Annotated in this window: 94 protein-coding genes and 1 other RNA gene (2 of these 95 only partly in view); 43 read left to right on the top strand and 52 right to left on the bottom strand. The window is 54.1% G+C overall.

Annotated elements, in window-relative coordinates:
- The 3 genes from DYY88_RS08975 to DYY88_RS25060 all read left to right on the top strand — a co-directional run.
- Positions 1 to 2,406, top strand: partial view of a type I secretion system permease/ATPase gene (locus DYY88_RS08975; protein WP_039728392.1) — the 3' portion only. Its footprint begins 567 nt before the window's first position; 2,406 of the gene's 2,973 nt are visible here — the last part of the coding sequence; the start codon falls outside the window, past its left edge; it ends in the stop codon at positions 2,404 to 2,406.
- Between the two features lie 76 nt (positions 2,407 to 2,482).
- Positions 2,483 to 4,048 (top strand): beta-barrel domain-containing protein, encoded by a 1,566-nt coding sequence (locus DYY88_RS08980; protein ID WP_039728389.1) that lies wholly within the window; start codon positions 2,483 to 2,485, stop codon positions 4,046 to 4,048.
- A 160-nt stretch (positions 4,049 to 4,208) separates the two neighbouring features.
- Positions 4,209 to 4,364, top strand: a complete 156-nt coding sequence (locus DYY88_RS25060; protein ID WP_367889293.1) for a transposase family protein — start codon at positions 4,209 to 4,211, stop codon at positions 4,362 to 4,364.
- Between the two features lie 14 nt (positions 4,365 to 4,378).
- On the opposite strand, the gene DYY88_RS08990 is transcribed toward DYY88_RS25060, so the two are convergent.
- Positions 4,379 to 6,280: a hypothetical protein gene (locus DYY88_RS08990; protein ID WP_044151344.1), complete on the bottom strand. Its 1,902-nt coding sequence runs from the start codon at positions 6,278 to 6,280 to the stop codon at positions 4,379 to 4,381.
- Between the two features lie 560 nt (positions 6,281 to 6,840).
- Between DYY88_RS08990 and acs the strand changes: the two genes are divergently transcribed.
- The gene (acs, locus tag DYY88_RS08995) at positions 6,841 to 8,811 is read left to right on the top strand and encodes an acetate--CoA ligase (RefSeq protein ID WP_039728387.1); all 1,971 of its coding nucleotides are present in this window, start codon (positions 6,841 to 6,843) and stop codon (positions 8,809 to 8,811) included.
- Between the two features lie 753 nt (positions 8,812 to 9,564).
- On the opposite strand, the gene DYY88_RS09000 is transcribed toward acs, so the two are convergent.
- The gene (locus DYY88_RS09000; protein ID WP_039728386.1) at positions 9,565 to 10,236 is read right to left on the bottom strand and encodes a HEAT repeat domain-containing protein; all 672 of its coding nucleotides are present in this window, start codon (positions 10,234 to 10,236) and stop codon (positions 9,565 to 9,567) included.
- A gap of 376 nt (positions 10,237 to 10,612) precedes the next feature.
- Here DYY88_RS09000 and DYY88_RS09005 point away from each other — a divergent pair, with 376 nt between their 5' ends.
- Complete coding sequence (locus DYY88_RS09005; RefSeq protein ID WP_052288560.1) at positions 10,613 to 15,154, top strand: EAL domain-containing protein; 4,542 nt, start codon at positions 10,613 to 10,615, stop codon at positions 15,152 to 15,154.
- Here DYY88_RS09005 and DYY88_RS09010 read toward each other — a convergent pair.
- Complete coding sequence (locus DYY88_RS09010; RefSeq protein ID WP_496559537.1) at positions 15,151 to 15,423, bottom strand: DUF8620 family protein; 273 nt, start codon at positions 15,421 to 15,423, stop codon at positions 15,151 to 15,153. The genes DYY88_RS09005 and DYY88_RS09010 overlap by 4 nt on opposite strands.
- A 311-nt stretch (positions 15,424 to 15,734) precedes the next feature.
- Between DYY88_RS09010 and DYY88_RS09015 the strand changes: the two genes are divergently transcribed.
- The gene (locus DYY88_RS09015) at positions 15,735 to 16,451 is read left to right on the top strand and encodes a biliverdin-producing heme oxygenase (RefSeq protein ID WP_039728384.1); all 717 of its coding nucleotides are present in this window, start codon (positions 15,735 to 15,737) and stop codon (positions 16,449 to 16,451) included.
- Positions 16,452 to 16,859: 408 nt separating this feature from the next.
- The gene (locus DYY88_RS09020) at positions 16,860 to 17,594 is read left to right on the top strand and encodes a hypothetical protein (RefSeq protein ID WP_039728383.1); all 735 of its coding nucleotides are present in this window, start codon (positions 16,860 to 16,862) and stop codon (positions 17,592 to 17,594) included.
- Between the two features lie 47 nt (positions 17,595 to 17,641).
- Here the strand turns inward: DYY88_RS09020 and DYY88_RS09025 are convergent, their stop codons facing one another.
- The 3 genes from DYY88_RS09025 to DYY88_RS09035 all read right to left on the bottom strand — a co-directional run bounded on the left by DYY88_RS09025 (position 17,642) and on the right by DYY88_RS09035 (position 18,998).
- On the bottom strand, positions 17,642 to 17,950 hold the full coding sequence (locus DYY88_RS09025) for a DUF3181 family protein (protein ID WP_039728382.1): 309 nt from the start codon (positions 17,948 to 17,950) through the stop codon (positions 17,642 to 17,644).
- A gap of 59 nt (positions 17,951 to 18,009) precedes the next feature.
- Positions 18,010 to 18,291 carry a 2TM domain-containing protein gene (locus tag DYY88_RS09030; protein ID WP_039728379.1) on the bottom strand — a complete coding sequence of 94 codons (282 nt, stop codon included), beginning with the start codon at positions 18,289 to 18,291 and terminating at the stop codon, positions 18,010 to 18,012.
- A gap of 89 nt (positions 18,292 to 18,380) precedes the next feature.
- Complete coding sequence (locus DYY88_RS09035) at positions 18,381 to 18,998, bottom strand: thioredoxin family protein (protein WP_039728378.1); 618 nt, start codon at positions 18,996 to 18,998, stop codon at positions 18,381 to 18,383.
- 73 nt (positions 18,999 to 19,071) lie between these two features.
- On the opposite strand from DYY88_RS09035, the gene DYY88_RS09040 reads away from it, so the two are divergent.
- Entirely contained in the window at positions 19,072 to 19,476 is a 405-nt protein-coding gene (locus tag DYY88_RS09040) for an NIL domain-containing protein (RefSeq protein ID WP_039728377.1), read from the top strand.
- A gap of 62 nt (positions 19,477 to 19,538) precedes the next feature.
- Complete coding sequence (locus DYY88_RS09045) at positions 19,539 to 19,988, top strand: hypothetical protein (protein ID WP_039728376.1); 450 nt, start codon at positions 19,539 to 19,541, stop codon at positions 19,986 to 19,988.
- Between the two features lie 4 nt (positions 19,989 to 19,992).
- On the opposite strand, the gene gloB is transcribed toward DYY88_RS09045, so the two are convergent.
- From gloB to rfbF, 5 genes are all read right to left on the bottom strand, one after another.
- Positions 19,993 to 20,766, bottom strand: a complete 774-nt coding sequence (gene gloB / locus DYY88_RS09050; protein WP_039728374.1) for a hydroxyacylglutathione hydrolase — start codon at positions 20,764 to 20,766, stop codon at positions 19,993 to 19,995.
- Between the two features lie 270 nt (positions 20,767 to 21,036).
- Complete coding sequence (locus DYY88_RS09055) at positions 21,037 to 22,332, bottom strand: NAD(P)H-dependent oxidoreductase (RefSeq protein ID WP_039728371.1); 1,296 nt, start codon at positions 22,330 to 22,332, stop codon at positions 21,037 to 21,039.
- 23 nt (positions 22,333 to 22,355) lie between these two features.
- Entirely contained in the window at positions 22,356 to 22,886 is a 531-nt protein-coding gene (rfbC, locus tag DYY88_RS09060) for a dTDP-4-dehydrorhamnose 3,5-epimerase (RefSeq protein WP_039728369.1), read from the bottom strand.
- Between the two features lie 163 nt (positions 22,887 to 23,049).
- Positions 23,050 to 24,117: a CDP-glucose 4,6-dehydratase gene (gene rfbG, locus DYY88_RS09065; RefSeq protein WP_201279055.1), complete on the bottom strand. Its 1,068-nt coding sequence runs from the start codon at positions 24,115 to 24,117 to the stop codon at positions 23,050 to 23,052.
- Between the two features lie 238 nt (positions 24,118 to 24,355).
- Positions 24,356 to 25,129 carry a glucose-1-phosphate cytidylyltransferase gene (gene rfbF, locus DYY88_RS09070; protein WP_039728367.1) on the bottom strand — a complete coding sequence of 258 codons (774 nt, stop codon included), beginning with the start codon at positions 25,127 to 25,129 and terminating at the stop codon, positions 24,356 to 24,358.
- A 744-nt stretch (positions 25,130 to 25,873) separates the two neighbouring features.
- Here rfbF and DYY88_RS09075 point away from each other — a divergent pair.
- The 3 genes from DYY88_RS09075 to DYY88_RS09085 all read left to right on the top strand — a co-directional run bounded on the left by DYY88_RS09075 (position 25,874) and on the right by DYY88_RS09085 (position 29,333).
- Positions 25,874 to 26,905: a glycosyltransferase family 47 protein gene (locus DYY88_RS09075; protein WP_437438584.1), complete on the top strand. Its 1,032-nt coding sequence runs from the start codon at positions 25,874 to 25,876 to the stop codon at positions 26,903 to 26,905.
- A 112-nt stretch (positions 26,906 to 27,017) separates the two neighbouring features.
- Entirely contained in the window at positions 27,018 to 28,145 is a 1,128-nt protein-coding gene (locus tag DYY88_RS09080; RefSeq protein ID WP_039728363.1) for a Gfo/Idh/MocA family protein, read from the top strand.
- 60 nt (positions 28,146 to 28,205) lie between these two features.
- Positions 28,206 to 29,333: a Gfo/Idh/MocA family protein gene (locus tag DYY88_RS09085; RefSeq protein ID WP_039728361.1), complete on the top strand. Its 1,128-nt coding sequence runs from the start codon at positions 28,206 to 28,208 to the stop codon at positions 29,331 to 29,333.
- Between the two features lie 40 nt (positions 29,334 to 29,373).
- Here the strand turns inward: DYY88_RS09085 and DYY88_RS09090 are convergent, their stop codons facing one another.
- Positions 29,374 to 29,784, bottom strand: coding sequence for a hypothetical protein (locus DYY88_RS09090; protein ID WP_039728360.1), 411 nt, complete (start codon positions 29,782 to 29,784; stop codon positions 29,374 to 29,376).
- A gap of 263 nt (positions 29,785 to 30,047) precedes the next feature.
- On the opposite strand from DYY88_RS09090, the gene DYY88_RS09095 reads away from it, so the two are divergent.
- Positions 30,048 to 31,772 (top strand): mechanosensitive ion channel family protein, encoded by a 1,725-nt coding sequence (locus tag DYY88_RS09095; RefSeq protein ID WP_052288559.1) that lies wholly within the window; start codon positions 30,048 to 30,050, stop codon positions 31,770 to 31,772.
- Between the two features lie 87 nt (positions 31,773 to 31,859).
- On the opposite strand, the gene DYY88_RS09100 is transcribed toward DYY88_RS09095, so the two are convergent.
- Entirely contained in the window at positions 31,860 to 33,107 is a 1,248-nt protein-coding gene (locus DYY88_RS09100; protein WP_052288558.1) for a DUF3095 domain-containing protein, read from the bottom strand.
- A 302-nt stretch (positions 33,108 to 33,409) separates the two neighbouring features.
- Between DYY88_RS09100 and DYY88_RS09105 the strand changes: the two genes are divergently transcribed.
- Positions 33,410 to 33,844 (top strand): 23S rRNA (pseudouridine(1915)-N(3))-methyltransferase RlmH, encoded by a 435-nt coding sequence (locus tag DYY88_RS09105; RefSeq protein ID WP_039728357.1) that lies wholly within the window; start codon positions 33,410 to 33,412, stop codon positions 33,842 to 33,844.
- A 78-nt stretch (positions 33,845 to 33,922) separates the two neighbouring features.
- On the opposite strand, the gene DYY88_RS09110 is transcribed toward DYY88_RS09105, so the two are convergent.
- The 4 genes from DYY88_RS09110 to DYY88_RS09125 form a co-directional block, all read right to left on the bottom strand.
- Positions 33,923 to 34,255 (bottom strand): hypothetical protein, encoded by a 333-nt coding sequence (locus tag DYY88_RS09110; protein ID WP_044151343.1) that lies wholly within the window; start codon positions 34,253 to 34,255, stop codon positions 33,923 to 33,925.
- A gap of 236 nt (positions 34,256 to 34,491) precedes the next feature.
- Positions 34,492 to 35,484 carry a methionyl-tRNA formyltransferase gene (gene fmt, locus DYY88_RS09115; protein ID WP_039728355.1) on the bottom strand — a complete coding sequence of 331 codons (993 nt, stop codon included), beginning with the start codon at positions 35,482 to 35,484 and terminating at the stop codon, positions 34,492 to 34,494.
- A gap of 189 nt (positions 35,485 to 35,673) precedes the next feature.
- The gene (locus DYY88_RS09120; protein WP_039728354.1) at positions 35,674 to 36,690 is read right to left on the bottom strand and encodes an OmpA family protein; all 1,017 of its coding nucleotides are present in this window, start codon (positions 36,688 to 36,690) and stop codon (positions 35,674 to 35,676) included.
- A gap of 148 nt (positions 36,691 to 36,838) precedes the next feature.
- Positions 36,839 to 38,500, bottom strand: a complete 1,662-nt coding sequence (locus tag DYY88_RS09125) for a SpoIID/LytB domain-containing protein (RefSeq protein WP_201279054.1) — start codon at positions 38,498 to 38,500, stop codon at positions 36,839 to 36,841.
- 664 nt (positions 38,501 to 39,164) lie between these two features.
- On the opposite strand from DYY88_RS09125, the gene DYY88_RS09130 reads away from it, so the two are divergent.
- Positions 39,165 to 40,178 (top strand): type I glyceraldehyde-3-phosphate dehydrogenase, encoded by a 1,014-nt coding sequence (locus DYY88_RS09130; RefSeq protein ID WP_039728353.1) that lies wholly within the window; start codon positions 39,165 to 39,167, stop codon positions 40,176 to 40,178.
- A 209-nt stretch (positions 40,179 to 40,387) separates the two neighbouring features.
- Here the strand turns inward: DYY88_RS09130 and DYY88_RS09135 are convergent, their stop codons facing one another.
- Positions 40,388 to 40,942, bottom strand: a complete 555-nt coding sequence (locus tag DYY88_RS09135) for a response regulator (RefSeq protein ID WP_039728352.1) — start codon at positions 40,940 to 40,942, stop codon at positions 40,388 to 40,390.
- Between the two features lie 588 nt (positions 40,943 to 41,530).
- Here DYY88_RS09135 and lipA point away from each other — a divergent pair.
- The 6 genes from lipA (at position 41,531) to rpsU (ending at position 46,040) form a co-directional block, all read left to right on the top strand.
- Entirely contained in the window at positions 41,531 to 42,418 is an 888-nt protein-coding gene (gene lipA / locus DYY88_RS09140) for a lipoyl synthase (RefSeq protein WP_039728350.1), read from the top strand.
- Between the two features lie 67 nt (positions 42,419 to 42,485).
- The gene (locus DYY88_RS09145) at positions 42,486 to 43,208 is read left to right on the top strand and encodes a pyridoxine 5'-phosphate synthase (protein WP_039728349.1); all 723 of its coding nucleotides are present in this window, start codon (positions 42,486 to 42,488) and stop codon (positions 43,206 to 43,208) included.
- Between the two features lie 205 nt (positions 43,209 to 43,413).
- A complete protein-coding gene (locus DYY88_RS09150) occupies positions 43,414 to 43,743 on the top strand; it encodes an MgPME-cyclase complex family protein (RefSeq protein WP_039728348.1) in 330 nt (109 codons plus the stop codon).
- Positions 43,744 to 43,890: 147 nt separating this feature from the next.
- Entirely contained in the window at positions 43,891 to 44,958 is a 1,068-nt protein-coding gene (gene murG, locus DYY88_RS09155; protein WP_039730215.1) for an undecaprenyldiphospho-muramoylpentapeptide beta-N-acetylglucosaminyltransferase, read from the top strand.
- 477 nt (positions 44,959 to 45,435) lie between these two features.
- Positions 45,436 to 45,723 (top strand): RNA-binding regulator, encoded by a 288-nt coding sequence (gene rbp, locus DYY88_RS09160; RefSeq protein ID WP_039728347.1) that lies wholly within the window; start codon positions 45,436 to 45,438, stop codon positions 45,721 to 45,723.
- A gap of 125 nt (positions 45,724 to 45,848) precedes the next feature.
- Positions 45,849 to 46,040: a 30S ribosomal protein S21 gene (gene rpsU, locus DYY88_RS09165; RefSeq protein ID WP_072041352.1), complete on the top strand. Its 192-nt coding sequence runs from the start codon at positions 45,849 to 45,851 to the stop codon at positions 46,038 to 46,040.
- Positions 46,041 to 46,163: 123 nt separating this feature from the next.
- On the opposite strand, the gene pyrF is transcribed toward rpsU, so the two are convergent.
- A complete protein-coding gene (gene pyrF, locus DYY88_RS09170; RefSeq protein ID WP_039728346.1) occupies positions 46,164 to 46,895 on the bottom strand; it encodes an orotidine-5'-phosphate decarboxylase in 732 nt (243 codons plus the stop codon).
- Between the two features lie 51 nt (positions 46,896 to 46,946).
- Positions 46,947 to 48,161 carry a tyrosine--tRNA ligase gene (tyrS, locus tag DYY88_RS09175; protein ID WP_039728345.1) on the bottom strand — a complete coding sequence of 405 codons (1,215 nt, stop codon included), beginning with the start codon at positions 48,159 to 48,161 and terminating at the stop codon, positions 46,947 to 46,949.
- A gap of 239 nt (positions 48,162 to 48,400) precedes the next feature.
- Between tyrS and DYY88_RS09180 the strand changes: the two genes are divergently transcribed.
- Positions 48,401 to 50,326 carry a transglycosylase domain-containing protein gene (locus DYY88_RS09180; RefSeq protein ID WP_039728344.1) on the top strand — a complete coding sequence of 642 codons (1,926 nt, stop codon included), beginning with the start codon at positions 48,401 to 48,403 and terminating at the stop codon, positions 50,324 to 50,326.
- A 46-nt stretch (positions 50,327 to 50,372) separates the two neighbouring features.
- Here the strand turns inward: DYY88_RS09180 and mazG are convergent, their stop codons facing one another.
- From mazG to DYY88_RS09195, 3 genes are all read right to left on the bottom strand, one after another.
- Positions 50,373 to 51,197, bottom strand: coding sequence for a nucleoside triphosphate pyrophosphohydrolase (gene mazG, locus DYY88_RS09185; protein WP_039728343.1), 825 nt, complete (start codon positions 51,195 to 51,197; stop codon positions 50,373 to 50,375).
- A 79-nt stretch (positions 51,198 to 51,276) separates the two neighbouring features.
- The gene (locus DYY88_RS09190) at positions 51,277 to 51,741 is read right to left on the bottom strand and encodes an MEKHLA domain-containing protein (RefSeq protein WP_039728342.1); all 465 of its coding nucleotides are present in this window, start codon (positions 51,739 to 51,741) and stop codon (positions 51,277 to 51,279) included.
- A 19-nt stretch (positions 51,742 to 51,760) separates the two neighbouring features.
- Positions 51,761 to 52,309, bottom strand: a complete 549-nt coding sequence (locus DYY88_RS09195; RefSeq protein ID WP_039728341.1) for a metal-binding protein — start codon at positions 52,307 to 52,309, stop codon at positions 51,761 to 51,763.
- A 972-nt stretch (positions 52,310 to 53,281) separates the two neighbouring features.
- Here DYY88_RS09195 and DYY88_RS09200 point away from each other — a divergent pair.
- Positions 53,282 to 53,920, top strand: coding sequence for a hypothetical protein (locus tag DYY88_RS09200; protein WP_039728340.1), 639 nt, complete (start codon positions 53,282 to 53,284; stop codon positions 53,918 to 53,920).
- Between the two features lie 85 nt (positions 53,921 to 54,005).
- Here DYY88_RS09200 and DYY88_RS09205 read toward each other — a convergent pair whose 3' ends face one another.
- The 5 genes from DYY88_RS09205 to DYY88_RS09225 form a co-directional block, all read right to left on the bottom strand.
- Positions 54,006 to 54,620: an esterase/lipase family protein gene (locus DYY88_RS09205; RefSeq protein WP_039728339.1), complete on the bottom strand. Its 615-nt coding sequence runs from the start codon at positions 54,618 to 54,620 to the stop codon at positions 54,006 to 54,008.
- A 49-nt stretch (positions 54,621 to 54,669) separates the two neighbouring features.
- Complete coding sequence (locus DYY88_RS09210) at positions 54,670 to 55,899, bottom strand: DUF445 domain-containing protein (RefSeq protein WP_039730214.1); 1,230 nt, start codon at positions 55,897 to 55,899, stop codon at positions 54,670 to 54,672.
- Between the two features lie 273 nt (positions 55,900 to 56,172).
- Positions 56,173 to 56,886 (bottom strand): bifunctional demethylmenaquinone methyltransferase/2-methoxy-6-polyprenyl-1,4-benzoquinol methylase UbiE, encoded by a 714-nt coding sequence (ubiE, locus tag DYY88_RS09215; protein WP_039728338.1) that lies wholly within the window; start codon positions 56,884 to 56,886, stop codon positions 56,173 to 56,175.
- Positions 56,887 to 57,070: 184 nt separating this feature from the next.
- Positions 57,071 to 57,964 (bottom strand): response regulator, encoded by an 894-nt coding sequence (locus tag DYY88_RS09220; protein ID WP_044151341.1) that lies wholly within the window; start codon positions 57,962 to 57,964, stop codon positions 57,071 to 57,073.
- A gap of 453 nt (positions 57,965 to 58,417) precedes the next feature.
- A complete protein-coding gene (locus DYY88_RS09225) occupies positions 58,418 to 59,086 on the bottom strand; it encodes a DUF1997 domain-containing protein (protein ID WP_242517592.1) in 669 nt (222 codons plus the stop codon).
- Positions 59,087 to 59,546: 460 nt separating this feature from the next.
- Here DYY88_RS09225 and DYY88_RS09230 point away from each other — a divergent pair, with 460 nt between their 5' ends.
- Complete coding sequence (locus DYY88_RS09230; RefSeq protein ID WP_039728337.1) at positions 59,547 to 60,209, top strand: SDR family oxidoreductase; 663 nt, start codon at positions 59,547 to 59,549, stop codon at positions 60,207 to 60,209.
- Here DYY88_RS09230 and DYY88_RS09235 read toward each other — a convergent pair.
- Positions 60,206 to 61,024, bottom strand: a complete 819-nt coding sequence (locus DYY88_RS09235) for a Nif3-like dinuclear metal center hexameric protein (RefSeq protein ID WP_039728336.1) — start codon at positions 61,022 to 61,024, stop codon at positions 60,206 to 60,208. The two genes, DYY88_RS09230 and DYY88_RS09235, sit on opposite strands and share 4 nt — an antisense overlap.
- 164 nt (positions 61,025 to 61,188) lie before the next feature.
- A complete protein-coding gene (locus tag DYY88_RS09240) occupies positions 61,189 to 62,262 on the bottom strand; it encodes a D-alanine--D-alanine ligase family protein (protein WP_039728334.1) in 1,074 nt (357 codons plus the stop codon).
- 372 nt (positions 62,263 to 62,634) lie between these two features.
- Between DYY88_RS09240 and DYY88_RS24085 the strand changes: the two genes are divergently transcribed.
- Positions 62,635 to 62,811, top strand: coding sequence for a hypothetical protein (locus DYY88_RS24085; RefSeq protein WP_160299589.1), 177 nt, complete (start codon positions 62,635 to 62,637; stop codon positions 62,809 to 62,811).
- A gap of 116 nt (positions 62,812 to 62,927) precedes the next feature.
- On the opposite strand, the gene DYY88_RS09245 is transcribed toward DYY88_RS24085, so the two are convergent.
- Positions 62,928 to 65,213 (bottom strand): ComEC/Rec2 family competence protein, encoded by a 2,286-nt coding sequence (locus DYY88_RS09245; RefSeq protein WP_039728333.1) that lies wholly within the window; start codon positions 65,211 to 65,213, stop codon positions 62,928 to 62,930.
- Between the two features lie 385 nt (positions 65,214 to 65,598).
- On the opposite strand from DYY88_RS09245, the gene DYY88_RS09250 reads away from it, so the two are divergent.
- Positions 65,599 to 66,384: an exosortase-dependent surface protein XDP2 gene (locus tag DYY88_RS09250; RefSeq protein WP_039728332.1), complete on the top strand. Its 786-nt coding sequence runs from the start codon at positions 65,599 to 65,601 to the stop codon at positions 66,382 to 66,384.
- A 207-nt stretch (positions 66,385 to 66,591) separates the two neighbouring features.
- On the opposite strand, the gene DYY88_RS09255 is transcribed toward DYY88_RS09250, so the two are convergent.
- Both DYY88_RS09255 and DYY88_RS09260 read right to left on the bottom strand, forming a co-directional pair.
- Entirely contained in the window at positions 66,592 to 67,827 is a 1,236-nt protein-coding gene (locus DYY88_RS09255; RefSeq protein ID WP_039728331.1) for an LL-diaminopimelate aminotransferase, read from the bottom strand.
- Positions 67,828 to 67,929: 102 nt separating this feature from the next.
- Positions 67,930 to 69,414 carry a SagB/ThcOx family dehydrogenase gene (locus DYY88_RS09260; protein ID WP_367889280.1) on the bottom strand — a complete coding sequence of 495 codons (1,485 nt, stop codon included), beginning with the start codon at positions 69,412 to 69,414 and terminating at the stop codon, positions 67,930 to 67,932.
- 1,262 nt (positions 69,415 to 70,676) lie between these two features.
- Here DYY88_RS09260 and DYY88_RS09265 point away from each other — a divergent pair.
- Positions 70,677 to 71,207: a pentapeptide repeat-containing protein gene (locus DYY88_RS09265; RefSeq protein ID WP_039728328.1), complete on the top strand. Its 531-nt coding sequence runs from the start codon at positions 70,677 to 70,679 to the stop codon at positions 71,205 to 71,207.
- 31 nt (positions 71,208 to 71,238) lie between these two features.
- On the opposite strand, the gene DYY88_RS09270 is transcribed toward DYY88_RS09265, so the two are convergent.
- Together DYY88_RS09270 and trpS are read right to left on the bottom strand one after the other, a co-directional pair.
- The gene (locus tag DYY88_RS09270; protein ID WP_084607133.1) at positions 71,239 to 72,240 is read right to left on the bottom strand and encodes a methylenetetrahydrofolate reductase; all 1,002 of its coding nucleotides are present in this window, start codon (positions 72,238 to 72,240) and stop codon (positions 71,239 to 71,241) included.
- Between the two features lie 130 nt (positions 72,241 to 72,370).
- Positions 72,371 to 73,381, bottom strand: coding sequence for a tryptophan--tRNA ligase (gene trpS / locus DYY88_RS09275; RefSeq protein WP_039728327.1), 1,011 nt, complete (start codon positions 73,379 to 73,381; stop codon positions 72,371 to 72,373).
- Between the two features lie 106 nt (positions 73,382 to 73,487).
- Between trpS and DYY88_RS09280 the strand changes: the two genes are divergently transcribed.
- The gene (locus tag DYY88_RS09280; protein WP_039728326.1) at positions 73,488 to 73,790 is read left to right on the top strand and encodes a hypothetical protein; all 303 of its coding nucleotides are present in this window, start codon (positions 73,488 to 73,490) and stop codon (positions 73,788 to 73,790) included.
- A 162-nt stretch (positions 73,791 to 73,952) separates the two neighbouring features.
- Here the strand turns inward: DYY88_RS09280 and DYY88_RS09285 are convergent, their stop codons facing one another.
- The 4 genes from DYY88_RS09285 to DYY88_RS09300 form a co-directional block, all read right to left on the bottom strand.
- Positions 73,953 to 75,377, bottom strand: coding sequence for an isochorismate synthase (locus tag DYY88_RS09285; protein ID WP_039728325.1), 1,425 nt, complete (start codon positions 75,375 to 75,377; stop codon positions 73,953 to 73,955).
- Between the two features lie 323 nt (positions 75,378 to 75,700).
- A complete protein-coding gene (locus tag DYY88_RS09290; RefSeq protein ID WP_039728324.1) occupies positions 75,701 to 77,233 on the bottom strand; it encodes a site-2 protease family protein in 1,533 nt (510 codons plus the stop codon).
- Between the two features lie 263 nt (positions 77,234 to 77,496).
- Positions 77,497 to 78,069, bottom strand: a complete 573-nt coding sequence (locus tag DYY88_RS09295; RefSeq protein ID WP_039728321.1) for a hypothetical protein — start codon at positions 78,067 to 78,069, stop codon at positions 77,497 to 77,499.
- A 312-nt stretch (positions 78,070 to 78,381) separates the two neighbouring features.
- The gene (locus DYY88_RS09300; protein ID WP_039728320.1) at positions 78,382 to 78,654 is read right to left on the bottom strand and encodes a hypothetical protein; all 273 of its coding nucleotides are present in this window, start codon (positions 78,652 to 78,654) and stop codon (positions 78,382 to 78,384) included.
- 244 nt (positions 78,655 to 78,898) lie between these two features.
- Between DYY88_RS09300 and DYY88_RS09305 the strand changes: the two genes are divergently transcribed.
- The 7 genes from DYY88_RS09305 to DYY88_RS09335 all read left to right on the top strand — a co-directional run bounded on the left by DYY88_RS09305 (position 78,899) and on the right by DYY88_RS09335 (position 87,892).
- Positions 78,899 to 80,536 carry a hypothetical protein gene (locus DYY88_RS09305; protein ID WP_039728319.1) on the top strand — a complete coding sequence of 546 codons (1,638 nt, stop codon included), beginning with the start codon at positions 78,899 to 78,901 and terminating at the stop codon, positions 80,534 to 80,536.
- Positions 80,537 to 80,595: 59 nt separating this feature from the next.
- Positions 80,596 to 81,945 (top strand): hypothetical protein, encoded by a 1,350-nt coding sequence (locus DYY88_RS09310; RefSeq protein ID WP_130199377.1) that lies wholly within the window; start codon positions 80,596 to 80,598, stop codon positions 81,943 to 81,945.
- Positions 81,946 to 82,103: 158 nt separating this feature from the next.
- Positions 82,104 to 83,366 (top strand): hypothetical protein, encoded by a 1,263-nt coding sequence (locus DYY88_RS09315; protein ID WP_039728317.1) that lies wholly within the window; start codon positions 82,104 to 82,106, stop codon positions 83,364 to 83,366.
- 142 nt (positions 83,367 to 83,508) lie between these two features.
- A complete protein-coding gene (locus DYY88_RS09320; protein ID WP_039728316.1) occupies positions 83,509 to 84,663 on the top strand; it encodes a 5-(carboxyamino)imidazole ribonucleotide synthase in 1,155 nt (384 codons plus the stop codon).
- 67 nt (positions 84,664 to 84,730) lie between these two features.
- Positions 84,731 to 84,913: non-coding RNA, 6S RNA (gene ssrS, locus DYY88_RS09325), on the top strand.
- Positions 84,914 to 85,253: 340 nt separating this feature from the next.
- A complete protein-coding gene (locus DYY88_RS09330; protein WP_242517593.1) occupies positions 85,254 to 86,519 on the top strand; it encodes a M16 family metallopeptidase in 1,266 nt (421 codons plus the stop codon).
- A 107-nt stretch (positions 86,520 to 86,626) separates the two neighbouring features.
- A complete protein-coding gene (locus tag DYY88_RS09335) occupies positions 86,627 to 87,892 on the top strand; it encodes a M16 family metallopeptidase (protein ID WP_039728310.1) in 1,266 nt (421 codons plus the stop codon).
- Between the two features lie 153 nt (positions 87,893 to 88,045).
- On the opposite strand, the gene ald is transcribed toward DYY88_RS09335, so the two are convergent.
- Positions 88,046 to 89,137 carry an alanine dehydrogenase gene (ald, locus tag DYY88_RS09340; RefSeq protein WP_039728309.1) on the bottom strand — a complete coding sequence of 364 codons (1,092 nt, stop codon included), beginning with the start codon at positions 89,135 to 89,137 and terminating at the stop codon, positions 88,046 to 88,048.
- 426 nt (positions 89,138 to 89,563) lie between these two features.
- On the opposite strand from ald, the gene DYY88_RS09345 reads away from it, so the two are divergent.
- The 3 genes from DYY88_RS09345 to trmFO all read left to right on the top strand — a co-directional run bounded on the left by DYY88_RS09345 (position 89,564) and on the right by trmFO (position 94,696).
- Positions 89,564 to 90,766 carry a glycosyltransferase family 4 protein gene (locus tag DYY88_RS09345; protein WP_242517594.1) on the top strand — a complete coding sequence of 401 codons (1,203 nt, stop codon included), beginning with the start codon at positions 89,564 to 89,566 and terminating at the stop codon, positions 90,764 to 90,766.
- 26 nt (positions 90,767 to 90,792) lie between these two features.
- On the top strand, positions 90,793 to 93,156 hold the full coding sequence (locus DYY88_RS09350) for a hypothetical protein (RefSeq protein ID WP_152624693.1): 2,364 nt from the start codon (positions 90,793 to 90,795) through the stop codon (positions 93,154 to 93,156).
- 163 nt (positions 93,157 to 93,319) lie between these two features.
- A complete protein-coding gene (trmFO, locus tag DYY88_RS09355) occupies positions 93,320 to 94,696 on the top strand; it encodes an FADH(2)-oxidizing methylenetetrahydrofolate--tRNA-(uracil(54)-C(5))-methyltransferase TrmFO (RefSeq protein WP_039728305.1) in 1,377 nt (458 codons plus the stop codon).
- 126 nt (positions 94,697 to 94,822) lie between these two features.
- On the opposite strand, the gene DYY88_RS09360 is transcribed toward trmFO, so the two are convergent.
- Positions 94,823 to 95,947 carry a THUMP domain-containing class I SAM-dependent RNA methyltransferase gene (locus DYY88_RS09360; RefSeq protein ID WP_039728304.1) on the bottom strand — a complete coding sequence of 375 codons (1,125 nt, stop codon included), beginning with the start codon at positions 95,945 to 95,947 and terminating at the stop codon, positions 94,823 to 94,825.
- A gap of 525 nt (positions 95,948 to 96,472) precedes the next feature.
- Here DYY88_RS09360 and DYY88_RS24090 point away from each other — a divergent pair.
- Positions 96,473 to 96,628, top strand: a complete 156-nt coding sequence (locus tag DYY88_RS24090; RefSeq protein WP_160299588.1) for a hypothetical protein — start codon at positions 96,473 to 96,475, stop codon at positions 96,626 to 96,628.
- A 72-nt stretch (positions 96,629 to 96,700) separates the two neighbouring features.
- Positions 96,701 to 98,617: a primary-amine oxidase gene (locus DYY88_RS09365; protein ID WP_039728302.1), complete on the top strand. Its 1,917-nt coding sequence runs from the start codon at positions 96,701 to 96,703 to the stop codon at positions 98,615 to 98,617.
- Between the two features lie 186 nt (positions 98,618 to 98,803).
- Here the strand turns inward: DYY88_RS09365 and DYY88_RS09370 are convergent, their stop codons facing one another.
- The 3 genes from DYY88_RS09370 to DYY88_RS09380 form a co-directional block, all read right to left on the bottom strand.
- Entirely contained in the window at positions 98,804 to 99,343 is a 540-nt protein-coding gene (locus tag DYY88_RS09370; protein ID WP_039728300.1) for a DUF3122 domain-containing protein, read from the bottom strand.
- Between the two features lie 16 nt (positions 99,344 to 99,359).
- Positions 99,360 to 99,965 carry a Tll0287-like domain-containing protein gene (locus tag DYY88_RS09375; RefSeq protein ID WP_039728297.1) on the bottom strand — a complete coding sequence of 202 codons (606 nt, stop codon included), beginning with the start codon at positions 99,963 to 99,965 and terminating at the stop codon, positions 99,360 to 99,362.
- A 78-nt stretch (positions 99,966 to 100,043) separates the two neighbouring features.
- The gene (locus tag DYY88_RS09380) at positions 100,044 to 101,366 is read right to left on the bottom strand and encodes an NAD(P)/FAD-dependent oxidoreductase (RefSeq protein WP_039728295.1); all 1,323 of its coding nucleotides are present in this window, start codon (positions 101,364 to 101,366) and stop codon (positions 100,044 to 100,046) included.
- 344 nt (positions 101,367 to 101,710) lie between these two features.
- Here DYY88_RS09380 and DYY88_RS09385 point away from each other — a divergent pair, with 344 nt between their 5' ends.
- The gene (locus tag DYY88_RS09385) at positions 101,711 to 102,703 is read left to right on the top strand and encodes an arsenic resistance protein (protein WP_039728293.1); all 993 of its coding nucleotides are present in this window, start codon (positions 101,711 to 101,713) and stop codon (positions 102,701 to 102,703) included.
- Positions 102,704 to 102,941: 238 nt separating this feature from the next.
- Here DYY88_RS09385 and DYY88_RS09390 read toward each other — a convergent pair whose 3' ends face one another.
- From DYY88_RS09390 to DYY88_RS09405, 5 genes are all read right to left on the bottom strand, one after another.
- Positions 102,942 to 104,009, bottom strand: coding sequence for an Mrp/NBP35 family ATP-binding protein (locus tag DYY88_RS09390; protein WP_201279053.1), 1,068 nt, complete (start codon positions 104,007 to 104,009; stop codon positions 102,942 to 102,944).
- Between the two features lie 185 nt (positions 104,010 to 104,194).
- Complete coding sequence (locus DYY88_RS09395; RefSeq protein WP_039730209.1) at positions 104,195 to 106,255, bottom strand: cation:proton antiporter domain-containing protein; 2,061 nt, start codon at positions 106,253 to 106,255, stop codon at positions 104,195 to 104,197.
- A gap of 485 nt (positions 106,256 to 106,740) precedes the next feature.
- Positions 106,741 to 107,142: a fasciclin domain-containing protein gene (locus DYY88_RS09400; protein ID WP_039728290.1), complete on the bottom strand. Its 402-nt coding sequence runs from the start codon at positions 107,140 to 107,142 to the stop codon at positions 106,741 to 106,743.
- 112 nt (positions 107,143 to 107,254) lie between these two features.
- A complete protein-coding gene (locus DYY88_RS24095) occupies positions 107,255 to 107,416 on the bottom strand; it encodes a hypothetical protein (RefSeq protein ID WP_160299587.1) in 162 nt (53 codons plus the stop codon).
- A gap of 85 nt (positions 107,417 to 107,501) precedes the next feature.
- The gene (locus DYY88_RS09405; protein WP_039728289.1) at positions 107,502 to 108,800 is read right to left on the bottom strand and encodes a CO2 hydration protein; all 1,299 of its coding nucleotides are present in this window, start codon (positions 108,798 to 108,800) and stop codon (positions 107,502 to 107,504) included.
- A 185-nt stretch (positions 108,801 to 108,985) separates the two neighbouring features.
- Here DYY88_RS09405 and DYY88_RS09410 point away from each other — a divergent pair, with 185 nt between their 5' ends.
- Positions 108,986 to 109,414 (top strand): NUDIX hydrolase, encoded by a 429-nt coding sequence (locus DYY88_RS09410; RefSeq protein ID WP_039728287.1) that lies wholly within the window; start codon positions 108,986 to 108,988, stop codon positions 109,412 to 109,414.
- Between the two features lie 33 nt (positions 109,415 to 109,447).
- On the opposite strand, the gene DYY88_RS09415 is transcribed toward DYY88_RS09410, so the two are convergent.
- The 3 genes from DYY88_RS09415 to DYY88_RS09425 all read right to left on the bottom strand — a co-directional run bounded on the left by DYY88_RS09415 (position 109,448) and on the right by DYY88_RS09425 (position 114,502).
- A complete protein-coding gene (locus DYY88_RS09415) occupies positions 109,448 to 110,980 on the bottom strand; it encodes an NADH-quinone oxidoreductase subunit M (protein ID WP_039728286.1) in 1,533 nt (510 codons plus the stop codon).
- Positions 110,981 to 111,059: 79 nt separating this feature from the next.
- On the bottom strand, positions 111,060 to 112,925 hold the full coding sequence (locus tag DYY88_RS09420; RefSeq protein ID WP_039728285.1) for an NAD(P)H-quinone oxidoreductase subunit F: 1,866 nt from the start codon (positions 112,923 to 112,925) through the stop codon (positions 111,060 to 111,062).
- Between the two features lie 791 nt (positions 112,926 to 113,716).
- Positions 113,717 to 114,502, bottom strand: a complete 786-nt coding sequence (locus DYY88_RS09425) for a lysophospholipid acyltransferase family protein (protein WP_242517595.1) — start codon at positions 114,500 to 114,502, stop codon at positions 113,717 to 113,719.
- Between the two features lie 599 nt (positions 114,503 to 115,101).
- On the opposite strand from DYY88_RS09425, the gene DYY88_RS09430 reads away from it, so the two are divergent.
- Positions 115,102 to 115,343, top strand: partial view of a sirohydrochlorin chelatase gene (locus tag DYY88_RS09430; protein WP_039728281.1) — the 5' portion only. 625 nt of this gene lie beyond the right edge of the window; the window shows 242 of its 867 coding nt (coding positions 1–242); it begins with the start codon at positions 115,102 to 115,104; its stop codon lies beyond the right edge, outside the window.

Raw genomic sequence — 115,343 nt, forward strand, 5'->3', positions numbered from 1 at the left:
TTTGTCAGCAGCGGCACCATCATCAACCAACCGATGGGCAGCCAGCTCAATTTAGAGTGGGCGGGCAATGAGTTAGACGTGATCAGTCCTCAGGGGGCGCGACTGGTCGGACTCCCCGATATCCCCGTGTTGTCGCCAGCGGCTCTGCCGCCAGGGACTGAGGCGGCGGGCGGCGTGAGTGCAGCTGAGCCCGCGGCGATTCCCTACGCGCCGGAGCATTTGCCGGAGCCGGAACCAGAGACCTCCGACGCGGCGGCAGAATATCCCTTTGTGCGGGGCCGGGGCGAAATCGAAGGCATGTTGGCCTGCATGGAGATGGTGAGCCAGTACTTTGGCATGCCCTTTCGCCGGGACATCATTCGTCGGATTTTGACCAATCAGCGCGATCGCTTGGGTCAACTCTCCCTGCCCCTGGCGGGCAAAGTAGCGGAATTTATGGGCCTCCGCACCCAGATGACCCAGGTGCCGGTCAGCGCCATCAGCCGCCTGCCCACCCCCGCGCTGATTAGCTGGGAAGAGGGCTACGCCATTCTGTATGAAACCAATGCCAAGGCCCGCGTGCTGGCGGTACCCGACTTGGGGATCATTCAGCGATCGCCCATCGAGTTTGCCGAAACCTGGGGCGACGAAGGCGAAGTCGTCCTCTTAGAAAAAACCCGCGAAACGCCCCAAGAGCGCTTTGGCCTGAACTGGTTTATCCCCTCGTTGAAAAAGTATCGCTGGGTACTGGTGGAGGTGCTCATTGCCTCCTTCTTTGTGCAGCTCTTCGGCCTGGCGAATCCGTTGATGGTGCAGGTCATTATCGACAAGGTAATCGTGCAAAACAGCACCGATACCCTGCAAGTGCTCGGCGTCTTTTTGCTGGTGATTGCCGTCTTTGAGGCGGTGCTCACGGCCCTGCGAACGTATCTGTTTGTGGATACGACCAACCGCATTGACATGGCGCTGGGCTCCGAAATCATTGATCACCTGCTGCGACTGCCCCTGCGTTACTTTGACAAACGCCCCGTCGGGGAATTGTCCAGTCGGGTCAACGAGCTGGAGAATATCCGCAAGTTTTTGACGGGCACGGCGCTGACAGTGGTGCTGGATGCCGTGTTCTCGGTGCTGTACATCGTCGTTATGTTCATCTACAGCTGGCTGCTGACTCTGGTGGCGCTGGCGACAATTCCCCTGTTTGTCTTTTTGACGGTGTTGGTCGCCCCCATTGTGCGCAAGCAATTGCGGGTGAAGGCCGAGCGCAATGCCTCGACCCAGTCCTTTTTGGTGGAAGCGCTGTCAGGCATTCAAACCGTGAAGGCGCAAAATATCGAGTTGCGCACCCGTTGGCAATGGCAAGAGCGCTACGCCAGCTACGTCAGCGCCGGTTTCAACACGGTGCTGACCTCGACCACTGCCGGAGCCGCCAGCAACTTCTTGAACAAGTTGTCGGCGCTGCTGGTGCTCTGGGTCGGGGCATATCTGGTGCTGCAAGGGGAACTGAGCCTGGGTCAGCTGATCGCCTTCCGGATTATTTCGGGCTATGTGACTGCGCCGATTTTGCGCCTGGCTCAGCTCTGGCAAAACTTCCAAGAGACGGCCCTGTCCTTGGAACGCTTGAGCGACATTTTGGATCATCCCTGCGAGGCCGAAGACCAGGGTCGCAACCAGATTCAGATGCCGGATATTCAGGGGCAGGTCACCTACGAAAATGTGGCATTTCGGTTTGCGCCGTCTGGCCCCTTGCAGTTGGTCAACATTAATTTGGAGTTTCCGGCAGGGCAGTTTGTCGGCATTGTGGGCCAAAGCGGTTCCGGCAAAAGTACCTTGATGAAGCTGCTGCCGCGCCTGTATGAAGTCGAATCGGGTCGCATTCTGATCGACAAGTACGATATCGGCAAGGTGGAGTTGTATTCCCTGCGGCAACAGGTGGGCATCGTGCCCCAAGACAGCCTCTTGTTTGAGGGCAGCATTCAAGAAAATATCTCGCTCACCCGCCCCGAGGCGGACGACGAGGCCATCATCATGGCGGCCCGGATTGCGGGAGCCCACGACTTTATTATGGATTTGCCGTTGGGCTACAACACCCGCGTGGGTGAACGGGGCGCGTCGTTGTCGGGGGGGCAGCGCCAGCGCATTGCGATCGCCCGCACGATTCTCCACAATCCCCGGCTGTTGATTTTGGACGAAGCCACCAGCGCCCTCGACTACGACACTGAAAAGCAGGTGTGTAACAACCTGAAAACTTGGGCTGAGGACCGCACGGTGTTTTTCATTACCCACCGTTTAAGCACCATTCAGGACTCTGACACGATTTTGGTGATGGATCGCGGTGCGGCGGTCGAGCAGGGTACCCACGAAGAACTGATGGCGCTGCGGGGACGTTATTACACCTTGTATCAACAACAGATTCACACCCCTGAATAGGCCTTTAAAACGCTAGCCTGATTAGCGGCACCTGCTGCCGCGCTTGTTTTCGCTCAGATTCCTAAGAGGCTGAACCATGACTTCCGGATCGCACGTGACACCCAACGGCACTCTCCAGAATGGGCACAATGGCAACGGTAACGGCAATGGACATATGCCGCCGACTCCGCCTTCGGCTCCCCCCACTCCGCCGACTTCGGGGTTTGAGCGATCGGTCATCTTGCGACAGTCGCCTCGCTGGGCGCGCTATGTCGTGTGGGGCATTGTAGCGGTGAGCGTGAGTACCGTGGCCTGGGCCTGTCTGGCCAAAATTGAGGAGGCGATTCCGGCCCAGGGCAAGCTAGAGCCGGAAGGGGTCGTGCAACCCGTGCAGGCTCCTGTCGGTGGAGTGGTGGCCGAGATTCACGTCAATGAAGGGGAGTCAGTAGAGCAGGGTACGGTATTGGTCACCCTCGACCCCAAGGCGACCCGCGCCCAGCTGGAAGCCTTGCAGGATATTCGATCGCGTCTCCGCGAAGAAAATCAGTATTACCGTTCTCAGCTCAGCGCCGCACCGGAGCTAGAGGGCGCGCCGGTCACCGTTTCCCCCGAGATCGCCCGCCTGACCAGTAACCGCGTGGCCCTAGTGGAAGAGAACGAACTGTATCGCGCCATTTTGCGGGGCGACTTGAATGCGGCCAACCTATCTCCCCGGCAGCGGGAACGAGTGGCAACGACCCTGGGGGGGCTGGATTCGCAAATTGCCATTAATCAGCTTGAAGTTGAGCAGCTGAATAAACAGCTTGACCAGGTTTCTACGCAATTGGCGAATGCCGTGCAGTCGCTCTCAGTGGAACAGGAAATTTATGACCGTATTGAACCCTTGGTGGCTCAAGGGGGCATTTCGGAACTGCAAGGATTGCGACAGCAGCAAGAGGTGAATAATCGCGAAACTGAGGTGAATAGTCTGCGCGAAGAACAGCAGCGACTAATGTTAGCGATCGACCAGGCCCAAGAAGAGCTGCTGCGCACCCAAGTCGTGTCGAATGAAGACCTGCTGGAACGCATTGCGGCCAACGATAACCAAATCGCCAACATCGACAGCCAACTCACTAAAGTGGTGGTGGATAACGAAAAGCAGCTCGAGGAAATTGGCGGACAAATTAGCCAGCTCGAGTTTGCCCTAGAGAATCAGGAACTGCGGGCACCTCTGGACGGGCAGGTCTTTAACCTGAGGGCAAACCAACCGGGTTATGTAGCCAATGCCACCGAGCCAATTCTGGAAATTGTGCCCAATGACACACTGGTGGCGCGGGTCTTCATCACGAATCGCGACATTGGCTTTGTGACTCAGCGATTTCAGGATTCCGAAGAGCCGCTGATGGTGGATGTGCGCATCGATTCGTTCCCCTTTAGCGAGTTTGGCGATGTCGAAGGCGAAATTGTCCACATTGGCTCTGATGCGTTGCCCCCCGACGATGTGAATCCCTACTATCGATTCCCGGCGGAGATCGAGCTGCAAGATCAACTGTTGGGCGAAGCGCTGCCGCTGCAATCGGGCATGTCGGTGACGGCGAATATCAAGCTGCGCAAACGCCGCGTGATTACGATCCTCAGCGATCTCTTTGTACGGAAAATCGACAGCCTGCGTTCAGGCGGATAGGGGCTATTAATCCACATATCTCGGCCCTCACCCCCAAGCCCTCTGGGCAGGCTGCGCCAACAGTCCTGCTCTCCCAAATAGGAGAGCAGGGTGGTTTCACACCCACGAAGAAAAATGAGGATGGCCTGATTCGTATCAATCACATCAGCCCCTGTCTCTCATAGAGCAATTAAAACAAATCCCTGATGAGCGCCACTGGCGGGGACGCCGACATCCCTTGTGGATGGTGTTGTGCCTCAGTCTACTCAGCTTTCTCTGCGGTTATCGCGGCTATCGCCCGCTGACGGACTTTGAACAACAAGTAATTTGCAAGTGATTGGGATCAACCCACTATTGCGCCTGGGGATCAGCAGACCAAAAAACAACCAGGACACTGGCCTCTTCGTTACTTAAGGGAATCACGGAGGCAAAGAGTTGCGGTGCACCGCTGCGTGACATTTGAATGAGCGGCGCACCACAGTAGTCTCCGGCATCAGCCGCTTCCGTTTCATATAACCGTGACAGCGTGGCCGGGGCTTGGCTGGCATCTTCAGACAAGATGAGCGCATCGGCGGCGGTTTCAACCGGCTGAAATGACTCAGCCGTGATATCTGCAAGAAAGCAACTTTGCTCAATATCTGCAGGCCATCCGCTGGCTAGCGAGGCGGCGGCTAGCGCCAATTGCTGATTCAATGTCCCGACCGGCGAAGCTTCTACCTGCTGTCGGCCATTTTCCAAGAGATCGGTTTGTAGTGCCGGGTCAAAGGCGATCGCGGCATTGGTGTCTGGTTCACTAGGCGGTCTTGCCACAGGGGTTCGTTGGTCACGGGTATCGGCTGACGGTAGCTCAAAGGTCTCTGACTCCAGTGGTTGGCAGTCGTCAGCGTTATAGGCAACGGGCACCTCGACCACCAAGATCTGTGGCGTGTCTGAAGGGGTAAACGCGACAGTTTTGACTAGATCGCGGGCGCGATCGTCAAAGTATTGATAGCCAGTCGAGCGGAGTGTTACGGGCTCAGCGCTCAAGGTGCCGTCAGGTAGCACTAAGACGCCCACCTCGACTTGATCTTTTGGGTCTACGGGCAAACAAATGTCGAGCGGATATGACACATCGGGGATAAATCCTTCCCATTTCGGGAGATCCAGATCGTCCCCCTCAGGCAAGTCGATCGCGCCTGACTCACGCAGGGTTTGCAGCCAGGCTGCTTTCGTCTCGTCAGCTCCTCGGGACGTGGTGAGGGCTGGCCCGACATAGCTTTCCAGCACGGTGAAATAGTCGTCGGGTAGGCGGTCAACCGCTGGCGGCCAGTCACAGTCGGTCTCATCGTAATTGACGTCAACTTCGACTCGATAGGCTCGCGGTTCGTCGACATCAGGAAAGTCATATTGCCGCACTCGGTCTTCGGCGGCATTATCAAAGGCGCGATATTTCGTCCGCTGTACAAAGGGCTGATACATCTCAGGGGTACCCTCAGCATCGATGAAGACCAGGATGCGGGCGGCGTCTGGAGGACTGGGCAAACAAATATTGGCGGCGTAAGGCAGAGGCTCGAAGATTTTGAGCGGTCGAATCGTCAGGTCGGCCAGGTTGGGGGCGCGATCGCTCAATACTTGCAGCCAATTTGCTTGTGCCTCATTGGCATCGGTCTCAGATAGCTGCACCCCAGTATAGGTTTTGAAAATCTCGATGTAGTTGTCAAAGGGGGGCGGCTCGGCAGCCGTGACCTCGTCAGTGCGATCGGGGGGCCGACGACCGATGTCACTCGTGGCCCGCCCCTCAGCGGATGGCGATTGAGGATTCGGATCAGTCGTCTGATCGGCATTGTCTAGCTCAGGAATAGGGGCGACTAAGCCAGCATTATCAGCACTGTTTGGATTGGGAGACGGGCGATCGCTCGGGCGGCGATTCACCCTGGGAGGATTTCGCGGGGCCGGAGCAGCGGAGCGTGCCGTTGACCTAGCAGGGGGTGGAGAAGCAGTGCTGGGTCGAGCGGTTTTAACTGTTCCAGGGTTGGCGCTAGTCGCAGTGGGGCTTGCCGAAGGGGGATCAATTTTAATCACGGCCACCCCATCTTCCTCAGGATCGGGAGGCGGCAACAACTCCTCTTCCGCTGGCCCGGTAGGAATAAACAAGATCAGACCATGCAAGCCTAGAGAGACCAGCAACATTGGGGCAATGAGCCAACGCCAGAGGGGGTTCTGAGGCAGGGGCGGAGTCAGCTTTGGGGGAGTCGGGGTGCGGTCTTGCGCCATGATCTAAATCTAAATGGAAAAACGAAACTAATAACAGGGAACCGGGACAACTCGCATCGTCGAGCACGAAGAATGAAACTATTGGGTGCGGCTTACTCGGTTAGTTGGCGATGCGCGAAAACCCACCACGCCCCTAAAGCGAGCTACCCCATGAATGAGAGTAGCGAAATAAGATCCGCGTTGCGATCGCTCCATAGAGGGTACAGCCCCAGCGGTGCTCTTGCCCCACCCTTAGCCGATAATGGTTGCCTGATTAGACGCCCTCGCTGCCCGATTTTCTCCTCGTTGTGGGCGAATAGTCCGTTCTATTTCGGTTTTGGGGTTCTAACCAGAGCGGCCTCGATGCCAACTGTCTCGCAGCCAACCGATGACTGAGCCAAGAGCAAAGGGATTGCCGCGAGGCGACAACATCCTCCCGTTCGAGCTGTGGCAGTGCCTGACCGAAGTTAACAAAATTGCAAAGACCGATTTGGCTGTGTCGAGAAACACAGTATGGTTTGAAATGCAGAACACTGGTTTTAGCACCAAGTCTCAACCCTTCGCAGTCTTTCATCACCGTTATGTCTCAACCGACGATCGAATCGATTCTCAACGAAAAGCGCCTATTTGAGCCCCCTGCCGACTTTGCTGCCGATGCTCGCATTAAAAGCATGGCTGAGTATCAAGCGCTCTATGACAAAGCGGCGGCCGATCCGGCTGGTTTTTGGGCCGAACTTGCAGAACAAGAACTCCACTGGTTCAAAAAATGGGACACCGTCTTAGATTGGCAACCCCCTTTTGCCAAGTGGTTTAGCGGCGGCAAGCTCAATATTTCTTACAACTGTTTAGATCGACACCTGACGACCTGGCGACGCAACAAAGCCGCGTTGATTTGGGAAGGGGAACCGGGCGACTCGCGCACGCTGACCTATGCCGAACTGCATCGGGAAGTGTGTCAGATGGCGAATGTGCTGAAAGATTTGGGGGTGAAGAAGGGCGATCGCGTTGGGCTCTACATGCCGATGATTCCCGAAGCGGCGATCGCGATGCTGGCCTGTGCCCGCATTGGGGCTCCCCACACTGTCGTGTTTGGCGGCTTTAGCGCCGATGCGTTGCGCGATCGCCTCAACGATGCCGAAGCCAAGCTCGTGATCACAGCTGACGGCGGCTTCCGCAAAGACAAGGTGATTCCCCTTAAGGCCGCGGTCGATCAGGCGTTAGAAAACAACGCCGTCCCCAGCGTAGAAAATGTGCTCGTAGTTGAGCGGACCAAATCAGGCGTCCCCATGGTGGCAGGCCGCGACCACTGGTGGCATGACCTACAACCCACCGCGTCGGGTAACTGCCCCGCCGAAGAGATGGACGCTGAAGACATGCTGTTCATCCTCTACACCAGCGGTACTACAGGCAAGCCGAAGGGCGTCGTCCACACCACGGGTGGTTACAACCTCTACACCCACATGACCTTTCAGTGGACTTTTGACCACAAAGACACGGACGTGTACTGGTGTACCGCTGACGTGGGCTGGATTACAGGCCACAGCTACATTGTCTATGGGCCGCTATCCAACGGCGCGACTAGCCTGATGTATGAAGGGGTGCCCCGTCCCTCTAACCCTGGCTGCTTTTGGGATGTGGTGGAAAAATACGGCGTCAACATCTTCTACACAGCCCCGACGGCCATCCGCGCCTTCATGAAAATGGGCGAGGCCGAACCGAAAGCCCGCGACCTGTCCTCCCTCCGCATTCTCGGCACCGTGGGCGAACCGATTAACCCCGAAGCCTGGGTGTGGTATCAGCAGGTGATCGGCGGCGGCAACTGCCCGATTGTCGATACCTGGTGGCAAACAGAAACCGGCGGGTTTATGCTGACGCCACTGCCCGGAGCGACCCCAACCAAGCCCGGTTCTGCCACGAAGCCTTTCCCCGGCATCATCGCCGATGTGGTGGATCTGGATGGCAACCCGGTGGGCGACAACGAAGGAGGCTATCTCGTCATCAAGCATCCCTGGCCCAGCATGATGCGCACGGTCTACGGCAACGAAGAACGCTTCCGCCGCACCTATTGGGAGCACATTCCCCCCAAGGATGGCCAGTATCTGTACTTTGCGGGAGATGGAGCCCGTCGGGACGAGGACGGCTACTTTTGGGTGATGGGCCGCGTGGATGATGTGCTCAGCGTCTCTGGTCACCGCCTCGGCACGATGGAAATTGAGTCGGCGCTGGTGTCGCATCCCGCTGTGGCAGAAGCGGCGGTGGTCGGTCGTAAAAATGAAATTACTGGGGAAGAGGTGTTTGCCTTCGTCACCCTTGAAAGTCATCATCAACCGAGCGACGAGTTAAAAGACGAGTTGAAGCAGCACGTCATCAAGGAAATTGGGATCATCGCTCGGCCCGCTGACATTCGCTTTGCGGACTCGCTGCCCAAGACGCGATCAGGCAAAATCATCCGTCGCTTCCTCCGCAACCTCGCTAGCGGCGAAGATATTGTGGGCGATGCCACCACCATGGAAGACCAGAGCGTCCTCGACAAACTCCGCCAAGGCGCTTAACAGTTAAGAATTGCGCTTGCCGCGGCTCGCCGAAGTCCTAAAGAAAGGTGCGTATATAGCGTTGGTTGCTGCAACGCGATTGTGTTGCCTATTTCCCACATTTTCTGGGCGACTTGTTCAAACGAACGGGTCGCCTTGCTTTTATAGCGCCGCGTAGATAGCTCCGTACATCTCCATGCTGCGGAACAAGGGGCTTAGTATCTGTTTAGCGTCAGACTGTTACTGATCCCCTTAAATCCCCCTTGCCAAGGGGACTTCGAGCCGGAATATTCTGAGCCCCCTTGGCAAGGGGGCAGCGACAGCGGGGGATCTCAAGCCCCGCTAAACAGATACGGGGCTTAAGCCCCTTGCCTGTTGGTACCTGACTGTGGACTGCTATAGCATGTCGTGGCCAAAGAATTGACAGCAGAATTTATGGCAATCCGCAGGTAGGTGCCGAGAGTCCAGACGCCTAAAGCATGAGAACTGAATCTAAGTGTGGACAGCCGTCTCGGCTGTCCCAGGTCAGGCAAGATGCTACAAAACTAAAATTTTCGGCAGCTAGCAGTTAGAGCTAGGCCAGCAGTTGGACCAACCGACCTTCCAGTAAATCGTGCTGTGCCATGGCTGAACCGTGTGTCAACGCAAACCGGAAGCGAGCGGTTGGGGTATCTGCGTGGTCCCTAGAAAACTCGACAATGCCCAAGGTTGCGGCATATCAAGCCTCAGCAATCCAGGTTAGCTGAGGGGAGGTATTCACTCCCAAAGGACATTTTAGGCGCGATCGCTCAACCGCTGTAAAGAGATGCGTGCAGCTTCAGCGACTTGAGGATGAGCATCTTTTTCTAAAAAACGCAGGGCGGATTCGGTTTTGGGCGAAGGCAGATGTCCCAGTGCTTCTGCCAAGCGCTGACGCACCAGCCAATCTTCAGCCTGGGCAAATTCCAAAATCTGTTCCACGGCGTCGGTATCACCCACTTCGCCAATGGCCGCGATCGCCGCCTGCTGAATCACGACCTCTTCACTTCGCAACGCTTCGACCAAAACATCGTGAGCGCGGGGATCTTTGAGGTTGCCCAGCGACACCGCCGCGCTGAATCGTACTAGCCAGTCTGTATCTTCGTAAAAGGCGCGCACCAGAGTTTCGAACGCGCGAGGATCTTCCAGGTAGCCCAAGGCCCCAGCCGCATCGGCACGAATGCCATAGTCGGGATCCGTCTCCACCAACTTGACCAAAATATCGAACGTTTCGGCGTCGGGCTTGAGCCCCATGGCAAATACGGCCATGGAGCGCACTTGCAAGTTGCTGTCGTAAATCACTTTGCGCACGAGGGGGGCAGCCGTCGTTGCGTCCACGTCGCGCAACATGGCTAGTGCCAACATGCGGTCTTTAGAACTTTCGCTCTCTAGTTGGTGAGCAATTTGTTGCAGATCCAGAGAAGTCATAGCCAACCCACGTCACAAAAGTTTACAGTCTTATTCATATTAACGTGTTTATTTGGTGGCGTTGTGCCTTGCCCGGTGATTTGGGGCCTCTTCAACATTTAGACCAGATGCCTTCGGTTTCAGAAGGGTTGGCTACAATTTGCAAACGAATATCAAGAAGTGGCGTTACTTCTTGACAGCCTTGGTGCATCTTGGAAGAGAGGGTTCCTGGGTATTTGTGGCGGTTTCAGGCCTCATGCAATATTTATTCCGTTATCCAGACTATCGAATTGGGCGCTTGAAGCAACGGCGTGTCTATTTGTTTGCGGGGCCGTTTTTACGAGGCGCTGCTTTCGGTGCTGAAGCGACTCTGCCCCTGATGGCACGGGGTTGAGCCATGAAACATTGGGCGATCGCACTCGGCAGCAGTGCCATGCTTTTGGGGACTTGGGCCGGGGCGATGGCTCAGGAAGATCAGGGGGCTGAAGGCGATACCGTCCGGGTTGGCATTTATCAAAATCCCCCCAAGGTGTTTGTCGATCCGGCGGGAACCCCAACCGGCTTTTGGGTGGACGTGTTGGCCGCGATCGCCCAGGCAGAAGACTGGACGGTGGAATATGTGGCCTGTGAGTGGCAAGCCTGTTTAGACGGCGTCGAGGCGGCAAATCTCGATTTGATGCTAGATGTGGCTTATTCAGAAGCACGTGATCGGCGGTTTGATTTTAATCAAGAATCGGTATTGTCTAGCTGGTCAGTGGTTTATCGGCATCCTGACAGACCGATCGACTCAATATTAGATTTAGATCAGCGCCGGGTCGGCGTCGTCCAAGGCAGCATTCAACGACCGACTCTGGCAGAGCGGGCTAAGAGCTTTGGTGCAGCCCCAATATTTGTGGAATTTGATGACTTTGCCACGATGCTGCAACAGTTAGCAGCAGGCAATATTGATGCCGCCGTGATCGATCCGTTTGTCGGGCCTCAGGCGGAGGCGGAATATGCCATTGAGCGAACCAATCTGCTGGTATATCCTTCTCAGCTGTATTTTGTGACGGCAGAAGGCCAAAATGCGGCATTGTTAGCGGCGATCGATGAGAATTTACAACAACTTTTAGGCGATAGTGATTCGGCTTATTACCAAGCAGAGCGGCGGTGGCTCCCCCTCGTTCAACCCTCTTCTATGCAAATCTTTCGGCAGGCGCTGCTAGATGCCTTAATTTATCTGCCGATCATTGGCGTCATGGGCTTTGCTGTCTGGAATTATTTGTTGCGGAAAGAAGTTAAGCGGCGACTGCAAACCGAAAATCGCTTACAAACGCTGACCAATAATACTCCCGGCGTCATCTTTCAGTATTTGCTGCGCAGCAATGGCACTGAGTCATTGCTGTATGTCAGTTCTCGCTGTGCTGATGTGTGGGGCATCACTGCAGAGGCGGCGATCGCCGATGTCAATCAATGGTGGCAGCAGGTGCATCCTGACGATGTGCAGCCGCTGCGCAATGCCTTGTTGCGATCGGCCCGCAGCCTCACCGTGTGGTCAGCAGAATGGCGCATTTGCCCTCCGGCGCAGCCGGAAAAATGGCTCCAAGTGTCGGCTCAGCCCCAGGCTTGTGACAGCGGCGCTGTGATCTGGGACGGTCTGATCTTTGACATTACCGAACGCAAAACGGCAGAAATCGCCCTGCGGCGCAGCGAAACACGCTTTCAACGGCTGGCGAGCAACCTACCCGGCATTCTTTACGGCTATTGCCTTTGCCCCGATGGGACAGATTCGTTCACTTACATCAGTTCCGGCTTTGCCGATATTTATGGGTTTGCCCCTGAGCGCGCTTTGGCTGACAGCAAAAGCGTCTGGGACTGTGTGCATCCCGATGATGTCGAAGGACTCCGGTTGTCGATTCTGCACTCTCACCAGACTTTGCAGGTGTGGCAAGCGCAATATCGAGTTGTGTTGGAAAGCGACCAAATGAAGTGGTTGCAGGGTATTGCTCGGCCAGAGCAGCAGCCCAATGGTGATGTCACTTGGGATGGCCTGATTATCGACATCACAGAGCGAATGCAGATCGAAGCAGCCCTGCGCCAGAGTGAACAGCGCTTTCGCAATACGGCCGCTAATTTGCCTGGGGCCATCTTCCAGTATGTGCTGCATGTCGATGGCACTGATGACGTGACCTATATGAGTGCGGGCTGCTATGACATTTGGGAAATCACGGCCGAAACGGCAGAGCAGCAGGCGCGCCGCTTGTGGGAGATGATTCACCCTGACGACTATGTGGGCTTTACTGAGTCGGTGCGGCAGTCGGCCCAGACGTTAGAGCCCTGGTCTTGGCAGTGGCGCATCATCACACCGTCGGGCACAACTAAGTGGCTGGCGGCCGGAGGCCGACCAGAGTTGCAGCCAAACGGCGATATTGTTTGGGATTCGCTGGTGATGGATATTAGCGATCGCAAACAGGCCGAAATTGCGCTGCAAACGAGTGAAAGTCGCCTCAATACATTAATCAGCAACTTGCCTGGGTTTGTTTACCGAGTGGCCAACCAACCTGACTATCCTGTGCACTTTATTAGTCAGGGCGTTACCGACATTACTGGCTACACCGTGATTGATTACTTAGAAGGTCACGTCAACATGGGTGAGCAGGTGCATCGCTACGATCGCGCCCGAGTCTGGAACCAGGTACAGCGGGCTTTGCAGCAGCGAGAACCCTATGAATGTGAGTACCGTATGATTACCCGGTCAGGTGCGACCAAATGGCTGTGGGAGCGGGGCCAGGGCATTTGGGACGAACAGGGCCAACTGCATCACCTAGAAGGTTTTGTGACTGATATTAGCGATCGCAAGCAAGCTGAATTAGCCTTGCAAGAAAGTGAAGTGCGCTATCGCCAGGTCGTTGAGGCGCAGACGGATTTTATCTTGCGATCGCTGCCCGATACCACTATCACCTTTGCCAATGACGCCCTGTGTGATGCCCTGGGTCTCAGCCCCGAGCAGGTGATCGGCAAACAGTGGATTGAGTTAGCCAATCCTGAAGATTTAGAACAAAATGCCTTTCAGCCACTGGCGCTATTAACACCTAAAAATCCCCGCTGCTTTGTCGAAAATCGAGACGTGCGCGCCGGGGGCAAAATTGGCTGGACGCAATGGCTTAACGAGGGCATCTTTGACGACATTGGGCAGCTGGTTGAAATTCAATCGGTCGGGCGCGACATTACCAATCTCAAGCAGGCCGAAGAAGCGCTGCGACAAAGCGAAGAGCGCTTGCGCCTGGTGACTGAAAACATGGGGGATTTAGTCTGTTTGCATGATTTAGAGGGCTACTTTACTTATGTCACCTTGTCTAGCCAGGCCTTGCTGGGCTTTGCCCCCGATGAACTCATTGGGAAACACCCCAATCTGCTGATTCATCCAGATGAGCATAATTTGGTGTGTGAGGAAATGTTTGTCCCGGCAAGTCAAGGTCGGTCTGGGCGGGCCATATATCGGATGCGCCACAAAACAGCGGGCTACCTCTGGCTAGAGACGCTGTCACAGCCAGTGTTTGACGAGCAGGGAAATGTCTCGCAAGTGCAAACAACCTCGCGGAATGTGAGCGATCGCGTCAAGATCGAAGAGCAGCTCAAGTATGATGCACTGCACGATAGTCTGACGACGTTGCCTAATCGCGATCGCCTTATGCAGCGCCTAGACTTGGCCCTCAAGCGATCAAAGCAACACCCCACCTTTCAATTTGCGGTGCTGTTTTTAGACCTTGATAACTTTAAGGTGGTGAACGACAGCCTGGGACATTTGGTGGGTGACGAACTGCTGATCGCCGTTGCCCAGCAGCTCTTGCAGTTCATTCGCGATACTGATATTGCCGCGCGACTGGGCGGCGACGAATTCGTCATTCTCATCGAAGAAATCACCCACATTCAAGACGCCGTCATTATTGCCGAGCGCATTCTTGCCGCCCTGCGCCAGCCGTTCCACATTGCCGAACGAGAGGTTGTCATCACCACCAGCATCGGGATTGTGTCTGGTGAAACCCAGTACGAACGGGCCGTAGATTTGTTACGCGATGCCGACTTGGCTATGTATCGGGCTAAGCACAGTGGCCGCGCCCAATATGCCATCTTCGATCCCACGATGCATTTTCGGGTGACCCAGCGCTTGCACCTCGAACAAGACTTGCGTAAAGCCCTGGCCCGCTCGGAACTGGTGCTGCATTACCAGCCCATTGTCGCTTTTGACACGCTGCAAGTGATCGGGTTTGAAGCGCTCGTACGCTGGCAACACCCCCAGCGGGGTCTGATCTCGCCCCTGGAGTTTATTGCGATCGCCGAAGAGACTGGACTGATCAAATCCCTGGGGCAATGGGTGCTCACTACCGCTTGCCATCAATTAGCCGACTGGCAAAGACAGCATCCCCAAAAGCCGTTAAAGATGAGCGTTAACCTCTCAGTACAACAGCTACAGCCCGCCCTGATCAGCCAAATCGAAGCGGTGCTCGCCGCCACCCAGATCGCCCCATCCTCCCTCGTGTTAGAGCTCACGGAAAGTATGCTGGCGCAAAATATCGAACTAACGCAGGACTTACTGACGCAGGTCAAGCAGCTTGGCGTGCGGCTCAGCATTGATGATTTTGGCACCGGCTACTCTTCTCTGAGTTATCTCAGCCGTTTGCCCGTCGACCACCTGAAAATTGATCGCGCCTTTGTGAGCCCAAGCGCAAATAATACCCGCAATCAGGTCATTGCCGAATCAATTGTGGCACTGAGCGACTTACTCGGCCTGCACGCGATCGCCGAAGGCATTGAGACGCCTGAACAGTTGACATGGCTCCAGCAGTTAGGCTGCCAAGAAGGCCAGGGTTACTTATTCTCACCGCCGGTGTCCGCAACCGCTGCGGCTCAATTACTCTGTCAAAGCCTCTCTGTGGAGGTGTGGAACCGATCACGCTAACTAGACCGGAGCGCCTCTAATTTATTGGCAATCCAGCGCAGCACACCGATCGCGATCGCGCCTGCCATTAAAATGCCAATTGCTGGTTGAAAGAGCGGCGTCCACAGGCTGTACCAAAGGTCGAAACCCAAGTTGACGTTGAAACTGCGGCCCACCACGGCAGTCGCAAACCAGCCAAAGCTCGCCAACACAAAGAACAGGTTGGCCACCAGCAGCCAATTGAGGCCATTTAAAACCCGGTCCCACATAGTCGCTTGCTCACTCCTCAACGCATTTACAGAACAGTCGGCAACTTGATTGCGGCTTGTATCTTACCTGAGATGCCGGCACTCACAGCATCCGATCGCTCTCAGCGCCATACCAAGCGATCTCGCCTCCCATCAATACTCCTAAGGCCCTCATTTTCAGGACTTTGGCGGTCTTGGTCAGCCCCTCAACTCACGTAAGGTTATGTATCTGAGCGTAAAAAAATGTAATGAAAACTCTCATCAAAACCCCTTACTGTAACGGTTATGACGTTAAATCTTCTTTGAGAACCTGTCACCAAATTTTTGTCTGAATACACACTGGATTATTTAGCATGAGCAGTAACCTAGCAAGTCAGCTTCGAGAAGGCACCAAAAAAGCCCACACCATGGCAGAAAATGTTGGCTTTGTCCGGTGCTTTTTGCGCGGCGTGGTGGAAAAGAACTCCTATCGCAAACTCGTCGCTAACTTCTACTTTGCTTACACCGCAATGGAAGAAGAGCTGGAGCGCCACAAAAATCACCCCGTGGTGTCCAAAATCTACTTTCCTGAGCTGCATCGCAAGCAAAGTCTAGAAACCGACCTGCACTACTACTATGGTGCCAACTGGCGTGATCAGGTCAGCACCTCGCCAGCTGGGCAAAAGTATGTCGATCGCATCCGCGAAGTTTCTGACACTCAGCCGGAGTTGCTCATCGGTCATTCCTACACCCGCTATCTCGGCGACCTGTCTGGTGGTCAAATTCTCAAAGGCATTGCCCAGCGGGCCATGAATCTGTCCGAAGGTGAAGGCACCGCGTTTTACGAATTTGACGAAATTGACGACGAAAAAGCCTTCAAAGCTACCTATCGCCAATCTCTGGATGAGATTGAGGTGAGCGAAGAACTCGCCAACCAAATCGTCGAAGAAGCCAACGATGCCTTTGGCGTGAACATGGAAATGTTCCAAGAACTCGAAGGCAACCTGGTGAAAGCGATCGGTCAAATGCTGTTCAATACCTTGACCAGCCGCCGTCGCCGGGGCAGCACTGAGCTCGCCACCGCCGAATAATTTCTTTGCCTGACACTCTCCGAAAGAGCCGACTGCTGAATTCGGTGGCCGGCTTTTTTGTGTCTAGGCAACCTGCCCAACGTAGACCCAGGCAGCCAGGCTCACGGCAGTCGCGATATTCAATAGATTTCAGCAAGCCTTTTGACCCGGTCAACCACAGTGGGGCTCAACCAGTTTTTCCGTCCTTCTCATGATGCGGTCAGGCATCTTGCCTGCATCGGGACAGCCGCGACGGCTGTCCACACTTGGGTTGTTTAAACGTTTGGGATCTCGGTACCTGACTGCGGCTTGCTAGGTAGGCCACTGGCGAAAAGTGTTGACTGGCCCGTAGAGGCGACACCGTCAGGGTAAGATTAGGCGCACTCCTGTCGCGATGCGCGATCGCTGTCATCCGAGCTAGTCATCACCATGGGGAATACCTTTCCACCACCCGGGATCTGTTCTTTTGCGGCTCTGCCCGACCCTTACCGAACGGCCTTTCGCATGGGTAGCGCCCAACATCTGCCGGGGCAATTTTTGCCCGCTCATACGGACTGGTTCTTGCAAATTGTTTTTCTGCCGTTCATGCTGCTGTATGCCTCGCCGACTTTGATTTTGGGGCCATGGCTTATCACGCAGGCAGTCAATGAACCGGGCAGCTATCTACAGTTTTTGAGCAAAATTCGAGCAGTTGCCCAAACGCCACTGCAGGTCGCCCTTACTGGCTTGCTGTTCCTGGTACTCGCGGGGAGCATTGCATATAGCACTTGGCAAGCCTGGGATTTGGCCCTATCGTTTTGCCGCACGTGGAAAATCTCTCGGCTACGCAAAAATCGCGAGTATGGCTACGGACTCGTACTGCTTTCTCACGCCCTGGCTGGGCGCTTGGTGAATAATTTGGACTGGTGTCACAATTGCCTCTGGTTGCCACGAGCGGCGATCGCTCACATTGCCTGGCAAGAAATGCGCGAAGAGGGGGCCAAGCACATCCGTCGAGTTTATCGAACCCGCATTTGCTATGTATCGGCTACGGGTGAAAAGTGTTGGCTCACCCTCCAAGGCAATGTCGTCCGAGCTGATATTTATTCACCAACGGCCATGAGCGATCGCGATTTATATGACACTCTGCACCATTGGTGGCAATCGTCGCCCACAGAGCACTAACCCCGGTCAATATCGAAACTGAATCGGTGACAGCATTGCCCAGGCGACTAAATTTGATCTTGAAAATCTTCGAGGGCCTGGAGCAAATCGCTCATACAACCGACCGGAATGAGATCGATTAGGGGCATGTGGTGACGCCCTCCGCCTACTGGCACCGTGATGTCGCGTAGCACTGCTGTGACATCGCTTTCACCTAAGCGATCGTCCACCACAAGCGGGTACAGTCGCTGAGCGACCAGCGTATGCAACTTGGCGTCATTCAGATACAGATGCCACTTAGCGACATCGATATAAACGGCTTCACCGACGTTAGCCGCAAGCTTTTCTAGCGTTTCAGCAGGAGGTGAGTCGTACATGGGGTCATTTCCTGAAGCATTTACAGCAACATCATTTAGCTTAGGCCAGCCCGGTCGCCTTAACCTCCCCCTTCTGGGGCATCCTCCGGTTCAATGACGTAGTCGCCCGAATAGTCAGCGATCGCAAAAATATAGATGGCATGGACGGCTAAACCCACAAACCAGATCGGCGTCAATTTGCTCACCCAGGGCACCCAAGCCTCATTGATTTGATGGGCAAACCACAGGCCCGAGTTTATAGCAGTGAACGCAGCCACATGCACCGCAAAGGTCATGCGGTCGTCTAGTTTGCGAAAGGCCGGGTCACGGCGGTCAGGTTTTCGAGGCCAACGAGGCGGCATGGGTCACTTATCCAAATACTTACTGTTTCATTTTACGGGCTGTGATTCATTCGCACGACCATCCGTGCCAAAAGCCAATCTCAACGGCTTTAGTTGGCGGCCTGAGCCCCGTGACTACGCGGATCATCGCTGCGGTTGATGCTGTTGATCACAACACTACGGGTTGTGGGTTCATCCAAGTTAGAGGTCTGTCCCACCCCTTGCTGGTAAGGCAGTGTCGCTCCTGTCATCAGTGCCTCTAGGTTGCTGGCAATCACCGCTTTGGGCTGTTCCCCAATGGCTGCCGTCACGGGCTCACCCTGAGGATTCAAATACACAAAATGCGGAATGCCATCCACCCGGTAATGCAACATTTCCGGTAGCCACTTATTGTTGTCCACATTCAACATGACGAAATTAATGTCATCGCCATACGTGCTGCGCAGGTCGGCCATATCCCCCGCCATCGCCTGACATGAGGTACACCAGTTAGCATAAAACTCCATTAAAGAAGGTTTGCCATTGGTCAAGGCCGTCTCCAAGGGGGTAGACTCCACAGCCAACGTTTCCAAAGAGGCGGCTGGGGTCTGAGTGCGCACCCCCATCACCACCAAAACCGATAGTATGACGGCCACGCCGACCACTAAGAAATTCCGCGCCTTGGCTGCCAGGCTCGGAGCCGTCGTCGTTTCCTGTGCGGTCGTTGATGGTTTTGTCGTCTGATCCATTTGCCATCCCGGTTGGTAAACCGATATAAACTCTCTATCTTTTAAGATAGCGGACACCCATCGAGCCTTCGTTATGAAAAAGCGGGTCACTCTGACGTTTCCGAAAAAAACCGTTCATCAACCCATCACCTATCGCCTGGCTAAAGACTTTAATGTGGCGGCTAACATCATTCGGGCGCAGGTGGCCCCCAATCAGGTCGGCAAACTCGTGGTGGAACTCTCGGGCGACATCGACCAGTTAGAGGACGCGATCGCCTGGTTGCAAGAAAATGACATCAGCATTTCTCAAGCGAGTCGCGAAATTCTCATTGATGAAGCGGTCTGCGTGCACTGCGGGTTGTGTACCGGAGTCTGTCCCACAGGCGCCCTCAGCCTTGACCCAGAGACCTTCCGGCTCACCTTTGCGCGATCGCGCTGCATCGTTTGCGAGCAGTGCATTCCCTCTTGTCCCGTTGAGGCCATCTCGACAAATCTGTAATAACTCCTGGCGAGTAAGCGAACCCCTGGTAGCGTTGATAAAAGCAGGTCGGAGTGACACGCATGAAAAGCCACTGGCTGTCTTGGGCATTGTTGATTCTGGGGTATGCCACCTACGGACAACTGTTACATAACACTGAAGCCAGTTCATTAATTTGGTGGATCGCGCTGGCTTTTATCGTGATTAAAGCCAGTGTCTTGACGCTGCTATGGCGACCTGTGCGCGATTTTGTGCTCAAAGGTTTTAAAACCGATGTCGGCTACTCCATCATGGTGCTGGCGTTGGCCTCATTTGCCGTGTTGGCGGTGACGCAGTTTCGCACCTTTTCCTACATGGTTGTGCTCATCGCAGCGGCCCTACTGGTCAAGGTCGATTGCTTGGTCGATGGCATGGGCGATCGCCTCTCTTTTTTTACGCTGATCTCACTCTCGCTTATTGGGTTGGGGATCAGTTGGCTACCGTTTTTAATCTTTCACGGCGCTGAAATCGCCGCCTCAATGGCTTCGCTCTGAATCGTTAAAACTGATCTTTCATCCCCCGAATCCGGGCAAACGTCCTGACTGGGTCAGTGATGTTCGCCGCGGTCTGCAGCGCCGGTTGATCCCAGCGTAAAAACGGATTCGTGAGTTTTTCGCTGCCCAAAGTCGAAGGCACCGTTGCCTCACCTTGCTGACGGGCGGTTTTTACCTCGTTAAACCGGGCGTGCAAGTCATGATTATCGGCATCTACTGTGAGCGCAAATTTCAGGTTGTTCAGCGTATATTCGTGGGCGCACCAAATGCGCGTGGTATCGGGGAGCGATCGCAACTTTGATAGCGAATCCACCATTTGCGACGGCGTGCCCTCAAACAAGCGTCCGCACCCTCCGGCAAACAACGTGTCGCCGCAAAACAGCTCGCCCCACCCCTGCGCCTCATTCGGGGGAAAGTAGTACGCAATGTGGGCTCGGGTATGCCCCGGCACAAAATACACTTGGGCGCGGCGCTGGGCAAACGTGACCGTATCGCCCTCTCTGAGAAAGACTTGCTGACCTGGGATACGCCCCCGATCTTCTGCCCCCCCATAAACCGTGGCCTCAGGAAACTGTTGTAGTAGGCGACGGTTGCCCCCCACATGATCAGCATGGTGATGGGTATTGAAAATGGCCGTGAGCGTCGCCCCCAACTGCTCTAGCTGCCGCAGGACTGGCTCCGGCTGGGCTGGATCAACGACCGCCGCCGTTTGACTAGCCGGGTCATGGAGCAAAAAAATGTAGTTGTCGGTCAATGCCGGCAAGCGAAAAATTTCCATCAGAAGCAAGAATGGTCACAACACCTGGTTTCAGTTTAAAGGGAATTGCCAGGTTGTACTTTGATGGGAAAATCTCAGTGCCAAGAGTGCCTCAATCCCCAAATGACATGCTCTGATGACTCGGAACACGTCATTTGGATGTAACCGCAAAGTGTTGCGCCGTCCCCTTTTGTTCTTCGTAATCCTGGAGAAACCCGCATTGAAGGTTTGCCAAACTGGGATGATTTCACGCCCGGTCACAAGCCGATGGATTGAGCTTTGGATACCGCCTTAGCTTGCCGCTTTGAAGTAAGCGTCTTGTTCGGCCCGCAACTTATCGCAGTGACGGTTTTCTGGCAAAATCACGTCGTCGTAGGTCAGCACTGTGTCTTTTGCAACTGGACGCTTGAGCTTGCAGCCTTCTGCCAAGCCCATGGGCAACAAGTTTTCTGCCAGGGTGATATCGCTCTTTTCGCACTGGCCATAGGTCATGTAATAGCCAATGCCATCGAGGGTTGCCCCTGCTTCTAAATCAGTCTTGGCGGTTGCCACTACATCGACCATCGGTTTGCCGATGGGGGCCATCACTGCATCTTGGAAAAGTGCTGCCCGCGCCAGTGACAGTGGCACCTCAAAGTGGCAAATGTGATAAGGCGTGTAGAAGCTGTAAAGCGGCCCTTCGCCTCGCTTGTAATAGTTCAAATAATGCTGATGCTTAGGATCTTTGTTGGTGGCGTAGATAAAGACGCCCGCAGCAGGTTGCGCGCCAACAACATAATCGACAATGCCACCCAAAGCTTTGAGCTGGTCGACATCGTACAGATGAGTCATGTCGTCCACATGTCCCCGAAAGTCGTAGCCCAACATGCCGCGCTGAGCAATGGTCATGCCAGTGGCGTTGGCGACGATCGCCTGTTCAAATGAAATCTTGGTGCCGTCGGCAAAGCTGGTTACCATGTAGGGCGCTTGCTTCCACTTCTCGGCAAAGCTTTTCTGAGTCGTGGGATTGCGGTATCGGTCTTGCAGTCCCTTAATGTTGCCGCAGAGCAGCGGGGTGAACCCAATGCTTTTGACGTAGCGGTAAAGGTTCATCTCGACGCCAGGTTGGTCACCATCGCAGTTCGAGATCACGACGCCAGCGCGATCGGCATACACTTTCAAAATGGGGCCGATGGTGCCATCTAGTTCCGCATTCATCAGTACGACATGCTTCTGATTCGCGATCGCCTCCATGACAATCTGCGTCCCAAATTCAATGGTGCCGGTCACTTCTACCAGAGCATCAATATTTTCGGCTTTGCACAGGAGAGAAGCATCTTCCGTGGCGGCGGGTTGTCCAGCGGCGATCGCATCTTCCAATTCAGCAACCGTGCGCACCTCTTGAACATGGTCAACGCCTGCTTCTAGATAGGGGCGCTTGGCATCATCTAAGCGACGACTAAAGACTGCTACCAGCTCCATTCCTGGCACCGAGTTGATAATTTGATTGGCAATGCCTCGGCCCATAAATCCCGCACCAATCATGCCGACTCGCACCGGATTGCCGGCCTCAGCGCGGGCTTGGAGAGCGGTATCAACAATAATCATGGGAGCGCTCCTAAGAAATTCATCTAATCATTTAACAAGGGCCAGTTAGCGTCCTTCTCAGAAATCACGCTAGTTGGCAAGGGCCAGTCAATCCCCAATTTAGAGTCACTGTACCGGAGTCCCCGTTCATAACCGGGGGTATAAAATTCCGTCACCTGGTAGACCACCTCAGCATCGTCCGTCAGGGTTTGATACCCATGGGCAAACATTTCAGGTACGTAGAGGGCTCGACGATTTTCCGCCGTGAGTTCGACGCCGACATGTTTCAAGTAGGTGGGGGAGTCTTCTCGCAAGTCAACAATGACGTCGTAAATGGCCCCTTGAGTACAGCGCACGAGTTTGGTCTCCGTGGCTGGCGGAATCTGAAAGTGCATGCCTCGCAAAGTGCCCTTTTTATAGTTAAAGGACATATTGCACTGGGCCACGACAGGCTTTAAGCCATGCTCTTCAAACTCGCGGGCACAAAACGTGCGGGCAAAAAAGCCGCGATCGTCTTTGCGCAAATCCAGGTCAATAATGTAAACCCCTTGAATTGCCGTTTCGTTAAAAATCATGAGTCTTGGCGAGTGGATAAACAAGGATTGAACACATCAGTAGTGTTGCTAAAGCTGGCGAAGAACCGCATGGCGGGCTAAACCAGAGGTAAAGGTAAATGCCCCATCTATTCACCTGTTCACATGCAGGGTTCCCAAAGTTTGAAATGGCCAGCTAAAACGCCTACAGAGCAGCATAGCGCTGAATTTGGGCTGCTGTAATTTGCTGCATGTCTTGTTCAGCCATGTACGCTTGGTACCATTCGACGATCCACTCCAGGGTGAGGCCCAAATCCAATTTGGGTTGCCATTTCAGCCGACTTTTGGCTTTTGAGCAATCCAACTTCAGATAGGTCGCTTCGTGAGGATTGACCTTAGTGTCTAATTGCCAGCTAGCGCCGTCGCCCCAGAGACGGGTGAGCTGCTCAGTAATCCAAGAGACTGGTCGGGCATCTTCATCGTTGGGCCCAAAGTTCCAACCTTCGGCGTAGGCGCGACCATCTTCCCACATCTGTTCGGCCAGAGTCATATAGCCGTTCAAGGGTTCCAACACGTGCTGCCAAGGCCGAATGGCATTGGGACTGCGAATCAGAACTGACTCACCGGCCATGATCGCCCGCATGATGTCAGGGATCAGCCGATCTTCCGCCCAGTCGCCGCCACCAATCACGTTCCCAGCTCGAACGCTCGCCAGACTGGTGGTGTGCTCGTCAAACTTGTCTGGACTAAAGAAGGAATTACGATAGGCTGATGCGACCAACTCTGCACAACCTTTGCTGTTGGAGTAAGGGTCATGACCGCCCATCGCTTCATTTTCGCGATAACCCCAAACCCACTCGCGGTTTTCATAGCACTTGTCGCTGGTGATATTCACAACGACTCGAGCACACCCTGTCTGGCGCACGGCTTCGAGCAAATGCACGGTGCCCATCACGTTGGTGGAGTAGGTCTCCACCGGGTGCTTGTAGGAATAACGAACCAGTGGTTGGGCGGCCATGTGGAAGATGACATCGGGTTGATGCTCGGCGATCGCCGCCTGCAACTTCTCGAGATCGCGGACATCTCCCTCAACAGAGGCCATCCCCTCGCTGACCTTAGCCACGTCAAATAAGCTGGGACTCGTGGGTGGCAGTAGAGAGTAACCCATCACTTCGGCTCCGGCAGTTCGTAGCCAGAGAGACAGCCAACTCCCCTTAAAGCCGGTGTGACCTGTCAGAAAAACCCGTTTACCACGCCAAAAATCAGCATTCATAATGTCAAGCAAATATAGTTAGCAAAAATGCGATCGCTTTACCGATCAAGACAGTTGATTTGACTTGTCCCTGGCTGTGAGCAAGCCCTGCGCTCGGATGGTTGGGAGACCAATCATTTCCCCTCAAGGTGACAAGGGAGGATATCTGGCAACAGAAATAGCCATAACCCAACCATCACACAAGGGAAGAAACTAATTTCGTTGAGTCAATTAATCTCCTCCCTTGAATGTCAAATACCTACCAAACTTTCCAAGGGGCCTCATTCGCATCCCACAGCCGCTCTAGATACTGCTTATCGCGTAGCGTATCCATGGGCTGCCAAAATCCGCTGTGCTTGTAAGCTGCCAGTTCTTCCTTGTGGGCCAGCTTCTGCAGCGGCTCCTTTTCCCAAGAAATCGAGTCATCTTCGATAAAGTCAATCACCTGCGGATTGAGCACGAAGAATCCCCCGTTAATCCAGGCTCCGTCACCCTCAGGCTTCTCTTGGAAGTGGGTGATCTTGGTTTGCTCCTTGGCTAGCGCGATCGCGCCAAAGCGGCCTGGTGGCTGTACTGCGGTCAGAGTTGCCAGGGTGTTTTGCTGCTTGTGAAATTCCACCAAGGCCGAGACGTTGACGTCAGAAACTCCATCTCCGTAGGTGAAACAGAAGTCTTCATTGCCGATATGCTCACGCACCCGCTTGAGACGTCCACCGGTCATGGTGGTGTCTCCAGTATCGACCAGCGTGACGCGCCAGGGCTCCGCCTTGCCAGCATGGACATTCATTTGGTTAAACCGCATGTCAAATGTGACATCAGACATGTGGAGAAAATAATTAGCAAAATACTCTTTGATGACATACCCCTTGTATCCACAGCAGACAATAAAGTCGTTGATGCCGTGGTGGGAATAAATTTTCATAATGTGCCAAAGAATTGGCTTGCCACCAATTTCAACCATTGGTTTTGGCTTAATGGCAGTCTCTTCACTTAAGCGTGTCCCTAATCCACCGGCTAATATGACAGCTTTCATATGACTAAAAGAACCACTAATAATCGACAAGTTAAGCAATATGTTCAACAGCTAGTACGTAAAATAAATGTGAACTTTACGTTATTGCTGTCGCCACCATATCTGTAACATCTCCTAAATCGGGATCAGCAATACCCCCAACAACTTTACGCAACCTTTATGATTCAAGCATAGTGTGTGAACTTTGGGTGAGTATGCCTATTTTGGCTTGGCTTCAAGGACTCACCTACGAAAAATTACTGATTATTGTTCTGTATATCTATTCAATATAAATGTAGCCACGCTTGGATGAGAATTAAGGAATTTAACTAGATTGTGCGCGGCTGGCGGATGCATGACTAGGCTACAGATGTGTCATAAGTTAGTTCACTCAACCTAATAGCAGACTTTATAGAAGGAGCTGAACGTAAAATTTGCTACAACCTGTTAAGGGTGATGGGATTTTCAAGTTTTGGTCATACGTAGCGCTTCTTTGCTTCATGCCGAAAAGCTGCAATGTATGGCCACTATTTAACTAACACTCTTCTAGCTGCACTGTTCATCAATGCGTTTGAGGCGGTATTTTTTGTTTGCATGTAGTAATTAGGAAGCGATTTGACTAGCTCTTTGATGTATTATCTGCGATCGCTCTGGTCGGCAATCCTCTGTTAGTATCTTTTCATTCAAAGTGCGGCTCGTCACCGACCGGGTCTTAAAGTCAGATCACTATAGGAAATACAACTTATGTCTACCGTGGATTTGAATGTGGATCAGCAACCAGCGACTAAAGATATTGGTATGGTCAGTTCTGATGTATCTGCTGCCACAACGGTTAATCTGATTTGGCAGATTAGTACAGATGGGCTGATTGAAAAGGACTGGATAGATTTTCTATTTTCTGAATTTACAGTCAATCATATTGACGATCCTAATTTTGAAGTGGTGATCGACCATGCCATCGTGATTACTCGGGGTGACCCTCAAGGTACGACGTCGGTCAAAGATTATCTGCAGCGTTTTAAGCAACAAGGTTATCGAGTCGGTGTGTTACATCTCAGTGATGAATGGTTTACCTCCCCGGTCGATTTTTACGCTGAGGCAGACTTTGTATTTCGTAACTTTTATCGTCCTGATGTGGCTCATTTGCCCCATGTTTTATTCGTTCCCGTGGGATATAAGCAAGGTCTGCACAAGTATACTGTTGAGCGCCCTATTCGCGATCGCCAGTATTATTGGTCGTTTGCTGGCCAACTGGGCGGTAAGGTTTCCCGCCGCGCCATGATGGAACAGGCTCAAAATATTCCTGGTGGCATTGCCTATGTGGGCAAGGGTTACAACGACAGCAAAGACCTGAGTTTTGAGGGATATGTCGAACTCATTTGTGATACGGTCTTTGTCCTGGCTCCGGCAGGAAATCGGTGCGCCGAGACCAGTCGCTTTTATGAAGCGCTTGAAGTGGGGGCGATTCCGATTGTTGAGGACGTTAGCAAGCTCAACATTATTAAGCAGATTTTGAAAGAAGTGCTCAAGCCAGAAAAGGCTAAGCAACATAAAGTTTGGACTTTGCGCTATTGGAAAGATGCGGTCTCTCTGTTGCTGGAACCTAGCTACTGGACACAGGTATTCGGCCCTGATTTTCCCTGTCCCAAATGTTCTGATTGGAAGCAATTGGCACCGACGCTGGCAGCGGTCGATGTCGAGGCTGTCGCCCAAGAAACCCAGGCTTTTTGGCAAGCCTATAAGCAACAGCTGAAAAACGATGTCCGAATGATTATTGCGCGTCACTTTATTCAGTAGTTGCCAGCGTAGGCGCGATAATGTCGGTTAGTTTTGGCGGCTACTGCTCCGCCAAAATCGTCTATTTTTTAATATTGAAAGCTGAAAATTTTGTTGCTATTTTACAGGCGCAATGGTTGAACAAAACTTAGTGCGTTGGGGCATTCTGGGCACTGGCTGGATTGCCGGACAGTTTGCCAAAGACCTCCGGCGAGTACCCGGTGCCACGTTAGTGGGGGTGGCTTCGCGATCACAGCAAAAGGCCGAGCAATTTGCCCAGTCTTTTCCAGGCTGTCGGGCTTATGCCAGCTATCAAGACCTAGTCCAAGCCCCTGACATTGACGTCGTTTATGTCGCGACCCCCCACATTCGTCATTCTGAAGATTGTCTGTTAGCGCTTCATGCGGGCAAGTCAGTGTTGTGTGAAAAGCCCTTCACGATTAACCGCCCCCAAGCCGAAGAGATATTTGCGATCGCTAAAGCGAATAATCTGTTTTGCATGGAAGCCATGTGGATGCGCTTTATTCCCCTCATGCAAGAGGCGAGACGCATGGTTCAACAGGGCGAGCTAGGGAAGATTCGCTTCATCACCGCAGATTTTGGTTATCCGGTCGGGTTTAGCGCTGAGAACCGCTTATTTAACCTAGAGCTTGGGGGCGGTAGCTTGCTAGATCGGGGATGCTACGCCTTATCACTGGCGGTTTATCTATTGGGTCAGCCCGAACAAATTACAGGCTTGGCTCATATCGGGCCGACCGGGGTTGATGAGCAGTGCAGTATGACTCTGCGATATGCCAACGGTGCCCTCGCGCAGCTGGCGGCTACGGTGCAAACCCATAGCACGAATCAAGCTGTGATTGCTGGCACACGGGGGCAACTGGTCATTAAACCGCCGTTTTTCTATCCAGAATGTTTGGTTGTCCATCGGTTTCCCGACCGTGAAACGATGGCAGCTACACCCCCTGTTAGTTTGCCTACCGACTTCAAAGGACGCTTAAAGTCCACTTTGAAGGCCAATGTTTGGTATAAGCGGCTGCGTCGTTGGCGACCGACAGGCGGCAAGACTCTCACGCAACTGGACGGTGGTAATGGGTATCAATATCAGGCGATGGAGGTTGGTCGTTGCTTACAAGCCGGCCTGTTAGAAAGCTCCCTAATGCCTTGGGCAGACACGCTACAGGTTTTGGACCTCATGGATACGTTAAGAGCATCTTGGCAATTAAGCTATGCTCAGGATCAGAGCTTAACGGTTTCTGAATAATACGGAAAACAAAGTATTCAGCTTCTTTTACTCAACATTTAATTTCTTCAAAAAGGTTCTATGAAAATCGCGATCGTGGGTTGCGGGTTTGTCGCTGACTTTTACCTCAGTACGCTGTCCTTTCATCCCCAACTTGAGCTCATTGGTGTCACTGATAAACGACCTGAACGCATTAAACAATTTGCCGAGCACCATGCTTTACCAACTTACGCATCGTTAGAAGAGCTACTTGCGGATCCGCAGGTAGATATTGTCTTGAATTTGACGAATCCCAGGAGTCATTTTGAAGTCTCTAAAGCAGCTTTGGAAGCAGGCAAACACGTCTATTCGGAAAAGCCCCTGGCCATGTCAATTGACCAGGCGAAAGAACTGGTGTCGTTGGCAGCAGAAAAAGGCTTACATATTTCTTCTGCGCCCTGCAGTGCCTTAAGTGAAACTGCACAAACAGTATGGAAAGCCTTGCGGGAAAACGTTGTCGGCAAGGTGTATTTGGTTTACGCCGAAATGGATGATGGGCTAGTGCATAAAATGCCTTATCAGCACTGGATCTCAGATTCGGGCATGCCGTGGCCTTATCAAGATGAGTTTGAAGTGGGCTGCACTCTAGAACATGCGGGTTATTACGTAAACTGGCTCACTATGTTTTTTGGACCGGCGCGATCGGTCACGGCATTCTCCTCATGTTTGGTTAAAGATAAGGTGCAAGATGTGGTGTTGGCCCCAGATGATACGCCAGATTTTTCGGTTGCTTGTATTCAGTTTCAATCGGGGGTGGTGGCACGTCTGACCTGTAGTATCGTGGCGACCCATGATCATCAGTTACGGATTTTTGGTGAAGACGGAGTCCTCAGCATTCATGACTGTTGGAAGTATGATGATCCCGTTTATGTGCAGCGGATGTTGCGTATTCGCCGCAAGGTCTTGATGAATCCTTTCCGACAAAAGCTGCCCTTGGTGCGTAAGACGCCCAACTTTAAGACCCGGGGTGCTCAAAAAATGGATTTTTGTCGCGGGGTAGCTGAGATGGCTGATGCGATTACCGAAGGTCGGCCTAGCCGAATGGCGGCGGATGTGTCGCTGCACAACAATGAATTGGCGATCGCCATCCAAAATTCCCTCGCTACCGGTGGCCCCTACACCTTGACCACCACGTTTGAGCCACCGCAACCGATGGTTTGGGCGCAATAATCCCCCGATGCAAATACTGGTCGGGCAATCGAGTTCAGCCTTAAGCCTTACTTTCGCGCACCATCTGAATGCCATGGATGGGGCAATTGGGCACCTCTGCCCCGATTTCGCGGCGATACCAGGTTTGATGGCAGCTCGCGACGGGGCAACGATAACGGGGGCTGGCCACTACCCCAGCTTTACCCGGCAACGGATGATAGGTGCGGATAATGCTGAGAATCTCCGCCGCTGGTTTTTGCTCTTCAAGATACAGTCGCAGCCACTCGCGGGTCGGTTCAGCTATCGACAAAACCTGACGAATCTCAGCTTGTTGGGTGGCTGTATCAGTGGCGGCATTCAGCGCTAACTCAAGGCGATCGCCCATGGCGTTGGCATCGGGACGCTCGAGTAAATCGGCTAAATAAGGGCGAATTGCTTTTGCGGCTTGCAATACGTCTGGAGAAGAAGTCATGACCTAAAGCTGCCTAAAACAGGAAAATTACACAATTGTATTATTGGACACTTTTGCCGTCATTGGACAAAGGCGTCACACAGCTTATTCCACCATGCTTGCACTGCTGTCGTCGCCCCATAATCCGCTTCAAGTCCAAATTTTGTGTGGCGTCTTCTAACGTCACGTTTACTATAAAAACTTGTTTAAACCCTCCCTTGATTCAGTAATGTTATGGGGAACATGACGATGCCTGGATGGGTGTTGATAAGGATAGACATGGCATGAAATTCTTAGGGACTGATCATCGGCGCTGGATAAATTATTTGCTGTCAGGGCTGACCGTGATTTTGCTGATCGTGGCAATGCCAGCGTGGGGACAAGACGCGCCCCCCGATACCGGTGACGATGCTGCCGTCCCTACAGAGGTTGAGACCGAAATCAGCAACGAGGTCGATGGCTATCCGGTGATGCTGAATAACAAGATTATTTTTCGAGTTCGTGAGGGGGTGGGAAGCGTCGCGACCCCTGAAGAACGGGCCAACATTATTGAACAGCGCTTAGTCAACATTGCTGAAACCACTGACCTGACGGCTGATGATATTCGGCTTAAATCTGGTGAACGGCAAACCATTATCTTGGCGGGAGACACGGTGCTGTTGACCGTTAGTGAAACGGACGCCCAAGCTTACGATGAATCAACCCATCCAGAGTTAGCTGAGATGGCGGCTGACATCATCCGCACTGCACTCACTGAATATCGCAACGATCGCAGCGTGCAGGGACAGGCCGTCAGCATTATCGCGACGGTCGTCAGCACCATCGCGCTACTGATTTTTTTACGAGGGCTATTTTTCATTGCGTCCAAACTGTTAGTGCGCATTCGGGCTCAACGCCAGGCTGGCACCCTGCTGCTGCATGTTGGCTCACTGCCATTGCTAGAGGCTGGAGCGACGGCTTACGTATTAACCAGCCTCGTCAAATTTTTCAGAATTTTTCTGGTTTTGGTGGCGTTATACATCTACGTGCCGTTCGTGCTGAGTCAATTTCCTGCGACCGAGGTGCTAGGCGACAGCATCTTGCAGGACATCGCCTCTCGGATCAATGGTTTGGTGCAAGCCTTCGTGGTGTATTTGCCCAAATTGGCCATGGTGGTGGTGATCGCAGTGATCGCCTATTACGCGATGAAATTGGCTCAACAGATCATTGCCGAACTCGGGCGTCCGGGAGCCTACCCCTGGTTTTATGAAGAATGGATTCAGCCGACAAACCGTTTAGCGATGTTTTTGATTATCGCGATCGCGATGGTGATGGCTGGTCCGTACTTGCCTGGGTTTGGATCACCTGCTTTTCAGGGGGTCTCAATTTTCATTGGGGCACTCCTTACCTTAGGCTCTTCATCGGCTGTATCGAATGCGCTAGCAGGGCTGATCCTGATTTATACCCGAGCCTTTCAGCTCGGTGACTTCATCCGCATTAATGAGACGATTGGCAACGTACAAGACAAATCCTTGTTTGTGACCCGTGTGCTCACCCCCAAACAAGAAACTGTGACCATTCCCAATGCCTCAGTTTTGAACAGTAATGTCGTTAACTACAGTGCGATCTGCCGTGAGTCTGACGGTTATCTGCTGCTCTATACGACCATTACCCTGGGATATGACCTTCCCTGGCGCAAAGTACACGCGGTGTTAGTTGAGGCCGCAAAAGCAACTAATCACATTGTGTCGACGCCGGAACCCTTTGTTTTGCAAACCAATTTGAACGATTTCAACGTGAGCTATCAGCTCAACGCTTACACCTCATTGCCCACCAAAATGCCGCGCATTTATTCCGAGTTGCACCAAAACATTCAAGACAAATGTAACGAGGCTGATATCGAAATTCTCTCGCCTCATTTTTCGTCGCTGCGCGATGGCAACCATTCCACGATTCCGGCCGATTATCTACCTGACGATTACACTTCGCCGGGTTTCGTGCTGCAAAATCCGTCCAACCACTCTTCGTGATCGCTGGGTGATTTAATCCGGCTTATGGCCGATGGGTATTCAGTCGCTGTTGAATTGCCCGGCGACTTAGGTGCAGTTGCCGTCCGTTCATTCAGCGGTCTCTGCTGACTTTTTGACTGGGGATGGCGATCGCCGATAGCTGGCGAGACGCGAATATGTCCGCCAATTTTGCGCTTTATCTCGCAGCTGGGCTTTCAAATCCTGGGCGGCTAGCGTATAGCCGCCCCCCGCCCCATCAATGAGGTGAAAGTGACGATGTTGCCGATTCAAAATCAGGCAGGTCAGCACGGCGCGATCGCTCACATGCAGACCATAGGCCAGATGCCCGCTTTGCGATCGCTGCTCCAAGTACCGCACTAGCTGCTGAGTTTGCGCTGAGGTGCCGGCAATCACCATCCGCAACACATCATCCAGCTTTTGAAAATCCGTTGCGGCGCGAATGGTCGATTTATAGTCACCCCAATCAACGCCCCCCACTGTCAGGCCCCATCTCATAAATGCCCAACCCAGCAGATTTTCGGCCCAAACCTGCAGTTGATATTGCCACCGCGCCCATCGCTTAGCAACGGGCGATCGCAACCGCACCTCAGCCCCGAGTTGGCGCGGACTCAGGGCGAGTCGTAGGCCGGCGATCGAGACGGGATGATAGGCCTCCGGATTCCCAAAAATCTTGCCGATGGCCTCAACCACCTCTTGATAGATATGGTTGCCGCTGGTCGGCGCACTCCCTAAAGCCGCCACAATCAAACTGAGGGTGTGATCTTGCGGACTAGGGACTTCTTGCCAACGACATTCCAGGCCTGTCAGGTCAGGCTTGGGACTCCTCTGGTCGGGTTCTAATCGATACAGAGGATCTTGTTTGATGAGCTCCGTCGCAAAGGTCATGCCGCCGCCGATAAAACTGGCCTGACAATATCTGGCCGATTGGCGAAATTTCGCAACCTTGAGCGGATGATGGCGATTCACGACGGCTACCGGCACTGCCCCCACCCGTAGATCGAGCCCATAGGCATCAGCGGCCAACTGGCGCACCCCTAGCAATGCCTCACGAGCGGCGGCAAAGTGCTCCGGTGGCACCATCAGCGAAGCGCCATCACCCCCAAAGATAAAGGGCAGTTCTACCCCCGGCAGGGCGTTAAGCACCGCCATGATCGAGCTGGCCCCCAACAGGTTTACCTCTTTGTAATGCCCGGCCTGCACCGCCGCCGTCGAACCGCGCACATCGGTGATGAGCACATACCAGTCGTCAGGCACCAAAGTATAGGAAGCCGGATCGGCTAACGCTATCAGATCATTGACTGCGGGTAGAGTCGCATAAAAATCCTGAGAGGTCATATTTGCAACCACAGTAAGTGAAAGAGTCAGTAGTAGATGACCGACCGTTGCAGCGTAAATTTCGACTTGGTATCAATCCCCTATCTCTATTCTGAGTCAAACAGGGGGGATACCGCATGGATTTGTCAGCTAGTCGGGTACCTTGGTCCCGGCTATTTGCTCAAGGCATTCCGGGCCGTTAGACGTTAGCAAGGCGATCGCCCTCAACACTCCCAAGACCTCAACCTCCCAAGACCTCAACTGAACGCCCTCATCGACTCCCCTACCGTATGATCTGACAGAGACCGTGATGGGAGTGCCAGATGACCAGTTTTCCAAAAGTCAAACTGCTGGCAGTGGGCAAAGTCAAAAAGGGCTGGATTCGCGAAGGGCTGGAGGTGTATCGTCAGCGCTTGCCAGAGCTGGATATCGTTGAACTCAAGGACACTCAGCCGACCAAAGAAGGCGAGCAGATACTCGCCCAGTTGAAAGCCCGCGATCGCCTCGTCGCCCTCACGGAAGAAGGGCAATGCTACGACTCCGTCAAATTTGCGCAGTTCATCAGTCGCGCCGAGTCGGGCAGTTTAGTGTTTGCGATTGGCAGCGCCGAAGGGCTCAGCTCAGCGGTCAAGCAGTCGGCTGACCGCTTGTTGAGTTTGTCGCCGATGACCTTTCCCCACGAGCTGGCGAGACTACTCTTGCTGGAGCAGCTGTATCGCGCCAAGGCGATTCTGCAAGGCAGCAGCTATCACAAGTGAGCGGCGGCCAAATCCCTGTCCTCAACAGTCAGTATGTTGCCGCTGTGGGGATAGCTGGCCCCCAAAGCCCCAAAATATTTATTCGATAAAACTGCGAACCGCGAGGGGAAAAAAGCAGCCACCAGACGGCTTCTCAGCGGCTTGCCAGTCGGGACAAGTCGAGCCCGATTGCCAGCCGTAGGGATGAATGGCGCAGATGAGCGGAATGCGCTGATCTTTTTGGGTGCCGTAAGCCTGTCCGTGATAATTGGCGCACCCTACACAAGCCGCTGGTCGCGATGTAGACATTTCGGCAAAGCCGATTTGCGATCGCAAGATTTGCCGTTTGCGTTGTCCCTGATGCCAGCGCTGGTAAGCCCGTTGCCGACACCGATAATTCGCCCGAAAAAAGACATCCCCTAACTCAGCCATGGTTGCTCCCCCATTCGCCGCTTCTCTTCAAGCTAGCCTCAGAATGGACAATTCGGCGGTGAAACCCCTGCTGTTCGCTTACTTGCGGTGCAAACAGCAATGATTGGCAATATTTCGCAATATGAACCCCGTTAGGGAACTGCGCTTAGATCATGTGGCGAATACAGTCAGGGTTTTTGTTGGGGTTTCGCATGCCAAACCCCGACGATCCGGGAAACTATTTTCGAGCGACTCCCTTATCCCAGTCGCTCTCCGATTTCCAGGCGATTGCCGTTGGCAAAATCCCAGCCAGATTGGGCCTTTTTACCGCTAGGTTTCACCGTCTGCAGCAAGAGCCAGCCGTCGCCAGTTTGGATGATTGGCCCCCGATTTTTAGCGATCGCCACCACAGTTCCCGGTTCGCTGTCAGAGGCAGTTGACGGCAGGTGCGATTGCAAGCCCTGGTAGTCTTCGGGCAACTGCGGCCAGTAGTTATCACCCAGGGGCACAGTGGCTTCCAACTTCATCTCTTTGTCGCGAAAAGTCGTCATGCAGTTGGGATAAAAGCCGCGAATTTGGTTGTGGAGGGCGATCGCCGATTTTGTCCAATCCAGTTGATAGTCCGCTTTTTGGATCAGCGGGGCATAGGTGGCGGCATCGTCATTTTGAGGTTTCGGCGTCAGCGACCCGGCATCGAGTTGTTGGAGGGTCGCTGGCAGCAATTCCGCACTGATGGCAGCCAGATCTTTCGCCAGGTCGAGGGCGTTATCCAACAAACCGATGGGGCGCTTGCCTTCCAGCAGCACGGGGCCGGTATCCATGCCCGCATCCATCAGCATCGTGTCGATGCCAGTTTCCGTCTCGCCGTGATAGAGGCACCACTGGATGGGCGCTGCACCGCGATATTTGGGCAGCAGCGAGCCGTGGGCATTCACACAGCCCAATCGCGGCATAGTGAGAATTTGGGTGGACAGAATTTGGCCGTAGGCAACGACCACAAAAGCGTCGGCATTTAGGGCCGCAAGGTGGTCGAGGGTTGCGGCATCTTTTTTAATGCGCTTGGGCTGCCAGACGGGAAGGTTGGCGTCTGTGGCAATCTGCTTCACCGGGGACGGCATCACCTGCTTGCCCCGACCACGCCGCTTGTCAGGCTGAGTGACCACAGCGGCGACGTCAAACTCAGGCTGGGCGATTAACGCTTCTAAACTGGGGACGGCAAATTGGGGGGTGCCGAAGAAGACAATACGCATAGGGGGAGTGGGTGGTGTGAGGGTAGGTGGGTTGCAGGGTGAATGGGGGGCAGGGGGTTAAAACCAGGCGACAACGTAGGGGCGAGGCAGGCCTGAGACGACTTCATAACTTTTGCATGATGGATTATGCCCAGCCAGCCTCGCCCTGACAGATTATGGCTGACCTGGGCCGACCTTGTGGGTTGGTGATTAGGGGACGATCGCGATGGTAATGCGGCGACTGAGTTGCACGCTGCCGGTGCTGCCCAGGGTGCTATTGCCGTAACCAACGGGTACCCAGTGGACGGTTTCATCACCGAGTCGCTGGGCGAGATATTGCTGCACGGCGATCGCCTGCTGGTAGGACAGGTCAGTCGGGGTTGCGCCCTCGGTTTCAATATCGGTGTAGCTGCCGACCACAACGGTGGAATCAGGATATCGCGCGACATCGGGCAAAATGCTGTCGAGCAGGGCTGGGGCATTCGGCTGTAAGGTCGCTTGCCCTGGCACAAACAGTACATCGCTCGGTAGGGTCACGCGATAAGCATTGACCTGAAAGAGGGGATCGGGCGGTTCGCCAGCGGCGGGTTGCAGGGCGGGAGTGCTGGAATTAGCCGGATTGCTGGGGGTGGGAGTGGTCGGCGGATTCAGGCGATTGGCGGCGTTATCGAGGCGTTCTTCTAACGGTAGGTCGGCATCGGGCAACGCGAGTTGGCGCTCGACAGCGGAGGTGCGATCGCGCAGGGTTTGCAGGTTATTGGCGATCGCGTCCAGCTCCACACTGACCTGCTCTCGTTGCTCATCGCTGAGGGCAATGGGACGAGGGGATGGCGTTGTAGTTGCGGGGGGCGCATCTGTGGAAGCCGCTGGAAGTGCTGTCGGCGATAGCGCCGCTTCTCCGGTCCACCACTCGGGTAGGCTGCCCACTTTTTGAAAAAACCGGGCGGTGCGGCGCGTCACAACTTCTACCAGCGGCGGCTCGGGATTATTGGCCGGGAAAAATTGTGCCACTAACATGCCAAAGCACCAGGCCCCGCCCACCCCGGCGCCTAACAACGCCCACCGCAAAATCCAGGCGGAGAGAGATCGCACTCCCTGCCAACGACTGGGTTCCGGCGGCTCTACCACCGTGGGGGCAGTGGGCGAGGCCACGTCTGGTACCCCCGACTCGACCGGCGGCGCACCCGGACGCGGGGGAGGACTGTTGAATGGGGGCAGGTCAGTCATAACAGCGACTCAAGGCGACGGTGCATACATCCCAACCCGATTTGTAAGGGTGGAAGTCAGCGTAGCAGCCCGCAAACCCGGGCGCTAGATATAGAGTAGCGGCGATCGCTCCAATTCATTCAGACCCTTGCAGAGTCTTAGGAATTGCTTATGGCGCGGCGTCGGTTCCAGGTTCCGAGACGACCGCTGTCGGATCGCGCCAAAATACCAGAGCATCGCTAATCGGCTGCAACTCCGTCCCCGGATAGTAAAACTTCAGAATCCGTTCAGCACTCCAATTGAGGTCGCCCAGATTGTAAGCGCCGGTCTGACTCATGCCGACGCCATGACCAAAGCCGCCGCCAATAAACCGATAGCCCGTTAACTGCGGTTCGGCTTCGCCGGGTACGGTGTCATAGAGGCCAGCGGTATAAAACAGCAGGCTAAGGGGGGCGGCGATCGCGCGAATCACTTCGTCTTTTTCTAAGGTCACAACGCCCATATCGGTGGCAATCTGCAACGTTTGCACTCGCCCCGAGGGAGCGCGCTCTGTCACCACCAGCCGCTGCACCTCGGTAAAGTTTGCCAGGGGATAGTTGCGGGCTTGTAAATAAGTCTTGAGATCCTGCTCGATCTCATCCAGGGACGCATCTTCTGACCAGCGGAAGGTATCCCAGGTTTCTTCGTTAAAGCCCGACTCCAGGGAGAGAAAGGCTTTCAGGTTATTTTCGTCCGTCAGGGGGCGGGTGACCAAATCCCAGCTGCCGACGACGGAGTCCACCACGGGCTGCAGGTAAGGGCGATCGGGGCCATTCCACACATGGCTAAACGCCGCCGTCACCCCCCCCGCATTGGAAGAGTAGAGGGCATCGACCAACTCATCGCCATAGGTCAGCACTTGTCCCCGGGTATTGCTGATGGCGCGATCGGTTTTGTCCGCTGCGCCAGTAATGCCGCGATAAACCTGGCACTGGGTATCGGCACAGAGTTCGTAATTGTCCACCTCAAAGCGACGCAGGTTGCGCAATACATAGGTGCGGGCCAAAATTGCCTGGGCTTCAATGGTGGTCGGCGGCGCGGCTAAGCCAATTTCGTAGGGCACCACCCCGCGCAAATAGGTCTCAATCGGCACCTGATTCACCAGGGTATAGGTGCCGTAGGCGTTGGGCTGCAAGCGCAAGTTGCCGCCATACACCCGCACCGTGTCTTCCACATCGCCGTATTTTTCAATCACGCGAACCCGCTGATTGCTGGCGATAATGCTGACGATGTCACGGTTATAGCGAAACCCGTTAAAAATGGCGGCGGCCTTGGGTACATCCCGCAGTACCTGACTATCGACGTAGACATTTTCATAGCCAGCCGCTTGCAAATCTTTCAGCAGCAGTCGGCGCAGTAACGGTGTGCTGTAAACATCTCGCTTGGCCCACACTTGCCAGTCGCCGGGCTGGGCTATCTCAGTTTCGATGCCGCGATCGCGCCACTGATTGGCACTGTCTTCGGCGCTCTCAAAACTGCGATGGGTGCTCAACACCACCCGCTCTTGCAAGGACGTTGTCTCTAGCGGCACGGGGGACGTGTCGAGCACAATTTGATTGGTGGTCAGGGTTTCGAGCTGTTCCCCGGTTTTGAACTGTACCGTCAGAGAAGCCCCATCCAGCGGCTCAATCACCAGCGTCTTGGCATCGTCGCGCCCAAAGCGCTGCACAATGCCAATTTGCAAAACCGGATTTTGCGGCTGCTGGGCAGGAGCCGGGGCCGAACTCAATAGATTGCCTACCACGGCCACCCCCGCCGCCAACAGCAGCCCCGATCGCTTGCCAGTTGTCACAACTGACCAAGATTTCTGGCCCAACATAACTCGACCCACCAAAAACGCTCCCCGCATTGTAGCGAAGCGATCGCCCGATGCTTGCCCGGGTCATTGAGGCGAACTGGAGACATCGCCTTTGAGCAAGGATGCGATCGCGGTTGGCACCAGCAGACAGAATGCTTGAAGTACTGCCTGACAGATGGAAGGAGAGGAAAGCGCTAGACAAGAATTGCCCCACTCCGCGATTCCAACAGAATGTTCAACTTGGGCAGTAGCGGGTCGCGTTTCAGTGTTTTTAACCACGACCCTTGCAGTTTTACAAGCGATCGCAGGAGTGAGATTTGCTCGCATTGTGAACGCTTGCAGAATGTTTTCAGAGACTCAGATATCCCCAAAAAGCACCAAGCGTTTGCAGCACCAGAATTTGCTACGGCAATAGCAAACAGGAGTCCCTCAGCCATGTCAAAAGTTGTTGCTGAACGCCCCGATTAGCCCGCTGCTGTACCTCATTTTCCATCGAGCAACTACGAATCAAACGATCCCCTGAGATGTCTGCGGGCACAAAAATCCCCTTGGCTTACCTGCGGGGATCTATAAATGGGTGCAGGCTTTGCGATATGATAATCCTCGTTTAGGAAATCTTACCTATTGAGTCTTTTGAGTGCACAGAGGGTAAAACGCAGTGATTAGAGTAGCAATTAATGGTTTTGGGCGGATTGGTCGTAACTTTCTGCGTTGTTGGTTGACTCGGGATGACAGTCAACTCGACGTGGTGGCGATTAACGATACGTCTGATCCCCAAACAAATTCCCATCTATTGAAATATGATTCGATGCTGGGTCGCTTGGATGCAGATGTTCAAGCAGGCGAAGATACGTTGATTGTCAACGGCAAAACGATTAAGTGCTGCTCTGACCGTAATCCCAACAACTTGCCCTGGAAAGCCTGGGATATCGACCTGGTAATCGAATCCACTGGTGTATTCCGCAGTGCTGAGGGTGCCGGTCGTCACATTGAAGCGGGCGCTAAAAAGGTTCTCATTACGGCACCGGGTAAGGGCAGCGGTATCGGCACCTATGTAATGGGTGTCAACCACCAAGATTACGACCCCAGCAAGTTTGATGTGGTGAGTAACGCTAGTTGCACCACCAACTGTCTGGCTCCGATTGTTAAGGCTCTGCACGAGAGCTTTGGCATCGTCAAAGGCACCATGACGACGACCCACAGCTACACCGGCGACCAGCGGTTGTTGGATGCTAGCCACCGTGACCTGCGCCGGGCTCGGGCTGCGGCGCTGAACATTGTGCCGACAACTACAGGTGCTGCTGAGGCAGTCGCGAAAGTGTACCCAGCCGTGTCAGGGAAGCTCAACGGCATTGCCTTGCGAGTCCCGACGCCTAACGTGTCGGTGGTTGACTTTGTCGCCCAGATTGAGAAGCCGGCGATCGCTCAGCAAATCAACGATGCGATGAAAGCTGCGGCAGAAGGCAACCTCAAAGGAATTCTCGGCTACAGCGACCTGCCCTTGGTTTCCATTGACTACCGCAAGACCGACGAATCTTCGATCGTGGATTCCAGCCTGACCATCGTTTTGGGCGGCGACCTTGTGAAGATTGTGGCCTGGTACGACAATGAGTGGGGCTATAGCCAACGAGTGGTTGACCTCGCTGAACTCGTGGCCCAAAAGTGGAGCTAAGTCGTTCTTGGGCATGAGCGATCGCTCATGCCACAGGCCAATAAACATATAGGGAACCCGGTGCTAGAAAATCTAGCACCGGGTTCTTTGTTCATTAGATATGTAATGGGCTATTTAAGCTAGGCACCGTCTGCATCATTGGTGCTTTGCCACCAGCAGATCATCAATAAGTCGCTAGCGGCGAACCACAGATTTAAGGTCCGCTAGGCTTACCGTAGTTTTTGTTTGATAAAGGCTAAAATCTTGGCGGTCTGGGCCTTGAGTTGAGCGACCTCACCCTCCAGTTTGGCCACCTTTGCCTTCAGTGCGGCTACCTCAGCGGCATCGCTACCATCGCTCGCTGTCGGGGCTGCTGTGGATGCAGCGGTAGCGGCCTTAGGCCTCGGCTTGCGAGCTTTTGCCATCGCTTTTTTGATGGCTTCAATCAGTTCTTTTTGCTCAAATGGTTTTTGAATAAACTCAAAAAACTCAAACGGCTCAGTAATTTTTTCGGTAACTTCTTCTTTACGCCCTGACATCAGCACCAGCGGAATATGCTGTAACTCTGGCTGAGATTGAATTTCTTGGAACACTTCCCAACCACTTTTGCGAGGAAGCAAAAAATCCAACATGATCAGATTGGGGCGCTGATCGCGAATTGCATCCAGTCCCTCGACGCCGTCTTTGGCTTCTATGACTTCAAAGTTGCCCTGGGGCAACATATCCCGAACGCGCATGCGAATTACGCGACTGTCATCGATCACCAAAATTTTGTGCGTTGCCACGGTTGACTCCTGTGCGGTAAAGATGCGGTTGGCTAGTCAATAACTCCAACACTAGCGCTTGCTCATACAACTGATTTCAACCATTACCATGCTTGTGGGTAACAATTGTCATCCTCTGATCCACAGGTCTATCAATAGTGGAATCAGGAGGCCATGTACAGCAAATAGTAACGAAGTTTTTGATATCTAGAGTGAGAGATCTTGAAAATTTGTAGATGCCCTGCCGGAGAGTAGCTCCGGTAAGCAAGGCCAATGTAGACCCGTCCATTGTGGTGCAGCACAACCGTAGACAAACCCTGCCCCTTTGAACTGGCCTTTTGTTACAGCCAGTGATGCTGTGCCGTGGTCCCTATACGCCCTGATTTTGCATTCTCTAGAGTGCCCAATCCCGTCTCTGACTATCTTTTATGATGAAGGTGACATCTGCCCCTTGGCGGCTGATGGGGCATGGATGCAACAGGCTAGCCGATCTCCTTGCCACTGGGCGATCGCGGCTTGGGGCAAATCATGCGGTCACGATTTACCGTCTTCATCCCCATAGCCGACCCAAAACTTGCTACTTTGACGTCCTCTTTGAAATTGTGCGTAATGTCCTCTTCTACCCGTGAATTGATCAACCTGCCGCCCTGGTTACGGCCTTCCATCGGCAAAGCTAGTGACCTCTCGACCGTACAGCGCATTATCAAACAACGCGGCATCCACACAATTTGTGAAGAGGGGCGGTGTCCCAATCGGGGTGAGTGTTATAGCAACAAAACGGCCACCTTTTTGCTAATGGGGCCGACATGTACTCGTTCCTGTGCCTTTTGCCAGGTCGATAAAGGTCATGCCCCCATGCCGCTCGATCCAGATGAACCCAGCAAAGTCGCTGAGTCTGTCGCCTTACTCGATTTGAAGTATGTGGTGCTAACTTCGGTGGCGCGCGATGACTTGTCAGATAAAGGGGCGAGTTGGTTTGTCAAAACGATGCAGGCGATTCGCGATCGCACACCAGACACTGAAATTGAAGTGCTGACCCCGGATTTTTGGGGCGGCGACAATGCCGCGATGCAACAACGCCAGCGCGTAGAGACCGTCACTCAAGCAGCTCCCGCTTGTTATAACCACAATGTGGAGACGGTTCGCCGCTTGCAAAATCCCGTACGACGGGGCGGACGATACGATCGCTCGCTAGCAGTCTTGCGCTACGTCAAATCGGCGAACCCCGCCATCCCCACTAAGTCTGGGCTGATGTTGGGACACGGAGAAACTGAAGCGGAAATCATTGCCACGTTAGAAGATCTTCGCGCGGTGGACTGCGATCGCGTCACGCTGGGGCAATACATGCGCCCCTCACTCGCCCATTTGCCAGTGCAAAAATATTGGACGCCCGCTGAATTTGAGCGGCTAGGTGAAGTCGCGCGATCGCTGGGATTTGCCCATGTGCGCTCTGGTCCCCTGGTGCGCAGTTCCTATCACGCGGGTGAAGCCCCGTAATCGGTTTGGTCAGGGACCATTTCTCATTACAATCACTACATTGCATGGACTATAGGGGAGATCACCTGTGCCCACCTTAGGCGTCAATATTGATCACATTGCGACCATTCGCCAAGCGCGTCGCACTGTCGAGCCCGATCCAGTAGCGGCAGCGGTGCTAGCAGAACTGGCCGGAGCCGATGGCATCACCGTCCACCTTCGAGAAGATCGCCGTCATATTCAAGATCGAGATGTGCGCCTGCTACGGCAAACGGTGCGCACTCATCTCAATTTAGAGATGGCGGCCACTGCCGAAATGGTAGAGATTGCCCTCGACATCAAGCCCGATTACGTGACCTTAGTGCCCGAAAAACGCGAAGAGATTACGACTGAAGGCGGTCTAGACATTGCGGGACAGTGCGATCGCATTACCCAAGTCGTCTCTACGTTGCAGGGCGCAGGCATTCCCGTCAGCTTGTTTATTGATGCCGAGCCCGAGCAAATTGCCGCTTCGAAACAAACCACCGCCAGATTTGTTGAACTCCATACCGGTCGCTATGCCGAGGCGCAAGGCGAAGCGGAACGGGCTGAGGAACTGAGCTATTTGACCGTAGGCACGAAAGAGGCGATCGCCGCCGGCCTGCGAGTCAACGCCGGTCACGGACTGACTTATCAAAATACCTATCCCGTTGCCTGCATTGAGGGCATGGAAGAGTTGAACATTGGTCACACCATCATTAGTCGAGCGGTCCTGGTCGGTATGGAACGAGCGGTGCGCGAAATGAAACAAGTGATGCGGGGTGATTATTGAGTGTGAGAGGGCATGGACAGAAGGATGATGAGTGCAGAGTACGGCCTCGGATTCTGGCACGGCTGACTTGACGATTAGGCTATCAGTTTGTTGAACGGAGTCCGTCCCGAACTCGTCTTCACATCACTTTACGCCTCGAGACTACACGGCCATCAACCTTCTATGGGAGAATTTTGACTCTAGGTGGTTGTTTACCCAAAGGACCATGAAAACTTACTACTACCTTGTTGCCAGCCAAAAATTTCTGCTCGAAGAAGAACCCCTTGATGAGGTGCTGCGCGAGCGCCGTCGCCACTATCAAGAACAAGAAAAAGAGATTGATTTCTGGCTGGTTAAGCAGCCTGCCTTCCTAGACAGCGAAGGATTTAGCGAGATTAAAAGTCGCTGTCCACAACCCGCTGCCGCTGTGATCTCAACGGATAAGACTGTCATTACTTGGCTGAAGCTCCGGTTAGAGTATGTGATCACAGGGGAATTTCAGGCGCCGACGCCGACGCTGCCCGATCCCCTGGCTTCGTTAGAACCTGTGGCCTAAAGGCCCCACCACTATGAGGGGGAGCGGTCAAGTCAGGCCAACCATCAGTCCTCGCATCATCGCTCCAAGCTGAACGCAGGCTTGACCACTTTTGCTGAGGGCGGTCAAGTCTGCGGCTTTCTTTGTTTGTATTCAGAGCGCGTCATTGTGTCAGAGACTCCTAAAAAACTGCTGATTGCTGCGAGTGGCACTGGGGGGCACCTCTTTCCCGCGATCGCAACGGCAGAGCAATTGCCTGAGTATGAGATCGAATGGCTAGGTGTCCCCGATCGCCTGGAAACCGAGTTGGTGCCGCAGCAATATTCCCTACACACGGTGCGGCTCGGCGGCTTTCAGGGACGACTGGGACTGGGCTCGCTGCGGCTGCTCAGCCAAGTTTTGCAAGCCACGTTGCAAGTTCGTCAACTGCTGCAGCGCGAACGCTTTGATGGGGTTTTTACCACAGGTGGCTATATTGCCGCCCCCGCGATTCTCGCGGCCCGATCGCTGGGGCTGCCGGCCATTTTGCACGAGTCGAATGCGTTGCCCGGTAAAGTTACTCGCTGGCTCAGTCCCTGGTGTTCGCTCGTAGCGCTGGGGTTTGAAGCGGCGACCAGTCATTTACCTAAAGCCAATAGCGTAGTAGTAGGCACCCCAGTGCGATCGCAGTTTCTCACCAATCATGAGTTGCCTACAGACCTAACGCTGCCACCCGAGGCTCCGGTCATTCTCGTCGTGGGGGGCAGCCAGGGTGCCGTCGCGGTTAATCAGCTGGTGCGGACCGCTGCCCCGGCTTGGTTTGAGGCCGGGGCTTGGGTCATCCATCAAACCGGTACCAATGACGAGGCGGCCGATAGCTTGCAGCACGACCACTATATCCATCGCCCCTTTTTTGAGGCGATGGCCGGATTGTATCAGCGGGCTGATGTGGTTATCAGTCGGGCCGGGGCAGGCACCCTGACCGAATTAGCCTTTACCCAGACACCGTCGGTACTGATTCCTTATCCTTTTGCGGCAGAAGATCATCAGGCCTATAATGCGGCGGCATTCGCCGCGGCGAATGCCGCGCTGGTCTGTCGGCAGGCCGATTTGACGCCGATTGCTTTGCAAGACATGGTGTTGACCCTGATTCATAACCCTGAGCGGCGAGCCCAGATGGCCGCCGCTGCCGCCAGTTTGGCGATTCCCGATAGTGCTGAGCAACTGGCCAACTTGATTCGCCAAACGCTGACATAACTTGGGAGATCTCTGCAAAAGAAATTACCCGAAAGAAGATGCGGCATAGGTTACGGTTGACGTCAGGAAACCCAACAGCATCAAGGATTCAAGCATGTTGGGTCTCGTTCCTCGACACCAACCTACGATGGGAAATTTATTTCTAGAGAACACCTTGAATCGAGTATGAAGATTTAATTTGCTACGTTTGCCTCAATAATTGATGGCGGCGGCCTTTGTTAGCCTGCTATTGGGGGCCATAGGTTTCCTTGCAAATGCTTGCCAGACGGTGATTTTGCCCTTTACCAAGCCAGTTGATACCGTTAACAGCGAGACTCCGCGATCGCGGCTGTGGGGAGATTGACACGATAGTGTAAACTGTATGAGGTTTCGGTGGTTGAGTGTCCGCTAGTTTTGGGATTTCGTTCTCTGGCTTTTGGTTCGATAGCTTATCCCCGTATTCCGTTTTGTCTTTTATTTTGCTTGCGAGGTTGGGCTATGACCGTTTATGTAGGGAACCTTTCCTACAGCGCCACCGAAGATGATCTCAATGAAGTTTTCAAAGAGTACGGTAGCGTCAAGAGAATTCAAGTCCCCACTGATCGGGAAACCGGTCGGATGCGTGGATTTGCGTTCGTGGAGATGTCTGATGATGCCGAAGAAGATAAGGCAATTGAAGATCTCGATGGAGCTGAGTGGATGGGCCGCACCCTAAAGGTGAATAAGGCTCGTCCTCGCACGGAACGTAAACCTTCTGGTGGTGGCGGCTGGGGTGGTCGTGGTTAACCGCGATCGCTGATTCAGCTAGCATTCATTCAGATTATTCACCCTTGAGAGGACAAAGGGGACTTTGCCCCTTCTGTCCTCTTCTTTTTGCTTTAAAATAGAAGTTTTGAATAGGAGGCAACTGCATGGCCCAAGTGGTACTCGGAGAACACGAACATCTAGAATCGGCACTACGGCGATTTAAGCGCAAGGTTTCTAGTGCTGGCATTTTTGCCGACATGAAAAAGAAGCGACATTTTGAAACTCCCGCTGAAAAGCGCAAGCGGAAAGAAGTGGCTAGACGCCGTCAGAGAAGACGGATGCGCCGCCAGAGCTAGACTCAACGCTAGCCGTAACCGTATTAGATATTCACCGCAGAAGCTCTCATGTAATGAGACAAACCTTCGGGTTTGTTGGGTGGGAGCTTCTGTTTGTGTGTTGAGATTTTATAAGAAAGATATTTACTGTAGCGTTAGCTCGTCACAGATCCGTTGAAACGCCACATTGGGCTCATCGGCTTGCGTGATGGGGCGGCCAATCACTAGATAATTTGCCCCAGCCGCGATCGCTTCCTGGGGCGTCATCACCCGCCGTTGATCACCCGCTTGTGCCCAATTGGGCCGCACCCCCGGACACACCAATAACCAATCAGCCCCGCAGCAGCGCCGCAGCAACTCCGCTTCGTGGGGCGAACAGACACTCCCCGCTAAACCGGCCTGTTGTGACAGGAGCGCCATTTGCAGCGCATAGTCAGATAGCTCTAGCGGTATTTTGAGATCAAAGGCGAGCGATCGCGCATCAATGCTGGTTAATACCGTCACGGCAATCAGTTGGGGCGCCACCATGCCCGCCGCCACCGCGCCTTCAGTGGCTGCTTGCTGCGATGCCTGGAGTGCTGCCAAGCCCGCTGGGGCGTGTACGGTCACCAGATCCACGCCATAACGCCCCGCTGCCCGACAAGCCCCCGCCATCGTGTTGGGGATATCGTGAAATTTGAGATCCAGAAAGATGCGCTTGCCCTGTTCCTTTAGATAAGTCAGGATTTCTGGCCCGCTACTGACAAACAACTCTAGCCCAACCTTCCAAAAGGTAACGGTAGGGATATCGTCGATTAACCGCCTAGCAGACTCAGCATCGGGCACATCGAGCGGCACAATAATGCGCTCGGCAGGGGCATTCAAACACTGGAGCATATTCCGTCACTCACTCGTTTTCGCCAACACCATACCAACGAAACCCGTTGGCTATTTCACGAGACGAATAAACTTTTTCTTGCCGACCTGGAGAACTTTGTCGTACAGCGCGTTTGGCGTTTCAAAAACCAGGTTGGGATCGGAGAGGCGATCGCCTTCCAACTTCACCGCACCCCCTTGAATTTGGCGGCGGGCTTCGCTGCTGCTGGCACACAATGGCGTCGTGCCCAACAGGTAGAACGCCTTAGCCGGGAAATTGACCTCGCTAAGGGAAAACTCCGGCACGCTCTCGGCTGCACCACCGCCCTGGACTAGATTCACCGCGTCCGTTTGGGCCTGTTGCGCCGCCGCCTCACCATGAAATTGACGAGTTACGTCGAGGGCAAGGAGCTTTTGGCGATCGCGAGGATTTTCCGGCAACTCCGCCAGCGGCAGCCGCGTCAGGAGTTCAAAATACTGCTCAATCAAATTGTCGGGCGTCTTTTCCAGTTTGGAATACATGGTGAGCGGGTCTTCTTGCAGGCCCACATAATTCCCCAGCGACTTCGACATTTTTTGGGCACCATCGGTGCCCAGCAGCAACGGCAACAACATGCCAAACTGCGGCTCCAGGCCAAAATGTCGCTGGAGGTCACGGCCCACCGCAATGTTGAACTTCTGATCAGTCCCCCCCAATTCGATGTCGGCTTTCACCGCCACCGAGTCATACCCCTGCATCAGCGGATAGAAAAATTCATGGAGAAAGACGGGCGTCCCTTTCTCATATCGCTCGGCAAAGCCTTCTTTCGCCAGCATTTGACCGACGGTCATCGTGGCAAACAGCTCTAGGATTTGGCTCAAATCAAGATCAGACAACCACTCCGAGTTGTAGCGAATTTCCAGACGCCCCGGCGTGTCAAAGTCGAGAATGGGCCGTACTTGCTCCAGATAAGTGGCCGCATTCGCCTTGACCTCGGCTTCGGTGAGTTGCTTACGCACCTCTGATTTGCCTGTGGGGTCGCCAATACGAGCGGTGAAGTCGCCGATGATGAGCACTGCGGTGTGCCCCGCATCTTGAAAGGCCCGCAGTTTACGCACCGGAATGCTATGCCCCACATGGATTTCGGCCCCGGTAGGATCGATGCCGAGCTTCACCCGCAAGGGGCGATCGCATTGTGCCAGCCGCGCCCGCAAATTTTCGTGTGGATTGTCCGCATCGGGCTGATCCGGAAAGACCTCCGTCACGCCGCGATAAATCCATTGCAAATCGTCCGAAAGTTGACCCATAGCTCCTCAAAAAGATCCTCATGCCCACTGCTTCAGCTCATCGTTTGCGCCGACCGCGATCGCCTGCGCGCTCATTGCCCAACGTTCTCTATAAAGAACTCAAAATAAAGTGGCAGCCGCTGAATTCCTGCCTTATCCTGTTGCCAGTTGTTTTTTTGCTGACCATTTTTAAGTCAGACTTCTATAATTACAAGACTCTGAACCGTTGAATACCCTTACCGTAAATCGCGTGGCCTATCGTGTCGACTAACACCTATCGAAAACAAACCGCTGCCCGCCGCTCAAACCATCTCACCAGCGGTGTCGTCAAGTTTGTGCAAGATGTCGGTCAGATTAGCGTGGCAACCCTGCTCGGCACGACCATGCTGGTGAGTTCGATCGCGGCGGGTGGGCTAGTGGGTCTCGCCATTAGCTTTCGCAACTTGCCTGACGTGCGAGTGCTGCGCAACTATCTGCCCAGCGAAACGAGTTATGTCTACGACATCAATGGCACGCTACTTTACAGCCTGCACGACGAGGCCAACCGCGAAGTAGTTGATCTAAACGAAGTTTCCCCTCATCTCAAGCGGGCGGTGCTGGCGATCGAAGACAGCTATTTTTACTCGCACCAAGGCATTAATCCCAGTAGCGTCGGCCGCGCCTTATTGGCCAACGTGCAGGCCGGCAGCACCGTTGAGGGCGGTTCCACCATCACCATGCAGTTGGTGAAAAACCTGTTTCTCACCCCCGAACAAGCCGTTAGTCGAAAGGTGGCAGAAGCCGTCCTATCCATGCGGCTAGAGCAGATTTTCTCCAAAGACCAGATTCTCGAAATGTATTTGAATCAGGTGTACTGGGGTCACAATACTTACGGGGTGGAAACGGCCGCGCAAAGCTATTTCAACAAGTCGGCTAAAGACCTGAACTTGGCTGAAGCCGCCATGATGGCCGGGCTCATTCAAGCACCAGAGGGCTACAGCCCCTTTGTGAACTATCAGTTAGCGAAACAGCGTCAAGCTACGGTGTTAGGCCGTATGCGACAGCTGGGATGGATCACGCCGGAAGAAGAGACAACCGCGAAAGCTCAGCCCTTGCTCGTGGGTGAAATCACCTCCTTCCGCACCAGTGCGGCTCCGTATGTGACTGAGGCCGTCGTACAAGAGCTGAAAGAGACGTTTGGGAATGATGCCGTCGTGAAAGGCGGGATGCGGGTACAAACGACAGTCGCGTTAGATATGCAGCGCATGGCCGAAGAAACCGTCCGTCGCAACCATGAGGCGATGCGCGCGCGGGGCATTCGCGCCGACCAAATGGCTTTAGTGGCGATCGACCCCCGCACCCACTTTGTCAAGGCGATGGTGGGCGGCGTCAACTACGACGACAGCCAGTTTAACCGGGCCGTGCAAGCTCAGCGCCAACCGGGGTCTGCGTTCAAACCGTTCGTGTACTATGCGGCGTTTGCGTCGGGGCGCTACACTCCAGACAGCATTATCCAAGATACGCCGGCTAGTTACCCTGACGGGTATGAGTACTACAGCCCGCGCAATTATGACGGTAGCTTTATGGGCAGTATTCCCATTCGCAAAGCGTTGGAGCTGTCGCGTAACGTGCCTGCGGTCAAACTAGGGCAGTCGGTCGGGGTCGATCACATTATCGAGATCTGTCGCCTGTTGGGGATTGAAAGTCCTATGGAACCGGTGATTTCTCTACCTTTGGGAGCGGTGGATTTGACGCCGATGGAAATGGCCGGAGCTTATGCGACCTTTGCGAGCAATGGTTGGTACTCAGAGCCGACCTTTATCGTGCAGGTAACCGATAGCAACGGGAATGTGCTATTGGATAACACACCCAAACCCCAACTCATCCTTGATCCCTGGGCGACGGCAGCGCTGACTGATGTGTTGCAAGGGGTCGTGGCTCGCGGGACGGGGACGGGAGCTCAGATTGGTCGCCCTGCGGCGGGTAAAACTGGCACAACTGATTCGCAGCGCGATGTCTGGTTTGTAGGCTATGTGCCCCAATTGGCAACGGCAATTTGGGTTGGCAATGACGATTACTCGCCCATGGGGGCGGGGGCTACTGGCGGTGGGTATGTGGCTCCGGTGTGGCGCGACTTTATGCAAAAGGCGCTGGCCGATGTACCGGTAGAGGGCTTCCGCAGTCCTTCTGAATTTGCGAAGCCATAATTCTGCGCAGCAGCAGCATGGCGGGTGGCTAATCGACAGTGATTTGTCAGCCCGATTGCTTGAGGTGGGCTTTGGCCTGTTGCCACAGGGCTTCGAGTTCTTCGCCTGAGTAATCGGTGAGGGGGCGATCGCTCTGGTTTTCCACTTGTTCAAACCGCTGAATAAAGCGACGGTTGGTGGTTTGTAAAGCTTCAGAGGCATCTAATCCATGCCAGCGAGCGATATTCACCAAGGTAAAGAGCAGGTCACCCAGTTCGGCTAGTTGATTTTCTTGGGGTTCGTGAGCGATCGCGGTGCGAAACTCATCTAACTCTTCGTGAAACTTTTCCCACACCCCATCGACAGAATCCCATTCAAAACCGGCTTTGGCCGCTTTTTGCGAGATTTTGGTGGCGGCCAGCAGCGGTGGCAGCGTCCGGTTATATTTACGCAACTTGGGTGCCAACTGATGAGGGTTGTGAGGTTCTCCCTTTTCCTCCGCCTTGATTTTTTCCCAGTTGCGATGCACCTCATCTACGCTGTCAACTGCGACATCGCCAAAGACGTGGGGATGTCGACGAATCAACTTGTCCGCAATACCATCAGCAACCACCTGCAAGTCAAAAGTGCCCTCGTCTTGAGCCACCTGGGCTTGCAACACTACTTGGAGCAGTAAGTCGCCTAGTTCTTCCGCAATGTGCTCGGTGTCATCTCCGTGGATAGCATCGACCACTTCATACGCTTCTTCGATGACGTAGGGCACCAGCGTTTTGTGGGTCTGCTGTAAATCCCAGGGGCAGCCCGTCTCGGGATGTCGCAGTGCTGCCACCACCTCAACCAACCGATCTAGCGCTTGCAGAATGGCTGTACGGGGCTGCGAAGAAGTCGTCATGGAGGGTATGGGAGGAAAACGTCCTTTCCACTATGCCAGGAAAATCGGGTGACGAAAGACTTAGAAACAAGGCTGCCAGTTATAAAAATTGCCAGTGGGCAAAGGTGGCGGCTTGGCCAAGGCGATCGCCATTCTGGTTGATCACGTTCCAAATGACGGCTTGCTGAATGTAGAAGCGTCTGCCCTGGCTAGAGATGCGAATGCCCTGATATTTATCAACATAGCCCTGGGTGTTGAGCTGAGCCAGCATTGTCGCTCGTTCGTCGCGATGCATCGGTTCGGCACTTAACCGCGACGGCAGTTGGGTAAAGGCAGGCCAATCGAGTTCCCACAAATCGAGGGCACAACGGTTGGCATAGTTAAAAATCGGATCAGCCTGAGTGCCATGGGAGACGATCGCAAACGGAGCCTCAAATAAAGCTTGTGCTAGGGTTTGGGGCTCGGTCACTGTGACCAACGGCTCATGTCGCCAATGGGCGTAGCTATTGGCCAAATGCTGGCTCCAAAGTTGTACTGAGGACTGTTGATCGAGGGAAGGGTGCATCAATGCCAGGAGACTGAGATTATCGACGACGCCGTTTGCGCGATCGCCGCTTTTTGGGGACCGCTGAGCGACGAGCACGTTTCCAACTAGAAACCCACTCGTCAGCAGTGTAATGGCTCATGGCCCCGAGTTCGATGCCGATCGCGATCGCCACCCATAGCCGCCAATAATCCACCAAAATTTGCCCCGTCATGCGCCCCAGATCATTCCACGTCACGGTGGTATGGCCCGCTGTATTTGTGATTTGCAACCCAAAGAGAATCAGGAGCAAGATCGCCACCAACAGATACAGGCATCGCCCAATGCTGCCAGCCAAAAATCCGTGAGATAGCCAAGAGCGATGGCGCACCCGGCGACGATACGGCCACCACAGCCACCCCATTCGGCCCCACCGCTTAGTCTGTACTGAATGAATATCCAAATCAGGACCAAACATAAAGCCCGCAAACACGAACCCCATCACCACCAAACTTGTGTAAAGCCACCGCTCAGTCACCAGCATGGCCCCCAGCCCCACCCAGGGGGTGAGCCACACAGTCACGCGATCGTGAGTTTTACCAGATGGCATTGCAAATTAAACCAAGGGATAAACAGAAAGGCCATGAGCCCAGAGCCCTAAATGCTTGATAGCGATGTCAATACTGAGACCTTGATCTTCAAGCTGACTGGTGATTAGCGATCGGGATTGACCAAAATACTGCCCGCCACAGAAATTCTCTATAAAATTATGACCTTGGTTTGTCAGATTGCTCTGAAAAGAACCGTAACCGATCGCTCCAGGCCCCCGGTCCCTGCCGGATACCCGATAGTCTGAGGTCGCAGCCAAGAGACCGGGTGCCTCTGTCTTGGGGCTCCTGTGTATACACATCTCAGCCCTCACCCCCTCAGTCCCCCTCTCCCAAAAATGGGCGAGGGGGAGGCCAGAGAAAGCTTTCCGGCTCCCCTTCTCCCGCTCTGGGAGAAGGGGTTGGGGGATGAGGGTAAAGCCATGACGGCAAGGGTTTCAAGACTTATGTATACACGGTAGGTCTTGGGGAGATCGGGATTTCATCGTTTGGCATGTAGCCCGAGCGTCATGAACCATTGCCCTTAATCTACTCGCTCAAGAAACCTCTGCCCAAGAGAGAAAGGCCAACAGCCCTCAATCTGAATGAGACCGAGATTGTCGATTCAAATTGCCAATTTTTCCCTCCATAAAGTGTGTTTGCCTCACCAATCACGAACCCGCTGCTGACTCGGGGCAATTCTTTTTGGCTGATTGTTACTAGATGCACTGCCAATGGCTGAGGTGGGAAATCTAAATTTAGGGCGATCGCGATAAGGCGACTCTTCAGCTTGATAGATCATCCTGTATTGCCCATCTCGCACACAGAATCCGTCTTTCGGCTTCTCGTTCACCGCTCAGGAATAGACAGTCGTGGGCAAACAGTGAGGGGCTAACCGGGAAATGTCTCTTAGGCTGTCGTTATGGGAAGACATTCAGAATGAGCGCCCCCTCGTGATGCGCCTCCAGGTCTCGCACGTAATAGGTGATCTACTTATGTTATTTGACCGCATGATCGAAGACAGTCTTGGCTTTATCCGCCGCAAACTCTGGTCAGAAACCGACCCAAACCAAGGGACTAAAAAGCAGTTTCAATCGACCAAATCCATTGCGGGAGAGTTTGGCATTATTCACCTGTTGGAGGGCCGAGATACGCCTCGGGCCATCCGCACTTGGATGTTGACCCCCAAGCGACAAAAGATGAATTCGGCCCACATGGTGGCAACCTCAACACCGATGGATTTGCATATCTATACAGACTTTTTGGGGCCGCTGCCCAAGAATACGACCCCCTCAGCCATGGATGAGCGTAAGTTGCAAGAAAGCCAGCGGCAGCGCGGCCTATCAGTCCCCACCCATCGTTTGCAGTTGTTGAAAGCGAGCCACTTTCTCAATAAAGATGGGTTTTACACTTCAGAGGTGTTGCATTGGCAGGACATTGATTGTTATCCCCCCAGTGGCAGCAATTTGCCCCCCAAGGCCGCCAACAAAATTGCGATGCGCTTTACAGATGCCTTTGCCTTCAAGTGTTTGGAACTGCCTCAGCCGATGAAAATCCCCGCTGAGGAATGGACGCAAATCATTGACGATACCCTGAGCGAAGTCAAAGCCAAGCTGGCCGCACCATCCGTTTAACAGGCAGTTCAAGGGCCTCACCCTATCCTCATGCGATGGCTACTCTCGCCCATAATTGTCGAAAAAATTAGGCAGGCATAGGCGGTTACACAGCGTTTTGGATTGCGGTAACGATCGCTGATTGGACAGCGGTGTCGTTCATCATGAAGGTATGTTCGACAGGGAACTCAAGGGGGTGATCGCGATCGCTCATCCGAGTCTCGCTAATGGCGACAATCCCGTCATTGGCCTCTGTGCCAAAGGGACTCAGTAGCCCTGTGGGACCGCCTACGCCAGCAATGATGGTGTAAGGCGATCGCAACAGCGGCAACTGGTGGAAAAAATCAAGGCGGGTCAGGTTAAAGCCGCACTGCCCGGTAAACCATTGAAACGGCGGTAGCTGCCAGGCCATCGGCGCTAAACGCGGGCGTTGATTGGGCGGCCCCAGCATCACGACATGGGCGGGCGATCGCAGCAGCTGACTTTCCAAAGCGGCTCGCAGCAGCAGCCCCCCTAAAGAATGGGCCACAACGCTGTAAGGCCCTTGTTGACTCAAGTCATGTAGCTGGTGCCGCAGACGTTCGACAATTTGGTCAAACGTTTCAAAAATCGCGGCATAACCGAATGCATGGGTCTGCCAACCGCTGGTTTGTAATCGCCAAGCCAGTGGCAGCAGAGAGGCCGGAGTGCGACTGAGACCGTGAACTAATAACACTTGCATCGCAGAATAGTCCTTGGAAACTTGATCAAATCGTGCCTTGCATGGCGAGTTATTGAAAATAGTAGAAAGCCGCCTGTAACCCGCCGATTAAAAAGCCCAAAATCCCCCCAAGGTTCACAATTGCTTGCAATTCATTACGGACAATGCCCTGTACGGCAATCTCTAAATCTCGTGGATTAGTGGCTGAAACTCGTTCGATAATTACCTGGTCAATATTTAAAATAGGAATCACTTGCGCGACTAAGTTTTCCAAATCTCGCTCTAGATACCGTTCTAAAATCAGGGCTAATTCCTCACTCACCGGGTCGAGAGAATCGCTAATCACTTGGGAGTTTTGCAAACGGTTGAGCAACTGAGTCGCTAGCATTTGCCAGTTAATGGTTGTGCTCAAGCCTTTTAACAAATCCGGCCCTAAAGTTTGAATGTATCCCCGCACCGCTTCACGAATGGTTTTACGCAACTCTCGAACGGTTGCGACCGGCAATTGCTGCAGCGTCATTTGCTGAAAGATTTCTTGCAGCCGTGGATTCACGTTGAGCGCTTCGACTAGTTCAGCAATGCGTGCATTGGTAATGTCGCGCTCATCCAGACAAAAGGAGCGCAGACGGGTCAAGGAATTGCGCACGCCAAAGAGATTGGCAACCACCCAATAGGTGCCGCTCGTCCGCGACCGAAAAATTTCGTCGATGGTGTGAATATTGCGATCGGTCAAAAAATCGATCAGCATGCGGCGTAAGCGATCCGGCGGCAACACCGAAATCAGTAGCCAGTTCGAGAGTTGTTGCGCTTGTTCTGGTGTGAGTTGAAAGTCGAGCAAGACCTGGTCAAAGATTTGATCGATTTGCGCCTTGAGGAAATCTTCGCGGCGCGCCCAGACCCGCAGCAATCGAGGCAACGAAGTGCCAAAGACGTCCTGCAACACTTTGCCAACGATCTCTGCCGTTCGCGCTTGATTCCGAGACTGGATCTGGTCGAGGCTGAGTTCCAGCAGCCACCGAATGGCTTGCTTCGTCCGTTCGGTTTGCAACAGCCGCCGGGCCAGTTTTTCCATCTCTTCTGGCGTCAGCAGCGAGCCCATGATGGTATCCGCGACGCGACGGGCCAATCGGCTTTGATTGCTGGGAATCAAGCCCGGCGTTAAGGGTAGCCGCCGCTTGAACACATAATAGGGCCGATAAGGCCGAAAAAGCATCTTGATGGCCAGGTCATTTGTAAAATAACCGATGACGCCGCCGACACAGGGCGGCGCTAACAATAGCCAAATATCAGACCAATCCATCGCAAACGTGAGGGGCGATCGCACCAGCGGCAATGTGCCGAGTCATCATAACAAACTAGCTTCATGGTTATGCTGGCCGTCTTGAGAAGTCTTAATGTTAGGCTATTGAGGGATTAGCGGAAAATCACATGCCGGTCAAGAAGAGTCGGTGAGTCACAGATGAAATGTTGAGCCTCTAGTTGATGGGCAAGGCTTTTGCGGAAAACGATGGTCGTTGACGAGGAGGTGTTTGCGCCGTTGAGAAGTGTTGCCGATTACCGCGAGTAAGAAGATCTAGCGGGTCAACACTAATATGCCCATCAGACCGCCCGCAATAGGATAGTGAACGGCTGAGGAAAATCCCGCATCCAAAGCCAGTTGCCGTTGTGCTGGTCCCAAGGGAAATCGCTCGACACTGGGAGCGATATAGGCATACTCATCTGTCATCCCGAAGTTTTGTGCGGTGGGCACCACGACCGTATTGAGATACCAATGTTGAAATTGCCGAAGCCAGGCGGATTGCGGTTGCAAAAAGTCGAGCACCGCAGCTTTAGCGCCTGGTTTTAGCACTCGTCGTAACTCTTTGAGACCTTGGGTCAGGTTGGTGAGATTGCGTAAGCCGTAAGCCATCGTGGCGGCTTCAAACTGTCCATCAGCAAAGGGCAGGGCCAGAGCATCGCCCTCGACCCAGTGCAGGGGGGCGAGGCGAAATTGCCGGGCAGACTTTTGGCGCGCGATCGCCAATTGAGCGGGAGAAAAATCGACTCCATACACCGTGCCAGTTGGCCCGACTCGCCGCGCTAATAGCAGCGCCAGATCACCACTGCCACAGCACACATCCAAACAGGTTTGACCGACTGCCGCGCCACTCCAATCGACGGCCATTTGTTTCCAGATGCGATGCAAGCCCCAGCTCAACTGTTGGTTAAAGTCGTCGTAGACAGGAGCAATCCGGTCAAAGAGTTGTTGAATATCTTGAGCGGCAGGCGCAGCGTTATCAAAAGTCATGGGCATCTTCAGGAAAGCAATCGCGTGTAAACATCTTTACAGACCATATCGCGATCGCTGGGTCAGAAACGGTTGGATGCCTCTGCTTTTGATGTTGGTCAGAGTGCGCAACGTTGGAAACCACTATTCAGTTGGGGCCAACCGTTTAGCACCTGCAACTATCGACTGGAACACCGGGGGCGGCCTACAAACAGGCCAACGTCAAGGCCACCTGGTGAGAAGCCATGCCCAGAAAATCTTGCAGCGTTTTAGTGAATTCGTGGGGCGATTGCCACTGTAAGGAAATGACTGCCACGACGGCACCACGAAAGAGGACGGGCACCCCGCCATGAGCGCCGACCTGATGCGTCTCGTAGAGTTCTTTGCTCGTAGAGTCTGAAACTTTTGCGGCATTAGGCATGAACTTCAATTGCTGCGCAGTAATGGCCTCTGCAATCAATGGATCTTGCTTGAGCAGAATAGGCGCGATCGCTCCGGCGGTCCCCATATCATCCCCCAAGGTATCCCCTTCCACTAGATGAACGGCCGCGCCATCGGCTGCCGTAACTTTTTGCAGGGCGGCAGCGATCGCCGGTAAAGCCGTCACTACAGTCTCCTGAGACTGCGCAATATTAGCCATCTCCATCACCAGCCAGTGCTGATTTTGCAGCAGGTCAATGGCTTCACCTCGCTGCTTCAGCAAGTCATAGGTACTCGCCGCCTGATCAACAACGAGCTTCAGCTCATCAGGATTCCACGGTTTAGTGATGTAGCGATAGACCTGCCCTGCGTTAATCGCATCGACCAGATCTTCCACATCGGTAAACCCAGTCAAAATAATGCGTACAGTGTCCGGGAACTCGGGCACGGTTTTGCTTAAGAATTCCGTCCCCTTCATCTCTGGCATCCGTTGATCAGAAATGATGACAGCTACCTCACCGTGCTCAGCCAATACCTCTAGCGCTTGATGCCCGCTTTCGGCACGCAAAACGTTAAAGTCACGGCGAAAGGTTCGATAAAGCAGATCTAGATTGTCCGGCTCATCATCTACAACCAACATTTTGGCTTTATTGGTGTTTCGGGAACGAGCAGCAGCCATTCTGGAATACCTCAAATGTTCTTTGGCCAAGCATGATAGCCAGCAATGACCCGCCGGAGCTATCTCTCATGATCTCTACTCAATCAGTTGCTTTCAGAATACCCACGCCAGTTGTGAAACTATATGACTAACAATGACTCACCCGGGCTGAACTGATGCGCCTAACCGCTCAGACACTCTAAATACTGATTGAACTGCTCAAGTCCACTCCATCAATGAACCCACCAGATTTGTCAAACTGCTGGCAGTTGATTTCGTGAGTCAGCAATCAGAACTAGCAGGCAACACGATCCTAGCCCCGAGGCTTTCAGCCAAGAAACTCACAACAGCTTTGTGCGGGGGCATGTATCAAAAACTTCGCAAGCATAATAAGCAACTGTCTGAACTTCCTAGACACCGTTACTAACGGGAACATTGCTTTTATTGCAGTTCCAGTAGCCTAGATCTATGTTGCTAGGAATGCTCGCAGTGGTCTTGACTGCGAGAAAAGCGCTCAAAAAAGTGGTGGTTGCGCTTGCAGTAACTTTCCGGGAATGACAAGTTCAGCGTTTCGTGGAAGTCGGCTTGCACCTTGTGAGTTAACCGTTTGGAAACTTGTCGAACAATTTGACTCAGCAAATGATCGCCGGTTTTCTGAATGATGCGCTGGGGCAAAGCCTGAATAAATCGAGGAAAACCCACCCACACTTTTAGCTCTAGGGTCCAGTCTACCTGTGTCAAAACCTGGCCGGTCGCGATTGAAGTTTCATTCAGCTCAAGAGCGGCTTTGAAGTCGACCTCATAGCCAAGGGAGACATACCCAGGTATTTCAATAGTTTCAATACGATAAACGCCGTGGTCCTGCGGTAGCAGATGTAAACCGACTTTAGGTTCAACGTCGTAACCTAAGGCCCCAAAATGCCCAATGCTCAGGTCGTAGCCATTATTGCCCAGGGGGGTCGCCGTCATGGGATATGCGCAGCGCAAAAACCAGGACTGATGATCATCTAAGTAGTGCGCAACCGTATCACGATCTGCCGCCATTTCCATGCTGCCGGTGTAGTCACCGTGAAACAGCACGGGTTGGTGACGGAGAGATTCCGCAGTTTGATGATCAGCGTTGTCTTCTGTAGAGTCAACCAAGTGAGAAACAGATTCTAAAACCTGCTCTGAGAGGTCACTAGCTCGGTGATTAGTAAATGGTGTTTGCATGGAGGCGGTTTGCTATCTGGTTATAAATGCAAATGCCCAATGGCATGGCTCAGCAGCTAGTTGTAACTTCAATAATAATATTGGAAGTTATTTTAACCGACGAACCGCTGAGGAATATTCCTTCGTGAAAATTAGAAGACATTCTCAGCTGTTTGCAGCCTAACTCGGTCGCTTCTGCTCTATCAGTCGCAAATATACGGACTCTTGCAAGGACACTCGATTCAATTCCACGCTTTCCTCCGCAAGCTTACTGGAGTAGGGTTAGCTTAGGAATAAAGGTGCGCTAGCGTTTGAAGCTATGACTACGGTTTTACGGAAAAGTTTTGCGGCTTTTCTATTGTAAAAATAGACTCAGATCTATAGTTTGCTGTGTGTTGTAAAGGGGGATGGCATGAAGGCTTTGGTTGTGGGTGCAACAGGAGAGACGGGCCGTCGGATTGTGCGAGTATTAGTTGCTAAAGGCATTCCGGTGCGGGTGATGGTGCGCGATCGCCAACAGGCCCAGGAGATTTTGCCCAATACAGTTGAATTTGCGGTGGGCGATGTACTCAAACGCAACACGATTGAAGCCGCGATCACTGATTGCACAGTATTGGTCTGTGCCACTGGAGCCCGTCCAAGCTTTGATCCCACCGGACCGTATCAGGTGGACTACGAAGGCACGAAAAATTTGATTGATGTGGCCAAAGCCCACAACATCGAACACTTCGTGATGGTGTCATCTTTGTGCGTGTCGCGCTTTTTCCATCCATTAAATTTGTTTTGGCTCGTGCTGTATTGGAAGCAGCAAGCCGAAGACTATTTGGTAAAGAGCGGGGTGCCTTATACGATTGTTCGCCCCGGCGGATTGAAGAACGACGATACCGACGATCGCCCGCTCATTATGGCTCCTGCCGACACCTTGTTCGAAGGCAACATTCCCCGGCTCAAGGTGGCGGAAACCTGCGTTGCCGCTCTGCAGGATGCAGGCGCTAAAAACAAGGTTGTGGAAATCGTGGCCCAGGAAAACGCAACGCAAAAGCCGTTTTCGGAACTCTTTGCCGGTATTTCTTAAGCCAAATGTGGTCGCTGCCAAAATTGGCGAAAGTCTTCGTCGCGATCGCTCAACTGGGCAGTCTCTGCCCCAAGAGACAAAAGCTTATCGACTAACCGAGCGCAAGCCGGACGTTCAGTAGCGTAGTGTCCGGCATCGATTAACACGAGCCCGCGATCGCGAGCTTCTTGAAACTGGTGGAACTTGCAGTCCGAGGTGAGGTAAGCATCGGCCCCCGATTTCACGACGTCACCAATGAAACTGGCCCCGGAGCCGCCCAAAACCGCCAGGCGGTGAATGGGCTGCTGTAAATCCGCTTCGGGAGAATACAGCAAGTCGGGCGGAGCTAACTGCTGCTGAATCGTTACCAGTACCTGCTTCAATGAGGGCGCTTCTGGCATTACACCGACACGGCCATAGCCAATGCCCGGTCGGGTGGGAGTGATGGGTTGCGGCTGTTGTAGATCTAAGAGTTGGGCCAACACATCGGCAGTGCCATCAGGCACCTGATCAAAGTTGGTGTGGGCACTGTAGACGCCAATGCCATGGGTAAAACTCAACAGCACCATATCCCCAATGGGGGTACCAGTTTGTACCGATTTGAGGGGACTAAAAATCAGTGGGTGATGGGCAAAGATCAGATTGATTGGCGTGCCGGAAGCTCGTAGGGCGATCGCTTCTTCCATGACGGCTAGGGTTGGCGTTAGGCACACCAGCACATGGGCCGACGCCCCCAAAATCCCTGGTTCGATTTGCCAGCCACAGTTGTCCCAACTTTCTTGCCACTGGGGGGGAGCCCAGGCTTCAAATTGGTCGATTAGTTTAGCAATGGTCATAGTGATGTCGGCGGCTGTATCCGTCGGAGAAATGAGTGGTCAGATAGAGCTGACCAAGCGAACTGGGGAAAGAGGGTGCAGTGATCCCCAGTCCTTGATCGTTGATTTTGATCTTAGGCAATCCTTCAATTTTGCGTGAGATTGGACAGCTCAAGGGCTAGATTTTAGGCGCTGATGGGTTGCGATCGCTCCAGGCCAAACTGCACTAGCTGATCTACCAGCGCGTCAAAAGAAATACCACTTGCTTGCCACAGCATGGGATACATGCTGGTTTGAGTGAACCCTGGCAAGGTGTTGATTTCATTGAGAAAAATCTCGCCGGTTGCTTCCACGTAGAAAAAATCGACTCTTGAAATGCCTGCTGCATCCACTGCCTGAAAGGCTTGCACGGCCATTTCTTGAATCTGGCGAGTGATTTCTGGCGGCAGCGGTGCGGGGATCATGAGATCGGCTTGTCCTGCAGAGTATTTGGTTTCATAGTCGTAAAAGTCGCTCTCAAAGCTGATTTCTCCAACCACAGACGCTTTGGGCACGTCGTTACCCAACACCGCACATTCGACTTCACGAGCCTCGACGCCAGCTTCTACAATGATGCGGCGATCGTAGCTAGCAGCACTATCGAGCGCCGCTTCCAATTCCTGGCGCGATCGCACTTTGGCTATGCCGACCGATGATCCCAGATTGGCAGGCTTCACAAAGGCGGGATAGCCCAATGCTTCTTCAATGCGATCGCACAGCTTGGGAAACACACAGGGATTTGACCAAACTTCCGCGCGGGTGACTGCCACATATTTCACTTGCGGCAGTCCGGCTTGGGCAAAGGCCGTTTTCATCGCAATCTTATCCATCCCCACTGCGGACCCAAGCACGCCAGAGCCGACGAAGGGAATTTGCAGCAGCGAGAGCAACCCTTGAATGGTGCCGTCTTCGCCATTGGGGCCGTGTAAGACGGGGAACCAGATGTCAATGTCGTTAAGCGGTTGGGGCGCAGGTAGACGATCACCAGGCTTCGCGGTTTCGTCGCCGTCCGTTGAGGGCTCGCCTGACTGCAAGACTTGAGCCGCCCGATCGCCAAACTGCCAAACTCCAGCCTTGGTGATGTAAACCGGAAGCACCAAATATTTGTCAGCATTGGCTCCCTGGGTGAGAGCCTTTGCGATCGCCTGCGCCGAACAAATCGAGACTTCATGCTCGCCGGAGCAACCGCCAAACAAAACGCCGACCTGTGTTTTTGCCATGATTGCTCTCCCTTTGCCGGTTTCAGAACTGCCTACTACCATCAATCGCGGCTACTTAGCCCATCAACCCCGACCAGACGGAGGCCAATGCTGCTGCGATCGCATCTAAGTATTCCTATCACTTCCGAACCGCAAAAAAAACCCTGGGCCTCGCAAACGAGGTCCAGGGGCAACAATCAGGGTGCATCTACCACTTCAATCTTCTGGCGATCGCAGGCCAATCCGGAGAATTTTGGCGGAACTATCGTACAAATCGGCTGGGACAAGACGACACCTAAATCGTGCCGCAGAGCTTAGAGTGGATCTTGCTGTATCGAAAATAACTGTTTGACAGTTGACATTTCGTCAAAATACCCGAAATGTCAAGGAGCCATGATGACTGAGTCTGTGAACTGTGAAAAGCTGGCTGGGGTTCTAAACCGGGCGAGTGCTCAAGGCAAGCACCAATTTTGCAAAATGCTCTGGGGTAACCAGTCAGAATCCATTCAGTCGCAGCTGTTGCCCTATTTGACTGAGCAAGCCCAAGACGCCCTCAAAGAGGAAGAATAAGTCCCGACCTTCGCGGTTGGTTGGTGCAAATTTCCATGGGCTGTGAAGTCGAATTTTGCCGAAAGTTAAGGCATCGACACGGAGTGCTACCAACTATTCCACTCGCGATATCTTTACTAAAAGGCTGGTGTGCGATGCGGGGTTAGTCGATAAGGGCGAAATCCTTGCCGGGGCTGCCAGGTGATGGCACCGTCGCGTTGAGTCCAAAATATCTGAATGCCCTGGCGCTGGAGTTGACGTTCGAGCGATTCGGGCAGCTGGGAGCCATAGCAAATAGCGACTTTCGGGGCGATGGCTTGCACCAGGGCCGGGCTGAGTGCTTCACCTGCCCACACCAACACCTCACTTTGGAGTGCTGTGCCCATTTGGGCCAGATGTTCCTGAGTCGCCAATGGCAATTGCGGCAACAATAGCCAGCTTTGGCGATCGCTCAACCGCACAATCGGATTTTCGATCCCCAGCAACTGCAGAGACAGTCTGTCCACCGTAGTGCTGGTGCCTGCCTGGAGTTGATGAAAGTGGCTATCGGCAGCCAATTCGGCATCGGTGGCTTCTGGACTGTAGAGATGCTCGGCGGGCACATGGGCTAATAGAGTTTGCCACCCGCGCCGATAGTCAGCGCCCAATGGCAGCGCGATCGCCGATTTCAGATGATTGACGCCCGCCTGGGTTAAAAAAGGCTCAACTGTGTAGAAAGCCGTTTTCGCATCGCCACTATTGATCAGTGTGGTCTGGCCGTGATCTTGCTCCACCCAAATCAGTTCATTTCCGGCAGCCAATACCGTGACTTGATCTTGCGTTGCCCAGCGCCAGCCGAGCGGCCCCACAATCAATATCAGAAACATGGTCACGAGTACAGGCTGCAACCAACCTCGACGTTGTTGCCCCCAGTGACTTCTCCCCCAAAGTCCTAATAGAACCCCATATAGGCCGACGACTTGCCAGAGAGAAATTTGGCCAATGGCGATTGAACTCCCAGGCAATTGACCACTCGTTTGTGCCAGCCACCACAATGTTGCCGCTGGATAATACAACACATGGGCGGCAATCCCTCCAAGTGGCGGCAACACCAAGGCTAAAGCACTACTCGCAATGCCCCCCAAACTAATCAAAGTGACTAAAGGCATCGCCACGACATTGAGCGCAATACTGAGTCCTGCCAACACATTGAAGTGATATAGCGTTAACGGTAGAGTCCACAGCGTGGCCGCTATTGGCACAGCAATCAAAGAGGCCACCATCACGGGCAACCAGTCTAATCGGCGTGTCAAAGCTGGCACGGTGACAATTAAGCCCCAAGTTGCCATAACGCTGAGCTGAAAGCTGACATTCCACAACCAGTTGGGATTGACAAGGAGCATGCCTGTGGCCGCCACAATCAAAGCTCCCGTAGGTAAGACTCGGCGTTCGGTCACTAAAGCCAACAAAGTTGCCCCGCCCATTAACGCCGCGCGAATGACGCTAGGTTGAGCCCCCGTCAGACACACATAGCCCAACAACACACTTAACCCCACGACAAATTGCAGCTTGCCGGAGCGCGATCGCAACAACGCCAGCACAACGCCAAACAATAACGACACATGAAATCCTGAGGCGGCGATCGTATGCGCTAGGCCCACACGCATAAACACATCATGGATATTGCTCGGCAGGTCAACCGCATTGCGCCCTAAGGCCATTGCACTCACCAGTTGCCCCAGAGGACTGCCCAAAGCCCGCACCTGAGTGCGGACAATCCGTTGCCGCACTCGCCATCGCCCCCAGCCAGTAGCCTGTCTAAAAGTCAGCTCGTCGGCGACCAAACCACTAAATGAGCCCCGTTGAGTCAGATAGGCTTGAAAGTCAAACCCATTCGGATTCATCGCGGGTTGGGGGCGATAAAGCTGTCCCCTGGCGGTCACCTGTTCTCCGGCATGTAGCCCCGTAACTTGCAAGAGCGGAGCCGTAACGTAAACTCGCCCCCGAACGGGAATTTGAAACGTTATCGCCCCCTCGGTATCCAAGACTTGTAGCGCTTGGGCCGCAACCAAAAAGCGGCCCTTTAAGCCGCGATTGAGCCGTGGGTCTTCGATCGCTTGTCCCACAACGACGTGTGCTGTCCCAATCGTGTTAGCCCGTTCTAGAAATTGACTAACATCCTGTACTCCAGCGACCGGCGATCGCAGAGGCATATAAATAGCGGCCAGCAGCATCACTACGCCCAAACTGCACCAGCGTCCGGATTGCCACCCTAGTCGCCACGACCGAGGAGCTAACATTCCCCAGCCTGACAACAGTATTAAACCCGCTATCCCTGACCACGAAACGGCTACGCCACCCAGCGATCCATAGCCCGCGATCGCGCTGATGAGCAAGCCTACGATGTAGGCAAGACAAAGTGCCAGACCAAAAGACAAACCCATTGCATGAATTTCGTAGAGACCCTAGTTCTAGAAATCCCGGTTAATGGAAATTAAACTCACCCGATCACTGAAAAATAATCACCGATTCAGCAATTCTGCGGAGCACCTAAGAAAAACTACTGAACACCTGAATTGAACTCCAGGTGAAGGGCATCAAACTGACATGCTACGAGGTTTTGCCACCAAAATGAGCGATCGCTGCCATCTCTGGTGAACCCAAAAACGTGTTTCTTGATACTTTTTGGCTGCTAACGAGAGCAAATTGTAGACCGAAGTGAAGAATTTATGAGGTACACGCAATTTTCAATTGGGTAGCATCGCTGTCGTCTCTCCCATTTTTACCCGTTATCGTCTAAATCGTGACAGTCGTATACGGGTAGCAACCATGTCTCTTTCTATTTCCAAATTTGCCGTAGCCACCGGGCTTGCCACAGGTACTTTGCTTTCATGTTTTGGTACAAGTCAAGCGCATGCAACAGGATTCAAATTTGTAGGTACTTATTCCCAAACGAGCTCATCGACAGCTGATATTTTGCTCGAATCGATCACAGTTGGTGATCAAATCATTGATGAGTTTTCTTACGTAACTTCCGCCGAGATTATTTACAACGACGTTTACAGTGGTGGCAACACTGGTGCAGCAAGTGCTGACACTGGCGACGATGCAACGGGCGGTGCGCGCGCAGAGGATGCTACAGCGGCCGATGTGGTTGCCAACCTCAGCACCAATAATATCAATCACATTATCGATACAGAAGACAAAGGCCGATTTGAGATTGATCTGAACTTTAGCGAGGCAATTAAAACCCTCTTTGTTTGGGAGCGAGGGATGAATAGTGACCTCGGTATTCAGGCTGTGAATGCTGATGGCGAACTAATTGGTAGTCGGCTAGATATTACCCGCAATATGTGGTTCGACACTGGCTTTAAAATCGATACTTCTGAGATCAACAATGCTCAGAAAGTTGGTTCCTTAGGTATCAAAATGGCTGATTTAGGTGTAGAGGGCGGTGAGGTAAGCACGCTCCGCTTCTTTAGCCAAAGCGGCTTTAACGGTCCGGACTGGAAGTTTGTAGGAACTACTGCCAAGGTTCCAGAACCTGCATTGATGCTTGGTTTGGGCTTGGTCGGCGGGGCTCTAGCATGGCAAAAGCGTGCTAAAGCTGCTTAATCTTTGTGTGTTGCCTTAGTTCTATGACGGTTTGATCAATAAAAAAGGAGCTAGTTCTCACTAGCTCCTTTTTGTTATTTGGCCGTAATGATGACGCCTGAGTGTCAACGATGCCGTCAAGGCAACAAGTCAAACTACGGAAAAGGTGAGACATTCGCAATCAGTATTACCCAAGCCCGAATAAGCCCAGAAGCGAATATTGATGGCCTACACTTTGAACTTTTCGGTAATCCGCTGCATCGCAGTTTCGACATTCTCCCGACTATTGAAGGCCGAGATGCGGAAGTAACCTTCACCAGCGGCCCCAAAACCTGAACCGGGAGTTCCGACGACGTTGCAAGTGTGCAGCAGTTTGTCGAAGAAATCCCAGCTAGAGAGACCGTGAGGCGTTTTTACCCAAACGTAAGGAGCGTTGACGCCGCCATAGGTTTGGATGCCTGCTTCGGATAATTTTTCCCGAATGATGCGAGCATTCTCCAGATAGAACCGGATGAGTTTGCGGACTTGGGTTTGCCCAGCTTCGGTGTAAACCGCTTCGGCACCGCGCTGCACGATGTAAGACACACCGTTGAACTTGGTAGACTGACGACGATTCCACAACCGGTGCAATTCTACGTCAGTGCCATCAGAAGCCTTGACCTTAATCGTTTTAGGCACAACGGTAAAGGCGCAACGGGTGCCCGTAAAGCCTGCATTTTTGGAGAAGGACCGGAACTCGATCGCACAATCCCGCGCTCCCGGAATTTCATAAATGGAGTGGGGAATATCGTCTTCGGTAATGAAGGCTTCGTAGGCCGCATCAAACAACAACAAGGAACCGTGGGTGTGAGCATAATCCACCCACTGCTGCAAATGCTCGCGGGTCGCAGCCGCCCCGGTCGGGTTGTTAGGAAAACAGAGATAGACCAAATCGACCTTGTAGTCGGGAATCTCAGCGGTGAAGTTATTTTCCGCAGAGATGGGTAAGTAAATCAGGCCTTCGTAAGTACCGTCTTCCCTAGCTGGGCCAGTGTGCCCCGCCATGACATTGGTGTCGACGTAAACGGGATATACCGGGTCAGTGACAGCAATCGTGTTGTCGTGGCCAAAAATATCGAGAATGTTGCCGCAGTCGCACTTGGAACCATCGGAAATGAAAATTTCGTCAGCGGTGATGTCGCAGCCGCGGGATTGAAAATCGTGGCGAACAATCTTTTCGCGCAAAAATTCGTAGCCTTGCTCAGGGCCATAACCTTTGAAAGAATCGCGATCGCCCATTTCTTCGACAGCTTTGATCATCGCCACTCGGCAGGCTTCAGGGAGCGGTTCTGTAACATCACCGATGCCCAGTTTAATAATCGGCGCGTCAGGATTAGCCTCGGCAAATGCGGTAACGCGGCGGGCAATTTCTGGAAAGAGGTAGCCTGCTTTTAGCTTCAAATAGTTTTCGTTGATTGTGACCATGAAAAAAGAAACTCGATTGCACTGTGTTAGATCAGCTTACTTCGATCTGGGGTCGGTGTATCTGCTGAGTCCCGCTCAGACATCGGGGCAAGTGACCTTCCCTTAACTTATGGTGGCAGCGGCTGGCCGCCCTAAGGTCGTGATGTATAAAACGGCTTCATCTGCGGGAATGCCCAGCACTTCGTTCACCTGATCGTCAAAGAAGCCACCGATGCCGCTGACACCTAGGCCCAAGCGCACAGCAGCGACATTCAGTCGCTGTCCCAAATGTCCTGCATCTAAATGTAGATAGCGATAACCACGCTCGCCATGGCGGGCGATCGCAGCCTTTAAATCAGCGGTGTGAAAAACTACGGCCCCAGCATCATGGCCTAAGTTTTGTCCTAAACATAGATATTGCAACTCAGGGCGAAAGTTTTTAAATCGAATTTGCCGCAGTTCTTGAGTTAGGGGCGCGTAGTAATAACAACCGGTGTCTAATCCATCGACACCAGAAACCGCGACAAAAGTTTGAATGAGGCTCAGGTCACAATAATCGGGATCACCATCTAGGCCCTGCTCAATATAGTGATAAGGCTGATAAACAAAATCCAGTACCGCATTGAGTTCTTCTAGGGTGAGGTTAGTGCCACTAAATTCTCGGGTCGAGCGTCGCCGCAATAGCGTCTTTTCCAAACCTTGCAAGGAGGTATCCCAGTCGATTGGCGGGGTGGTGGTGGTGACTTTGAGACAAAACGGAAAATTATATTTGTCATCGGGAATGGCTGTAGACGCTGGGCCAACTTGGTCAGCCACACTCGGCCGACGACTATGCCATCGAAAATCGTCATCTTGCTGAATGCTGGTAGCTTGGTGCATGAAAGGCAACAATTCGCCCTCGGCAAGTTGGGGAACTTGGGCCTGTAACGGACTCGGTTGAGTCGTGGTGAGGTGGGGCAAGTTTTGTTCAACTTGTAGCATGTCAGCCAAAGCGGCTACAGCGATCGCCCCTTCCGTCTCGGGGTCCAAATACAACATTTGGTTTATTGCTGAATCTAGATAACCGCCAATCAGGTGCGGGCGATAGTCAACGAGGGCACCCGCCAACTCAAGATTGCCCAATACGTGTCCAGCATCCAGACAAATGCGTCGATAGGCTCGATCTTGATAGCGCCAGGCCGAACGGTAAAACACACTCGTGAGAATCACGGCGACTTGAGTCGTTTCTAACGCAGGATGCCAAAAGCAGGCTGATTGCAATGATTGCCAGATATGGTCATCCCAAAATCGCCAGAGCGCGTGGGTGCGGGCTTGGTAGTTGTATAAACCTGCCGGCAAGAGCTGATTGCCCCGGGATACCAGGTAAACCTCGGTGGGATAGAGGCCGCCAGCAGAAGGGGCCGATCGCAGATAAAACATCTGCCCAGTCATAGTTTGAATCTGGGCGGTCAGACCATAAACGTTGATCAGAAAGTGGGACAGTCTGGCCCAAGCCCGCTCGTCTGCAGTGGCCTCGGGATTAACCTTAGATTCTTCCAGGTAAGGCTTAAGGTCAATTTCTGTCCCTAAACGATAGGTCTTAAAGGGCTCAGGCTGGGGCCCTTGCATAGCACGGCCAGCCCGAGCAATCGAATCAGGACTGTATTTAGTGCGATCGTGGAAATATTCCGCTATTGAACTCAGGGAACTCATACAACTATCAGCGTCAGTAACCCGGCGGCGCGCAGCTTTACGAAGAGGATTGAACACATCCCTAAAATGGGGAACTGCTATGGTTCACTCTACATTCTCGCCGATGTGACTGACAGCGATCGCCTCACAAACTGTCAATATTGCGTCTTGGCGCTTGACGCAATGTGCGACTCCCCTAAAAGGCTTGCCAACTCTACATTAACCCTCATCTCAGCCTTGCTGCCAACCTTGAGAGCAGAGCACTGCAAAGACTTCGAACTCCCTGGGGTCCCAGCGCTGAAAGAGCAAGGTGGGGGATGTGAGGGCTAGATAGTTACACATATCGTTCTTGAGTATTCTCTATTGGGTCGTCGCCAACCTCAAGGTCATCTCAGGCGTACGACGACAGCGTTATATGCACTGGATGGGCCACAATTGTCGCCAGCGATTTAACCAGTGATGCTCAGACAACATTGGTTCCGACATTTGAAACATTTTTAGGAAGCAAAGAGCAGGCCCCAAAAACTCTCTAAAACAGGTTGATACTGACCGCCAATTAGCGACTTATGCTTTTAGTCACACAGCAATCATAAGTTTTACTTTTTTGTTATATCAGTAAAGTCAAATACGAATATTAGATAAATCCAAAAATATCTTTAAGCCAGACAGAACAAGCATCGAAGCACTGTAACTTAACAAACGTTAAACATCTTTTAGGAGGTGTAACGTTTGCAGCGTCAATCGTAGTCTTTCGCCAGCAGTTGCTTTTTTATGCACTTGGGGTTTTAGACTGCAAATGTTTTGATGAATAGCCTCGCTCAGAGTTTACTCAATCCCTAAATGACGGCGTCAAAGTTGTGTGACTATGCTATTGATTTATGTGGTTTGAACTGAGTGATGATCTCTATATTTTTCAGTTGAGCAGATATAGTTTGGGGGCTTGGGCGAACTAAATACTGATGATTCTCGTCAGCAAACGTTTCGAAAGGGTTAATGTCTAGGTTTTTCCTCCTCAGCCTTTTTGCTATTAAGTTGGCTTGTACGTGAATTTACGCCGCTAATGATGTTGAACGTTTTGGTGATTTGGTTGAGCGCTGTACTAGAAGATAGAACAGGCCTTTATCGGTACTCTAATGCGTGGCCTTTAAGACAACACGTAATTAAACGATTGTTGAGCATTCAGCGAAATATTTGACTCTATGACGACTCTCGATTTTAGTGAACTATTGGCTCGCTACCGGGCTGGCGATCGCCGTTTTCAAGGTGTCAATATTGAACATGCAGATGCGTTTGAATGCGATTTGCGAGACATTGATCTCGTGGCAGCAATTATCGACAATGCCTATTTACCCTATGGCAATTTGAGTCGAGCTAACCTTCAAGAACTGGTGGTGAAGCAGGGCAATTTGGGCGATGCAAAGCTGCCTAACAGCAATCTCAACCGCGCTCGGTTAAATGGTGTTAATCTATCGCGTGCTGATTTGCGCTATTGCCGACTGCGAGAGACCCGTTTGTCGGGTTGCAATTTGAGCGGGGCTGACCTGACTGGGGCTGACCTGACTGGGGCCGACCTGACTGAGGCCGACTTGACTGGGGCCGACCTGACTGAGGCCGACTTAAGCGATGCTTGTTTGATCGGAGCGACTTTTTTTCGAGCGGTCAATCTGGATGTCTCGAATGCTAAATGCGATCGCACCACGATTTTGCCAGATGGGCATTACTATCCCTAAATTCAGCGGATTGGGGAGAACGGAATAGGAACTACCCTTCGCCCCCGAGTACTTTAGTGCGACTAAAGCGAACGCGAGCGAGTTCGGCAGGCTCGCGTTGGAGAACGGTGGGCACGGTCTGTAATGGGCTGATGCCAGCGAGATCCAAAATTTCGGGAATTAAGTCTTCGCGGCGAATGGCCATCATGTGAACGCCTTGACAAAGCTGTTGAGCAGCCTTGACCTGCTCTGCCGCAATCAGCATGCCTTCGCGCAGCGGGTCTGATGCGGTCGCCAAGCGTTGAATAATATGCTCGGGAATGTTGACGCCAGGGACGTTGCGGTTAATGAACTGGGCGTTCTTGGCAGACTTCAGCAGAAAAATACCGGCCAAAATAGGCTTGTCACATCCAGCGGCAATTTGGTCCATAAACTTTTCGAGCCGCTCAAAGTCATCGATGAGCTGGCTTTGAAAGAATTGCGCACCAGCTTCGAGCTTTTTGGCAAAGCGTCGCTGGAGACCAGACCAACTGCGGCATTGGGGATCGATCGCGGCTCCCGCAAACAAGCGCACTGCTTGGTTAGGCAAGGGGCGATCGCAGGCATCCACACCATTGTTCAACTGGCGAATGAGCTGCAAAAGGCGCACAGATTCCAGATCAAACACAGGACGGGCCCCGGTTTGGTCGCCCGCTTTTACCGGATCCCCCGTCAGGGCCAAAATATTGCGAATGCCGAGGGCGTATGCCCCCAGCAAATCGGCCTGGAGCGCAATACGATTGCGATCGCGACAGGCCATTTGACAAATCGGCTCTAGCCCCTGCTGTCGCAAGATAACCGACGCCGCCAGAGAAGACATGCGCATTACCGCACGGCTACCATCCGTAATGTTCACAGCGTGGACACGTCCCCGCAACTGCTGAGCCATCTTCACCATGTGGCTCACATCCCCTCCTTTGGGCGGCATGACTTCTGCCGTAATCAAAAACTCCCGAGCCTCGGCAGCTTTCTGAAAATGTGAGGTGGGTAAAGTGTGGGTATCAGTGGGCGACATCAAACTGGGTTAAAAGAAAATTTTGGTTGCAGGTAGAAATAAAGAAGGCATTCAGAGGTGAGCTATTTGGTCAGTATATCTTGCCACCTTTGCCATGCTGAAATCAGATTGACAAGACATCCCCACCCCTTCAAAGCGGCTGTGAATAGCCCAGAGCTACCTTCGCTTTGGCGAGGGTTTGCAGGGCGATCGCCTCAGCTTTTTCGCGGCCCTCTCGCAAAATTGATTCCAGGTAGGTGCGATCAGCCATTAAAGCGTGATATTTCTCTTGAATTGGTTGCAGCGCTGCCACCATCGTCTCAGCTAGCAAGGGTTTGAATTGTCCCCACCCCATCTCCGCACATTCCTGTGCTACGGCTTCTTTAGTTTGGCCGGAGAGAATCATATAAAGCGTCAGTAAGTTTTGGCATTCGGGGCGATCGGGATTATCAAACTCTAGACCGCGTACCGGGTCACTCTTACAGCGCTTGATTTTTTTCTGAATCAGCTCAGGTGGATCAATTAAATCAATGCGGCTCATTTCCGACGGATCGGATTTAGACATTTTTTTCGTGCCGTCGGTCAAGCTCATGACCCGCGCCCCAGCGGCTTGAATCATCGGTTCCGGCACCTTGATGACAGGTTGATCCTCACTGCCGTATTGAAAGTTAAAGCGATTAACAATGTCGCGAGTCAGCTCCACATGCTGTTTTTGGTCTTCGCCCACGGGCACTAAATCCGGCTCGTAAAGCAAGATGTCAGCGGCTTGCAACACCGGGTAGTCAAACAACCCCACCGTTACGTTTTCGCCCTGTTTGACCGCTTTTTCTTTGAACTGAATCATGCGTTCCAGCCAATTCAGCGGAGTCACGCAGTTAAACAGCCAGGCCAGCTCACTGTGAGCCGAAATGTGCGATTGCACAAAAATGGTCGATTTCTGCGGATCGATGCCACAGGCGAGGTAAGTTGCGGCGACTTTGTAGGTATCCTCGGCGAGGGATTTCGGATCATGGGGCACCGTGATGGCGTGCAAGTCGGCCATAAACAAGAAGCTGTCGTATTCCTCTTGTAGGGCAACCCAGTTACGAATGGCTCCCAAATAATTGCCCAGGTGCAGGTTGCCCGTAGGTTGGATGCCGGAAAGAATACGGTTCTTGCCCATAGATAAGAAAGTTATCAGTCTGTATACTCTGTTTACGCATTGTATAAGAAGCCCTAGAGCATTTCGGTTTTAAAAGCCTGTTTGTGTTGTTCAGAGTAAGGAAGCCATGAATAAGCCCCTATCGCAATCTCCCGTTAAAACCTTGGAAAGCGCCATTAATCTGGCGCAGGATACTGATTCCAACGAGCAAGCCCACGCGGCCTTTAATGAAGTTTTAGAGACGGTACGGGCGAATGATCCGCAGTGCGCGGCGATGTTGCAGATGCTCTGGCGCGAATATGTGACGACTCAACGCTCCGCAACGTTTTGGCAAGAGCTGTGTCAGGTTGAAAAGCACCTCTCAGAGCGGATTACCGAAAGCCACGTGCAACTGCGGCAGAATTATTTGCGGTTGATGCAAGAGCAGTAATCCGAGTAGTTACCGGATGCCCGGGCGATTAAAAGCCAGGGTTGGTCGGAATTGAAAGGGGCGTCACACATCTGGCAAGCTGTGGTGCCCCTTCGTCGTTCATTTATCCCAAAGTATTGATGCCTACAGGCGAATCGGCATATGTGAAGCCTCTGTTATCTGTTAGCCCAGCGCTTCGGCGAGGGCTTGCAGCTTGAGCTGAATTTCGGCGAGTTCTTGGGCGGGGTCAGAGTCAGCGACGATGCCAGCACCGGCAAATAAGCGGGCCTGATTTTTTTGAATTAAGGCGGAGCGAATGCCGACGATAAATTCACTGTTGCCGGCAGGGTCGATCCATCCCAAGGGAGCAGCATAAAGCCCCCGATCGCACGTTTCCTCTTGTTGAATGCGATCGCAGGCGGCGGCCATCGGCACCCCTGCCACTGCCGGAGTCGGATGTAGACATTCAACCAGGCGGAGGGGTGAGGTCTGGGGTGATACCTCGGCGCAAATAGGGGTGTGCAGGTGCTGAATATTGGAGAGTCGCAGCAGTCCGGGGGGAGTGCTATAGCAAGGGTGCAAGCCCTCGGCTTCCAGGTGATTCACGATGAAATCGAGGACGAGTTGATGCTCTTGCTGCTCTTTGGGATTTTTAAGCAGTTGCTGACCGATGTCGCGATCGCGCTCAGGGGTCGTCCCTCGGGGCGCTGATCCGGCTAAGGCATCAGTGACGAGGCGCCCTTGGCGAATGCTCAGCAAGCGCTCGGGACTGGCTCCAATAAAGTGACTGTCGCCTTCGCCGGAAAACGAAAATATGTAGCAGTCGGGATAGCGCGATCGCAGTCGGGGCAGGGCAATATCGCGCCGAAACGGGTGAGTGCGAGTCACATCAAACGCCTGAGCCACCACTTGTTTTTGCAAATCATGACGGTGAATGGCGGCGAGGGTGCTGGTCACCTTTTGCTGAAACTGCTGACCTTCCGGTCGTGCCAACTGTGGCTGCCAAGAGACAGCGTCGCGACCCCAGTGACTTTCTAGTAAGCGGGCAGAGGGGGCAAAGCGCTGCAGTTGACTCACTTGCTCAGCGATCGCTCGGGCCAGCGGTGCCAGGCGGCTGTGGGGGCGAATCAGCACATTCGCAATGAGGACGCAGCGCTGCTTTTGCCGCACGACCTGCCAACGGGTTAGCAGCACCGTCGCCGGAGCAAAGCCGCCGATGGCCGTGGCCACCGTATCAAAAAAGGAAAAGCTACAGAAAAAATAAGGTCCCTCAGGCCGCTGAGGAATGGCCTGAATGCGCGGTTGCCACTGGGCGATAGCCTGACGGGCGGTGGCGAAGCGATCGCGACCGCTGAAATGCTCACAAATCAGCGCATCCCAGGCGGCGATCGCCTGCCCGCGCGAAGGCGACTCAAAATAGCACTGACGGTGATGCGGCTGCGGATAGGTCAGCAAGACGGCGAGGGGATCGACCATCGGTAACGGAAACGACAAGCTAACCAGCCGTTCGGCATTGGCCTGCTGAGCCTGCTGGAGAGAGGCTTGCAGCGCTTGATGAATCTGGGGGTAATGGGGAAGAGGATTCGACCTTGAGGGTGCGACTGTCATAGAGAGTGATAACAACCGATGTCAAAACAGAATATTAAAAATGAGTTCGCCCCAGCCTGAGGCCAACCCTAGATGAAATGCCCAAGCGGCGCTTTTTCAATGGTCGCATCAATTTTGAAAGAGCACCGGGTCACCCTATGAAGAAGCATTAAGCTGATGGGGGTTGCGCCCGTTCAGTCGCCGCTTGTCACCCTCACGGCTCACTTCACACTGACAGAGAAACTGGTGGCTTTCCTGAGCTGACCGAATTTAGTGGAGTTAGAGGCCCCTCGTCGACCGGTTCAGCTGATCGACTTTTCCAAAAATTCCCATTGCGATTGGACTTAGCCGATGCCCAAACGTCCAGCCAACGAAGGGGTAAGCGGCAGCAGTGTAGCCAGGGTGAGAAATAGGGCTAACAGTCCCAAGGCGGCGCGGGCGTCGTCGGGTTCGGTCAATTCATTAGTGGCGGGACGCTCTTGATTGCGCTGCAAAAACAAAATCAATACGGCCCAATACAGGGCAAGGGGATTGGCCAGAGAAGCGATCGCTAAAATGATCAGCGTGATGACCGTGGCGCGACCCGCCGTTTTGCGACCATAGATCGACTGCACAATGCGCCCCCCGTCGAGTTGACCCGCCGGCAATAAATTCAGCGCCGTGATGATGAGCCCCAACCAGCCCAGCAAAACGAACGGATGAATATCGACCAAGGGCGCGGTGAGGGCGTCTCTCAGGACAATTTTGGCCAATGTGCCCACGAGTACGGAACCCTGGAAGAATTCGACCGGCAACTGAAACTCGCTGCCCGGTTGAGACAGCAATAGCCCCCCAATCAGCAGCGCAAATGACAATAAACCGCCCAGGGCTGGCCCCGCGATCGCCACATCAAATAAGACGGAACGGTTGGGTAAAACCGACTCGATGCGGGTGAGGGCCCCAAAAGCCCCAATGTCCCAAGTGGGCAAAAAGAAGGGCCAACTGAGCTTGACTTGACGCTGCCGAGCCATGAGCCAGTGGCCAATTTCATGGGCCACGAGAATGGCGATGACGCCTGCGGCAAAGGGTAAAGCTTGAGGCCATTTGTCTGGCGTCGATAGCAGATCAAACCCCAGCAAAATGCCGCTGGCTTCGAGACAGGTCAAGCCCGTGGCGATCGCCATTACCACGGCAAAGCCTTTTTGCGCTGGAGTAAGGGGTTTGGGGTCAGTGGTTTTGGGCAGGGCAACGATGGCAGGCTTACCCTGCGGATCGGCGACCAGAAACAATCGAAAACGCCGATCGAGTCGTTCATCCGCCAAGGCCGTGAGGGTGGCGATCGCCGCTTCTGGCTCGCCGCGCAAATTCCCCTTAAAAATGGCCCCCTGGTCATAGGGCACGGTTTCGGTTCGAAAAAACGTATCGACGCCAAAAATGCCTTCTAAGGCCACCCGATCTTCCGGCGCAATTCGGGGTTCATCCTCCGTAGTGGAAGGGTCAGACTGGGTGGTCGCATTTTCTTCAGAGCGATCAGTGGCGTTGCCTGACTCAGTCGGATCTGTGACCGTTCCTTGAGCCACGTCTTGGGCGATCGCTTCCGCAGGGGGCGGTGTCATAAATTCTTTAAGCTTTTGGGCTGCGAGTTCATCTTGGCCTAAAGCTCGCAGTTGCCGGCCCAAATAGATGTAAGCTCCGGCCGATGCCACGACCAACAGCAACACCCCAGCCAAATTAATGTAAATGCCGAGGGTAAACAGGCCGAAGAATAGGAGCCAGGGCAGCATTAGCACCACGGATTGCAGCCAAGCAAAAACGCCAATTTTGCCATAGGGTCGAGCCCGCAAAAAGCCCCAAACGAGGAGGGCGATCGCAGCCAAAAAGATCAGTAGCGTAACCATAGGAGCGGTATCGGTGGGGGAGCCTCAACTCTAGTTAATGTAACTGAGTGCGGGCGTTTACACCGAATTTGTCTGGTAGGGATAGCCAGCCACAGCGGTTTCGAACCGCTTGCTAATGGCTGCGCAATGGTCATGTCTGCGACCCAACAGCTAATTGAGAACCGGGGACACCTGTTGAGAACAGAGTCTCGCGATCGCCGCCGCACCTGCCTGACGTCAACCGCACCTAATTGCCTTCAGCCTTAATCAAGCATTCGACTGTCTCAGTGACGGTTAACCCAGCGACTGCCGACAGCGATCGCGCCGACAGCCAGGAGTGCCAGCCATGACATGGGCTCAGGAATCGTGGTCGTAGCGTCGGGAACTGACGGTGCGGTGGCGACGATCGCAAACGACTGCTGGCTTTCTAAGTCTGCGGCAATTTGGCTCAAAACATTGCCGCCGTCCGCCACATCTGAAAACCCGACTGCGATACCAGCGACGCCAGCCTCGACATCGTAAACAAACCACGGTGAGATACCGCCAAACCCGGTGTTGACGAGTCCAAACGTATCAAACGGGGTTTGACAAATCGGCTGAGCAAAAGGACTACCCTCGGCACAGTCAAAGACTTGTTGCGCAGTCTCAGCGGCCAGGGCAAAATCGTTCTTGCTGTACCAGGGTTGAGCTTGCAATTCAACAATGTGGTCTTCAAAGACGCCTAACTTAAACTCAATCTCGTAATCCTTACCGCCAATGTTGACCGTGGGAGGCAGGGACTGGGCGATCGCGGTCAGAGGTAGGCTAACGCTTGCTGCGATCGCCGCCCCCATAACAACCAAAGATTTGATAAACATGGTGACGAAGTGGTAGATAGCAGAGATTGATTCGCCAGTTAAGGCGACGTGTTTTTAGGCATGGCTCCGTAGCGATAAATGCGCCTTGCCTAAACAACGTCAAAATGTTAGCACCGTGGAATTGTGGCCGGTTTTGCTCACAGATGAATCTTTACTTTTCTTGGCTGCCGACTCCCATCAGCGGTCAGCCTTTTAATAGAAGCTGAGATATCTGCTTAATCAATGATCTGTTTTGGATACTCGAGAAAGCTGCGCTCTCCCCGATATTTGCTCTGGCAACCGTTGAAGGACCAGCCGTTGAAATTCCTCTCACTAGTCAGACGCTAGAGTGATTACCCACAAAAGGTTGAGCCCAGACGGCACAAATAATAAGCAGCCCAGAATGATGCTGATACGTACTGACAAAAAGCTCGATAAGGCGCTGATTGCAGTCAACCCAATGAGTCCCAAAATGATAAACAAATACACCAAGCCAAAGGTCTGTATTTTGTAACCAATGCGATCGCTAAAAATGAAGAAAATCATCAAGGTCAGAAGATTAAATGCCAGGTCAACCCAAGCAACATGTTTAAATACAAAGGTCATATGAGTAGCCTAATAACGTCATGAATTTTAGATTTCCTCCTTGAGTATGGGAGGTTGCTGTCGATTTCAGAAATATTCATGCCTGAAAAATATTTCTTAAAAGTGTCAGTTTGCGACTTTGCCTGGGCATCGTAAGTTACCAATCAAAAAACCACTGAAAGTTGCAAGGGCGTCATCGCGAAGACAGAGTCTTTTATAAATGACGCGTTCAACTGGGAGGATCCGGTGGATCAGGATGTAGCTTATGACGAATTCGCGATCGCTCCGACAACGTGCCCAATCGGGGGATCCTCAGGCGATCGCGGCGCTGATGAATCAGTCATTTCAACCGCAAGGAATTCGGGCGACGGCGATCACCAACGGCTCCGAACTCAACATTTATCTTGAAGCTGAGACGGTGCCCGACCGACGTTTAAGCCAGCGCATTCGACAAGGGTTGACGGCTTTAGGGGTGACGCAATACAGCCGTATCGTGGTGCATGGACGTGAGATGGGCACCGAGATCACCGACTGGTCAACTTCCATCATGCTGGGGGGAGAAGTTGCTTCTAGCACGCCAGCTCCGCACCCAACGATTCAGCAAGCGGCACAACGTCCGGCGGCGCAAGCAGCCACGCCCGCTTCCACACCTCGGCGGACAACGCCGCCGCGATCGCCCCGGTCTCAGCCGAGAGCGTCCACACCCCCATTAGCGCCGCCGCGATCGCCCCTGCAATCACTAACAATGATGGCGGCTCTCATCGCCAAATGGGTGTTCTTTAGCTTGGCTGTGGCCATTATTCCAACATTGATTTTGATGGCGGTGTTTGGCCTCATTCCCCTGGCCATTTATTTGGGCCTGTTGGGATTTCTGTGGGGGCGCATTCAGTCGTGGGTGTTGCGACCCTATTGGGGCGATCGCGCCGAACGTTGGCAAACCCCAACTCAGTGGGGATTTGTGGCTTGCGGGGGCGTGGTGCTGGCCATCCGAGTGATACATGGGGTTTTGTTGCGGTTGCTCATCACAACCCGAGCCGATGATGTCTGGATTCAGTTAATCATCACGTTAGGCGATGTCGGGATTATGGCGATTATCGTGTTAGTGGCCACGGCTTTGGGGTACTTGCTCGGCAAAATTCAAGCGCCCTGTTTTGAGCCCGATCTTCACGAGCATGGCCCGGGTCTGCCACCAGGGTGCCGTTGGTGGAGCCTTGCCAACGCTGGCATTGGGCTCTGCATGGGGGCAAATTTAGCGCTAATTTATCTAATCTTTCGCAATCCTAGTTGGCTGCGAGATTTGCATGGCGCAATGGGGATTTTAGGCCAGGGGCGGCTAATTGGTCTGATCACTCTGTTTCCAACTGTGTTGATTTATCTGATCGGCACCGGATTGGTACTGGCCTATTGTCTGGAAATCGAACAGTATCAGCGTCGAGCCACCCATCCCCAAGCGGAGGCGATCGCCTCACTCCCAGCCATTCCCGGCTTAGAGACGTTCGGACGGGTGCCGTTGGCGCTGCCCTATTTCGGCGTGGCGATGATTCCCGTCGCGCTGCTGACGCCGATTTTGCCTTCCCTCGGATTGCTTACCCTCATGATGTTTTGGATATTTGCTTATCAAGTGGGAAGTTGGCTGCGCAACTGGGCGTTTGTGGGCGGTTTGGCGATAACCGTCGTGACGGTTGTGCCCTATGTCGGATTTGCGGCCCTTTCCCCGGCTGGGCTGGGCAAGTTTGCGGTCATTGCTCTCATGGCGACTCTCGGCGCAGCAGCGGTGTCATTTGGTCTGGGGGCGATCGCGGGACTGCTGACCAAAAGTTGGCGCACCGCTGGGGGCGTGGCTTTGCTGGGGCCGAGTCTGAGTTTTGTCCTGACCGGACTCATGGTCTTGGCGGCGTTGTAACGCCTGTTAGTTGCCCGGAAATCGTGTCGTTGACCGCTAAATATTATCTGCCGAAATTCATGACCCACTCTTCCGATCAATCTCCCTCGACGCTCCAATTGGCGCAGCAGGGCAATCCGCAAGCGATCGCCGCTCTTCTCAACCAATCCCTCAAATCAGATGGGGTCAAAGCGAAAGTGGCGCGACAGGGCGATCGCCTCAAGATTGCCCTGTTGGGCAAGACGCCACCCGACCCTGTTCTATGTCAGCGCATCACTGCCGGAATCAAGCGACTACAGATTACAGACATCAACCATTGCCAGATCAGCGCTTACCAGGTCAACCAGCGACAACCCATTTGGAGCGAGACCTTAACGCTGGCACAGCCCAATTCCTCCCGCGCATCGGCTACCGCTCAACCGACTAAAGCATCACCAGGCGTTCCGACATCCCAAAAATCGGCCCAAAGTAGCGTTCTGCCCGCTAGCGATCGCCCGGCAAAGCTGAGTACGTTTGCTTTCTGGAAGCGAGGCATCGCCTTTTTACTCAGTATTCCGCTAATTGTGCATGGCAGCTTACGGTTTCTGTTGACGTTGGAGACGATGTTCTTTGGTTGGAAAATACCGCAGCAAATGCCGCTTTTATCCATTCAAAGCATACCGTTGTTGACCAATCTGCTGCTACATTTTTTGGGGCGTTGCGCAGCTAGTGCTTTGGCTTTAGGTCTGGGTTTATTGGCAATACGATATGCCCTACAAAGTCATCGATCAATTGCCAAAAAGCTATCCATTGGTTTGGCGATCGCCCCAGCCTTATTTGTCGTGCTCTGCATCATTACTAATCCGTACTTTATCTTGCCATCACCAACCATGGGGTATGCAAATGAATTTTACCACTCTGTGACAGGTGCGCCTATGGGCAGAGGCTTTCAGCTCATTTTGATAGGGCTCAATATCTTATTACTCGTCATTGGTGGCACCATTCTATATCGTGGCATTTTACGATCTCAGTCAGGACAAAAATACTCGTTCTGGAAGGAACTGAAGCAATCGTTTCTACAGTTATGGGATACCCGAAAGAGAGATGTACTTACGCTGTCGGCCGTTGGCCTATTGCTGTTATGTCTCACTAATCCTGGGCCAGTCAGGCATCTTAAAGTCGATTACTTGGGTGACTTTTGGAGAATCGGTTCAGGAAATTCAATAACGGCTGACGACTCTGTACTCAAGGAAACTTTGGCGAATAGCGATGATGTTCATTATCGGACACTATTAGTTTGCTCCTGGTTAAGTGATCGACAAAGAGGGCGGATAACTTTTGGGGTTGCCGGACATACCTATGATCGCAAAGTTGGCGGTTTAGGTGACTCTCGTCGTCGATTCGATTTACTGAATCCAAGCAACTATTTTAAGTATGACCATCTTAATTGATGTCGCCTACTAATTACGAGGTTGAAATCCATACTATTTGGGCTGTTAACGATGCTCATCATTGGAAGCATCACTGATATGAATTTAGTGATGAACTTCAAAAGGCTTAGAAATTTTGGTTGACCGTCGTCAGATTTCACTGCAACCAACTAGAAAACATGACAACGCCATTATCAGAAACTAATAATGTTCTCTCACAACTAGAACGGGCTCGGACTGGGGATGTAGTAGCGATCGCGGCGTTAATCAGTCAATCTTTTCAACGGCAAGGGTTGAAGACTGAGGTCACGGCAAATCATCAACACTTATCGGTTTCCCTACAGGGAACCCAGACGCCCCCAAAGCAATGTGTGGCGACGCTACAGTCTGGGTTAGAACGCTTGGGGGTGGATTGCTTTACGGCGTTGACAGTTGAAGCGTATCAGCAAGATCTGGCGTTTCCGGCCTGGGTCGAGACGATCGCCCTAGCCGCTACGCCAGTTGTCGGTGAAACCTCGACCTTCAATGCAACCGAAGCGGTGACTAACCCGCCATCGCTGAGGCAACAAGCAGAGCGGGCCAAGGCCAGCGAGATCGCCACTTATCAACCGCAATGGCAAGCCCTCCAAGGCTATTTGCCGCCCTGGCTGCGAGATCCCAAACTTTTCGCAGCAGCTTTTGCGGCGGGGCTGATTTGCCTGGTGCTGAAGCCCTTGATTTTGCTAGGCATCGTGCTGATGGTCAACAGCTTTTGGGCGATTAAGTCTCGGCATCGCCGCCAAGCGTTATCAACCGCTTTGCCGCAGTGGCTCACCTGGTTGTCCACCTATCCGTGGGTCTGGTGGTGCGCAGTTATTAGCCTCTATTGCTGGGTCGTACAAGTCCAGGGGCTGTCTTACTTGGGTATCGTCGTTTCGCTTGGGGCGATCGCCCAACTTCTGATAACCATCCTTCAGAAGCGGCGCGATCACACGGCGATTTCCAGCGCTGATTTATGCCTGATTGCCAATCTGCATGTTTTTTTGCTGGTGCTCCACGGCATGAATGTCGCGCCAAAGGAGGCCGCCCCCGTCATCACCCACATCGGCGTTGTCGTTGGCCTGGGTCTGGTCATGCAGTTGGGCTATCGTCTCCGTTCAGCGGCGATCGTCGCTCACGTCTTACTGACCTTGTCCCTCTTATTTTTCATGTTTGCTCGGGGGGGGCCTGGCCTCTACACCCAGTTCGATCACCCCTACTACGATACCCAAGGCTATGGCATTGTGTTTGGCTTATATGTTTTGGTGGCGGCGCTGATGTATCTCGGTCTTATTGCCATCAGTTCTTTTGTGTTGTGGGGGTTTGGTCGCGGCCTCGCGAAAAATGGCCGAATGGGATACGCCTGTTTACTCATCAGCCCCTATTTGGCTTGGGCTTTTATGCTCACACTAGGCCAGGGATAAGGAGCAGGGAGCAGGATACAGACCCAACGCGGCGGCAGAACCGCGACTACCTATGAGGATGTGGTAAGCCTTATGGTGTTGAACAGCGACATCATGACTGTCAGGACTGAATCATCAGCGCGCGACAACGGTAGGAAGACGGATGGCACAGACAAGAATTGGGGTGATTGGCGGCGGTCAACTCGCCTGGATGATGGGGCTAGAAGCACCCAAATTAGGGATTGAAATTGTCGTTCAAACGCCCCAGACCACGGATCCGGCGGTGCCGACGGCGGCTGATTATGTGTTAGCTCCCGTTGCCGACGCCGATGGGACGAAAGCGATGAGCGATCGCAGCAATGTCCTCACCTTTGAAAATGAGTTTGTGGATCTGGCTGCTCTCGCGCCCCTTGAAACTAGCGGCGTGATTTTTCGGCCCCGCTTAGCCGCGCTGGCCCCGCTGTTGGATAAATACACCCAGCGTCAGTTTCTCGCTAGCCACGGCTTGCCCAATCCGCCCTTTGTCACGCTAGATGAGTCCATGCCGGATGACACCGTGACCGATATCGCGGCCCCCATCGGCTTTCCACTGGTGATGAAAACGCGCCGTCTGGGCTATGACGGTCAGGGCACGTTTATGATTGCCTCGGCGAGTGAATTGCTGGAGACTTGGCACCGCATCGAGCGCCAGCCCGTCCTGCTCGAAGCGTTCATTCCCTTTGAAAAAGAGCTAGCGGTGATGGTGGCGCGCTCCACAACTGGCGAAATCGCGGTGTATCCCGTAGTGGAAACCCAGCAGGTGAATCAGGTCTGTCGACGGGTAATTGCTCCGGCGGAGGTTGCCGAGGCTGTGCAGCAGCAGGTCACCGCGATCGCCCACACCCTGATCGCGGCCCTCGACTTCGTTGGTGTCCTCGGCATTGAACTATTTCTGGCTCCAGGCGACCAAGTCTTAGTGAACGAAGTCGCCCCCCGTACCCACAATTCCGGTCACTACACGTTAGATGCTTGCCGGACATCGCAATTTGCGCAGCAATTGTTAGCGGTGACGGGCCAACCCCTAGGCCGCCCTGAGATGACCTGCGATCGCGCCCTCATGATCAATCTGCTGGGCTTTGAGACCTCCACCAGTGACTATGCCGAGGTGCGATCGCAACTAGCGCAAATCCCTCAGGCTCAGGTGTATTGGTATGGCAAGCAGGGAGCGCGGCCCGGTCGCAAGCTCGGGCACGTGACCGTCTGTCTACAGGCCAAGGATGACTGGCAAAAAATCATGCATGACATTGAGGCAATGTGGTATCCCCTGGTCGAGTCGTAATCTCTTGATAGAAAATTCGTAACTCCCCCTTGCGATCGCTGGGGCACAGTTAGTTATGATGGCGAAAGATTCACTACGACGTTGGTGACTGCCAACACTGTTTGTCGATCTATGCTTTGTCTCTAAGGGAATCGAGAAGTGCCGGTGGCAGTAAACCGAGCTTGTACTCGGAAACTTAAAATCGGTGCCAGCATTCCCACCTGGTTCTTCCAGGTCGGAAACTGAGGTAAGACGGCGTCGCGGTGAATAACTTTTTCAAAAATCCTTGTCTGCTTGGCAGGCAGGGATTTTGTTTTAAGTACCCATTAAGAGCTAATTTAAAGAAGATTAACGGCTATCTCGGCCTACCTTCAAAACCGGGCAAAATTCGCTACCCTGACAAGGCAAGCAACGCTCGCAACGTGCATTTCACCTTGGCAAAGTTGCCCGTTCTCTGTAGCAACAACAACTGTTTTGTCGACACAACTCAGCAATCCTCAGGGTGTCCTGAGCGTTCTATCCGATTTGGATACTGACAGCAACAGCAGTTAATCAGATGTATCCCGCATCTGTCCGCAGATTTAACCACACGCGATCGCCCTATTTTGTCATTGACTACTACAACCTTGACCTTTCCCGGCACTGTCCACCAACTCGAGAATGGGCTCACGGTGGTGCATCAGCACATGCCTGCTACCCCGGTGGTGGTAGCTGATGTCTGGGTCGATGCGGGGGCGGCCCAAGAACCGCTGGAATGGCTCGGGATGGCCCACTTTTTGGAACACATGGTGTTTAAGGGCACCGAGCGCCTGCTGCCAGGCATGTTTGACCACACCATCGAAACTCAGGGTGGGTTTAGCAACGCCGCGACCAGTCACGACTATGCCCACTTTTACATGGCGGTTGCCGCTGACGCCCTGCCCACGACGCTGCCCCATTTGGCGGATCTCGTGCTGCACGCAGCGATTCCCGCCGACGAGTTTGTGCGAGAGCGGCAAGTCGTTTTAGAAGAAATTCGCCAAGCCCATGATGACCCTGACTGGGTGGGCTTTCAAGCTTTATCGGAACAGGTATTTCCCGACCATGCCTATGGGCGTCCAGTATTGGGCACGGCGGAAATCCTGGCGCAGCGATCGCCCGAAGAGATGCGGAGCTTCCATCAACGGCATTACCAACCCGACAATATGACCGTGGTAATTGCTGGTGGCACCCCGTTGGAGCCGACCCTCGACATGGTGCGTCACGCCTTCCGGGCCTTCCCGACGCCCCCAACGACCACCCCAGCTGTAGTGCCTGGCAAAGTTGACTCCTGGTGGGGGGTGCGCCGTCAAGTCTTGCGCATTCCTCGGCTCGAACATGCCCGCTTAACCATGGCCTGGCTGGGGCCAGGCATCGACGATCTGGATGCGGCCTGCGGGATGGATATTTTATCAGCCTTACTAGCTGAGGGCCGCAGCGCGCGGCTAGTGCGGGAACTGCGGGAAGAGCGGCAGTGGGTGCTGGATATTAGCAGCAGCTTTTCACTCCAGCGTGATTGCAGCCTCTTTACCCTGCAAGCCTGGTTGGCCCCTGATGCCGTTGACGCGGTTGAGGCACTGATTTGCGAGCGGCTCTCGACACTCGCGGTGCAAACCGTGCCGACTGCTGAGTTGGAACGAGCCAAGCGGCTGCTCACCAACGATTTTGCCTTCTCGACAGAGACGCCGGGGCAACTGGCGGGCCTATATGGGTATTACAGCGTGGTTGCCAACGCTGCCGACAGTTACAGTTACCCCGATCGCATTCGCGCCCATACGCCCGCGTCGATCACCAGTTTGGTGCAAACCTATCTATCGACGAATGCCTACGCCTCGACCGTGTTACTGCCAACGACATAAAGCGCAAAAGCCGACGTCTCCGGCAATTCGGTATCATCGGTCGCGGCTCCTCCCTCCATCGAGCCCGGCTTTATTCACCTCTCTACAGTTCTACAGTCCCTAAATTTATGACCTTGTCTTCTCCAACCAAACGGCCAGCCCTGCACCGCACGGTTTTGGGCAACGGCCTTACCGTCCTCGTGATTGAAAATGCGGTGGCCGATATTGTGTCAGCACGGCTATTGATCAAAGCCGGAACGGGGCGAGAAGCGCGATCGCAAGCGGGCCTATTCAGCCTGTTAGCCTCACTGTTGACCAAAGGGACACGCCATTTCTCATCGATGGATATTGCCGAACAGGTGGAATCCGTTGGGGCCAGCGTGGGCACCGATGCCTCAGTGGACTACAGCCTGGTCAGCTTAAAGACCGTTACCGCCGATTTTGAAGCCATTCTGGCGCTGGTGGCGGAGATGGTTCGGTATCCCAGCTTTCCTGAAGCTGAGTTTGATCTGGAACGGCACCTGACCCTGCAAAGCCTCCGTTCCATGAAGGAGCAGCCCTTCACCCTGGCATTCAACGCTTTGCGGGCGGCCATGTATGGCGAGCATCCCTACGGTTTGCCAGGCATTGGCACCGAAGAGAGCGTCGCCAACTTGACCCGCGATGACCTGGAGCAAGCCCACCAAACCTTTTTCCGTCCTGATAACTGCATCATGGTGGTGTCTGGACGCATTCAGCCCGAGCCCGCGATTGCTCTGACCGAGCGCTATTTGGGCGATTGGACAGCACCCGACACGGCGATTCCGGCTACCCGCTATCCGCCGGTGCCGACGACCGCTACCCACGTCGTCATTCCGCAACCAACGAACCAATCCATCCTGGTGTTGGGCTACCCCACCCCCGCCGTTCACGACCCCGCCTACGCAGTGCTCAAACTGCTCAGCACTTATCTCGGCAATGGTCTCTCTAGCCGCCTGTTTGTAGAACTGCGGGAAAAGCGGGGGTTGGCTTACGATGTGTCGGCCTTTTACCCCACCCGCCTCAGCCATTCCCAATTCGTCGCTCACATGGGCACTGCGCCGGAAAATCAAGCGATCGCCCTGCAAGGACTGCGCAACGAAATTGAACGTCTGGGCCAGGAACCACTGACTAAGGACGAGTTAGAAGCCACTAAAAATAAGCTACTGGGCCAATATGCTCTGGGCAAACAAACCAACGCCCAGCTTGGTCAACTGCTGGGCTGGTATGAAGTGCTCGGCTTAGGCGTCGAATTTGACCAAGTCTTTCAAGACACCATTCGCAGCATCACCGCTGATCAAGCCCTGGCGGTGGGCAAGCGCTACTTCCGCGATCCGTTCACCGTCGTACTTGGCCCAGACCTCGCGAATGGCTAAAGGGGACGGTGACGAAAGGGGACGGGTCCCTTGGACAGCTCCTGACGCTATCGGTTAATCCGACCGGGATCCGTCCCCTGACCAGTGCCTGTCAGGGCAAGAGGCGATTTAATTCCCCTTGGCCAGTCCTACGGGGCGACGGGACTTGTGGCGTTAAGCAGCGACCAAATCAGGGAAGGTCTCCTGGACTGCCGGATAGACAATTTTGCCCGCTTTGACATTAAGTCCCTGAGCCAGAGCGGCATCCTGCTCTAGCGCGGCCAATCCCTGATTCGCCAGCTTCATCACATAGGGGAAGGTGCAGTTATTCAACGCTTGGGTCGCCGTCCACGGAGCAGCTCCGGGCATATTGGGCACGCCAAAATGCACGACCCCTGATTCCACATAAGTGGGTTGACTGTGGGAGGTGGGCCGCAACGTCTCGATACAGCCGCCCTGATCCACCGCCACATCGATAATGACGGAACCGGGTTTCATCTGGGCGACGAGGGCTTTGTTCACCAAAGTCGGAGCCTTGCGTCCGGGCACGAGTACCGCCCCAATCACCAAGTCGGCCTGCGGTACCACCGTTTCAATGTGGGCGGCGTTGCTATACAGCAGCTCCACCCGCGAGCCAAAAATCGTTTCCAAATAGGAAAGGCGATCGACGCTAATATCTAAAATCTGGACTTGAGCGCCCATGCCGATAGCAATCCGGGCTGCCTCAGTGCCGACAATCCCTCCCCCGAGGATGGTGACGCGCCCGGCTGGCACCCCCGGCACGCCGCCCAGCAACACGCCGCGTCCACCCTGCTGCTTTTCTAAATAGCGAGCACCAAACTGCACCGAGAGGCGTCCGGCAATGATACTCATGGGGGTGAGCAGCGGCAGCCGACCATCGGCGGTCATCACGGTTTCGTAAGCGATCGCGCTAATTCCACTCTCCACCAAAGCTTTCGTTAACTCGCGCTCCGCCGCCAGATGCAGATAGGTAAACAGCAGCAAGTCGGGCCGAAAGTATGGATATTCTGACGGTTGCGGCTCCTTCACTTTGACGACCATTTCCTGCGCCCAAGCGGTCGCTCCGTCCGCCACAATTTGTCCCCCGACGACCTGGTACTCCTCATCGGGGAAGCCTGCCCCTTCTCCAGCCCCAGTCTCAATAAAAACTTCGTGCCCCTGACGACACAGGGCTTGCACACTTGCAGGAGTCAGCCCCACCCGAAATTCCTGATCTTTGATTTCCTTGGGCAAACCAATTTTCATAAAACAGCACACCTTGTCACTTGCTTGCAGTTATTGAGCTTATACCGTTGCGTTCTTTTGGCTTGTCCAGATGCTTACTTTTGCTAGTATCCCGTAAGGTGTTGTCAAAAATGAGACTTTTGAGTTGGTACAGGTTTGCTGCTGCAAATGAGCAGGCTCTACCGGGAAAAGCGGAAGTGTATCAGGGATTGGTATTAGGGCGGAACTTTTCGGCCGATCTTAAATTTTTCCAGTGTTGCCTATGAGCAACTTAACCCTCAGTGACCATCGAGGCTCCGATGATAAATGAGGTCACTTTAAACAGCATCATGCATGCTCCTACCTGTGGAGTATGCAATCGACTCAGCAATTTCTCGTAACTTTGGACCAGATTCCGGGCATTCTCAAAGCAACTACTGTCAAGCTGACAACGCTATGAATATCCTGATGCTGTCTGTGACATTCCCTTACCCGCCTTCCAGAGGCGGTACAGAAGTGCGCACGTATAATTTGTTGAAGGCGTTGCAGGAGCAGCATCAGGTGACGTTGATGACGCTCAGACATGAGCAAGTTAACGACGAAGAGGTCGCTGAGCTGCAAAACCAGGTTGAAACTTTGCAGGTATTTCCCTCGCCATCAGAAAACTACAGCCGAAGTTTAGTCGCTAAAACCTTTCGGTTTGGCCGATTTTTATTTGATGGCAGGCCTCCGAGCACCCGCTTTCGACAAACTGATGAAATTCAGCATTGGGTGAATGAGCAGGCTTGCAGTGGTAAGTTCGATGCGATCACCTGTGAACATAGTACGAACGAAGTGTTTGTCAATTCAGTGGTCCAAAAACATATTCCCCGTCGGGTTGTCGATATTCACAGCTCCGTGTACGGAACAGTTAAACAGCAACTGGCAACGGGAACCGCAGAAAATCCTTTGCGCGAGCAGCTAAACCTTTCGCTGCTGAAGCGTTATGAGCAACGTTATTGTCAAAAATTCACCGATTTAGTGGTGACGACACCAGAAGATGCAGTTCAGATTCACGAACTTTGTCCCCAACGTCCGGTTCACACTGTTACGAATGGCGTCGATTTAGATAGTTTTACTTATCGGACTCGAGACCCAGGGGGGCACGATCTAGTGTTTGTTGGGGCGATGGATACGCCTCCGAATATTGATGCCGCCATCTTTTTTGGGCGAGAAGTGCTGCCGCATGTACGAGTGCAGTATCCTGACGCGCGGCTTTATATTGTGGGAACTCGCCCTGTAGAATCTGTCAAAAATTTACAGGCATTGCCAGGCGTGGTTGTCACGGGCAAAGTCGCCTCAACGACGGACTATCTGCATCAATCGGCAGCGTGTGTTGTACCGTTACGTTCGGGTTATGGCATCAAAAACAAGACGCTGGAGGCGATGGCGGCAGGCGTTCCTGTGGTGGCGAGCGATCGCGGGTTGGAAGGACTGACGGTGGATGGCGACAACGTGCCCCTACGAGCCCTCCGCGCCAACACTGTGGAAGAGTATGTGACGGCCATTCAACAACTTTTTGAAAAGCCTGAGCTCCGAGCGTCTCTCTCAGCGAATGCTCGCACTATGATTGAGGCGGACTTTACCTGGCAGCAAGCGGGCCGCACCTACAGCCAAATTTTGGCTGGGTAGTGCCCGGTGCTGCGATCGCCCCTGGGATGCCCCAATCGTCACCCCCTCCTAAAGATGCGTTAGCGGCTGGCCTGGTGGTCAAGCCGGTGAAAACCAGTCCGGTGAGTCAGCGACAGGCGCGCCCGGTGGGTTTGCCGTGGCGACAATGGGGCCAACAGTGGGGCCGCTTGACTGGCCTGACCCTGTTACTGGCGGGGGCCGGGACGTTGATTGGCCTCAGCGTGTGGACGAGTGTGATCGTCATTTTGCGACCGCAACCGCCCCGCTGGCTCGCACAACATTTCCCAGGACTGATGGACGCCTGGAGCGAGATTCCCACCCAAACCACGGCGGAGATTGAGGCGGAGTTGGTAGCGCAGCAGCGCTCAGCGGGGGATTGGCTGGCGTTAGCCCAAATCAGCGATCGCCCCGAATTTGCCGACCTCCAGCTATTGCCGATTTGGGCCACGCGATCGCCCTGTAGCCAGGACTGTGAGGCGATCGTCGAATTGCGGCTCTATCGTCAAGCCGCGAGACGAACTGCTGCCGATCAGTGGCAACTACTCCACCAGTTGCCCGTGCAGGGGCCGACCGAGGCAACCCTGTTGCAAGCGCTGGCACTGCCTGAAGCGGGTGCTCTGGGGTCCACCTATCAACTCCCTCTGACCGCGCTAAAGCCCTTGCACGACGATGCTTTGCCGGGAGCTTGGCTGACCTTGACCGGCCGCTGGCAGCCCCAAGGCAGCCCCATTTTGTACGGGCAGATGCTGTACGTCAATCCGCAGTTTCAGCGCCTCACCTCCCTGCTGAACTGGCAGAGTCCGCCGGGGCGCTTGCCCACCTGGCATAACGTTGATCAACAGGGCGCGCCCGAACTCCTCGTCAATCAGACTTATGGGCTGGAACCCGACTTTCAGCTATATCGCGTCGGCAATTTGCAAGCGGTCGGGGCGCACACTCGGTTAGAAGAAATCACCCTCAAACCCTTGACGCTGCCGACAGAGGCATCCGCGATCGCTTACCAGAACGCCCTGTTTCTGGCCCAGCGGGGACTCTGGTCAGCCGCCCACGCCCGCCTGACGCAACTCAAAACGCAACTCGCGGACGACTGGTCTGATGACCTGGAACAGCAGTGGCAACTCGTCTACCTGCACAGTCGATTTAGTACCGCCCAGGCCGAGCGCGACTGGTCGCAGCCCAGCCAAAAGCTGCTGGCCCTGCTACTGGATGGTCAGTGGCAAGGGGCTCTTCAACCGATTCAGGAAAAAAGCAGCGGCTTTCCCAAAGCGGTGTTGCCGCTGCTGGAACGGGACTTTTCCCGCATCTGGCCCCGACTGACGGCATCCCTCCAAGTTGAGCCAAATGATCAAGCCGCGCGGTTGTGGCACGCGCTGTTGCTGTTGACCAAAGAAGATGAAGCGGCGGCGCTGAAATGGTTGGCCACCGATCAGAATTCACCGTTACGCCAAGAATTTGCGGCGATCGCTCAAACTGTAACCAATCCAGAACCGGCCCCCACCATTATCTGGCCGACAGCGACAGACGAGCCGGCTGAGTCGGCGATCGCTCCTACGACGCCTGCGCTGTTCGACGGCTTGATTGGTGAAGCCACCCCCGTAGCGAATCCCAATTTTCAGGATTGGCAGCGCCCCACGAATGGAGCGGCCTTGACTTTGTCACCGGGCCAGCAGTGGTTCACTATTACCCTAGAATCCGGGCACCAACAGCAGCAATGGCAACCGATCGCGTTCTCTGCCCGACTGGCTGACCAACCCCCGTCTCAACTCTGGCAAACCCTGGGCCTGGGCGCGAGTGCCACCCTGCGCGGGGTCGATGTCGCGGGGAAAAATCCGCAAACCCTGGAAGTGATAGGCGTGCGATGGCGCGGTCAGCAACCAACGTTACTAGCGCGAGGGGGCGCGACCGATCGCCCCCTATTCGTCACGACACCGGGACAATGGCAAAGTATCGACACGGTGAATCCGACCGGGCTGGCGGGCTGGCTTGAATCCCAATCAGCGACGAGCGATCGCCTCTTCGCGACCCTGCAAAATCACCTGGGCTTTGCCCCTGATAGCCTAGCCACCACGTTGCAGCAGCAGGCCAATGCTGTCCCCCCGTGGGCCACAGTTCGCCCAGTCAATTTGATTGGCGGCAATTCCTCCACACTCATCCTGACCCTGTCTCCGGAATTACTGGCTTCCCAGGGCTTAGCTGCGGCTGGTCAACAACCGACAGAACTGATTATGACGGCCCAAGGCGAACTGCTTTACAGTAGCCTGTGGTCAGGGAGCGGCGCTCGCTTAGCGGGGTGGATTCAGCCCGCCTCCCAGCAGCCCGTGCTGGTGATCAACGAGGGCGATCGCCCGCAATTTTTGTTCTGGTCACCGCAAAACCGACGGTTTCAGTAAAAATGGGGCATGGGCAACGGCGATCTCCCGGTTGAGCTGACTGGGCGACATTAATTTGTGACCCATTGGCCCTCACCCTAAATCCCGCTCCCAAAACTGGGAGAGGGACTTCAAGCCACTCGCCCCCGATCACTCATCGACCACCTAAACTCCGACCGAACTTATGCAACCGATTCACGTTATTGGCGGCGGCCTCGCAGGCACCGAAGCGACCTGGCAAATTGCCCAGGCCGGAGTGCCCGTCATCCTCCACGAGATGCGGCCCCACAAGCAGTCTCCCGCTCACCATAGCGAGCACCTGGCAGAATTGGTGTGCAGCAATTCCTTTGGGGCGCAGTCCAGCGATCGCGCCTCGGGCCTCCTACACGAAGAGTTGCGTCGCCTCGGTTCCGTGGTGATTGGCAAAGCCGACGAGCACCAAGTCCCCGCTGGGGGCGCTTTGGCCGTCGATCGCGGTCTCTTTAGCCGTGACCTGACCGACACCCTCGCCAGCCATCCCCTGATCGAACTGCGGCGAGACGAAGTCCACCAAATTCCCGATGATGGGGTCGTCGTCCTCACCACGGGTCCTCTCACCAGCGAAGCCTTATCTCGCGACCTGCAACGCTTTACCGGGCAGGCGTATATGAGCTTTTTCGACGCGGCCAGCCCGATCATCGTGGGGGAAAGCATCGACCGCGACATTGCCTTCATGGCCTCCCGGTACGATCGCGGCGAAGCCGCCTACCTCAACTGCCCGATGAATCGCGAGCAGTATCTCCACTTTTGGCAGGAGTTGTGTGCGGCAGAGCAGGCGGAACTCAAAGAGTTCGAGCGGGAGACAGCGAAGTTTTTTGAAGCCTGCCTGCCCATCGAAGAAATGGCCCGCCGGGGCGAAGACACCATGCGCTACGGCCCCATGAAACCCGTGGGCCTATTTGACGCGCGGCTGGGTCACTTCAAAGATCCTGCCCTGAAAGACAAGAAACCCTACGCCGTGGTGCAACTGCGACAAGAAGACAAGCAGGGCAACCTGTGGAACATGGTCGGCTTTCAGACCAATCTGCGCTGGGGTGAACAAAAGCGCGTTTTCCGCCTCATCCCCGGTTTAGAAAATGCTGAGTTCGTCCGCATGGGGGTGATGCACCGCAACACCTTCATCAACTCACCGGAACTGCTCGGGGCCACTCTGCAATTCCATCAGCGTCCGACCCTGCTCGCGGCGGGACAACTCGTGGGCACCGAAGGCTACACGGCAGCCACGGCAGGCGGCTGGCTCGCGGGCACCAACGCGGCGCGGGTGGCGTTGGGGCAAGCCCCGCTTACCCTCCCGGTTAACACTATGATGGGCGCACTCATCGATTTCATCAGCTCGGCGGAACCCAAGCATTTTCAGCCCATGCCGCCCAACTTTGGCATTATTCCCGCCCTGCCCGCCAAGATTCGCAACAAGCGCGAACGCTACGGCCACTACCGCGATCGCTCCCTTGACGACCTGACCACCTGGGCCAACAACCACAAGTTGGAATTGCGATCGCCCAGCTTGGTCGCTACTGCTTAGCGATTGCGGCGATTCTGGTAAGAGTCGTAGTTGGGTCGCTGGGTGATTGGGTAGCTGGGTGGATCAGACTGCCGTCCTCTGGTTGGGATAGCCGTCCCGGCTGTCCTCAGCGATCGCCCCCCACAACTAATACAGCTCGTATTTCAACAACTGGCAGGGTAAATTGCCATTCAATACTGGAACGCGCTGGGATGATTTCAGCCCGATGGATTGCGCCAGCGCCTTGTTGCCGCTCAGCACAAACGCCGTCCAGCCCTTAAAGCGTTGCTTGAGGACATCTCCCAGCAGCTTATAAAACGCGCCCAAATCGTCGTCTTTCCCTAACCGCTCCCCATAGGGCGGATTGCAGATGAGGATGCCGCTATCGGCAGGGGCTTCAACCTCGGCCAACTCTCGCTCGCGAAAGGCGATCGGCCCCGAGAGTTGACAGTTTTTGGCATTGCTGCGGGCTTGAATAATGACCCGAGAGTCGCGATCGCACCCCAAAATCGGCACCGTCAGCGTTTCTTTTTGCCCTGCTTCCGCTTCCTGGCGCAATCGCTGCAAGAGCGCATCATCAAAGTCAGGCCAAGTTTCGAAGCCAAAGCGATCGCGAAATAATCCCGGTGCCCGGTTGAGAGCGATCAGGGCGGCCTCCAATGGTAACGTGCCCGATCCGCAGAGGGGGTCACAAAAAGCTTGATCCGGCTGCCACCCCGACAGATAAATCAGGGCGGCGGCAAGGGATTCCTTGAGCGGCGCTTGGCCCACAGCGGGCCGATAACCCCGGCGGTGCAAGCTTTCACCCGAACTATCAAGACTGACGGTGGCGCGATCGCGGTGCAGATGCACGTTAATCTGCACGTCAGGCTGCTGGGTATCCACGCTGGAGCGGCGATGGCTGCGATCGCGCTGCTGATCGACAATGGCATTCTTGACCTGGAGCGCGGTGAAGTGGGTGTGGTTGAGTTGGCGGGTTTTGCCCGTGGCGGCCACCGCTAGCGTCAACTCCGGATGCAGGTATTGCTCCCAGTCAATGCGCTGCACCCCCGCATACAGGTCGTCGGCATCGCGGCAGGGAAATTCCGCTAGCTGCACCAAAATACGAAACGGCAGCCGCGCCCACAAGTTGACCCGATACAGCAGTTCGCGATCGCCCCGAAAGGCTACCCCACAAAATCCTGGCTCAGGGGCGATCGCGCCCAAAGACTGCAATTCTTGTGTAGCAATTTCTTCCAGCCCTCTCGCCACCGTGGCAAAATATCGCTCCATGGGTCACTAACGCTGCACAGCCTCTCAAAACTACCGCAATCCCCAGGGGTGCAAACACCTGCGACAAAAATTAGGCATTTCGCAATGATGTTGTTGGCTTCCCATCACCTTCTATCCGTCTTCGACTTTGGCAGCAAACGAGGCTGACTTGGCTGACAGCCTAAGTTGAGCCTCCCTCAAACGTAGTTCTACGGATTGCCGTCAGAAAGTTTAGCGGCAATTTATCTAGTTTTGCGTGGATTCTGCGACGTCATTCACTTCCAGGCAGACCACAATAGAGTTAATTCTGGAGAACGCAAGCAGGCTGAACGCTGCTCTTGGGGGCAATTTAGAGCGGTTCCTCATTCTGCACAATGGCGTCCTTACAGGTGAGATGCCCGACCCTTGGGGGCTTTAGGGTCGGGCTATTTCTTTTTAAACGGATCTGGCCAAGCACGACAGAAATCTTGTCCAGTCCAACAATCTAAATTTCCAGACACCGTCGTCGCCGTTAGAATTGGGCATGACCAGCGAGGCAACTGGACGATGGCCGACGCAGCCGCAACACGGGTAATCACTTTGAAGCAGGCGTTTCGCGTCGGCAATTTGGGGGCGCTGACCCGGACAGATCTGGATCGCTACTACGTGGATTTGTCGGCGGTGCGGAGAGGTGCGTGTAGGGTGGGGGTGGGGCAAATGTAATCAAACGATCCATCCAGGGAGGCGATTATCTGGCACGATCGCGGTCTAGGCAACCTTTCAGGCTTTGACGTTATGCCCACCCCCCGTTCGACACATCCCCTAGAACCCCTCACCCCCGCCGAAATTGAGACCGCCGTCGCCCTCGCCCGTCAGGAGCAGCAGACCCAAGGCTTAACCCCCGCCTCCCGCTGGCGATTTCCGGTAGTGGCGCTCAAAGAGCCGCCCAAAGCCGTGATGCAGGCTTATCAGCCGGGGGACGCTGTGCTCCGCGAAGCCTTTCTGGTGCTGCTCGATAACCAGACTGGCCAGGTGTACGAGGCCACGGCCTCCCTCACCGCAGGCAAAATCACAAGCTGGCAGCATATCCCCGACGTGCAGCCCAACATCATGGCCGATGAGCTGGAGGAATGCGAGGCCGCCGTCAAAGCCCATCCCGACTTTCAGGCCGCCTGCCAGCGGCGGGGGCTGGACCTGGAGACGGTGGTGGTAGACCCCTGGGCGATCGGCCATTTTGGCTTTGCGGATGAAGTGGGCCAGCGCCTCTCACGCTGTCTGTGCTACGTGCGCTCCACCCCCGACAGCAACTTCTACTCCCGCCCCGTTGATGGCCTGGTGCCCGTGGTGGATCTGAACACGATGGCAGTCGTCCGCATCGAAGACGTGGGCGACGTGCCCGTCCCGCCCGAAACCGGGGCATACGCGCGGGAATTCTACCAAACCCAGTTCCGCCAGGACCTGAAGCCCCTGAGCATTACCCAGCCCGAAGGCCCCAGCTTTACCGTAGAGGGACACCTGATTCGCTGGCAGCGGTGGCAGATCCGCATCGGTTTTACCCCCCGAGAAGGGCTGGTGCTGCACCAGGTCGGCTACGAAGACCAGGGTCGTTTGCGCCCCATCCTCTACCGCGCCTCCATGGCCGAAATGGTCGTGCCCTACGGCGATCCGCGATCGCAGCACTTCCGCAAAAACGCCTTTGACCTGGGGGAACACGGCGTCGGCATGCTCGCCAACTCCCTTACCAACGGCTGCGACTGCTTCGGGGAAATCCGCTACTTCGACGCCGTCCTCACCGACAGCCGGGGCAACGTCGCCATTACCGAAAACGCCGTCTGCCTCCACGAAGAAGACTTCGGCATCCTCTGGAAGCACACCGACTGGCGGCGGGAGCATGTGGATGTGCGGCGATCGCGCCGTCTGGTCCTCTCCTTTATCGCCACGGTGGACAACTACGAATACGGCTTCTACTGGTACTTCTACCAGGACGGCACCATTCAGTACGAGATCAAGCTGACGGGCATTTTGCTGGCAGCGGCCCTGGCCGACGAGCCCCGCTACGGCACCCTGGTCGCCCCCGAAGTGAACGCCCTCAACCACCAGCACTTCTTCGCCATGCGCCTCGACTTTGACGTGGACGGCACCGATAACAGCGTCTACGAAGTGAACAGCGAAGCCGTGCCCATGGGGCCGGAGAATCCTTACGGCAACGCCTGGTACGGCGTCTCCACCCTGCTCAAGACCGAGCAAGCAGCCCAGCGCCTGATCGATCCGCTGGTGGGCCGCTACTGGAAGGTGGTCAACCCCAACATCCACAACCGCCTGGGGCAACCCGTCGGGTTCAAGCTCATCCCCGGCGAAAATGTACTGCCCTTTGCCCATCCCGACGCGCCTATCGTCAAGCGGGCAGGCTTCATCACCCGCCATCTCTGGGTGACGCCCTACCATCCCGACGAAAACTTTCCCGCTGGCCCTTACCCCAACCAGCATCCCGGCGGTGAGGGATTGCTGAAATGGACCCAGCGCGATCGCGCCCTCGACAATACCGACGTCGTGGTGTGGTACGTATTCGGCCACCACCACATCCCCCGTCCCGAAGATTGGCCCGTCATGCCCGTCGCCTATAGCGGCTTTACCCTGAAGCCCCTCGGCTTTTTTGACCAGAATCCTGCCCTGGATGTGCCTCCCTCACCGCCCAAACAGGCGTGTCACTAGGGCAATCGGGCGCAATACTCTGAACGATAAATGGAGTTGTGGAACTCAGGGGACGTTTCCCTGCCAGGCTTAGGAGATCTCCAGAAACAAAAATACTCGGCTGCGGTGCATTACGCCGCGCTCATGACACCCTACGGATAGGAAATTCTGTTCCAGAAATCTCCTTAGGCGATCGCTGCCCCGAACCTAATGGCCACAGCTAGGAAGTTGCTGCCATTCTTCTAACGTTGGGGGAGGAATGAGGAGCGTAATGGGATCGCCTGCGGTGACTGGAATCTGGAGTTCCAGCGGAATGGCGGGCTGAATCTCTGGGAGGACGGCCCCTAAGTCGTATTGTCCGATATAGGGCTCGGGGGAGGATGCATTGGTAAAGATTTTGGCAGAGGTGTCGGCGGCGGTGAGGACGTGGCCGAGGGAGTTCACCAATCGCAAGGGCTGTGAGCGATCAATATCCGCTACACCGGGAAAGCCGACGAGCCGCAGTCCTAAGATTTCAGAACCGTCAGCTTTGTGACGTTTGAAAGCGATCGCTTGCCAGCGTTGATTCGCCTCATCCCGCAGAGTGGTGCGAGTTTGATAGAGGACTTGTCCGGGTCCTTCGTCAATGGTGCGAATGGCGGCGTGGGCGGCAGGGACAAACAGCGTCAGGCTCAGAAGGAGGGGGAGCGCGATCGCCATCAGCCATCGGCCCACCGCATGGGATGGCTGCAATTGGGATAACAACATCAAACTTTCTCTAAATTTATTGCACAGCAGTTTCGATCGCCGCTTTCACCTCATCGGGCACAAAGACGGCATACATGCCCCGCAGGTCACCCACGTTAAAGTCGAAGGCTTTGTCGTCGGGGTATTTGGCTTTCACAAAGTCGGGGCGATCGCCCTTGGCCCCATGGCAGGCGAGGCAACTGGCTTCGACATTAATACGCCGGTAGTAGCGCAAGCCCGCTTGACCATCCATCGTTTCGCGATCCCAAAAGCCCATCACGTCAGGATTATCCGCAAATCGGGCTAAGGCGGCACGAGCCTGGTCGCTGTCAGGGGCATGGGCCGGATTGCGATACTTGGTGGCAATTTGCTTCACTTGCCAGCCATTTTCCTGGCTCAGTTGCTTGGCCCGCATACCCACCGGTTTACACACTTGCTTGAAGGTCTCGCCCGTTGGCATGGTGTCACTGCCTTCCAGGGTGGAGGCTAAGCCCGATCGCAGGGCGTCGAGATTTTCAATTTCTTGCACGGCGCGGCCCAAATCAGCGGGTGGAGGGGCAGCGATCACGACTGGGGCAGCCGCTAACCAGCCGCCCACAATCAACAGCGCGGCAAAGCTCCACAGATAAAGACGATGCAACATGGTGTTCTCCAGATGATGTTCAACGGCCTGAGACCCGTGATGAGAAAGCGGTTGGTGGGTCTCTGGCATACAGGCAATTTAGTGCGACAGGACGGCGTTTTCTTGAGGGGGATCGGTCGGCTGATTAGGCACCGTCTTTTTGATCAGCGAAATGCCAAACAACGTTTTCAGGCCCAGCCGCTCGAACCAGGGGACGGCAGACCCAAAGCGCATTTTGGCTAAGTAATAAATCTCAAAGGCTTGTTTGGCCCAGGGCACCCACCGCCCGCGCAGGGTGAAAGAGCGATCGTAATGCCCGGTCGCCGGATCCGGCAGCACAGGATTCGCCATAAAGACCAGGCCATCATGGCCAAATTCTGCAAAGCACACCGCACCGAGGGTGGCTTTCACCGGAGCGGATTTAATCACCCCTAATTCGCGGGCAATATTGTGCGCCACTGCCATGCCCATGCCTTCCGCCATTTCGCCACTCTTGGGCAGACCAATGGGCACTGATGTGACGTCGGGTTGGGCCAAGTGCGAAGCGACCCCTAACGAATAGATATTGGCAAAGTCAGGATGCTGTTGAGTGGGCAGCATGGGCACAAAGCCTTTGTCGTTGGTCAAGCCCGGGACATCGCGCAAAAACTGCGCGCCATAAAACGCGGGCAACACCATAGAAAACTGGAAGGGCAGGCGTTGACCATCAGCCAAAATCATCGTTGCTGGTTCCACTCGGGCGATCGCCGCATTTTCGACAAATTGAATATCCTTTTCGGCCAGCAGCTTGGCGATGACGGTGTGGGCGTTGTGGACATCGCGCACTCCCAAATGACCGATGTAAGGTTCCGGCGTGACAATTGTGATCGGGACGCGATCGCGCAAATTCCGCTTCCGCAGCTCATGATCAACGGTCAGCGCAAACTCATACAGTGGCCCAAAACAGCCCGCCCCCGGTGCGGCACCAACCACGACTGGCCCAGGATTTTCTAATAGCGCTTCCCAAGCGGCCTTGGCCTCTTCCACATGGTGCGGATTGCAGACGGAGTGGGTATACCCCGTCTCTGGCCCCAGTCCTGGCACTAAGTCAGTGGCCAATTGTGGCCCAGTGGCGATGACCAAATAGTCGTAATCGAGGGTTTGGTCCCCCGCAGTGATGGCTTGCTGCTGCGGATCGAGATGGGTCGCTTTACCGTGCACGAAGCGAATGCCTTTGGGTGGCACGATTTCGTGCAAGTCCAACTGCACATCTGACAGGGACTTGTGGCCAAACATGACCGCAATCAACCCCGGCGTGAACGTGAACTGATCTTTATCCGAGATCAGCGTGACTGTGTGCTTGCCCTTAGACAACAGATGTTGCAGCTCATAGGCCGTTGACAAGCCCCCTAAGCCCGCGCCGACTACCACCACATGGGCCATGAAAATTACCTCTGCTAAACAATGACTGGAATGCTCTGATGCTCCCTGTTGAGGCCAATGGCCGAGCTAGCAACCGATTGCCCGCCCACAACTACTCAAAAACAGGGATTTTACTAAAACGCTTTACAACTAATCAGTTATACATTCATAATAGTGCCGCATGAATGTTTGTCAATGGTCTCGATTAAGTTTCCTATCGGTGAATCGCAGGCTCAATGCTACGCCCTGGTGAAGCGGGTCGTGCCGTTTCTGAATGTCCTCGTGTCGTCGGGGCTGGGATGAGGAGAGTCGATGCAGACAAGCAGTTGGCATCTTGATTAATTTGCACGCAAGGATGAAAGCGTATGTGGACTGTCATTGCCTGGCTAAAGAAGAATTTGGTCTGGTCAATTCCAATATTTATGGTGGCGGGTTTGGTGTTTGGCGCGATCGCGAACCCAGCGTTTCTCAAGGCCACCATCATTCCCCTCACCTTTTTGATGGTTTATCCGATGATGATTAACCTGCAGGTGCAGAAGGTCTTTTCGGGGGGCGATACCAAGGTGCAACTGGTCACACAGTTCATTAACTTTGCGGTGATTCCCTTTGTGGCGTTTGGGTTGGCCCAGCTTTTCTTTAGCGATCGCCCCCTAGTGGCGTTGGGCTTGCTATTGGCCTCGCTCTTGCCTACCAGCGGCATGACCATTTCTTGGACGGGCTTTGCCAAGGGCAATATCAGCGCTGCCGTCAAAATGACGGTGATTGGCCTGATTTTGGGCTCCCTGGCGACGCCGTTTTATGCCAAGTGGCTGATGGGGACGGTGGTCGAGATCCCCATGGCCGAGGTGTTTAAGCAAATTGTGATTATCGTCTTCTTGCCGTTAATTTTGGGCGTGGTGACGCGGATGGTGTTGATTGCTCAGGTCGGTCAGGCCAAGTACAACAAAAATTTGAAGCACAAGTTTCCCGCGTTTTCCACCCTGGGCGTGTTGGGGATTGTCTTTGTCGCCATGGCGCTGAAGGCCAAAGACATTTTGTCGAACCCCATGATGTTGTTGTCGTTCCTGGTGCCGTTGGCGATTCTCTACACCATCAACTTTGTGCTGAGTACGGTGGTGGGCAAACTGGCCTTCAATCGGGGGGATGCGATCGCGCTGGTGTACGGCACGGTCATGCGTAACCTGTCTATTGCGTTGGCGATCGCCATGACCGCCTTTGGCAAAGAAGCCGGGTCGGAAATCGCCATTATCATCGCCATGGCTTACATCATTCAGGTGCAGGCAGCGGCCTGGTATGTCAAATTCACCGATCGCTTGTTTGGGGAAGCGCCCACCGAACTGCTCGGGTCAGAGACTTAAATCGTCATGGTCAAACTAGGTTTGACTGGGCCAACCTCACCTAACCTCTCCTTGGCAAGGAGAGGAACCGGAGCCCAAAACAGCTATCGGTGAAGCCCAAAGCCAGCGTGTCGATAAACCTCTCCTTGGCAAGGAGAGGTGCCGCAGGCGGTGAGGTTTCTCCAAACGTTGAAACGCTACGCCTGAAGCTGGATGACGTTCTTCGTATTCCGGCAAGCGGGTATCGTGAAGCCGTCCGTTAGGAGGCTAGCGCGGCGACGGAGACTTTGCCCGCAACGGACTTGGCAATCTCAACGAGTGCCTTGGCCGAGGCGCTTTCCGGCGACTGCACCACAATGGGGATGCCGCGATCGCCCCCTTCCCGCACGTCCATTTCCAGGGGCACACAGCCAATCAGCGGCACTCCCAGTTCTTGAGCCGCTTTTTCGCCGCCGCCGGAGCCAAAGATGTCGTATTGCTTGTCGGGCATGTCTGGCGGAATGAAATAGCTCATATTTTCCACAATGCCAATTACGGGCACTTTGAGCTGTTGGAACATCTTTAAGCCGCGTCGGGCATCGGATAAAGCCACATTTTGCGGTGTGGTGACAATCACTGCACCCGCCATGGGGACAGCTTGGGCCAGGGTCAGTTGGGCATCGCCGGTGCCCGGTGGCAGATCCACCACGAGATAATCGAGTTCGCCCCAGGTGACCTGATACAGAAACTGGCGAATGACACCATTCAACATGGGGCCACGCCAGATCACGGGCTGGTCGCGATCGATCAAAAAGCCCATGGACACCATCTTGACGCCGTGGTTAAAGGCGGGTTCCAGCACTTCGCCCTGCGCCCCTTGCTGCACCACCACGTTGGCGCTTTCGAGGCCCAACATGGTCGGGGCGTTGGGGCCATAGATATCCGCGTCGATCAGGCCCACTTTGGCCCCAACCTGAGCGAGCGCGACGGCCAGGTTCACCGCGACGGTGCTTTTGCCCACACCGCCCTTGCCGCTGGAGACCGCGATGATATTTTTGACCCCCTCGATGCCTTGGCGATCGGGCAAGGATTTTTGCTGGGGGGTTTCGGCGGTGACCTCCACATTCACCGACTTCACGCCAGGTAAGGTGCGCACCGCTTTTTCGCAGTCTTCAACAATGAACTCGCGCAAGGGGCAGGCGGGGGTGGTGAGCACTAGAGTGAAACTCACGTCGCCGTCGTTGACCGCCACATTGCGGATCATGTTCAGCTCGACCAGACTCTTTTGGAGTTCGGGGTCTTGCACCGGGCGCAGCACTTGCAGAATGGAGGGGACATCCAAAGTCATAATGATGGGTTCTGTTAAAGCAGCAGGAATATCGCTTGATTAAGTCGCTTATCCCTTCATCTTAAAGGGTTGGCGGTCACCCCAACGGGGAAAGTCGGTCAGTCTGGCTGAACAATTTTGCATACACCGCATAGAGTTTGGCGGGGCTGCCATGAATGAGCATTGCGCTGCGCTCATGCGCCCTACTAGGAATGGGGTTCGCCAAAGAGGACGACGGAGCAGGGAATGTCATCCATGACCCGATGGGTGACATCGCTGACGGCTAAACCCGCCGCCGTGCGCCGTCGCATCGATCGCAAAATTACGAGATCGACATGGCGGGCGGCGGTCAAAATGACCGTAGCCGGATCATCGTGGCGGATGCATTTGATGCCGTACTCGACCGGATCGCCCTCAGCCATCACGGCGTGCAATTGGTCTTTGAAGTGTTGCAGGTCGTCAGCGGAATGGGTGCGATCGCTGACGTGTAGCAGCGTAATGGAAGCCTCGTGAGTAGCCGCAAACACCTGTCCAAACCGGATGGTGTGAATCGTTTGCGGAGTCATGATCTTGACGGGAATCAGGATCCGTTTCAAGTCAATGGGCGCTTTCTTTAACCGGGTCACCGCCACCGGGCAGTGCGAGGCCCAAAATACATTGTCGATAATGCTGCCCAGCAGGCGAGCGCGTAATCCCTCGGTTTGGCTGCGGCCCATCACCACCAACTGGGCATGGTGTTCGCGGGCCGTACGGCTAATGCCGTCGGCCAGATCGTCGTCAATGCGGATTTGGGGCCGGGCTTCGGTGCCGACGGCTTCACTAATGGCTTGGGCGGCGTCTAAGAGTTTTTGGTGGTGGTTCAAGGCCATGAGCAATTTCGGGTCATCCATATGGGCATGGGCTGGGGCGATCGCCAGCGGCACGATATACCCTTTTTCATGGCGAGCGATGAAGGAGGCCATCTCAATCAAATAGCGCTGCGTGGCGGGATTCGATAGCGGCACGACCACGACAAACGGCTTTTGCGGTGTTCCTTCGGTGGTGAGCCAGTCATCGGCCAGGCTGTCTTCGGCGACGAGTGGCCCAGCGGGCAGCGGCAATTGGCTGGCAAAGCGACTGGTGGTCGTGGAACCCAACAGAGACGTGACCAGCATCAGCACAATCACCGCATTAAACACGGGCGCGGTAATCAGCCCCACCTGCAAGCCCACAAGCGCGGCGGCCAATGTGGCTGCTACCTGGGGCAGAGACAGGGACCACATGGTTAAGATTTGGATGCGGCTATAGCGAAACCAGAGGCCCGCGATCGCTGCCGCCAAAAACTTGGTCAGTATCAGCGTCAGCACAATGCCGACAGTCAACCCGAGGCGATCGGTCAGCGCTTCTAGAAATACCGGGACATCGAGCAGCAGCCCCATGCAGACGAAAAAGAAGGGGATGAAGAGCACACTGCCAAAAAATTCCACCTTTTCTTTCACGGGGCCATCGCCCACCACACCGTTGACAGCTAAGCCTGCGAGAAACGCCCCGACGACTTTATCGACGTTGACCATCTGCGCCCCGACGGCGGCCAAAAATACCGCCAGCAGGACGAACAAAAATTGGTTGCCCTGTTCACTCCCGGTACGGCGAAAATACAGCCGACCGGCCCAGTCCAGCCCAAACAGCACGGCGGCGGCGTAAGCCCCCAAGCCCACCAGTTGCAGCGTTAATGACCAAGGCGAAAAGTCGCCCCCCTGCAGCGATACGCATACCGCCAACACCAGCAAAGCCGCAATATCGGTAAAAATCGTCGCGCCGACGGTGACGGTGACGGACTCGTCGCGGGTGACCCCCAGCCGCATGACGATGGGGTACGCCAGCAGAGTGTGAGACGCCATGAGCGAACCGATGAGCACCGCCGAAACCCAGCCAAAGCCCGTCCAACGGCCCAACAAAATGCCGCCGATTAAGGGAATGGCAAAAGTCAGCCCCCCAAAGGTCATCGCGCGATCGCGGTTGCGGCTAAATTCCCTCAGGTCAATTTCTAGCGCTGCGACGAACATGAGATAAACCTTGCCAATATCAGCAAAGAGCTTCTCAATTTCGCCTGCCGGATCGAGCAAACCCAATCCGCTGGGGCCCAGCAATACCCCCGCCAACAACAGCCCCACCAACCCTGGCAACCGCACCCGCTCAAACAATGGTGGCAAAGTGAGGCTCACCATCAATAACGTGGTGAAGGCCATTAGGGGATTATCAATCACCAATTCCCGAATCCCATCCACGGCAGCATCTCCTTGCACCTACGACAGTCATCAGGCTGTCACACATCTGGTTTTATTATCAGCGAGTCATGACCCGGCAACAGTCGTGACTGCATGAGTGAACTGGCGGCATCAGTCTAATCAACAGGGGTTGGGTAAAACGCTCAACACTCTCGCCGTTGGGCTGAGGCTAACTAGACATAGAGCGCGATCGCTCATGCTCTATCAACAAAAAGTGGGTAGGACAGTGCCCTACCCACGGAGATACAGGAGTTTTTAAGGAGATAACGACTTCAGCCAGATCCCAGTTTCTAGCGCGTTTTCAAGCAATCACACCCAAAAGAGTATTTATGCTTTTCTATGACACTTTGGCTAGGGATATAGCCTTGTCTATGTGTTATTTCAACAAAAATGCTTGGATTTGGCAAGTTTAGAAGCATTAAACTTTTTATGGTTGCCATTGACTGATGCGCCATTGCCCGGCTTTTCCCATCAGACGGTGCCGATCATCCCATCAAAATCACGTTGTCGAGGACATGAATGATACCGTTGTCGGCCTCAATATCGGCAGCAAGCACCGTGGCATTCTTCACCTCAAACCCTTCAGTGCCATCAATAGGAATGGGTGCCCCTTCGACGGAGTCAATTTGGCCCATTTTGATCAGCTCGTCTTTGGTGTGTTTGCCTGCCGCCACGTGAAAGGTCAGAATCCGCGCTAGTTGCGGAGGATTTTGCACGAGGGTCTGCACGGTGCCAGGGGGCAGCTTGGCAAAGGCGTCGTCGTTGGGGGCAAAAACCGTAAACGGGCCGTCACTTTGTAAGACTTCCACCAGGCCAGCAGCTTGCACAGCAGCGACCAAGGTAGAAAAGCCTTCAGTATTCACGGCGATATCGACAATAGTGGGCATGGGTTTAACTCCTGCTGGGAGAGCAAAGGTGAACGAGAATGGAACATGCGGGAGACGCGATCGCCTCCCAGTCCCCGAGAGCATGACATCCGCGTGTGAGGCCCAGGCTGGCCTAGTCCAACTCGAGGGCAGGGCCTTCGAGCCAGGCGACGTGGATGTCGGGCAGATGGACGGGGATGAGCGGATAGGGCACTTGGGACATGACGGTCAGGCCCGCGATCGCGATCGCACTCGCGGCAAAAAAGGGATCCAATCGGTCTAATAAGCGTCTCATCGCAACTTCCTAAAACCGTAGTGAAACAGATTCAAAAGTGAACGCAACCAAAAAACGTTTTTGAACAGCGATCGGCCCCTCAGCCCTAGCGATAATCCTGACTTTGGATATCGCGGAGTCGCGCTTCGGGACGCAAAAAGCGGTCCATTTGCGCTTCAAAGAACTGCCGATTGGCCATGCGGTGGCGGGGATTTGGATCATCCAGCGGATACAAGAGCGCCGTCCTCAGCGCTTGAATCACCGCCGAGGTGACGTTGTACATCGATCGCTGGAAGGTTATGCCCAACTGAATCAGCATGTCGTCTTCGCCCCGGCAGTATTGCTGGTAATACTCCAGCAGGTAAGGGGGCAAAAAGTGGAGCATGTCTTGCATCAGCAGCGTCGGGGGAATGCCCGCACTGCCTACGGGGAAGACATCGGCGTACAGGATGCCGTAGTGGAAATCATTCTGATCGGCCGGAACTTGGCCCGCCTGGGCATTGTAGGATTTCGTCCCCCGGAAGGGTGCCGTGCGATAGAAAACTGACTCTACATAGGGGAGGGCCGCTTCGTATAGCCAGGTAAAGCCCTTCGATTTGGGAATCAACTCGAAGCATTCATCGCCGATGTAGACATGGTGATAGATGGGGCGACCCGCGACAGCAAAAATGCCATTCACCAAAAAGTCCATGGCATCGGGCACGCCCTTAAAGCCGCCTTCGTCATAGATGTCGCTCATTTCGAAGAAGACGGGGGCCATGACTTCCCAAAACAGGCCCAGGTTGGAGTAGTAGGACAGTTCCCGACATTTTTCGTAGAACATCTCGGGGAACAGCTTGTGCAGCCCCAGCATCAGCGGATTGCGCTTGAAGTAGGCTTTGATAGCGAGATCGCAGTTCGCCTTGTATTCATCGGTATAGAGGTAGTCGTTGTAGCGGCCGCCCATGTCCTGGTGCCACAGCATCGCCTTCATGCAGGCTTCGGCAAATTCCATGTTGACGCGATCGTGCCAGAGGTGATGGAAGAGTTTGGGAAGCTTGCGCTTCATTTCCCCTTTTTCCATAAACTCCAGCAGTTCGGGATGAGCCGTCGCCTCACCGCGCCAGATGCGCAAATCGGCGGTGTCACCCGCGTAGTGGTTGTGCAGATCCAAATATTCCTTGGGCAAGAAGTATTTGAATGCCGGGAGCGGATCGAGGAAGACTCGCTCGGCAATGTAGAGCAAATCCCGCCAGTAAAAGTCCATCGGCACGGCGTACGCCTTGTAAATGCCGATGATTTGCATCAGGTTTTCTGGCGTGTCGGGCAGCATCGAGCCGCCTGCCTCTAGTCGGTGAATCACATCCGCATGGGGGTGATTGGATGGGGGAATAATGCCGGGTTTTTGCGTGAGGGTAGTGGTCATGGTTGTCGCTGGGTAATCGGTAAAAGGGTTAGGTGTCGTAGGGGCGAGGCATTTTGTGAATCACGTGATTTATAAATCCAAAACATAACAACCAAAATGCCTCGCCCCTACACATGGCATGGGGATGAATCGCCATTCTGGCCGTTGTTGGCGATGATGGGGACGGTCATATTTCAGGCAGAGACATGGGGAAGAAAAAACGCATTCGATCGCTGGCCATCTGTGTGCTGCGCCAGGGCGATCGCCTATTGCTGCACGAAGGGGTCGATACGGTCAAAGGCATTCGCTTTGGGCGACCGCTGGGGGGCGGCATCGAATTTGGTGAACATAGCCGCGAGGCGGTAGTACGCGAAATCCGCGAGGAGTTAGGCGCAGAGATTACCGATGTCGAGTTGCTAGGCATCATGGAATCGATTTACGTCTACGAGGGAGAACCCGGTCACGAGATGGTGTTCGTCTACAGCGGTCGCTTTGTCGACGAGAGTCTGTATCAGCGAGAGAGCTTGACCATCACCGAAGGCAAACGGCAGTTTGAAGCCTACTGGCGATCGCCCCAAGAGTTACAAGAGCAGGGCATCCTATTAGTGCCAGAGGGACTTGAAGACTTGCTGTAAAGCGGTTTCCCCAGCCCCCAACTCAGCGCAGAATTAATCCAACACCTGGGGGGCACGGGTTAACTCCGCCACCAACGGCAGCGCCGGGGTCTGCAACTCGGGCGTTGTTGGCGGCAAGGTCGCCACTAAAGTAGAGGCGGTCGATTCGCTCCAACGCACTAACCAGTTCGGCTGTAGTCCCAAAAAGAGAATCAGCGAAGCCAAGATCCAGGCGGGAAAGCGCTCGATAAAAGTCACTTTGGGGAAGTAGGCAATGTCGTTATCCAGCTTGCCGAAACAGGTGCGGTTCAGCAGGATGACGAAATAGACCGCTGTTAAACCTGTGCCAATCACACACAGCAACGTTTGCAGGGGATAAGTGGCATAGCTGCCCTGGAATACGAGGAATTCCGTCACAAAACCCACAAGACCGGGAATGCCCGCGCTGGCCATGCCGCCCAACACCAACATGGCGCTGGTCATGGGTAAGCCCCGAATCGGATTCATCAGACCATTGAGCACGTCTAGCTCGCGGGTGCCCACCTTGGCTTCCACCACCCCCACCAGGTGAAAGAGAATCGCCAAAATCAACCCGTGGGAAACCATTTGGCTGACTGCCCCGGTGAGGGCCAAATCGGTCATGGCCGCACCGCCCAGGAGAACGTAGCCCATGTGGCCGATGGAACTGTAAGCCACCATGCGCTTGATGTCTTTTTGCGCGATCGCGGTAATTGCCCCATACAGCACACTAATTGCCGCCCACACTGCCAAATAAGGGGCCACCACCGACCACGCATCGGGGAACATGCCCAACCCAAAGCGGAACAGGCCATAGGTGCCAAGCTTAGCCAGCACCCCGCCCAAAATCATCGCGACGGGAGTGGAAGCTGCCACGTAAGTATCCGGCAGCCAGGTATGAAAAGGCACCAGGGGAATCTTGATGCCAAAGGCAACGAGCAACATCACCAACAAGATAATCTGACCTGCCAGCGGGAGTGTTTCGCCCAAAGCGGGGGTGTAAGCAAAGTCCGTATGCTCGGTCAGCCACACCGTCGCCAAAAAGGCCGCCAACATGAGTGCTCCCGACACGGCGGTATAGAGCAAAAACTTGGTCGCGGCATAGTTGCGCTTTTCACCGCCCCAAATCGCCACTAATAAATAGAGCGGCACCAGCTCTATTTCATACAAGAGGAAAAAGAGCAGCAAGTTTTGCGCCAAAAAGGCCCCGGCCACGCCGCCACTGACCAACAGCATCAGGGCATAAAACAGCTTGGGGCGATCAATTTCACTGGAACAACTCCACAGCGCCATCCAGGTGATGAGGGAATTCAACGCCACCATCAATAAAGACAGGCCATCCAAACCCAGGTCATAGTTCAGCCCTAACAGCGGTAGCCAGGGGAAGAATTCACGAAACTGGAAGCCGGGATTGCTCAGGTCAAATTGCGTGAACAGCCAGATTGTCCAGAGGACGCTGAAGCCCGCGATCGCTAACGCTAGCGATCGCGCTTGCTTGCCCGTGACTTGCGGCAATAGCGCAATGGGCAACGCGCCGATAATGGGAAGCCAGATTAAAACACTCAGCATGGTTTTAGGTCAGTAAACGTGCGCAAAACAGGAGAAACGTCGGAATGCATCAAGTCCGCTCAGAGCAGCGAACCCCGGTCTAGGGCGTCGCAAAAACTGCCGTAAAAATGCCCGGTAAATACTGCCAGCTCATAATGATGCTGATGACTGCCACACAGAAGGTAATCGTCAGCGCGTAGAACTGGAGGCGACCACTGTTGTTGTATTTCAGCGCTTCGCCGCTAAAGACCGACGCTAAGCCAACGAAATTCACGAAGCCATCGACCAAGTAGCGATCGAGCCAATCAGTGAGTCGCGACAGTAAATCCACTCCTAATACCACGCTGGAGCGATAGAGACGGGGTGTGTAAAAGTCAAAAGCGAGCAAGTTTTGGACCGGAGCCGGCACCAACTTTTCAGGCGACTCAACGCGACGTCCCACATACAGCACCGCCCCAACGGCAAAGCCCAAAAGGCTCGACCAAATTAGCGCTACTCCCATGTCTTTATTCAGCGTGCCCCAGTCAGGTAACAGCCCTAACGTACTGAGAATCAGCGGGAAATGTAGGGTAAAGCCCACAGCAATCATCATGGGCACCACCATCAGCCAAATGGGCTCAGGCGAGCGAATGGTCATCTGATTGACAGGGCCAGCAAAAATCAGCCCAAATGCTCGCGCCAGACCAAATGCCACAATCCAGTTCACAGCGAGGACGATCGCCACCAGCACAAGTTGTTGGCTTTCCCACAGCCCGGTGACTAGCTCCAGCATTGACCAAAAACCACCCAGCGGCGGCAAGGCCACCAACCCAAACGCGCCGACCAAAAAGGCCAACCCAGTCATGGGGCGACGTCCCCACAGACCGCCCATCTGAGTCACATCTTGAGTGATGACACCCAAAATAATGGAGCCTGCGCCCATCACCAGCACCGCCATCGCTAGGGCATAGGTCAGCACCAACAGCAAAGCGGCTTCTGGCTGCTGAGCACCCACAGCAATAAACACTAAACCCATATAAGTGCTCGCCAGGTACGACAACACCCGCTTGAGGTCGATTTGGGCGACGGCAATCAATGCGCCACCCAAAGCCGTAATCGAGCCGATCGCTGCCGTCACCGCCAACACTATCGGCGATAGCGCTAATACCGGAGCCAGCTTAAAGAGAATCCACGCGCCAGTCGCCACCACCACCGCGTTCCGCAAAATGGTGCTGGGTAACGGTCCTTCCATGGCCTCGTCTAGCCACAAATGCAGCGGGAATTGAGCACACTTGCTCATCGGCCCAGCAATTAGGCCCACGCCCACCAAAGCCATGACCGTCGGATCAACCTCGGCGGTTTGCGCCCAGGCGGCGAGTTCACGAAAATCCCAGGTGTGTGCCAAAGGATAAATCGCCAGTACCCCCATCAGCAAAATCAGGTCGCCGACGCGCTTGGTCAAAAAGGCGTCCCGTGCCCCGGTTACCACCAACGACTGGTTGTACCAAAAACCCACCAGTAAGTAGGTGCCCAGGGTCAAAATTTCCAGCAAGAAATAGGAAAAGAAAAGAGAATTACACAATACCAGTGCACACATCCCCGCTTCGAAGAAAGCCATGAAAGCGAAGAAGCGCCCCCAGCCCCAGTCCATTTCCAGGTACCCTACGGCATAAATTTGCGCCAGCAGGTTTAGTCCAGTAATAAGGATGCAGGCGCCAATGGTAATGGCCGACACCTCTAGCGGAATGATGAGGTTGAAATCGGCAACATTCAGCCACGGCACAAAGAAAAACTGGTCGTTAGAGTTACCCCACAGCGCCACAAAGGCCCAAATGCTATGGGTAAAGGCCAAAAATGTCATCAAAATATTGACGTAGCCAGCCGGACGGGGGCCAGTGCGCCGGATAAATGCGGGCGACCAAGGAATCGTTAGCAGCGTCCCAATCAGGGGATATACCGGAATCAGCCAACTCGTTTCGGTAATCATGGACGGTCTCGATGTGATGTCAGCGGGTAATTAACCAGACCTATGGCAATCTATTTCAGAGAACACAACTCCCTGCCCTCGCTGAGAACAGCTTGGACAAAGCGCATGTGAAGGCACCAGAGCACATCTATGGCAGCGCCAACTAGATTGAAATAAGTCTATGCATTAGCTAGTGTAAAGGCTCTTCGGTGCCTTCGTCTAGAGGTTTATTGACTCCAGCCAATTTATAATTCAATCCTCATTGATAAAAATCGATAATAGATTCACGCTGCCACTTCTCCGATGTCTGATTTCCTGTCCGATGGCAGTGTCGGCCTGGGAGGCTATTGGTCTGAACGGTGTCTGAGGCGTCAATGATTCAACGAAGCGTCCAAGCGTGTCCTCTGCTGTGGCTAGCCTTTAATTAAACAACTCATCGGGCGATGATGTGCTAGAGCTCCGAGCAGTCAGGTTTCTCGCAACTCCTTTCCGAAGCTCATCGGACGGAAATTTGAGTGCGTTTGAGTAACCACCGCTGGGGAAATTTGCCTCTGCACCTGATCCTGCAGCACCGCCTCTTCCTCGGCTTTCGCCCAGAAAGAGTACTGCCGCAACCTGGCAGTACTTGGGATGGAGAGGCTTGGCAGTACTGTTAGGGAAGGGCTTTAGACTTACCCGCGTCTTTTGCGATCGCACAATGGAGCGTGAAATCTGGCTCAGTCAGCAAGCGGAAATGTGCGGTAAAGCAGGGCTGAGTCAGGGGTCATGTCTTGGGGAGTCCCCATACTCCTTATCTGCTGGGCGAGCCGAGCCTAAAGGTTTGTTTCGATCCGCTGCTGTTGCGTTGTCGATAAATCAGTCAGGTTATGGGCTAAATCTTCGATCAAATAACGGGCACTGGATTTAACTTCTTCTGCGGTCAGGGCTCGGTTTTCTTGAGTGGGTAGATAGGTGTCCACAGACAAGGGGGGACCAAAAGCGACTTCGACATGGCCCCGCCAGCGCGGTACGGCAGGGTCATAGTACAAGCTGACAGGAATGATTTTGACGCCTAACTCATGGGTCTGGGCTTCGGCTTGTAGAGCGATGCGGGCCAGACCGGGCTTGAGGCGGTGTACTTGACGATCGCGAAAAATGCCCCCTTCGGGATAGATGACCATCATTTGCTCGTGCTGCAAGAGTTCAATGCCGTGGCGCAGGCTGGCAATACTGGGCGATCGCACATTAATCGCAAAGCCCCCTAAACGGCGAATAAACCACCCCTGTAGTCCTTGGACTTCGTCAGATGTGACCATGAAGTGTAAGTCGCGACCCGTGACTGAGCGTCCGGCGGCGTAAGGAATCACAATGGAGTCCCAGCGAGCGCGGTGGGTCGGCGCAAGGATGACCGGACCTTGGTGTGGGAGGTGCTCTTGACCCACAATGGCGACCTGACCAAAGTAGCCAGGCAACACAATTTTTTCACCCAGAAAATAGGCGATGGGCGTCAGCCAAGGCGAGCACTGCGATAGATGGTGGGGGTGCTGGCTAGTAGGCGAAGGGGACAGGCTGACTGTAGACATAGACGATTTTTGAGCGATCGCGGTTTCGAGAGACACGTTTCAGTTTCGGTAACTTGCAAACTGTGTTTACCGTAGTGGGTTAAGCCTGACGTCACCGCCATGGCTAGACACTTTTTACGAGTGTCATGGCAGATTTGCCGTCTCTGTAACTCAGAGATGGCATGTTGAGACGGGGAACGGGGCTTATGGCGTGGCTATTTTAGAAAGGGAAGCGCAGAATAGAGGGTAGACCAAGCAACGACTTTCAGAAATGTCATCAGGCGATCGCGAAATCCTTCGCTAACTGCTGCGCTTGCTACATTAGCCTAATTCGACCTTCTATAATGTTGAAAAATTAACCACTGTAGACTTCTTTCCCATGATGTGACTTGGTCAGTGAGGCAATGATCTCGAGACTGTTCACTAGTATTAGGCGATTACAGCGGCTGACAGCCCTAGCAATGACAGCATCATGGTTGAACTCTGGGCTATGGCGCTTTCCACAGATATCGAGAATGTCTCAAGGGCTGAAAGGCGCAGGGCTCAACTTGAAAGTTTGACCTAATGCCAGCAGCATGATGTTTTTGTCGGCAACATTGTGCCATTTAACGGTTTGTCAGACCTCAGCAAAAGATTTGAATTTTAGGGTATCTCCCATGCGCACGGCCTATCTTTTAGTCTCTCACGGTAGCTCTGATCCTCGTCATCAGGCAGGGCTGACGCGGCTGGCTCAAGGAGTTCGGCAACAGTTGAGCCGTGGTCATCAAAGTACCCAGATCACCATTCGCCCTGAGTCTGCCCCCTGGAGATCGCGCCCCCCAGCCGCAGACCTTGATACCGAATCTCCGATTGTGGGCACCGCCACTTTAGAAGCCGCTGAACAGTCCCTAGCCGAGCA

The organism is Leptolyngbya iicbica LK, from assembly GCF_004212215.1.
In the GTDB taxonomy this organism is placed as follows: domain Bacteria; phylum Cyanobacteriota; class Cyanobacteriia; order Phormidesmidales; family Phormidesmidaceae; genus Halomicronema; species Halomicronema iicbica.

Bases quoted from the DNA above. Each gene is read 5' to 3' on its own strand.
- rbp (WP_039728347.1), top strand. From the start codon at position 45,436: ATGACCGTTTATGTAGGGAACCTTTCCTACAGCGCCACCGAAGATGAT.
- acs (WP_039728387.1), top strand. From the start codon at position 6,841: ATGTCTCAACCGACGATCGAATCGATTCTCAACGAAAAGCGCCTATTT.
- DYY88_RS09375 (WP_039728297.1), bottom strand. From the start codon at position 99,965: ATGTTGCATCGTCTTTATCTGTGGAGCTTTGCCGCGCTGTTGATTGTG.
- rfbC (WP_039728369.1), bottom strand. From the start codon at position 22,886: ATGATTTTTAACGAAACGGCAATTCAAGGGGTTTACATTATTGACCTG.
- DYY88_RS09200 (WP_039728340.1), top strand. From the start codon at position 53,282: ATGTTATTTGACCGCATGATCGAAGACAGTCTTGGCTTTATCCGCCGC.
- DYY88_RS08980 (WP_039728389.1), top strand. From the start codon at position 2,483: ATGACTTCCGGATCGCACGTGACACCCAACGGCACTCTCCAGAATGGG.
- pyrF (WP_039728346.1), bottom strand. From the start codon at position 46,895: ATGCTCCAGTGTTTGAATGCCCCTGCCGAGCGCATTATTGTGCCGCTC.
- DYY88_RS09150 (WP_039728348.1), top strand. From the start codon at position 43,414: ATGAAAACTTACTACTACCTTGTTGCCAGCCAAAAATTTCTGCTCGAA.
- DYY88_RS09085 (WP_039728361.1), top strand. From the start codon at position 28,206: ATGAAAATCGCGATCGTGGGTTGCGGGTTTGTCGCTGACTTTTACCTC.
- DYY88_RS09000 (WP_039728386.1), bottom strand. From the start codon at position 10,236: ATGACTTCTCTGGATCTGCAACAAATTGCTCACCAACTAGAGAGCGAA.
- DYY88_RS09250 (WP_039728332.1), top strand. From the start codon at position 65,599: ATGTCTCTTTCTATTTCCAAATTTGCCGTAGCCACCGGGCTTGCCACA.
- DYY88_RS09105 (WP_039728357.1), top strand. From the start codon at position 33,410: ATGACCAGTTTTCCAAAAGTCAAACTGCTGGCAGTGGGCAAAGTCAAA.
- DYY88_RS09420 (WP_039728285.1), bottom strand. From the start codon at position 112,925: ATGATTACCGAAACGAGTTGGCTGATTCCGGTATATCCCCTGATTGGG.
- DYY88_RS09320 (WP_039728316.1), top strand. From the start codon at position 83,509: ATGGCACAGACAAGAATTGGGGTGATTGGCGGCGGTCAACTCGCCTGG.
- DYY88_RS09245 (WP_039728333.1), bottom strand. From the start codon at position 65,213: ATGGGTTTGTCTTTTGGTCTGGCACTTTGTCTTGCCTACATCGTAGGC.
- tyrS (WP_039728345.1), bottom strand. From the start codon at position 48,161: ATGGGTCAACTTTCGGACGATTTGCAATGGATTTATCGCGGCGTGACG.
- DYY88_RS09005 (WP_052288560.1), top strand. From the start codon at position 10,613: ATGAAACATTGGGCGATCGCACTCGGCAGCAGTGCCATGCTTTTGGGG.
- rpsU (WP_072041352.1), top strand. From the start codon at position 45,849: ATGGCCCAAGTGGTACTCGGAGAACACGAACATCTAGAATCGGCACTA.
- DYY88_RS09020 (WP_039728383.1), top strand. From the start codon at position 16,860: ATGGGGAATACCTTTCCACCACCCGGGATCTGTTCTTTTGCGGCTCTG.
- DYY88_RS09270 (WP_084607133.1), bottom strand. From the start codon at position 72,240: ATGTCGCCCACTGATACCCACACTTTACCCACCTCACATTTTCAGAAA.
- DYY88_RS09080 (WP_039728363.1), top strand. From the start codon at position 27,018: ATGGTTGAACAAAACTTAGTGCGTTGGGGCATTCTGGGCACTGGCTGG.
- DYY88_RS09365 (WP_039728302.1), top strand. From the start codon at position 96,701: ATGCCCACCCCCCGTTCGACACATCCCCTAGAACCCCTCACCCCCGCC.
- trpS (WP_039728327.1), bottom strand. From the start codon at position 73,381: ATGGGCAAGAACCGTATTCTTTCCGGCATCCAACCTACGGGCAACCTG.
- trmFO (WP_039728305.1), top strand. From the start codon at position 93,320: ATGCAACCGATTCACGTTATTGGCGGCGGCCTCGCAGGCACCGAAGCG.
- rfbF (WP_039728367.1), bottom strand. From the start codon at position 25,129: ATGAAAGCTGTCATATTAGCCGGTGGATTAGGGACACGCTTAAGTGAA.
- DYY88_RS09290 (WP_039728324.1), bottom strand. From the start codon at position 77,233: ATGGTTACGCTACTGATCTTTTTGGCTGCGATCGCCCTCCTCGTTTGG.
- ald (WP_039728309.1), bottom strand. From the start codon at position 89,137: ATGAAAATTGGTTTGCCCAAGGAAATCAAAGATCAGGAATTTCGGGTG.
- DYY88_RS09300 (WP_039728320.1), bottom strand. From the start codon at position 78,654: ATGACCTTTGTATTTAAACATGTTGCTTGGGTTGACCTGGCATTTAAT.
- DYY88_RS09240 (WP_039728334.1), bottom strand. From the start codon at position 62,262: ATGGCAAAAACACAGGTCGGCGTTTTGTTTGGCGGTTGCTCCGGCGAG.
- DYY88_RS09400 (WP_039728290.1), bottom strand. From the start codon at position 107,142: ATGCCCACTATTGTCGATATCGCCGTGAATACTGAAGGCTTTTCTACC.
- DYY88_RS08990 (WP_044151344.1), bottom strand. From the start codon at position 6,280: ATGGCGCAAGACCGCACCCCGACTCCCCCAAAGCTGACTCCGCCCCTG.
- DYY88_RS09310 (WP_130199377.1), top strand. From the start codon at position 80,596: ATGACCCACTCTTCCGATCAATCTCCCTCGACGCTCCAATTGGCGCAG.
- DYY88_RS09410 (WP_039728287.1), top strand. From the start codon at position 108,986: ATGGGGAAGAAAAAACGCATTCGATCGCTGGCCATCTGTGTGCTGCGC.
- DYY88_RS09220 (WP_044151341.1), bottom strand. From the start codon at position 57,964: ATGGCTGCTGCTCGTTCCCGAAACACCAATAAAGCCAAAATGTTGGTT.
- DYY88_RS09335 (WP_039728310.1), top strand. From the start codon at position 86,627: ATGACCTTGTCTTCTCCAACCAAACGGCCAGCCCTGCACCGCACGGTT.
- DYY88_RS09035 (WP_039728378.1), bottom strand. From the start codon at position 18,998: ATGGATCAGACGACAAAACCATCAACGACCGCACAGGAAACGACGACG.
- DYY88_RS09350 (WP_152624693.1), top strand. From the start codon at position 90,793: ATGCCCCAATCGTCACCCCCTCCTAAAGATGCGTTAGCGGCTGGCCTG.
- DYY88_RS09045 (WP_039728376.1), top strand. From the start codon at position 19,539: ATGAAAAGCCACTGGCTGTCTTGGGCATTGTTGATTCTGGGGTATGCC.
- gloB (WP_039728374.1), bottom strand. From the start codon at position 20,766: ATGGAAATTTTTCGCTTGCCGGCATTGACCGACAACTACATTTTTTTG.
- DYY88_RS09100 (WP_052288558.1), bottom strand. From the start codon at position 33,107: ATGACCTCTCAGGATTTTTATGCGACTCTACCCGCAGTCAATGATCTG.
- DYY88_RS09195 (WP_039728341.1), bottom strand. From the start codon at position 52,309: ATGCCATCTGGTAAAACTCACGATCGCGTGACTGTGTGGCTCACCCCC.
- DYY88_RS09370 (WP_039728300.1), bottom strand. From the start codon at position 99,343: ATGTTGTTATCCCAATTGCAGCCATCCCATGCGGTGGGCCGATGGCTG.
- DYY88_RS09385 (WP_039728293.1), top strand. From the start codon at position 101,711: ATGTGGACTGTCATTGCCTGGCTAAAGAAGAATTTGGTCTGGTCAATT.
- ubiE (WP_039728338.1), bottom strand. From the start codon at position 56,886: ATGACTTTTGATAACGCTGCGCCTGCCGCTCAAGATATTCAACAACTC.
- DYY88_RS09055 (WP_039728371.1), bottom strand. From the start codon at position 22,332: ATGATTATTGTTGATACCGCTCTCCAAGCCCGCGCTGAGGCCGGCAAT.
- DYY88_RS09095 (WP_052288559.1), top strand. From the start codon at position 30,048: ATGAAATTCTTAGGGACTGATCATCGGCGCTGGATAAATTATTTGCTG.
- DYY88_RS09265 (WP_039728328.1), top strand. From the start codon at position 70,677: ATGACGACTCTCGATTTTAGTGAACTATTGGCTCGCTACCGGGCTGGC.
- DYY88_RS09025 (WP_039728382.1), bottom strand. From the start codon at position 17,950: ATGTACGACTCACCTCCTGCTGAAACGCTAGAAAAGCTTGCGGCTAAC.
- DYY88_RS09205 (WP_039728339.1), bottom strand. From the start codon at position 54,620: ATGCAAGTGTTATTAGTTCACGGTCTCAGTCGCACTCCGGCCTCTCTG.
- DYY88_RS09090 (WP_039728360.1), bottom strand. From the start codon at position 29,784: ATGACTTCTTCTCCAGACGTATTGCAAGCCGCAAAAGCAATTCGCCCT.
- DYY88_RS09415 (WP_039728286.1), bottom strand. From the start codon at position 110,980: ATGCTGAGTGTTTTAATCTGGCTTCCCATTATCGGCGCGTTGCCCATT.
- DYY88_RS09190 (WP_039728342.1), bottom strand. From the start codon at position 51,741: ATGCACCCTTCCCTCGATCAACAGTCCTCAGTACAACTTTGGAGCCAG.
- DYY88_RS09280 (WP_039728326.1), top strand. From the start codon at position 73,488: ATGAATAAGCCCCTATCGCAATCTCCCGTTAAAACCTTGGAAAGCGCC.
- DYY88_RS09120 (WP_039728354.1), bottom strand. From the start codon at position 36,690: ATGACTGACCTGCCCCCATTCAACAGTCCTCCCCCGCGTCCGGGTGCG.
- DYY88_RS09295 (WP_039728321.1), bottom strand. From the start codon at position 78,069: ATGTTTATCAAATCTTTGGTTGTTATGGGGGCGGCGATCGCAGCAAGC.
- DYY88_RS09360 (WP_039728304.1), bottom strand. From the start codon at position 95,947: ATGGAGCGATATTTTGCCACGGTGGCGAGAGGGCTGGAAGAAATTGCT.
- fmt (WP_039728355.1), bottom strand. From the start codon at position 35,484: ATGCGTATTGTCTTCTTCGGCACCCCCCAATTTGCCGTCCCCAGTTTA.
- DYY88_RS09230 (WP_039728337.1), top strand. From the start codon at position 59,547: ATGAAGGCTTTGGTTGTGGGTGCAACAGGAGAGACGGGCCGTCGGATT.
- rfbG (WP_201279055.1), bottom strand. From the start codon at position 24,117: ATGAATGCTGATTTTTGGCGTGGTAAACGGGTTTTTCTGACAGGTCAC.
- DYY88_RS09390 (WP_201279053.1), bottom strand. From the start codon at position 104,009: ATGACTTTGGATGTCCCCTCCATTCTGCAAGTGCTGCGCCCGGTGCAA.
- DYY88_RS09110 (WP_044151343.1), bottom strand. From the start codon at position 34,255: ATGGCTGAGTTAGGGGATGTCTTTTTTCGGGCGAATTATCGGTGTCGG.
- DYY88_RS09405 (WP_039728289.1), bottom strand. From the start codon at position 108,800: ATGACCACTACCCTCACGCAAAAACCCGGCATTATTCCCCCATCCAAT.
- DYY88_RS24085 (WP_160299589.1), top strand. From the start codon at position 62,635: ATGATGACTGAGTCTGTGAACTGTGAAAAGCTGGCTGGGGTTCTAAAC.
- DYY88_RS09345 (WP_242517594.1), top strand. From the start codon at position 89,564: ATGCTGTCTGTGACATTCCCTTACCCGCCTTCCAGAGGCGGTACAGAA.
- DYY88_RS09235 (WP_039728336.1), bottom strand. From the start codon at position 61,024: ATGACCATTGCTAAACTAATCGACCAATTTGAAGCCTGGGCTCCCCCC.
- DYY88_RS09030 (WP_039728379.1), bottom strand. From the start codon at position 18,291: ATGCCGCCTCGTTGGCCTCGAAAACCTGACCGCCGTGACCCGGCCTTT.
- DYY88_RS24095 (WP_160299587.1), bottom strand. From the start codon at position 107,416: ATGAGACGCTTATTAGACCGATTGGATCCCTTTTTTGCCGCGAGTGCG.
- DYY88_RS09040 (WP_039728377.1), top strand. From the start codon at position 19,072: ATGAAAAAGCGGGTCACTCTGACGTTTCCGAAAAAAACCGTTCATCAA.
- DYY88_RS09260 (WP_367889280.1), bottom strand. From the start codon at position 69,414: ATGCAAGGGCCCCAGCCTGAGCCCTTTAAGACCTATCGTTTAGGGACA.
- DYY88_RS09255 (WP_039728331.1), bottom strand. From the start codon at position 67,827: ATGGTCACAATCAACGAAAACTATTTGAAGCTAAAAGCAGGCTACCTC.
- DYY88_RS09285 (WP_039728325.1), bottom strand. From the start codon at position 75,377: ATGACAGTCGCACCCTCAAGGTCGAATCCTCTTCCCCATTACCCCCAG.
- DYY88_RS09015 (WP_039728384.1), top strand. From the start codon at position 15,735: ATGAGCAGTAACCTAGCAAGTCAGCTTCGAGAAGGCACCAAAAAAGCC.
- DYY88_RS09315 (WP_039728317.1), top strand. From the start codon at position 82,104: ATGACAACGCCATTATCAGAAACTAATAATGTTCTCTCACAACTAGAA.
- DYY88_RS09210 (WP_039730214.1), bottom strand. From the start codon at position 55,899: ATGGATTGGTCTGATATTTGGCTATTGTTAGCGCCGCCCTGTGTCGGC.
- DYY88_RS09380 (WP_039728295.1), bottom strand. From the start codon at position 101,366: ATGGCCCATGTGGTGGTAGTCGGCGCGGGCTTAGGGGGCTTGTCAACG.
- DYY88_RS09305 (WP_039728319.1), top strand. From the start codon at position 78,899: ATGACGAATTCGCGATCGCTCCGACAACGTGCCCAATCGGGGGATCCT.
- lipA (WP_039728350.1), top strand. From the start codon at position 41,531: ATGTCCTCTTCTACCCGTGAATTGATCAACCTGCCGCCCTGGTTACGG.
- DYY88_RS24090 (WP_160299588.1), top strand. From the start codon at position 96,473: ATGGCCGACGCAGCCGCAACACGGGTAATCACTTTGAAGCAGGCGTTT.
- mazG (WP_039728343.1), bottom strand. From the start codon at position 51,197: ATGACGACTTCTTCGCAGCCCCGTACAGCCATTCTGCAAGCGCTAGAT.